This is a genomic window from Chryseobacterium sp. WG14 (genome assembly GCF_024586945.1).
Taxonomy (GTDB): Bacteria; Bacteroidota; Bacteroidia; order Flavobacteriales; family Weeksellaceae; genus Chryseobacterium.
In genome coordinates this window covers 57,672-173,014 of the sequence record NZ_JALCZD010000003.1, presented here as the reverse complement: position 1 = coordinate 173,014, position 115,343 = coordinate 57,672, and the positions used below count along the sequence as shown (strand labels likewise).

Sequence of the window (115,343 nt, the reverse complement as noted above, 5' to 3'; positions counted from 1 at the left end):
GATCAGGTAGCGTTTTTTGAATTTTGTTTTCCTTCAATTCATCTGCTCCACAGATAAAACTGTTTTGTACAGTCAGCTTAGATTCTGAATAACTTACGAAATCGCTTGAATTCTTCATCTTTCCCAGGACGATGTTTCCCAACGTTGGTGTCGAAATAATTCCTACCACATCATTATCAAAAAAGCTGAAGGCTACAACAGACTGATCATCCCCTTTTACAATGCCACGATAATAAATCCCAGGATGATAAGGTACGAATTCATCTTTTTTGGTTTTTACTTTAAAATCTGCTGTGAAAATCTGCTTTTTATACAGCTGAACGGTAATTTCTTTGTCTCCGTCAAAAGGAAAAGATACTTCAAGAAATTCGGGACTTTCGACAAGCAATCTCATTAGCTTGGGTACATTCAGGTTAAAAACCGTAGCATCCGGTGCTATTTTCTTTAGATCAACCAGATTATCAAGGTTTTTCACATCAAATAAGCCATACCTTGGAGCACGGTAGTTTAATTTCTCATATTCATGGATTTTTCTGGCTACGGGTTTAATTTCCTGAGCAAAACTGAAAAAATTCCAAAACAACACAGTAAACATTAGAATTTTCTTAATCATTATTAATTTTTTGTTAAAAATATAAATAAATACACACATATCACTGCATATACATAAAGAAGAATAAAAATCAACAATGTATAAAAACCACAGTAAAAATAATTCCACTGTGGTTTAGCTATTATTTTATCATAGGAGAACCCGTTATATTATTGCTTTATAAGCTTTTTATTTATCGTTTGCTTTTCAGTCTCAATACTAATTATATAATTTCCTGTTAGTATGGAAGAAAGATTTATTTCTGTTTTATTACCTTTCAGAGAAGATGCCGAAGTTACTAACCTTCCCGCTTCATCAAAAATTTTATAGGATTTTAAATTTTCTTTTGATGAGATGATAATCATTGTTTTTGCCGGATTTGGATAGATTGAAATGGTATGATCCTTCACATCTACATCCTCCACTCCTAAAAACTTACATAAAAATCCGGCATTCCATCCATTGGCTGTACCTGTATCATCAGAGAAAAATTCCACTGTAATAGCGCCGCTAGGATCTGTAGATACAAATGGCCCGGGAATAAGAGAGCCTGTAAGGTTGTTTCCGTTAGAAAACAATGGCGAACCTGCCGAAGGTCCATTATACACATACATATAGTCCTTAAAGCTTTCTAAATTAAATTCGCTAAAAACCAATGTTAGTTTGGAATTGGAAAGTGGGTAAAAAGTTTTAGTCAGTTTCTCTTTATTAGAATATCTTTCTGAAGCACCTCCTGAATCTGTAAACCGTACCCCTGCACACCAGTCTCCATCTGTTAAAAATGTTCTATGTTTTTGGAAAGCAGACGAACCGGAACAGTCTGTTCCAATATATAAATTATAATAGGTATTCGGATCTAGATTATTTAAATTAAAACTGTTTGAAGTAGTAGTTCCTGACTGTACAATGGTTCCATCTACTTTAGAAAGTCTGTACTTCCAAGATATGGAAGTTCCGTCAATAATAAAAATACTTGCTGTATTTTGTGTTATATCTGTAATACTGAGATCCAATATGGTGGTTTCACATGGAGAAATACAGTTCGTCCCCAAACAGGCTTTTGAATTAATCGTATTCCTTATTAACTCGGCTGGCTGCTGCCCAAATCCGTTCGCAAAATTGATTCCGACACCGGACACTAAGTGGCAGTAGCTCATAATAGTACCTCCCCCAGGTCCCGGAAGCGATCCAGGACATACACTTCCCTGAGATCCAGATGCAGCTCCACAACCGTCAATAGCTGTATTATTACCATTCCACGCACAGGCATGGGTATGAGGAGAGCCTAATCCATGTCCCATTTCGTGGGTGGTTACGAAGATCGTCCAGGAATACATTGGAAACTGGTCATAGTTTACCTGAACAGGAGAAAAGCAATATTTCAGATCAGTACACAATGAGTTGAGATAAGCTACTCCTGAGCTTGGGGGCGAAATGATTAAATTTGCAATATCCCCATTAAAAATCGGCCTGTTACTTTTGAACATAGCCAAGTTAGCATCACTCCCACCTGTATAAGGATCCGGCGTTGTCCATACATACATTTCACTTAAAGAGACTTTAATATCATCATTAAAATAAATGGTTTCAACACTATTATGAATAGCGGTCATCCAGTTAATGGTAGCGTTTATATTGGAACCATTGCTTTGATAGGGTTTATAACCTACTTCGTAAAATACCCGTACACAATTATCTGTCATCGTCCTTCTTGTAAGCTGTCCGGGATCAGGTAGCGTTTTTTGAATTTTGTTTTCCTTCAATTCATCTGCTCCACAGATAAAACTGTTTTGTACAGTCAGCTTAGATTCTGAATAACTTACGAAATCGCTTGAATTCTTCATCTTTCCCAGGACGATGTTTCCCAACGTTGGTGTCGAAATAATTCCTACCACATCATTATCAAAAAAGCTGAAGGCTACAACAGACTGATCATCCCCTTTTACAATGCCACGATAATAAATCCCAGGATGATAAGGTACGAATTCATCTTTTTTGGTTTTTACTTTAAAATCTGCTGTGAAAATCTGCTTTTTATACAGCTGAACGGTAATTTCTTTGTCTCCGTCAAAAGGAAAAGATACTTCAAGAAATTCGGGACTTTCGACAAGCAATCTCATTAGCTTGGGTACATTCAGGTTAAAAACCGTAGCATCCGGTGCTATTTTCTTTAGATCAACCAGATTATCAAGGTTTTTCACATCAAATAAGCCATACCTTGGAGCACGGTAGTTTAATTTCTCATATTCATGGATTTTTCTGGCTACGGGTTTAATTTCCTGAGCAAAACTGAAAAAATTCCAAAACAACACAGTAAACATTAGAATTTTCTTAATCATTATTAATTTTTTGTTAAAAATATAAATAAATGTCCAGTTATCACAACAATTATAAATAATGAATAGCAGATATATAAAAACCCATAGCAAAAATAATTCTACTATGGGTTTTATATATCTTATTGTGCTTATTCCTATTTATTATTAAGGGCTAGCTCTATCATTGTTTTATCAGTTTCTTATTCACCGTTTGCTTTTCAGTCTCAATACTGATTACGTAGTTTCCTGTCTGCATGGAAGAAAGATTGACTTCCGTTCTATTGCCTTTTAGGGAGGAAGCTGAAGTTACTAACCTTCCTGCTTCATCAAAAATTTTGTAAGATTTTAATGTTTCATCAGATGAAATGGTCACCATATTTTTTGCAGGATTCGGATAGATGTTTATTGAATTATTCTTGGTGTTAAGGTCTTCCACGCCTAAAACATTACAGGAAAAATTCACATTCCAGCCATTTGCGGTAACTCCTGCATCTGAAACAAATTTTACGGTTATAGCACCGGAAGGATCTGTTGATGTAAACGGGCCGGGAACGGTATTTCCTGTCAGATTATTTCCATTGGCAAATAATGGTGAAGTTGTAGAAGGTCCATTATATACATACATAAAATCATAATCCTCTTCAAGATCAAATGCTGTAAATGTCATCGTCATAGAAGAACCTGAAGCAGGATAAAATGTCTTTATCAATTCTTCATTATTTTTATAACTTCCGGCAGAACCGCCTGTATCTGTAAACAGTACTCCTCCACACCAATCTGCATCTGTAAGAACCAGACCAGATTTTTGATAATAGGTTTCATTAGCACATGGACCCACAGCGTCAACTTTGTAGTATGTTCCCGGCTGCAGATTTGCAATACTGAACGAAGGAGAATTTGTATTTCCTGTAGTCACATTAGTTCCATCCAATTTAGAAACTTTATATTTCCATGATGAAGATATAGCATCCGTAATGAACATATTGGCAGAATTTTGTGTAGTAGAAGTGGGTGCTATAGAAGAAATACTTGGAACACATGATGTTGTACAATTGGTACCAAGACACGGCTTGGAGTCTATTGTACTTCTTATTAAAGCTGCCGGCTGAACACCAAAGCCATTACTGAAATTAATCCCAATATTTGACATCAGATGGCAATAGCTCATAATGGTACCTGATGGAGGCAGAACATTACTGGTACACGTAAGTCCTTCGCTGTTTATAATAGAAGGCATTGCTGTGGGGCCACACCAGTCAATGGGAGTATTATTTCCATTCCACGCGCAGGCATGAGTATGTGGAGATCCTAGGCCGTGTCCCATTTCATGAGTCATTGCCTGGATAGTCCATGAATATACCGGTACATTGTTATAGGTCTGGGAAATCCCGGAATAAGCATGTGCGTAGGTTTTACACAGAGAATTAAGGTAGGCAATACTTGTGGTACTTGGCGTATTGATTAAATGGGCAAGATCGCCGTTAAAAGTTTGCCTGGCCGCTGAAAATTTATTTAAATTACTGCTTGGGCTTCCTGTATAAGGATCCTGAGTAGTCCAGATATAAATCTCACTCAGAGCTGTTTTTATATCATCATTGGTATAAAGTGTAGCAATATTATTATGAATTGCCGTAAGCCAGTTCGTAACAGTTGTGGTGTTGGAACCATTATTCTGATAGGGCTTAAAACATACTTCATAATAGACTCTTACACAGTTTTGAGTTAATGTTGTATTTTTATTGGCGTTCGGATCGTATGATATTTTTTGGTCATTATTTTCTTTCAATTCATCAACACCACAGATAAAAGGATTTACTCCTGTCAATTTAGAGTCTGAATAACTTACAAAATCTTCAGAATTTTTAGCTTTTCCAACAACTATATTTCCCAATTCCGGTGTAGAAGCTACTCCTACAATATCATTATTAAAAAAACTAAAGGCTACAATGGAATTATTATTTCCTTTTACTATTCCCTGATAATAAACCCCCGGCGTATAACTGACTGTTTTCCCAGTATTGGTAACCACTTTGAAACTGTTGGTAAAAATCTGATTTTTATACATTTCTACGGTAATCTGCCGTCCTTCGGCAAAAGGAAATGTAATTTCAATAAATTCGGGTTTCTCATTAACGAGTCTTTTCAGCTCGGAAGATTTTAGGGAAATAACGCTAATGTCTGTTGCAGATTTTCTGTATTCTGCCAGCTTATCAGTGCTGTTATTAACTTCAAACAAGTCATACGTTTTAGACTCTATCCTACCATTATGATATTCCGAAATTTTCTGGGCAACCGGTTTTAATTTCTGGGAAAACCCCAAAACAAAACATTGCATAAAGCAAATCAATAGAAATTTTTTCATGATTTTGATAATTTTATTCACTCAGCAAATAAACAAAAAAATCAAAACATAGTGAAAAATAAATACTAATTTCTAATAATATTCTAAAATATAGTATGCAGTAAATTAAATTATATAGAAAAAAGACGTTAAAATTAACGTCTTTTATGTTTTTATAAAGTATCTCTGTCTGTTCGCATTTTAACCTTCAAGAATCGTATCAATACGAGTCCTGCTCCAAAAAAAACGGTCATTGATAGAGCAGCGATACGCATATTATTGAAATGCTCAATAAGAGTCGCAAAGATAAATGTACCGATAATAATCGCAATTTTCTCCAACACATCATAAAAGCTGAAATAAGTGGTATTCTCCATAGAGTCTACCGGAAGCAGTTTTGAGTAGGTAGATCTGGACATAGCCTGAAGACCACCCATTACCAATCCTACTACTGCGGCAACACCATAGAACTGATATTCCACTGTAGGATTTTCTTTATTTAGGAAATAGGCCCACAAACAGGCTACTATCCATAATACGATAGCAATGGAAATTACATTTTTATTACCAATTCTTTTGGATAGCCTTGAGAATATTACAGCTCCTATAATAGCTTCAATCTGAATCACCAACAGTGTACCGATCAATTTATCCTGTGCCAGGTTGATTTCGCTTTTCCCAAATAAAGTTGCCATCAGGAAAATGGTCTGCATCCCTACGCTGTAAAAGAAGAAACTTGATAAAAAGAATTTAAGGTTTCTGTCTTTAAAAAGGACTCCCCCCACTTTAAACAATTCATGAAAACTTTCTTTGGCAATATCTTTATAAAAGCTCATATTGTCTTTTAATACCTCGAAAAAACCTCCCTGCTCTTCATGCTTTTTAAAGATATTTTTATAGTTTAACAAGACAAGGTCTTTAGGTAATTTATCTTTCACATCTCCAAATTGAGGAAGATGTTTGAACGTGTACTGAGAAAAACCAAACCACCATGCTCCGGTCAGCAAGAAGCTTATTCTAGTAAATAATAATTGTTGAGCTGCCCCTTTTGCAAAAACCTGGATCAGTATTAAACAAATTACCACCAAAACTACGGAACCAAGATACCCATACACATATCCTTTTGCAGAAAGGGCATCCTGTTTATCTTGTGTGGCAATATCCGGCAGAAATGAGTTATAGAAGACCAAACTTCCCCAGAACCCTATACTGGCGGTTATACTGAAAAGAAGGCCCAGAAATACGTTGTGCATTCCTGTAAACATAGCTAATCCCATACATGAGGTAGCCCCAAGATAGCAGAAGAACTGCAGGAATGATTTTTTATTTCCAATGGTATCTGCTAATGAAGATAAAAATGGAGAAAGCAATACCACTACAAAAAATGATATTGTTAAAGAGTATCCATACACGGCATCCGGTTGATATTCTTCTCCAAAAATTTTGATCATGTGCCTTACCGGAACATCAATCCATTTTTTTGTTTCCGTTACATATTCCTTCTTTTCATACGCAGTGGTAAGAATAGAATAATATATAGGAAAAATAGTAGAGGTAATAACCAGAGAGTATACAGAATTCGCCCAGTCATATACTGCCCAGGCTTTCATAATCTTCGGATTATTTTTTATGTTTTTAGGCTGTCGATTCTCAGTTTCAGACATTTCAGTTAAATATTAGTAGCACAAAAATAGAAAAACCATTAAGAAATGAATAAGTTTTTAAAAAAATTATCCATTCCTTAATGGTAATGTATTATCAGACAGAATATTAGATATTCTCAATCACGATTGCAGAAGCACCACCACCACCATTACAGATAGCTGCGGCACCATATTTTGCATTATTTTGCTTCAATACGTTGATCAATGTAACGATAATTCTTGAACCAGAACTTCCCAGTGGGTGTCCCAGTGCAACAGCACCACCATTTACATTTACTTTAGAAGCATCTAGTCCTAAAATTTTATTGTTAGCCAGCCCTACTACAGAGAAAGCTTCATTAAATTCGAAAAAATCAATATCTGAAACTTCCAATCCTGCTTTCTTAAGAGCAATAGGTAATGCTTTTGAAGGAGCTGTTGTAAAGTTTTCAGGCTCATGTGCTGCATCAGCATAAGAAACGATTTTTGCTAAAGGTGTAAGCCCCAATTCTTCCATTTTCTCTTTAGAAACAAGAATTAAAGCCGAAGCCCCATCATTAAGTGTAGAAGCATTCGCTGCTGTTACCGTCCCATCTTCTTTCTTGAATACAGTAGGAAGCGTTGAAATTCTGTCGAAGTTTACCGCTTTATATTCTTCATCTTCTGCAAAGATGACAGGTTCTCCTTTTCTCTGAGGAATAGAAACCGGTACGATTTCTTCATTGAATTTTCCTTCGCTCCAGGCTTTAGCTGATCTTTTATAAGATTCCACCGCAAAATTATCCTGTTCTTCTCTTGTAATATTATAGTCAGCAGCGCATTTTTCTGCACATACTCCCATGTGTACTTTATTGTATACGTCTGTAAGACCGTCCAGGACCATACCATCGAGCATTTTGATATCACCCAGTTTTGCAGCGACTCTTGCATTATAGTAATGAGGTACTAAGGACATATTCTCCATACCACCTGCAACAATTACCTCTGCATCACCTGCTTTAATAGCCTGTGCAGCCATTGTTACAGCTTTCATTCCTGAAGCACAAACTTTATTTACAGTAGTAGAAGGTGTATGTACTGAAAGACCTGCTCCAATAGCTACCTGACGAGCCGGTGCCTGACCTTCTCCTGCCTGCAGTACATTCCCCATATAGATTTCCTGAACATTATCAGGATCAAGACCAATTTTATCTAATGCCCCTTTTACGGCAGCGGCTCCCAGCTTTGTAGCCGGAACGGTTGATAAGCTTCCCATAAAACTCCCCATCGGAGTTCTTACTGCGGAAACAATGAATACTTCTTTCATGTGTATAATTTTATTTTGATTTTGCTTTTGCATATATCAGCTCTATCTGAGAGTTCCCGATACGTGTCTGTATTTGTAAATAGTTGTCCTGAGTCTTCGTAATGGTATTGCTGAAGACATCACCCACCTTTATGCGATCATTTAGAGCTGTTTTCTCTATGACTATGGCTTTATAACTACAGTCATTCAAAAAAACAAGCGATGATTTTATATAGTCTTTTCCATTATTAAAATATTCCGTTTGAACATTATCTTTAATGGTCATATTCCAAATTCCGGCAGGATAATCTACGCGAACAAATCTTCCTTCTTTTATACTGGAACATCTGGCCGGGTTATCCGGTTTTTTCAGTTCAAACCTCTGAGCTTTAACCTGCGAAACACCCAGTAATACCATCATTACCGGAAAAAATTTTAAAAGTCTCATATCTGTGTTCTATTATTTACTTTTTTATTGCTTCCTCCGGCAATCATTAGTAAAGCTCCCAGAAACTCTACTATCCAGCCCCATTTCAGTTTTACTACTCCTGCAAAGGTTTCTCTCCATGATTTAAAAGGTAAAAAGCTGAAATAATCCAACGACTGCATTTTTACTGCTATCAATGTGAATATAAAAAATAGGATCAGCAGAATACCAAAAAATCTTACGATTTTCGTATTGTTATTTACGATTCCAAAGACAGCACATGCTGCCAAAAGCCAACATGTAATGGCTAAATAATGGTCAAGTTTCCAATAGTTCCAATTTCCGATAATAGGTACATGTACCAAAGGTAAAAAGCTTCCTATAACCACTAATAATAGTCCTAATAACTGAATGTTTTTCATATTTACTAAAGTGCCAAAATACGAAAAAAAACACATTTCCAAATGATGTATTTCAAAAACAGAACATTCATATAAAAACAATAATTAATAACAAATAATCCTTATCAAAAATATTGATTTCACAAATAAATAAGGCATATATTAACAAATACAAAAATTCAAATTATGATTTATCATCTGTTTTTTATGCCCCCATTTGCAATTTATGGAGACTAAACTTATTACCTAAAAGGTCCATAATAAAAAATTGCACTTTCATGACAAAAGCGCAATTTTTTATTTTTATGATTAATTGAATTAATGCTTTATTGAAGACAGATCTTCCGGATTGTGCTTATGTCTAAACAGAATGGCAAAGAACACAGCAAGAACCAGGGAATAAATAGCAAAAGAAAGCCATATCTGCTGCCAGTCTTTCACCATGACCACTGAAGAAAGAGTTCCATCAGCATTCACTACCGCATTAAAACTTGTTTTTAAAATCTCTAAGAAAGTAGGATTATCTGCTGTTGTATCTAAGTACGCAGAAAGATCTGTAGCAGTGGTAAACTTATGGGTAAAGAACTTATCTATAGCCCATCCTGCAATATAGCTTCCAAAAACAGCTCCAAAACCATTGGTCATCATCATAAATAACCCCTGAGCTGAAGAACGGATATTCTTATCTGTAGTAGTCTCCACAAAAAGAGATCCTGAAATATTAAAGAAGTCAAAAGCCATCCCGTATACAATACAGGAAAGAATGATTAATGATAATCCATAGCCATCCGGAACACCGTATGCAAAGAATCCAAATCTTAATACCCACGCCAGCATAGACATCAACATTACTTTCTTAATTCCAAATTTTTTCAGAAAGAAAGGTATTGCCAAAATAAACAGGGTTTCTGAAACCTGGGAAATAGACATAATAATGGTAGACCTTTGTACTACAAATGAATCTGCATATTTTGGAAAGTGGGCAAATTCACTTAAAAAGACGTCCCCATATGCATTGGTCAGCTGAAGCGCTGCTCCCAAAAGCATTGAAAATAAAAAGAACAATGCCATTTTATAGTTTCCAAACAGCTTAAATGCATTAAGCCCTAATTGCTCAGATAACGGAGCTGTTTTGTCTATTAATTTTTGTGGGGGACATTTTGGTAACGTAAGGGCATAGATTCCTAAGACGATTGCTATTGCTCCCCCGATATAAAACTGTCCTTCGGTTGCTTTATTCCCGGTAAGGTTTGTAATCCACATAGCCACAATAAAACCAATAGTTCCCCATACACGGATTGGTGGAAAATCTTTTACTACATCCAAATTATTGTTTTTAAGGATAGTGTAGGAAATAGAGTTGGCAAGGGCAATGGTAGGCATATAAAAACACATTGCCACGAGCATCACCGAAAAGAAAGAATTAGGGTCAGCAGAATGTGGCAAAATGAAAAGAATAGCCCCGTAAAGGATATGCAAAACTGAGAAAATACGCTCGGCGTTTACCCAACGGTCAGCAATAATCCCAGTAATGGTAGGCATAAATATGGAAGCAATTCCCATTGTTCCGAAGACAGCTCCAAACTGTGTTCCTTCCCAATGTTTTGTGCCAAACCAGAAGTTAGCCATCGTAATCAGCCATGCTCCCCAGACAAAAAACTGGAGAAAGCTGAGGATGGTCAGTCGTAATTTTAAATTCATAGTTTATATAAAGTATCTCTTTTAATCAATTTTCTTTTTCCTCCTCTTAATTTCTTCCTGAATCTCAAGAGCAGTATCATAATCTTCTTCTCTAACGGCATCCTCCAATAATTTCTGAAGCTCCTCCATAGAAAGAGATGTTAAATTGTCTTCATTCTGCACAGTTTCTGAAAAGCCCTGCTCTTCTTTTGCTACATCTTCCAGTTCCAGTAAAATTCCGGCTTCATTTAAGACCTGTTGGGTCGTAAAAATAGGCGCATCAAATCTTACTGCCATTGCAACAGCATCAGAAGTTCTGGCATCGAGGATTAATTCTTCCTCGGTAGTTTTACTTTTAAAGTTGATGTTTGAAAAGAAAACACCGTCTACAATTTGATAAATAATAACAGAAACCAATTCATAATTGGCAGAAACTATAAATTTTGTGAATAAGTCATGGGTAAGAGGACGTGGCGGATGAATATCTTTCTCCAGTCCTAAAGAAATGGACTGGGCTTCGAAATTTCCTATAACAACAGGTAATTTTATGTGTGTTTCTTCATGCTCCAATAACAATGCGTAAGCCCCCGATTGGGTCTGACTATACGATATTCCGCGAATAATTAGCTGCTTATAATCCATAGCTACAAATATAGATTAATTTTTTATTGTGATTTTACTTTTTCACACAAAAATAAAAGCCCGGAAGCCGAGCTTTTATTGTATTGTGTATGACAATCAATGGTCAATAGTCAGGTTTACTTTGCAAGTGAATATTAACATTAACAAGCAGAGCTCACTGGTTTATTTTCCATTCATTTTTATCCTTTTATTGCTTTGATTTTCTCTGTTAATGCAGGGATAATCTGGAAAGCGTCTCCTACTACTCCATAGTCTGCAGACTTGAAGAAAGGTGCTTCAGCATCACTGTTGATGACAACAATAGTTTTTGAAGAGTTTACTCCCGCCAGGTGCTGGATAGCTCCCGAAATCCCTACGGCAATGTAAAGATTAGGTGCAATAGCTTTACCTGTTTGTCCTACGTGCTCTGTGTGAGGTCTCCATCCGATATCAGAAACAGGCTTAGAACATGCTGTAGCAGCTCCTAAAACATTAGCCAGTTCTTCAATCATCCCCCAGTTCTCAGGTCCTTTCATACCTCTTCCCGCAGAAACTACAACTTCTGCTTCTTTAAGGTCTAATTTTCCTGAACTCTGCTCGTGAGAGATCACTTTAGTATCTTCATTAGCTACTGAAAGGTTCTTCACTTCTTCTGAACCGGATACTGCATTTTCTTTTACTCCGAAAGCGTTTTGGGAAACAGTAACAATAACTCCGTTTCCTTCAGCCTTTGCATGCATAAATCCTTTTCCTGAGAATGCTTTTCTTTTTACCTGGAAAGGCGAAAGGCTTTCAGGGGCTTCCAAAGCGTTAGTAAGTAAAGAATAGTTCTTCATTACTGCAAGCATTGGAGCAATTGAAGAAGCATCGGTAGTATGAGGGAAAACGATAATGTTTCCGTCTAATACTTCACTTACAGCCTGAGCATATGCTTTTGCTGAAAAGCTCTTAAGACCTTCGTCTTTGATATTGATTACATTAGATGCTCCATATTTGTATAATAAATCTGAAGAATCGGTAGGGTTCACGGTGATTGCTGTCACTGTATCGCCAGCTTTATCAGCAACAGCTTTAGCATAAGAAACTGCTTCAAAAGCTGCTTTTTTGTAAACTCCGTTTATATTTTCTGCGTATACGAATACTGCCATTTTTAAAATAATTTAAAGATTAAAAAATTAAAGGATTAAAAGATTGGATTCAGAGATAAGATTGGGTATCTTCTGCTTCTGATTTCCATATCCCAATTTTTAGATTACCTTAGCTTCTTCGTGAAGTAATCTTACCAATTCATCTAAATTGTCCGGAGAAACCATTTTTACAGCAGCTCTTGGAGGAACGCTATCATAAGATACTCCCTGAACTTTCACTTCAGAAGAAGTAGGTTCTACTACCTGTAAAGGTTTTGTTCTTGCAGACATGATTCCTCTCATATTTGGAATAATAAGGTCTTTTTCATCTACTAATCCTTTCTGACCTGCAATAATTGCCGGTAGTTTTACAGAAATAGTTTCTTTTCCACCTTCAATTTCTCTTATAGCAGTTGCTTCGCTTCCATTAACGTCTAATCCTACTGACGCGTTAACGAAAGGCTGGTTGAGCAATTGAGCAACCATTCCCGGAACTGAACCACCGTTATAGTCGATAGATTCTTTCCCGCAAAGGATAAGGTCATATCCTCCGTTTTGAGCTACAGCAGCGATTTCTTTCGCTGTAGAATAGCTGTCTTTAGGATCAAGGTTTACTCTTACAGCATCATTTGCACCAATCGCCAGAGCTTTTCTGATTACCGGTTCTGTAGCAGCGTCTCCTACGTTAATTACAGTTACAGTAGCTCCTTGAGATTCCTGAAGCTTAACCGCTTTTGTTAACGCAAATTCATCTAAAGGGTTAATTACCCACTGAATTCCGTTTTTGTCGAAAGCAGATTTATCTGCTGTAAAGTTAATCTTCGAAGTAGTATCCGGAACACTACTAATACAAACTAATATTTTCATGTGTACTATTTTATTTTTTCCCTTTTATGCACAAAACCAACAACGGTTTATGCAGAGATTTTGTTTGAATTAATTTTTGCTAATATAAATAAAAAATATATTATGCATGCATAATACTTACTAAATTATTATTCAATACATTAGAAGTATTTACTTTCCTGGTTTTGTTGCTCTAAACTCTATTTTACTAGGCAAAACCCTAGGATTCATCTTTAAAATATCCAATATAAGATTTCCCATATCTTCAGGCTGAATCTTCCAGCTGTCTTTTTCTGATGGTGTATTTCCGTTAAAATGAGTGGCCACAGATCCGGGCATAATGACGGTAGATTTAATATTATATTTTCTTAAATCAATCATTGCTGCCTGGGTAAATCCTACGACTCCAAATTTTGAAGCATTATAGCCTGTTCCATTCTCAAAAAAGTTAGCTCCCGCTAAACTTGAAATGGTAATATAATAACCTTCTGTCTTTTTCAGTTCTTCAACAGAAGCTTTTAGGGTATAGAAAACACCGGTAAGGTTGGTTTCTATCATATCATTCCATTCTTCAGCTGTCAGCTCGTCTACAGGCTTAAAAATACCTAATCCGGCATTGGCAATAACAAAATCCAGTCTTCCGAATTTTTCCAAAGTATATTGTATAGCTTCCTGTTCGCTTTCAAGGCTCCTTACATCAGAAACAATCCCTAACACATTTTCAGAATACTGCTTAAGCTCTTCTTCAGCTTTCAGAACATCATCTCTTTTTCTTCCTGAAAATGCCACCGAGATACCATTTTCCAGCAATATTTTCGCAATCCCAAAGCCTATTCCTTTAGTTCCTCCTGTTATATAAGCTGTTTTATTTTCTGACATAGCATAAAAAATTTAATGCTCTAAAATAACAAAAACGCTCCAATTGGAGCGTTCACTGATACTAAGATTTATCAGGTATTATTTTTTTATAAATTTCTCTGTCGTTTTGCCCTCTTTCGTTTCAATATTAATGATATAGCTTCCTGCATTCAGGTTTCTTACATTTACTTTATCTCCGTCTAGATCTGCAACTACTTTTCTTCCGCTGATATCATAAACTTCCACTTTGTTTACTTTTTCTTTAGATTTAATCGTAAGAACATCGGATACAGGATTAGGATATAGAGAGGTCTCAACCTTAGATATCTTATTTTCAGCAGTGCCTAGTGTTCCTGTTTGCGTAATTTTAATATTGTCTACTATCAAAAGGTTTTGATCATTAGTATTAAAATGTCTAACATAGAGTTTTACACTCTGGCCAGCCAGATTACTAGGAATCGTTGCCGTTTTAGCTATTGCTGTTCTACCCGCTGTTACAGTTCCTTCAATCAAAGGAGTTTCAGTACCTGTAAATGCTGTAGCACTACTTGGCAACACATAAGCTGCGTAATGTTCTGCAAAAGCCTGAGAATCAGAAGATCCTACTAGAAAACTCAATGATAAAGTCCCAGTTGCAGGAAGTGTTATTGCTGGTGAAATTAATAAATTATCAGGAGTCAATGCTCCCACAGGTGCTGGTAACCACGATGCTGAACCTGCAACATTCCCAGAAAATCCCCAGCCATCAGAAGTTGCACTTCCTGTATAAAGCCCCCAGTTCCTTGTATCCCCGTCTCTATCAATTACGGTCCATCCAGCAGCGGTATCAAACGTTTCTTGAAACACGACTGTCTGTGCATTTAATAAAGTTAAACCTAGAAATGCACTCAATAGTAAAATTTTTCTCATCATAATTTTTTATTTTACAACAAGTTTAAGTACACCTATATTCTATTCCAAATTTAAAATGAGAAAGTTTATAAAACAATCAATAAAAAACCAAAAACCATATCAATTACTTATTAAATTCCATAAAAAATAATAAATTAATTAATAAATTCACTTGTGCCTTTTGAATAATTTGGTTTAACAAAAGAGTACTTATACTTTTCATAATTGATTTTCAACAAAAAAACGCCCCAATTGGAGCGTTTACTAATAGGAAGGTTTATCAGGTATTATTTTTTAATAAACTTCTGACTGGTTTTTCCTTCTTTTGTTTCTATGCTAAGAATATAATTTCCTGACGGCAAATTCTTTATATCAATCTTATTGCCGTCTAGCTTTACATTGATTACTCTTCCTGATATATCTAAAACAGAAACATTTTTAATATCCGAAGAAGTGATAATATTTAGAATATCCGAGGCAGGATTCGGGAATAACTTCACTTTTGTGATAAGCTCTTTCTTACCATCTGTTTTATCGGATTGTATATTCCTTAAATTCAGACGCATATTATCTTTTAGGTTTTGACTTTTTGCCTCAACCTCACCTCCCGAGCATCTGCAATCTTCTATTCCCGCTACATATTGAGCTCCGTTCTCTATATAAGTATTAGGAAGAAGATTAATACTATTCCCGGCCTTCATAGTAATATTCTGAGTTGAATTCACTTTATAATTGAGCTGTGTAGTAATGGTATTACTTGCATGATAGGTATAAGGTATATTATGCACCTCTGCAGTAGTTAAATCATATGACGTAACACAAGTACCCGTTCTTTTTGAAAGTGTAGGAAGTAATTGAGGAAAGCTGTTGGAAGCTCCCACATAAATCATACCACTAGGATAATTCAGGACATTAAGATTAATTGAGCTTTGCCCATAAACATCGGGATTTACTATTTGGCTCAGGCTGCGTCCTGCATTATAGCCAACCATATGAAAATAAATATCTCCTTTTGAGTTCCTTTGGATAGTACTGGGATAACCTAAACCATTTGTTCCCCACATTCCGTTATAAATTGGCGTGTATAACACATTGGAATTCGTAGAATTGAGCAGGTCTACAGCATAGAAGGTAGTAGTATTCCCAACTCCATAATAACCACTCACGTACAGTATATTAGCATATTGATTGAATTCGGCATTAAAAGCATCTATTCCGGCAATAGACAAATTGTAATCTGTAGTTAACAATCCTGAAAAATTATCAAAAGAGCGCACCATTCCTTCGTTTTCTTTTGTACCGGGATTGGAATTGTTTATACATATAAAGTGTGAATAATTACATGAAGTCTTTATCTCAGGAGAGGCCTTCATAGAAATTCCGTCATAACCGGTAAAAAAACCTGAAGTACCTAAATCATTCACCACAGGTGTTGTACTTAATCCTGAGCTGCTTAGGCGATAGGCGTATAATTTCTTCCCATTAGTTACTAAAACCCAATAAGAATTACCATCTGCGTGTGGAACAACTGTTACTGCTCTCGCATCATTAATTTCATTTCCCTGGCCATCTAAAACAGGAACTTTTATAAGATTCTGCACGACATCACCCAAAGGCTGCCCATTTGATCCTAAACCACCTAAAGACATATCGACTACTGAATACCGGATTATACCAGTATACATCCAGGTTGCTGCAAAAATATAATATAAATTAGGATTTGTAGGATGCTTTACAGTAGCAAGCTGAGGCCCACTATGCTCAATAAGCCCGTTAGGCATCATCTGATGCTCCCTGTTCCAGACCTCATTCCCATCACTATAAAACAACAAATTTCCGCTACTATCGCTTACTGTCGCCGATGAATTTAAATTACTCATGGCACTGCCATTTACAAACTGAGGAGTACTCCCTGAAAAATTAATTCCTACATAATAACCAAAATACCAATTGTTATTTTCTCCTTGAGCATATGCCAAAAGTGACACTGCCAAAGACATTGATAAAAAGAGCTTTTTCATAAATAATATTTAAATAGTTGATCTATTATTTACGTGCATTTTTCTCCAACATTTCAATTCGTCTATTCTGCTCATCCATGTACTTTTGCTGCTTCTCCATTTGGTTCTGCTGTTGCAATGTATACAAGGTCAGTTCTTCTACTTTTTTAAGAAGAAGAATATTCATTTCTTTAAGTTCTATACCATTTTTGATAGCTTCTTCCGTAGTGGGCACTTCCGGCAGATGTCCTTTATGATCAATATAGGCCTGCAATTCTTTTAAAGGCATCAGTTTATAATCTTTAGCAAAGACATAATCTGCCCAGCCGTTGTTAGCTGCAATTTCAACTTTTAATTTCTCAGTTTTAATCCCATCTTTTACAAACAAGCGATAGCTATCACAGTCTACACAGGTCAAAGTATTGGTTCCCATCCCTATTTTAGAGGTAGAAGAAACAAAGAAAACCTTGCTTTCGGAAGGAACATCATTTATTGGATTTAAACCGGAGTGAGATGGATATATATAAAGTCCATTAGCGTTAGAACCCGCTAGACTTCTAAAATTCTGTATAGTAAAATAAGAATCATGGTTCACTCCTGATGAAAAATAACCAAATTTAATAGCTCCATCTATCATTCTTAAATTTCCTTTACCTAAAGTAAATTTATCATAAGATTGAGCTGTCCCTACACTTACAGAACCTCCTCTGTAAATAGGATCCGTAGTCGTGTTATTACCTGTCCATTGTTGAGAAAATAAAGAATTGGCACACAAAAGTGCACATAAAATTGCGGTTGTTTTTTTCATGTTATTAATTTTTTTCTTTAATTATAAAAATATATAGAATATTTTTAACACGCAACTCATAAAAATAAAAAATTTCTTCATATTATATAATAAAAAATTGATATACTATGGAGTTATAATTTTCTCTATAAATGTGATAAAGCTTTAATTTCAGTGCATTCTCTACCATAAAACATGATTAAATTGTATAACAAAGGACAGTATAAGATATATCAAAAACACTCCAATTGGAGCGTTTACTGATTCAAAGATTTATCAGGTATTATTTTTTTATAAATTTCTCAGTAAAGGTTTTACCTCCTGACTGTATGCTCATAAAGTAAAGCCCTGGCGAAAGATGCTTTACATCTACTGTATTATTCTGTAACCCTATATCCATCTTTTTTCCGACAACATCGTAAACTTCCACTTTTTCTAATGTATTCACAGTGTTTATTTTTATAAAATCTGTTGCTGGATTAGGATATAGTGATAATATATTATAATCCACTTTATTGTCATTGACCCCCAAAATGGTTTCAGAATTGATTTTAATCTGGTCAATATAAGCCGTTCCTAAAGCATTATCATGCACAAAACGCAGCTGATCTATATTCAGCGGACTTACGGCCAGCCCTGTATAAATTAAAGTATCATTGAGATAGTATCTGATATCTGAAGCCGTTCCTATAACTTTACATCTATACCAGGTATTCGGAGACCAGGTTTCAGGAGCAGGAACAAGTTCCAAAGAGCCGGAAACCAGATTTAAAATCTTTATCACACCCGTTTTATCAAAATCAAGCCTCACCACTAATTGCTCTGCAATACTGTCAACACCCTGGAATCCAAAAACAGAGCCGTCAAGCTGAGAGATATTGATATCAAATGAAACCGAAAAATTGGTGTAAAGAAGGGGTACCGGCAAATTATAAAAACCTCCTATGACAGGCTCCGATTGGGTCCCATAGGTATTTTCTCTGACAATTTTCAGGGAAGCATTTCCATGACTGGCATGATCCTGGCTGATAACCTGGTTCATAACATGGGCTGGATTTCCTCCTGTAGGAGTACTTATCCAATTATTCTGTCCATGGATATTTGTGGCTAAAAAACCTTCATTATCTTCAAAGGAAACAGACTCCTGAGCGAAAGAAAATATTGAAAGTAAGACACATGCGATTGAGTAGTATTTTTTCATAGTAAAGTTTAAGTTTCGGAATAAAAATAAAAACTTCAAAGAATTAAAAAAATACCATTAATCAACCAGAAATCCGATTATTGTCACTAATTTACAACCCCTAAAAATCATAGCAGGATGAGGTGTTTACTGCGAAAGCTGTCTACATTTTTTACTATAAATAAAAAAATAGTAACCCGGAACAAAAAACGTTTTTGTTCCGGGTTAATTGAGGATTGCCCTTCAGATCTGTATGGGCAATTTTCTAAATCTGAATCCTCTTTTTTCAAGAGCTTATTTAGATATAAAAAAAATCAAACGCTCCTGTAAAGAAGCGCTTGAGATATTGATATAATAAGTCTCTTATTTTGAATAATTTTCAAAGAACAATGGGATACTTTCAATTCCTTTATAGAAATTAAAGAGTCCATAATGTTCATTCGGAGAGTGAATGGCGTCAGAATCCAGTCCAAAGCCCATTAATACAGACTTGGCTGCCAGAACTTTCTCGAACATCGCTGTAATAGGAATACTTCCTCCACTTCTGTAAGGCAGTACTTCTTTACCAAATGCTGTTTCCATAGCCTGTTTAGCTGCTAAAAACTCTTTGGTATCACTTTGTAATACATAAGGCATTCCTCCATGGTGAGGAGTCACCTTAACTTTTACAGTTTCCGGCGCTATTTTTTCAAAATATGTTGTGAATTTCTCGGTAATCTCTTCAGGAGTCTGATAAGGTACCAAACGCATTGAAATTTTAGCAAAAGCTTTTGAAGGAATTACTGTTTTAGCACCTTCTCCGGTATATCCTCCCCAGATTCCATTACAGTCTAATGTAGGACGAATGGAAGCTCTTTCAAGGGTTGTATACCCCTTTTCACCTTCTACACCGCTTAATCCGATTGATTTTTTGAATTCTTCAGGATTATCTTTCAGCTTGTTCATTTCAGCTCTGTCCGCCTCAGATACTACTTCTACATTATCGTAGAATCCATCAATGGTAATATGACCGTTTTCATCAATCAGATTAGCAATCATTCTGGAAAGCACGTGGATAGGATTAGGTACAGCACCACCGTAAAGCCCGGAGTGTAAGTCTCTGTTTGGCCCCTCCACTTCTACTTCTACATAGCTAAGCCCTCTCAATCCTGTGGTTACGGTTGGCTGTTCATTGCTGTAGATATGGGTATCTGAGATAAGGATACAGTCACACGTCAGTTTTTCCTTATTTTCATTAACGAAGTCTCCTAAGCTTACAGAACCTACTTCTTCTTCACCTTCTAAAATAAATTTAACGTTACATGGCAGAGTGTTTGTCTTCATCATAGCTTCAAAAGCTTTCAGATGCATAAAGAACTGTCCTTTATCGTCTGCAGCCCCTCTTGCGAAGATAGCTCCATCCGGGTGAAGTTCTGTTTTTTCAATATAAGGCTCGAAAGGTGGTTTTCTCCATAATTCCAACGGATCTGCCGGTTGTACATCGTAATGTCCGTAAACCAATACTGTTGGTAAATTTTTGTCTAGGATTTTTTCACCAAAAACAATAGGATATCCTTTTGTTTCACATATTTCAACGTTATCAGCTCCTGCATTTTTAAGGTGCATTGCACATACATCCGCACATTTCAATACATCATTTTTATAAGCCGGATCTGCAGAAATGGAAGGAATTCTCAGTAACTCAAATAATTCATCAACGAAACGTTGTTTGTTTTCGTTAATGTAATTTAATGTCTCTTGCATTGTAAAAATTTATTTTGTTAAAATTAAAAAAAATGCCTGTCAGAGCCAAGTAAAAGGAGATGATTTTCCCAACTAATTACTTATTGTCTGATAATTGAAGAGCCAGTCATTTATTTTAATAAAAAATGCCCTGCAGAAACAGGGCACTTGTACGTCTTATACTTATAATTAGTGTTCAGCTTTTGGAGCCTCAGCTGTTTTCGGAGCTTCAGCAGATTTTGCAGCAACGCTATCTGTTTTAGGAGCTTCAGGTTTTGCAGCAGCTTCTTCCTTGTGCCCTTCAGCAGCAGCCTCATGACCATGTCCGTGAGCTTCTCCACCTTGTGCATCATCAGAATATCTCTCTACCCCTTCTTCCAGTTTTAAAGTACCCTTATTGCCCCCAGCCTGGATTTTTTTACAGCTTACAGCTACAGTTGCAATCGCTAAACATATAACTAATTTTCTCATGCTTAAATTTTTGATTGCCCAAAATTAAGAAATCTTGCTTTTTTCGGCAACATTTTTAGAGTGATTTTAATATTATTTTCCCTTTTTTGGATTGTGTAAAAATAAGATAGTGTTCTCCACCATCTTTTAAGCCATATTTCTTTTTAATTTCATCAGGCTTTAAAGGGTAGTTTTTTGAAATAATATTGAACTGCGATTTCTTTTTAACACTCTTAGATTCAACTACTTCCATTTCTAAAATCCTTCCTGGAAAATTTTCTTTTTTTTCAGTTGAAGTATAAATATGGGTATTAGGATGAAGTTTTTTAAGTCCAAATTTTTCTGAGATCAAATTAAAGATTCCTGCTTTTAAAATGGAATTATTGGGAATATAAATAAACTTTTCGGGTTCAGAATATTCTGAACGGGCATTTTCTTCTTCCCGAAACATAAAATTAAAAGGTGATTCTCCACTTTCAAGATTCACACAACAGCATATAATTTCGTTTACTTTTTTATTTGACAGAAATATGACAATTTCCTTTACGTCGTTTTTCACAGCAACAATATCAATCCTGAAAATATCCGGTACAACAGAAATAAGGTATTTCAGATCAATCAAAGGGGAAAGTTTAATGATCACCTGGTTAGAAATAGATAATAATTTCTCCTGAATTTCAAGGATATTGGGAGATAAATCCTCCAAAAGAAAAACTTTATTCTTTTGATGATCTCTTCTGGCCGGATCTAAGTAAACAGTATCAAACTTCTCCTGATTTTCACTTAAAAAGTCTTCCAGTTTCTGATTGACAAACTTTGCTTTTTTACCTATAACATTCCAGTTGTGCTCCACAACATTCAGAAGCTCAGCATTTTGTTCCACTATGGTAATGTCATCAAAATTTTGAGACAAATAGTACGCGTCGATTCCAAAGCCGCTGGTAAGATCTATAAACTTTTTCCCTTTTATAATTTCCGATTTATAAAGGGCTGTTTTTTCGGATGATGACTGCTCTAAACTGAGCTGTGGCGGAAAAATAATGCCTTCTTTTAAGAGAAAAGGAAACTTTTTCTCTGCCACCTGTCTTCCTTTGATCTGCTGTACGATTTCCTGCATAGAAACCTCAGGAAATGGAGTTTTTTTTAACAGCAATGCATGTAGATCTGTATGCAGATTGGCATTAATGTACTTTTGAACTTCTTGATTTAATAATTTATTTCCCACAGATTCCACAAATTTCACAGATGATATCTAATTAATATTTCCGTTTATTTTTCGAATGATACTTTTATCAATATAATCAGTATTGAAGTTCACCAATATACCTAATTTCAATTTTGTTAGCTTTAAGTAGGTTAACAATTGCTTATGATGGACATTACTTATTTCCGGAATTGATTTTATCTCAATAATAACTTTTATTTTCTACGATTATATCTGCAATAAAGCTTGAATCAATAGAAATACCTTTAAATTCTATAGGGACAGGAACCTGGGTTTGAATATTCAAACCATTATTTCGCAAATCAAAAGCTAACACCTTTTCATAAACTTTCTCCAATAAACCAGGTCCTAATTCATTGTATACAGAAAATATAGACTTTCTTATATAAAAGCTTATTTCATTTTCATTCATTTGCTATAATTATTTTTTTTAACTCAGATCTGTGATATCTGAGTAATCTGTGGGAACAGTTTAAAGTTTATTCAAACATTTCTGCCCAACGGACTGCCTTTATTTCTTTTTCACTGTATAGCTCCTCAATGGACTTTTTAACGTCTAATTTGGGATATAAATTAACGCCAATCAGTTTTATTTTGCCTTCTTCAACCCATTGCTGCTCTTTAACAGCATGGTCATAGATCTTCTTCTGAACCACTCCCTGTTTTAAAAGCTCCAGATAGCCTCCCGCATCCTCCATTTCAACAAAAAGATCCCAGGCTTTCTCTGCCAGTTGTCTGGTAATGTCTTCTATGTAATAACTTCCGTTGGAAGCATCTTCAAATACATTGATAATACTTTCATAGGCCAGAACGATTTGTTGTTTAAAAGAAATCTCTTCTGAATTTTCAGTGCTTTTTTCTACAAGGTAATTATTGGTAAAAACAGCATCTGCCCCACCAATCATCGCTGAAGCAAGCTCCAGCGTAGAACGGATCAGGTTATTTTCATTATCTGAAACGGCTTTATTTCTTAAAGAGGTCTCTGCAAAAATATAAGGAACTTCATCTAAGCCATATTCTTTGGAAAGTTGATTGAAAATAATTTTAAAAGCTCTCAGTTTAGCCATTTCAAAGAAGTAATTCCCTCCTACAGCCAATCTGAAAATCAGTTTCCCTACAATTTCAGGACCATAACTCTCAATAAGCTCTTTAGCCTTGGCCAAGGCAATACCAAGCTGTTGATAGATGGCTGCTCCGGCGTTCTGGTGTAGGGAGATATCAACACAGATGTTTCTTTTAAAATCTTTGGCCAACAGTTCTTTTGCCAGCTGATCATCAATAATTCCATCTTTTTCATTAAAAACATCAATCAGGGAAAAATATTGATCTTCTTCTTTTGGACTGATATGGCCGGCAAGTTCTTTATTATTAACAAAAATTGTTTTCTCTTCCAGATTTTCTACATTCCGGTCTAATAAAAATGCAAATACTTCGTCTTCCAGGCTTTCGTGGTAAGAAGCTACCAGATGGGTACTTTCTTCAACTTTTGGCAGGTTTACCAGAGGATTCTGAACTTCTGTATAAAAGGGCTTCACCTCTATCCCTTCCAGATTCTCCTTTTCTAAAACAGGGTAAATATCCTCTGTTTTAAGTTGCTTTTTTACCAGGTTTTCCCAGTTTGGAAGTATATTATTTGACATTAGTTTTGTTTATTTGTGATGAACTGCCAATAGTGAACATTGCTTCGCTAGCGAATTTCAATTTAAAAAATCGAAAAGCACAGCGAATTGAGTGTTGCCCTATCTATTCAACTTTTATTATTTCTTGGCGACTTTTGTGCTATCAACAACCAAAATAAAGATCTCTTCATTCGGTTTTTTCATAAAATAATTTTCCCGTGCATATTTCTCCTTTTCCGACTTATTGTTCATCAGTTTTTTATAGAAAGCATCATTCTTTTCGTATTCTTTTTTATAATACTCCAGCTGATCTTCATATTTACTGATCTCACCATTCAGTTCGTTAATTACGAGAAATGAGGTTTTATCAAAGAAAACCATCCATACCAAAAACATGCAGATTGTAATGGTATATTTATTCAGAATATACTTCTGGATCAGCTTCAATGTTTCTGATTTCGGCTGAATGTCTTTGATAAGGTTGTTTTCTTCCATTTTTTTAATGTTTTCTCAACGAGTTTTTAATAACAGTAGTTAAAAAATCAATCGCTACGGAATTCTGTTTCATATTTGGGATAATAAGATCGGCATCATTCTTAGATGGCTCGATGAATTCCTGATGCATTGGTTTCAGGGTAGTCTGATAACGGTGTAATACTTCTCCAAGGTCTCTTCCCCTTTCCTGGGTATCTCTTCTGATCCTCCTGATTAATCTTTCATCAGAATCTGCATGAACAAATACCTTCAAATCAAATTCTTTCAACAATTCTTTGTTGGTAAGAACTAAAATTCCTTCTACTACCAATACGTTTTTAGGTTCTACAGTGACATGATCTCCTGTTCTGGAATGCGTTACAAAGCTATAAATGGGCTGTTCAATAGACTCATTATTTTTTAAAGCTTTAACATGTTTTATCAACAGTTCAAAATCGATGGACTTCGGATGGTCATAATTGAGAGCCTCTCTTTCTGTCAAGGTTAGATTTTGGTTATCATGATAATAATTATCTTGAGAGAGGATATTCATTCCCTCAATATCAAGCTGTTGAAGTATTTTATCAACAACTGTAGTTTTGCCGGATCCCGTACCACCGGCAATTCCTATTACAAGCATTCTTTTTTGTTTCTTTATAGTTGGTACAAATATACTGTTTTAGATAAAATGTAGCAATGTAAGAATATTGAGAAATTAAAAGATTAAAGGATAAAAAATTGAAAAATTCTCCGGGAAGCCCGTTATCCTTGCTATGTAACGTTTATTCCTGGGGTTTCATCTCCGGATTTAATAAAAAAAACCGGTAAATTGATTACCGGTTTTTATTTTTATACTATTTCGCTTGTTAATTCTCTTGAAATTAATTTTTCATGCATAGGCTTCAAAACATCCATTGAGCCTGTTTTTACGGTGCATTTGCCCTTATAATGAACAAGCATTGTGCATTGCTCTGCCTGCTCCAGGGTATGCTTGCATACTTCAATAAGACTGTCTATCACATAATCAAATGTATGAATGTCATCATTATGCAGCACCAGTTTATACACATCGTCCGTATCATCCAGAACGAGAACTTCTTCTTCATATTGACGTTTTGGATTTTCATAGTCTTTTATGCTATTATAAAAATTCATTTTTAACCTATTTTTTAAACTTCTCCGATTTTATCTGCTAAATTATCTAAAGCATTGGGTTCCTGATATACCAACTCAACAAGTTCTACGCTCTTGTTATTCATTTTCAAAATTTTGAAATGGTAGTTTTCAAGGTCAAATTCCTGGTTCTCTTCGGGAATCTCTGCCAGTGCATTAAGAATAAATCCTGCTAATGAGTTATACTCGCTTTCTTCAGAAAGAGGAAGCTTTTTAGGAAGGAACTCATTGATTTCGTCTAAAGGCTGTGTAGCCTGTACCCAATAGGTATTATCTGCTATTTTATCAACAATTTTTTCTTCGTCATCTTCTTCATCCTGAATTTCCCCTACCAGCTCTTCCAGAATATCTTCAAGGGTAATAATCCCTTCTGTTCCTCCGAATTCATCGATAACAATGGCAAGGTGCTGTTTTTTCTGCTGGAAAATCTTCAACAGATCTGAAACTTTTTTACTTTCCACCACGAAAAATGCATCACGCATCAGATCCCTAAGGTCTTCATGGTCAAGATCTCCCTTTCTTTTAACAAATTCCCTGATAATTTCCTTGGTATAGAAAATTCCGATTACATTATCAATGGAGTCTATATATACAGGGATACGCGAATACCCACTATCCATGATCTTGTTGATCATTTCATTAATATCTTCTTCAAAATCAATTGAAGTAATATTCTGTCTCGGAACCATGATCTGCTTGGCGGAATGATCTGTGAAATCAAAGGCGTTTTTAATGATCTCATAATTTTCTTCTTCAATTTCTCCACTATCTGCACTTTGTTTTACCAAAAGCTGCAGTTCTTCTGTAGAGTGAATTTCCTGTTCAGAAGCAGGATGAATTTTTACGAGTCTTAAGAATGTATTCGACATAAGGTTCATCAACCAGATAAACGGTTTGAAAACCGTATAGAAAACTCTCAGTGGAACGGCTGTTGCCATTGTTGTAGCTTCTGATTTTCTGATTGCAATTGACTTGGGTATAAGCTCACCGAAAACAATATGCATAATGGTAATAAACACAAAACTGATTACCAATGCCACTGAAGTGATGGTGGCCTGGCTCATATTGATGCTGAGTGAGTGAAAAATATTTTCAATGATATGATGCAATGCGCTTTCCCCTACCCATCCTAAAGCCAGGGACGCCAATGTAATACCTAATTGTGTGGCAGAAAGATATTCATCCAGATGTTTGATGATATGTTCCGCCTGCTTTGCCATAGAATTACCTTCTGCGGCTTTTATTTGGATTTGTGAGTAACGAACTTTAACAATTGAAAATTCTGCGGCTACGAAAAAGCCATTTAGTAATACGAGAAATAAGGCCAGCAAAAGCCTGACTATGTCCGAGTCCATTTAGAAAGTGTATAAATTTAATTGACTACAAAGATATACAAAATATAAATAACAAAAAAAAGCATCGATAGGATCGATGCTTAATATTATGTTAAAATAATTCTTTATGAATTTTTCAAAGCTTCTGCTCCTGAAACGATCTCCAGGATTTCGTTTGTAATTGCAGCCTGTCTTGCTTTGTTGTAGAAGATCTTAAGATCATTTCTCAAAGCTTCGGCATTATCTGTAGCTTTGTGCATTGCTGTCATTCTCGCCCCGTGTTCTGAAGCTACTGAATCCAAGATTGCTTTAAAAATCTGAGTTTTAATAGATTTCGGAATCAAATTATCAAGAATTTCAGCTCTGTTAGGTTCAAAGATATAATCTGTTTCTACTTCTCCTTCTATACTTTCAGGCATTGAGATAGGAAGAACCTTTTCTGTAGTCACTTCCTGAGTAGCGGCATTAACGAATTTGTTGTAAATAACATAGACTTCGTCAAATTTCCCTTCTCTGAAGCTGCTCATTACTCCTTCTGTAACATTAGCAACCACATCAAAATTCAGATTATCATAAACAGAACTTGCATTAGTATATACTGAGCGGTTTCTTCTTACAGCATCATATGCTTTTTTACCTACAGGAAGAACTTCAATCTCATACTGAGAATTGTTCTGAAACTGAAGGTTAAGTTCCTTAACAATAGAAGAGTTAAAAGCTCCCGCAAGACCTCTGTTTGAAGTAACAGCGATGAAAAGTATTCTTTTAACCTCTCTTTTCTGAGCATATACAGAAATCTGGTCAGGATCAGAGCTAGAATTTACATTCTGGATAAGTTCCTGTAATTTTTCAGAATATGGTCTTAACATAACGATTGCGTCCTGTGCTTTTTTAAGTTTCGCTGCGGAAACCATCTTCATAGCACGGGTAATTTGCATCGTAGATGAAATTGACGTAATTCTGCCTCGTATTTCTTTTAAGTTTGCCATTAATTTGAGTTAGTTGTTGGTTGTCAGTTGTCGGTTGATAGTTTTAGAAAACTCTATAAACTATCAACCAACAACCATCAACTAATTTTAGTTATATTTAGAAGCTAAATCGTTAGCTGCCTGCTTAAGAACGTTTGTAATATCGTTATCAATTTTCCCAGCTTTAATTGCAGCCATTGTATCAGGGTGCTTAGATCTTAGGAATTCGATATATTCAATTTGGAATTCTTTTACTTTTCTGATAGGAACGTTTCTTAATAAGTTCTCAGTTCCAGCATAGATCATAGCCACCTGGCTATCTACCGGAAGTGGAGAGTTTACCGGCTGCTTAAGGATCTCAACGTTTCTTTCTCCTTTAGAGATAACTGCTAAAGTAGAAGCATCAAGGTCAGAACCGAATTTAGCAAACGCTTCTAATTCTTTATATTGAGCCTGGTCTAACTTCAATGTACCAGAAACTTTTTTCATTGATTTGATCTGAGCATTACCTCCTACTCTCGATACAGAGATCCCTACGTTGATTGCAGGACGAACCCCAGAGTTGAACAGATCAGACTCCAAGAAGATCTGTCCGTCTGTAATAGAGATTACATTGGTAGGAATATATGCAGAAACGTCACCCGCTTGAGTTTCAATGATTGGAAGGGCAGTTAATGAACCTCCACCTTTCACGATTGGTCTAAGAGATTCTGGCAAGTCGTTCATTTGCTTAGCGATGTTGTCATCAGCAATTACTTTTGCCGCTCTTTCCAATAGTCTTGAGTGAAGATAGAAAACGTCTCCAGGGTAAGCTTCACGGCCCGGTGGTCTTCTTAAAAGTAGAGAAAGCTCACGGTATGCAACAGCTTGTTTAGATAAATCATCATAAACGATCAATGCAGGTCTACCAGTGTCTCTGAAGAATTCACCGATAGCAGCACCTGCCATTGCAGAATATACCTGCATTGGAACCGGGTCTGATGCGTTGGCAGCAACTACTACAGTATAAGCTAAAGCTCCTTTATCAGCAAGAGTTTTAACGATTTGTGCTACTGTAGATGCTTTCTGACCGATAGCAACATATATACAATATACTGGATTACCAGCTTCAAAAAATTCTTTCTGGTTGATGATCGTATCGATGGCAACAGTAGTTTTACCCGTCTGTCTGTCCCCGATAATAAGCTCTCTCTGACCTCTTCCTACAGGAATCATAGAGTCAATCGCAACGATACCTGTCTGTAAAGGCTCAGTTACCGGCTGTCTGAAGATAACTCCAGGAGCTTTTCTTTCTAATGGCATTTCGTATAATTCCCCAGAAATAGGACCTTTACCATCGATAGGGTTACCAAGAGTATCTACTACTCTACCTAACATTCCTTCTCCTACTTTGATAGAAGAGATTCTGTTTGTTCTTTTTACTGTATCACCTTCTTTTACTAATTTACTTTCACCTAGTAAAGCAACACCTACGTTGTCTTCTTCAAGGTTAAGTACAATACCTTCTACATCACTAGAAAATTTCACCAACTCTCCGTATTGTACGTTTTCTAACCCGTATACACGAGCAATACCATCACCGATGGTTAAAACTGTACCTACTTCCTCAACGTTGGATTGAGTATCGAAGTTGGCCAATTGCTGTTTTAAGATCGCAGATACTTCTGCCGGATTTATTTCTGCCATTGTATGGTTGTTTTTCTTAATTTAATTGAAAATCTTTTTTAACTTGGTTCAGTTTAGCCTTTACAGACGCGTCTACCTGCTGGTCACCTACTCTTAGAATATATCCCCCAAGAATTTCAGGTTTTACATGTAAGTTGATATCAAAATTTGAATCTGCTTTTACCAGGTTGGTAGATCTTAAAATCTGATCAAGGTTCTCTTTAGAAAGCTGTGTCGCTGTAGTAAGAGTGATTCTCTGTACTCCGTTGATATCTTCTACTTTATTGATGAACTCCTGAGCGATATTTCTCAGTTGGTTTTCACGTCCGTGTTTGATCACTAGTCTGATCAGGTTCAGTGAAGAAACTGAAAAATCTTTAAAAATCTGGTCTGCTACCTCTATTTTCTTTTTTGCATCAATGTAAGGGGTAAGGAAGAATTTGTTTAAATCCTGAGATTCAATCATGATCTTCACTACATCTTTCATTTCAGAAAATACAGTAGCCGTTTGGCCTGATTCATTGGTGAAGTCAAGCAAACCTTGTGCGTATCTTTTAGCTACTTTAGATGTAAGCATTATTAGTTAAGGTTAGATTTGTTTAAATAATTTTGAACTAATTCGTTTTGAGCTTCGCTGTTGTCTAATTTTTGTTTCAAGATAGACTCGGCAATGTTTACAGATAAAGTACCAATTTGATTTTTGATATCTGCCATAGCTGCGTTTTTCTCAGCGTTGATAGTCTGCTTAGCAGCTTCGATTAATTTATCTCCTTCAGATTTTGCAGCATCTTTAGCTTCTCCCACGATTCTGTCCTTAATCTCTCTAGCTTCTTTAAGGATAGCATCTCTTTCGATCTTAGCTTCACGAATGATTCTTTCGTTATCAGCTTTTAGCTCTTCCATCTCTTTTTTTGCCAATTTAGCTTGGTTTAATGCATCAACGATAGAAGTTTCTCTTTCATTAACAGCATTTACAATTGGTTTCCAAGCGAATTTAGCAAGAAGAAACAATAGGATAACAAAAGTAAGCGTCATCCAAAATAAAAGTCCAATTCCAGGTTCTATAATTCCCATATCTGTAAATTCTTTTTTAAATGTTATTTTATGGATTGTTTTTTTAAAAATTCTTAGCAGCAGCCAACCGCTTTGCTGCTAAGAATGTTTTTTGAGGATAGATTACTTGATGAAAGCACCAAAGATGATCGCGATAAGACCAGCACCTTCAATAAGACCAGCAGCGATAAGCATTGCTCCTTGAATCTTACCAGCTTGTTCTGGTTGTCTAGCGATAGCATCCATTGCGTGACCACCGATTTTACCGATACCAAGACCTACTCCTAGTACTGCTAAACCGATACCTACGTAAATTAATCCTGCTCCTGTTGATAAATCCATAATAAATAAATTATATTAGTTAAAAATTATTTTAAAATTCTTTTCTTTTAATTAGTGAGCGTGCTCTTCGTGACCATGTTCATGCTCGTGTTCCGCAACTGCAATTCCGATAAATAAAGCAGATAATACAGTAAAGATATACGCCTGTAATGCTGCTACCAATAATTCCAATACTGAAACAAATAACGCCAATGGCACAGATGCAAATCCTAAGAATGGAGATTTGAAAATGAAGATCAATGAAACGATCGCTAAGATCATGATGTGTCCTGCTGTAACATTAGCAAAAAGTCGCATCATTAAAGCAAAAGGCTTTGTAAAGATTCCGATAATCTCAATTGGAACCATAATTGGATACAATAAGATTGGAACTGGTGGCATAAAGATATGTTTCCAATAATCTTTATTTGCACTGAACAATGTAATCAACAATGTAATAACAGCTAATACTGCTGTGATTGCAATGTTACCAGTAAGATTTGCTCCGAAAGGAAAGAAAGGAATCAATCCAAACAAGTTATTAATCCATATAAAGAAAAATGCAGTTAATAAATAAGGCATATATCTTTTATACTTAACAGATCCTATATTTGGAATAGCCACTTCATCTCTGATAAATACAATCACCGGCTCCATTAATCGTCCAATACCTTTTGGAAGTTGAGATTTCTTGTAATTTCTTGCCATTCCAATGAACACTACGGCCATAAAAATTACTGACAAGAACATTGAAGCTGCGTTTTTCGTTATTGAAAGATCAAAAAACACTTCGTTTGGTTTTTGCTTTCCACTAATGATCGAAAACAAAGTAGCTTTTTCAACACCTTTAGTAGAAACTACCTGTCCATGTTCTAAAGTATAACCATCATGCTCGTGCCCGTGTGCTATACTACTGGAAAGAAAAGTATGCCATCCTTCATTATCTTTAATGATAATAGGCAAAGGGATAGAAACGTGATGTTCTTCACCACTGTCGTCTTTTGTAGTCCATAAATGCCATTCATTAGAATCACCAATGTGCTCCATGATCATTGTGGTCGCATTGAAGCCTTCTTTCGCTTCTTTGTTCTCTACTTTTTCCGCTGATTTCTCTCCATCAGATTCGTGTTGAGCAGAAGCTAAACTGCTTATAAACACAAATAAAAATGCGAAAAATAATGAAGAAATTTTTCTGTTCATATCTCTTTTTTAATCGTGTGCAAATATATCGATTTTATTAAACTTTACCAATATTAAAAATTGATTTTTATCATCAAAAAAATCAAGACTTATTAATGAGTTTTATTATAGGTATATAAATAAGGAACGATGCGATAATAAAACAGATCACTATAAAGAGAAAATTAGTCTTTGTCTTATCTATTAATATTAAAGAAATGGTAAGCCAAATAATATCTTTACAAATATTAATAACAAGAAATTTCATTCCTGCATCCTCCTTACCATACAAATATTTTTTAAATATTATATATACTATTATATTAAGCAATGCTATTAATAATACAATAATAAAACAATCCAGAAAATTCATGCTGCAAAAATAAGATTATAATTTTTGAAACAAAACAATTCTTTATATAAGGTAGGGAGTTGGAAGATGGGAGTGCTATTGCATAGAGTTACAATTTTAATTTATTTCATTAAAAATGATCTTATAATTCTTAACTTAAAAAATATCTTATTAAAGAGTCTTATTTAGTTTATCGGCTTCAAAAACTTTCTTCTCCTACCTCCAACTTCAATCAAATCCTTATAATATTAAGTCTATCATACTCAGGTTTCTTAAAAATTCCTTATTTTTGCAAACCTATAATTTACAATACATATGTTTAATAGTTTACAGGATAAATTAGACAAGGCATTACATAATATTTCCGGACGTGGAAAAATTACAGAAATCAATGTAGCGGAAACCGTAAAGGAAATCCGTAGAGCATTGGTGGATGCTGACGTTAACTATAAAGTAGCAAAAGATCTTACTAAGAGAGTTCAGGATAAGGCATTAGGAGAAAATGTACTTACTTCTCTTACTCCGGGACAGTTGATGACCAAAATTGTTCATGATGAATTGGTAGATCTTATGGGAGGTTCTCAGGAAGGAATCAATCTTTCAGGAAAACCTGCTGTAATTCTTATTGCCGGTCTTCAGGGTTCCGGTAAGACTACGTTCTCAGGAAAGCTGGCTAATTATTTACAGACAAAAAGAAATAAAAAACCTTTATTGGTAGCTTGTGACGTTTACCGTCCTGCTGCTATTGATCAGCTAAAAGTCTTAGGAGGACAGATTAATGTTCCGGTTTTCACTGAAGAAGGTTCTACCAACCCGTCTACGATTGCTGAGAATGCAATCAATTTTGCAAAAGCCAACAACCACGATGTGGTCATTGTGGATACTGCAGGTCGTTTAGCGATTGATGAGCAGATGATGAACGAGATCAAATCTGTACATTATTTCATTAAGCCGCAGGAAACGCTTTTCGTAGTAGACTCTATGACAGGTCAGGATGCTGTAAACACAGCAAAAGCATTCAACGAAGCTTTAAATTTTGACGGAGTTGTGCTTACCAAATTAGATGGTGATACAAGAGGGGGTGCTGCATTAACCATCCGTTCTGTAGTAGAGAAACCAATCAAATTTATTTCTACAGGAGAAAAAATGGAAGCTTTAGATCTTTTCTACCCTGAAAGGATGGCAGACAGAATCCTGGGAATGGGAGACGTTGTTTCCTTGGTAGAAAGAGCTCAGGAGCAGTTTGACGAAGAAGAAGCTAAGAAACTTCACAAAAAAATTGCTAAAAATGAGTTTGGTTTTGATGACTTCCTTAAGCAAATCAACCAGATCAAGAAGATGGGTAATATGAAGGATTTGATGGGAATGATTCCTGGAGTTGGAAAAGCAATAAAAGATGTAGAAATCAGCGATGATGCCTTCAAGCATATTGAAGCTATCATCTATTCTATGACTCCTGACGAAAGAAGAAGACCTTCTATCATCAATACGCAAAGAAAGAGCAGAATTGCTAAAGGAGCAGGAAGAAAAATCGAAGATGTGAATCAGCTGATGAAACAATTCGATCAGATGGGCAAAATGATGAAGATGATGCAGGGCCCTCAAGGAAAGCAAATGATGCAGATGATGAGCAAAATGCCAAATATGCCGGGAATGGGTGGTATGCTTGGAAAGTAATTCAGACAACAACAATATTCATAAAAAACTCTCAGAATTTCTTCTGAGAGTTTTTGTTTTATCTAAATCTGATTATTTAAACTTATATCCTAATCCGATCTGGAAGAAATTCATCTTCAATTTTTCATCATTAACAGGATTTTTAATCATATTAGTAAGTCCGAAACTATAACGTGCATCTACAAATAAACCTTTATAAACGTTATAATCTGCTCCAAAGAACAAACCGAAATCCGTAGACTTCAAATTATCATTAAAAGCCCTTTCAAGGAACTCCTCTCCTTCTCTGATGGCTCTTGGATCTGCCATAGCTCCACTTACTTCTATTTTGGCTGTCGTATTTGTTTTAAAGCTTACATACGGACCTGCATAGATTCCCAATTCTGGTGTTGCATAATATCTTGCGGATACAGGAATTAAAATCCTGTTAAAGTTAAGCTTTTCAGTCACTTTAATATTGGAAGGAAAACCTACTTCTGCTTTCCCACCCAAATTAGCATATTCAACCTCTCCCTGAACAGCAAATTTTCCGTTGAATTTATGCTCCACCAAAGCTCCCACATAAAATCCGGATTTAGACTTTAAGCTTCCACTTACTCCTTCAAATTCAGGATCTTCATTGGAATTTAATTTTGATAATGCATAACCGGCTTTTACCCCGAATTTTGTTTGTGCATTCAACCCTGCAACCAGTGCAAGCGCTGATACTAAAAGAATTTTTTTCATGATTATTATATTTAATTTTTATTTGAAATAAAGCTTTAAAAATAAACTTTTCCGGCTTTACCTATATTGTTTTGTTTTTATTTTGCAAAAACATATTTAACCCCAAAAGTCACGGAAGATAAATCCAGTCCGAATTTGTAATTATTCTTTCTTTCCGCTCCCTAATAGTCACCTTTGTACGTATTATATCCAAACTCTCCCAAAGTAGCTTCAATATTCCAGTTTTTGTTTAGGAAATAATCTAAACCGGGCTTGATAGTAACCCTATACAAGTGTAATTTCTGACAAACCGAAAAAAGCTACAGCTCCTGCCACTAATAGTTTTTTCATGATTATTATTTTTTAAGAGTAAAAAAGCCCCAAGAAATTCTCAGGGCTTCATTGCTATATGCTTTGTTTATTATTTTGCAAATACATACTTAACTCCGAAAGTTACAGAAGATAAATTCAATCCGAATTTATAATCGTTTACTCTCTTAGCTCCGTCAACATCTACTTTAGAAGTATTGTATCCGAATTCACCGATAGTAGCTTCGATAGACCAGTTTTTGTTTAAGAAATAATCTAAACCTGGCTTAACGTTAACTCCGATAGAAGTGAAGTTGTTTTTAGTAGAAGTAGATGAAGAAGTAGTAGTTCCTCCAACTGTAGTTGTAGAAGTAGCTTCATCTTTGTTTTGACCGAATACCATTGGTACTTCTAATTGACCGAAGATATATAATTTTTCACCAACAGTCCAGTATTTTCTTACGAATGGAGCTACAACAAACCCAGAAACAGTTTCTTTTGCATCTACAGTAGTTGCACCAATTGTAGAAACAGTTTTTGTGTTATCATTTTGGTAACCTAAACCTAAACCTACTGCTAAGTTAGTATCTACGAAATAACCTACCGTTGGAAGAACTTTGTAGCTCTCAACTTTTGTATCTGTATTGTTATTTTCGTTTTGAGAATAACCTACTTGTCCTGATAAATATGCAGTTCCTTTAGCAATCTGAGCGTTTGATAAACCAAAAAGTGCAACAGCACCCGCTAATAATATTTTTTTCATTTTAAAAAATTTTAATACTTTCTGAGGGCAAATTTACAGTGACCTCCACGAATATTAAAATTTGTTAACGTGATTAATATCATTGTTAATTATTAACCTTTTGTAAACATAAATTATATCAGGTGAACAGCTTTGGATTTTTCATAATATTATGAATAAAAAAATTACAATTCTTCAATTAGAGTCCAGTATCTTTGTTCTTTTTAATTTGTTAATTTTGTCAAAAATACTACCCCTCTAAGAATTTTTGTTAAAATTAATAACGTAAAATATTAACATATAATTAATTAACTCTTAAAAATTAAACAATTGTTTATAAATCTTTATAAAAACTCAACCCTTCTTTTTGAAAATTAGATTAAAAAATTCACAATAACCATCAGAAAGTAAGTTTAATAGAACTTTAAGAATATCCTAAATTATCAGAGCCTTCCGGAACATTAGAAACTTGCTTGATAATCAGAAATAAGAAACTCCGGCTTTTGGCCAGAGTTTAGTATACTATTTTTAAACCTTCTTATTTCAAAAAGAAGTTATATCCAAGGTTAACAGCCCCTACATTCCAGCTATAAGAACCCCAGCCCACTTTTCTACTGTTGCTTATTGACTGATATCCCAGGTACAATTCTCCTTTAGACATCTGGTACCCGAATTTTGGCTGTACATAGAAACCTCCGTCCATACCGTCTTTTGTAGAAATACCATATCCAAGGTCTAACCCTACAAAAACAGGAGCACCGGAAAATTTATACTTACCGGATACAGCTACCGGAATAAATCCGAAGTCATCAAAATTGTCTTTTCCAAAGAAATGGGAATATCCTGTTGTAACTCCCAGGTCAAGGCCTTTTGTAATATTCCACATATAAGCAGCATCTACACCTAATGTAAATGACGAAATATCACTTGCATCGGATACAGGAACACCAATATGTCCACCTAGTTTAAAACCTTCCTGTGCTTGAGCAGCACCTCCTAAAAGTGCAAAAGCACCAATTAATAATAGCTTTTTCATTTATTTGACTAGCGTTTGAATTATTGTGCAAAAATACTAATTATTTATGATAAAATTAAAATCTTAAGAATGATATCATTCAAATTAAAAAAGCAGAACAAATTTGTTCTGCTTTATATACTGATTAAGTTAAAATCTTAAATAATTAGTTTCCTCCGAATTTGAAACCAACACCAACTTGTAAGAAGCTGTTCGTTAATTTTCCATCTCCTGAATCTTTCGCCAGGTTAGAAACACCGTAGTTGTATCTTGCATCAAAGAATAACCCATTTTCCAAAGCATATTCTGCACCGATGAAAGGAGCGATATTCAAAGTATTTACCTGGTCTTTGATATCTACTTTATCTCCTAAACCAAATTCAGCAGCCAGTTCTCCCGGAATCTCCGCGCCTCCTGTTACTTCATATTTTGCTTTTGCAGTAAGGATAATACCAAAGCTGGCACCAGCAGAAACAGCTAAATTTTCAGTAATAAAATATTTAGCAGAAACAGGAATCAATAAAGTACCGAAGGTCGTTTTTGCTTTTACACGTACATTTCCGTCGAAATCTCCTTCGAATGCACCTGTCTCATCTACTTTACCTCCAAGCGGCGAGTACAAAACCTCCCCCTGGATACCAAATTTATCTCCGAATTTATGCTCAACCAAACCACCTACATAGAATGTATGAATTGGATCTGAGCTTTCAGACTGGCCATCAGCCTTCATTTTCAATGTTGATAAAGAATATCCGGCTTTAGCACCGAATTTTGTTTCCTGAGCGTTTACATTTGCTCCCATGACAGCTACTGCTGCAATAAGTAAAAGTTTTTTCATTTTAATTAGTCTTTAATTTTAAGGAATGCAAAACTAATTATTTTTTTCTATTAAACCAATTTTAAGAAATAAAATAAACGTTAATAGAAGGTTAATGGAAACTTTTTTACATGCAATTAGTCATTTCTTAGTCTTTTTTCCTCATCATTATATGCCAGGATAATTTTTCTTACCACAGGGTGTCTTACCACATCTTCTTCCGTAAGATGCACAAAACCAATTTCTTTTACCCCCTCCAAGATTCTCATTGCCTCTTTCAATCCGGACTGCTGATTTTTTGGAAGGTCAATCTGGCTTGGATCTCCGGTAATGATAAACTTAGCATTCATTCCCATTCTGGTAAGAAACATTTTCATCTGGGCATGAGTGGTATTCTGTGCTTCATCAAGGATAACAAAAGCTTCATCAAGGGTACGCCCTCTCATAAAAGCCAATGGAGCTACCTCAATTATTTTTTTCTCCATGAAACCTTCAAGCTTTTCATGGGGAATCATATCACGGAGTGCATCATATAAAGGCTGTAAATAAGGATCCAGCTTTTCTTTAAGGTCTCCCGGCAAAAATCCAAGGCTCTCCCCTGCTTCTACGGCAGGTCTTGTAAGAACAATTCTTTTCACCTCTTTATCTCTTAAAGCTCTTGCAGCCAATGCCACACTGGTATATGTTTTTCCGGTTCCCGCAGGACCAATTGCAAAAACCATATCTTTTTTCTCGGTTTCCTTGACCAGTTTTTTAAGATTGGTGGTTTTTGCCTTTATTATTTTTCCATTGACTCCTTTTACAATAATATCCTGATCAAAAATCAGTTGTTTTTCATTTTCATCTTTAATATTGAGGATATTTTCAACATCTTTAAGCTCTATTGAATTGTTTTTAGAAATAAAACGGACGATATCATCCAGTTTTTGCTTCAATATGTCTAAAACCTCCTGATTTCCCATCGCAAAGATAAAATGATCTCTTCCAGTAATTTTAAGAGTGGGGAAGCTTGATTTTATTAAGTTGAAATATTGGTTACTAACTCCATAGAAGATTTTCACATCAGTATCTTCCAAATCATAGGTTAATTCAAACATGCAGTATTTTTATTTTAGATTTTAAAATTAAAGCTTTTTTTCAAATTTATATCAAATTCTTTTCAACAATCTTTCGGGCATTCTTTTTATTTTAAATAACTTTGCAATACTTCACTATTCTAAAATTGCTCATGTCAATTATTACCCTTACTTCGGATTTCGGAAATTTAGATTACAGAGTTTCGGCTGTGAAAGGCAAAATTTTGTCTCTAAACCCTGAGGTTAATATTGTTGATATAACCCACGAAATCCAGGCATTCAATCTTATACAAACTTCATACATTGTAAGAAATGCCTATAAATATTTTCCAAAAGGAACTATACATATCCTTGCTGTAGACAGTTTTTTCAACAAATCAAGAAAAAACATTCTTTACAAAGCTGACGGCTCTTACTTTCTGGCAGCAGACAACGGTCTTTTGAGCCTCATATTTTTTGATATCAAACCTGAAGCGATCTATGAGATTACGCTGAATAACCGTTTTGATGATGTTATAGACTTCACCTCTACTGATATTTTTGTTCCTGCAGCCGTACATCTTGCTAATGGAGGATTGCCGGAAGTAATTGGAAGAAAAATAGAAACCACCAAACAGCTGATGTTCCCAAGACCTGTTCTTAATGAGTCTGAAGGAATGATCATTGGGGAAGTTACTTATATTGATAATTTCGGTAATATAATTTCAAATATCAGCAAAGATTTCTTTGAAAGTGCCGGCAAAGCCTATACAAGTTTTACGATAAAATTCAGAAATCTCACCCTGTCAAGAATATTTTCAAGCCATACGGAAGTGGTTTCCGACTGGGAAAGGGAGACAGAATTCCATGGGCAATCTGCTGCAATCTTCAATGACAGTCAGCTTTTGGAACTTACCATCTATAAAGGGAGCAAGAAAAACGGGGCCAAAAGCCTGTTTGGATTGAATGTAGGCGAGAATATCTATATTGAATTCTCCTAAAATTATATATTTCATAAAAAAACCGATTTTTTTTATATATTTGTCAAAATCTAAAAATCAAAAATGGCAGAATACAAATTATTGCTTCCTTCCATGGGAGAAGGGGTTATGGAAGCGACAATTATCACTTGGTTATTCAATGAAGGTGATAACGTAAAAGAAGATGACTCTGTAGTAGAAATTGCAACAGATAAAGTAGATTCAGACGTTCCGACACCAGTTTCGGGGAAAATCGTGAAAATTTTAAAGCAAAAAGATGAAGTTGCCAAAGTTGGTGAAGCCATTGCTATTTTAGAAATTGAAGGAGAAGGTACTGCATCGGAGGAAGTAAAAACGGAAACTCCGGCTGCTACTCCAGATACTGAAACATTAAAAACAATTGAAGAGCCGTTACAAACTGTAGCTGCTTCAAATGTAGAATTCTCAGGAGACCTTTATTTATCTCCACTTGTAAAATCAATTGCACAACAGGAAAACATTTCTGAAACCGAGCTGAAGTCTATCAAAGGAAGCGGTTTGGAAGGAAGAATTACCAAAGAAGATATATTGGCTTATGTTGCCAACAGAGGAAGCCAGCCGGCTCAGCAAGCAGCACCGGTACAGGCTGCTCCTGCTCAGAAACCAGCAGTATCTGCTCCGGCAGCTACAGTTCCGGTAAGTGCAGGTGATGAGATCATTCCAATGGACAGAATGAGAAAGATCATCGCTGAAAACATGGTGAAAGCAAAACATATTGCTCCACACGTTACTTCTTTCATAGAAACAGACGTTACCAACGTTGTAAAATGGAGAAACAAAAACAAAGCGATCTTCGAAAAACGTGAAGGTGAAAAACTGACTTTCATGCCTATTTTCGTAAAAGCGATTGTAAAAGCAATTCAGGACTTCCCAATGATCAATGTTTCTATCAGTGGAGACAATATCATCAAGAAGAAAAATATCAATATTGGTATGGCTACAGCCCTTCCGGATGGGAACCTTATTGTGCCTGTTATTAAAAATGCTGATCAATTATCTCTTTCTGGTCTTGCAAAAGCAATCAATGACCTGGCTTACAGAGCAAGAAACAAAAAGTTAAGACCTGAAGATACACAAGGGGCAACCTATACAATCTCTAACGTAGGAAGCTTTGGAAACCTTATGGGAACTCCAATTATTCCTCAGCCTCAGGTTGCTATTTTAGCAATTGGAGCTATCGTTAAGAAACCTGCAGTTCTTGAAACAGCAGACGGAGATGTTATTGCGATCAGAAACTTAATGTTCATGTCTCACTCTTATGACCACAGAGTTGTAGACGGATCTTTAGGAGGAATGATGCTGAAGCATGTGCATGATTATCTTGAAAACTGGGATCTGAATACTGAGGTTTAAAAACAGAAGATAGTTCCTTTGAAATTTAACCAGAAAACAACAGTGTAACCAACACCCAAACAGATATTACATGAAAAACGCAACTTTAATTGCAATAATTTCACTAAGCTTCATTATTCTTATTGATCTTATTCAGTTTATTTCCAGTTTTTTTGAGTTCTACTCTATGGAACTGTTCCGCGTTTTTGGTGTTTTAAACCTTATCTGTTTTATTGGTATTCTGCAGTTTTTCGTTAAATTATACAATAAACAAAAGGAATGAATCGTGAACTCAGGGAACTTTTTGAAATAAAACAGGACGAAGAAAAAAATATTCAGCCTGCCGGCCAAAACGTAAAGAATCATATCCTGATACGTCTTGCAGCGCTTATTTTTGGAAGTATTGTTTTTTTTATTGCAATGACTCAAGCTAAAGGCTGGGACGTTCTGGGTTATCTTTTCTTTATGATGATATTTCATGCTGTATGGCTTCTTTTCATCATTATTGAAATGGCTATTCTTCAGAGCAATGAAAAACTCAAACTGAGGAATGTTAATTTAACTTTCACTCTTATTCTCTTATTGATCTATGGAATAGGTGCTGCCGTCATCTTGGGCGGATCATAATATACACTACAGCAGGCTTTCATTTTTTGGAAGCCTGCTTTGTATTGTAACGGCTCCTGTTTTTATGACATCAGATTGAGAGTTAAGCTCTAAGTTATCAAGAGCTAAAACATTAGCATTTCACTTAGTAACGGGTGAGATTTTTTCAATTTTATTACTAAAAAAATAGATGTTAAGAATTTCTTATGCTATAGAATAGTTTTATCTTTAAGACAAATATATCAAACCATGGAGCTGGATTTCAGAAAATTATTGATTACGAAACTATTCGACTTTTCTAAAGAAGAGGAAACCTTGATTTTTAAGGTGTATGATACACTGTTTGAAATTTACAATATTTCGGTGATAGAAATTGAAAACTCACCTTATCATCAATTTCTCTCTGATAAAACAGACCTTCTGAAAACACCTAAGATCTGCTATTATATCACTAATAAAAGCAATACTAACTCCTTTTATCTTTTTATCATCAATAGAATTGGTACAACATTTCGGGGAGCCCGCTCTACCGATAAAGATGATACATTAGAAATTTGGGGCTTGAAAAAACTGGAAGAAGACTTTGAATTCATTTCCATTCATAAAAAAAAATTAGCAGACAGCATTGCAGGAATTTTCAATAGCCCTCCCCTTCATTTCAAAGAGAATAAGGATTTTAAAAATTTCTATGTTTGGGGAAGTAATCCCTATAAAACGATGGATTTTTTAACCCCGACACGCAAGAAAATTATACAATCTTTTCCCGATAAGGATTTTAGACTTGAAGTTAAAAATACTATTTTAAGCATGGGGCTTTCAAAAGAATTAAACGTAAATAATACCCTATCTATCGCAAAATTTTTAGAAGAAATATAATTTTCAAAATTTTACCGTAATTTCATCCCAGAAAATAGACAAATGCTGAAAATCCTTGCTTTTATACGGAGATCCGTTAAAAAATCTTTTGACAATATTCGAAATGAGCAGCTAAAATATAATCTGCTTCAAGCCATTCCCTTTTGGATAGGATCTGTTATTACCGGATTTTTTGCTGTATTGTATGCCAAAATATTTGCATGGGGTGAAAACCTGATGAATCTTATTTTTGACTGGCATGCATGGATGATCTTTATTATAGCACCTGCTGGATTTGTACTTTCCTGGTGGCTGGTAAAGGAATTTGCACCCAATGCTAAAGGAAGTGGTATTCCACAGGTAATGGCAGCTGTAGAACTTGCCAATCCGAAGGAACATAAAAAGATCAGAAGCCTTTTAAGTCTTAAAATTATTTTTTTCAAAATTCTATCTTCCGTCATTTTAGTAATTGGCGGAGGTGCTGTAGGACGTGAGGGTCCTACAATTCAGATTGCAGGTTCTGTTTTCAGAAAAGTAAATGAATACCTTCCTGAATGGTGGCCAAAGATCTCCAAAAAAAATATGATCATGACCGGAGCTGCTGCAGGACTTGCTGCCGCTTTTAATACTCCGTTGGGAGGAATTGTATTTGCAGTAGAAGAACTTTCAAAAACCCATATCAATTATTTTAAAACGGCTTTATTTACAGCCGTTATTATTGCAGGCCTTACCGCCCAGACATTGGCTGGATCTTATCTCTATTTAGGGTATCCTAAAACGCATGATGTTTCTTTGCTCATTATGTTCCCCATTGTACTTGTTGCAGGAACTGCAGGTATTCTGGCAAGCCAGCTTTCCGTTATCATGCTCAGAATCAATGGCTGGAAAAAGAAAAAACTGAAAACAGATAAAGCCACTGTTCTGTTCCTGATCATTTGCGCCCTGGTTATTGCCTCTATTGCTTACTTTATCAACAGGGAAATTCTGGGTTCCGGAAAAGAGATTATGGAGCGTGTTCTTTTCACCAAAGATAAACATGAAGACTGGTATGTGCCGATTTTAAGAATGCTTGGTCCAGCCCTGTCTTTTACATCAGGAGGTGCAGGCGGTATTTTCGCACCTGCTCTCACCGCAGGTGCAAGTATAGGTTCTGTAATCTCAGGAGCTATCCATCTCACCCCCAACGAAACCAATGTGGTGATTCTCGCCGGAATGGTTGCTTTTCTAACGGGGATTACAAGAGCCCCATTTACTTCAGCAATTATTGTTCTGGAAATGACCGACAGGCATTCATTGATTTTTCATTTAATGCTTGCGGGAATGGTATCTTCTATTGCCTCTATTTTGGTAAGCAGACATTCGCTGTATGATATACTGAAGGTAAATTTTTTAACGGAAATCAGAGAAAAGGATTAGTTTGGGTTAGATTCTATTCCAATTTTCCGCACATTACAATTTTCAATTCCCAATTATTTCACCACTACTATTGTATATTATAAATATATTCTCTAATTTTGCACCTCGAAATAATTAACAAATTCATTTAACATTATGAACAATTACGAAACTGTTTTCATTTTAACTCCCGTTCTATCTGAGTCACAGGTAGAGGAAGCAGTGAACAAGTATGTAGATCTTATCAAAGAAAAGAACTGCGAAATCGTTGCTAAAGAAAACTGGGGATTAAAAAAATTAGCTTACCCTATCCAATTGAAAAAGAACGGGTTCTATACTTTAATCGAATTCAAAGGAGAAGGTACTGTAGTAGCTGATTTAGAATTAGCATTTAAGCGTGACGAGAGAGTAATCCGTTACCTTACTACAAAACTTGACAAACATGCTGTTGAGTACGCTGTAACTAGAAGAACTAAAGTAAAAGCAGCTAAAGCTTAATTATTAACCCTATTTTTTAAAAAGACAAGACATGGCAATAGATGAAATGGCTAAACAAGCCTCAGCTGGAGGAGAATCAGAAGTAAAATTCCTTACTCCGCTTGATATCAATACAAAATCTGAAAAGAAATATTGTAGATTCAAAAAATACGGAATTAAGCATGTTGATTACAAAGATGCTGATTTCTTATTACAGTTCGTTAACGAGCAAGGTAAAATTTTACCAAGAAGATACACTGGTACTTCTTTAAAATATCAAAGAAAAGTTTCTGCTGCTATTAAAAGAGCAAGACACTTATCTTTATTACCTTACGTAGCTGACTTATTAAAGTAAGATACAAAAGAAACAAGAAGAGAGAGAAAAGGCTTCGGTCATTTTCTCTTTTTTTAAGTTGCTGAATAAATAATTAATTCTAACGATTTTTAGATTAAAGGAAAGAAATAATTTCTAAGACATCAGTCTTTTTTCTTTTTTCTTTGTTCTTTTCTCTAAAACTAAAAAACGGACAACAACAATGGATATCATTCTAAAAAAAGACGTAGAAAACTTAGGACTTGAGTTTGATACAGTAAGTGTAAAACCTGGTTATGCCAGAAACTTCTTACTTCCTCAAGGAATTGCTCTTTTAGCTACTCCTAAAAACAAAGCAGCTCTAGAGGCTACTTTGGAAGCTAGAAAAGAAGAAGAAGCTAAATTAATTGCTGCTGCTAACGGTGTAGTAGATCAATTAAAGAAAACTTCTATTACTATTCCTGCAAAAGTAGGTTCTGGTGACAAATTATTCGGATCTATCAACAATGGAGATCTTTCTGCTGCTCTTGCTAAGGCTGGAGTTTCTGTAGAGAAGAAATACATCAAAATCCCAGGAAACACTATTAAAAGAACTGGTAAAGTTACGGCTAATATCAGACTACACAGAAACGTTGAATACAATTTTGAATTCGATATCGTTTCTGACGCTCCTCCTGCTCCAGCAGCTCCGGCTCCTGCAAAGAAGGAAGCTCCTAAAACTGAAGAAGAAGCTTAATAAGCTATTTTCAAAATATACTGAACCACTTCATCTGAAGTGGTTTTTTTGTACAATATATATTTCCTTATTGCTCTGCATATAATCTCTATGTATTCATATCCAAGATGCTTCCACTTTACGTTACTTACCTGTCACCTCTCAGTTTCTGCTGATATTCCGTAGGAGGTACCCCTATTATTTTTTTGAAGATATTGCTGAAAGAAGATAAGCTATTGTAGCCAACCATCATCGCTATTTCATACATATTGTATTTTCCTTCCAGCATAAGTTCAAGGGAGCGGGTGATCCTTAAAGCTCTTAAAAAACGGACATAATTCATCCCTAGAATCTCTTTAAATTTCCTGGAAAGGGTTCTTGTGCTCATTCCGAATTCTTTGGCTGTAGATTCAATAGTAAGGGGTTTTTCAAGATTGGCATGAATGTATTTTGCAATTTTCAGCAATGTTTCATCTTTAGGAAAAGGATGCTGAACCGGGAAAGCCAGTTTTTCATCCATTTTTTCTAAAAAAACACCTTTTAAAGCTTTAAGAAAATTATATTTAGATCCGTTATTTTTTGTGATTTTCCCATCCCATTCTTTTGTATATAAAATCATTTCCCGAGCTAAGTTATTAACGGAATAGATATTAATTTCATTAAAACGGCCATTTTCATCCACCTCTTTTTTAAAATAAAAATTATAAAGATCCACTTTCGGACTGGTTGAAAAAATATAATGCGGTGTTCCTGCCGGAATCCACATAAAACACCTTGCCGGTAGATACCAGTGTTTCTGATCTGTAAAAACATGAACAATACCTCCTTCAGCATAGATCAACTGTGCTGAACTGTGATAGTGTATTTCTGTTGTGACATCTCCTGTGAGCACGTGATATATGTAAAATTCGGCATCTTCTTCTTCTACTGCCTTAAAATGGCTGTCATTCATGAGGTAAAGGTAAGAAGAAAAATTAAATTGGCGTAAATGAACAAATCTTTTTCTGTTTTCACAAATAGGGTCATATGCCTGTCGCCGTAACTTTGCTGCATCAAAATCATTTTAGCAAAAATCCTTTAAATAAATTATGAATATGATATTTAACGCATGTAAATATCAATGCATCGCGTTGTGCTTATTATTGACAAGCAATCTTTTACATACACAAGTGATCGATTACCGCCATCTCAATTTGCAGGATGCTGTAGGCATTGGGCTGAAAAACAACAAGAACATTCTGATAAGTCATTTAAAACAGGAAATGTCTGTTACCAAAGAGAAAGATCTTAAAATGGAAAAGCTTCCGGACATTGAGTTTCACACCAGCTATAATCAGGTGACCAATCTTTTTCAGCATCAAAATGGCGTATTCAATGAAGCTACAAAATATGATGTTATCAACGGAATGTACGATTTTACTTTATCAGCTTCAATCCCTGTATATATGGGAGGAAAAATAAAAAATACTGAAAAGAAAGCAGCTATTGATACTGAAATTTCAGCTTTGAGAACACATCTGGATGAAAGACAGCTTACTATGGAGATTATTACCGCTTTTCTACAGATTCACCATTTAAAAGAGCAGCAAAGTCTTATCAATGACAAAATGAAAGAGGATTCTGTAAATATCAGGCAGGTAAAAGCATTAAAGGCCAATGGTGTAGTTACCGTAAATGAAGTATTGAGAACTTCTTTACAACTATCTAACCATAAAATGAGCTGGACGGAACTTGATAATGATATTCAGATTGCAGAGCATAAGCTGAAAACCATACTTTCTCTTCCGGAAAACCAGGAAATGCATGTAGACACAAAGGACCTGATCTCAGAAAAAGTAGCTATTCCCTATGTTGAAGAGCTTACCGAAACTGCTTTGCATAAAAATGAGTCTGTAGACATTACACATAAGAATCTTTCTTTAAAAGAACTCGACCGGAAGATCACTAAAGCCAATTATTTACCTAAAATTACAGCAGGTGGAGAATATTTCTTAAAATATCCGAATATGATGTTTTTTCCTCCCGAGCCTTATGCCTACCGTTTGGGAATGATTGGAATGAACCTTACCTATCCTATTGAAAATCTGTATAAAAATAAATACAAAATGCAGGAAGCCAAAGAGAATATTGACCTTGCCAAACTCCAGATTGAGGAAAACGACGAGAAGATCCGGCACAGTGTATATGAAGCCTATAAAAAGTTTGAAGAAACCGACCAGAAAGTAAAAATAGCTGAAGAGGCCATTGATCAGGCTAAAGAAAATTACCGTATTGTAAGAACAAAATATGCCAATAAATTAAGCCTGATCACAGAACTCATAGATGCCGACAACACCTATCTGGAAGCTGAATCTAATCTTATTTCTGTAAAAATTAACCGACAATTAAAATACTACCAACTCCAATATACGATTGGAAACTTATAAAAACTATGGCAAAGAAAGTACTGACACAAAAGGAAAAAAGAATCAACAGGACCATTACTCTGCTAGCCTGGATCCTGATCATCAGCGGAATTACAGGAATGGTAAGTTTTTATCTGTTTTCAAGGAAAAATGTAACCACCAATGATGCTCAAATCGAGCAATATATTACTCCTGTATCCAGTAAAGTTTCAGGATTTATAAAAATAATCAGGTTCAAGGAAAATCAATTTGTTCATAAGGGTGATACATTAATTATTATAGATAACAGGGAATTTGTAAACCAGGTAAAGGTAGCAGAAGCCAATCTCCATACCACTACTGAAAATATTGCAACCATTCAAAGTGGTGTAAATACTAAAGAAAGTGATACCAAAATCATAGATGCCAAAATAGCTTCAGCAAGAATTGATATCTGGAGAACCGAGCAAGATTATAAACGATATAAAAACCTGCTATCAGAAGATGCCGCTACAGAACAGGAATTTGAAAACGTAAAGGCTTCTTATGAGCAGGCTAAGGCAAACCTTATGGCATTGGATCAGCAGAAAAATGCTGTGAGAGCAGGAGCCAATGAACAACAGACCAAAGTTGCTCCAGCCAAAAGCCAGATCCAGCAGAGTTCTGCCAATCTGAACAACGCTAAGCTTTTTCTCTCCTACACGGTAATCACGGCACCTTATGACGGATGGGTAGGTAAAAAAACAATTCAGGAAGGTCAGCTGATCAAGGAGGGCCAGGCTTTGGTACAGATGGTAAGCAAGGAAAAGTGGATCATTGCCAACTATAAAGAAACCCAGCTTGGGCAAATTGACCAGAAACAGGAAGTGATCATTACGGCCGATGCCTATCCTGATATTGAATTCAAAGGAAGGGTTGTTTCTGTTTCACCGGCATCAGGATCTCAATTTTCTCTGGTAAAGCCCGACAATGCTACCGGAAACTTTGTGAAAATTGAACAGAGATTTCCCGTGAAAATTATTCTTAACAACAATAAAGACAATGAAAAGCTGCTTTCCGGAATGAATGTCCTGGTAAGTGCGAAGAAGATATAGTTTGAGAGTTTTTGTGTTTGAGAGTATTAGAGTATTAGAGTATTAGAGTATTAGAGTATTAGAGTATTAGAGTATTAGAGTATTAGAGTATTAGAGTATTAGAGTATTAGAGTATTAGAGTATTAGAGTATTAGAGTGTAAAATTATAATTCTTTTTATTTTCAGATCATCAAATTTTCAAATTTTCAAATTTTCAAATTAATGTTAGATTTTTTTTAGCGAAAAGGCAAGACTGCAAAAATTACAGATCAGCTCATTTTTTTTGGCCTATTTGTCATTTTACCTTTTACTTTTACACCATTGCTCTTTTGTCTTTTCGCTTTTTATCCCAACTAAAAACAGGTTCATCTTTCTTAGTTTCTACTATACTATGCAACATAATACAGTTTATCATAAATGGGTACCACAATGGCTGAAACTGCCACTCCTCGTACTGGCATTGTTTCCCCACCTGATGTTGTTATCACTGTTACATTCTAACAGCGCTTTCACATCTTCTTTTATGGATGTAGATTCAGACGACATCCAATACTTAATGATTTTGATGTATGGGACATTTGTGGTTACCCTTTTAGTTTTACAGCGATTTATGGCTTATTTCAGTGTGAAATATTATGTTCTGCTGATGTCTTCCATTTCTGTAATCATTCTTTACATTTTATCAGTCACCAATGATTATCATATCATTCTGGTGATACGGTTTCTGGAAGGAATTTTCGGACTATTGGAAGGAGCTATTTTCCTGCCGCTGATCATAGCAGAATTAAAAACAAAACATGCCAAAGTATTTGCTTACCTCTTTATGTATTCTATTATGCTGACAGGAGGAACGGTAACCACGACCTTATTAAAATCAAGCATTGAAAACTATAATTTTCAGCATATGGTTTTAATGATGGTTTATTTCCATGTTTTTGTTCTGATCATCGGAATTGCTATTTTCAACAGAAACCGCTTTTTCCCTAAAAAACCTTTATATCAGCTGGATATTCCAAGTTGGTTTTTACTGTGGGTCTGTCTGCAATCCGGAGGCTATGCCATTATCTACGGAAAAAGACTGATGTGGTTTGAATCTGATACCATTATCATGTGTTTATTCATATTTCTAGTTTCCGGAGGGTTATTTATGTTGAAACAAAGAAATTCAAAAAGACCGCTCTTTCATTTTGAAGTCTTCAGTTCAAAAAATGTCATTGCAGGAATGATCCTGTTTTTCATTTTTTATTTGATCCGTTCAGGCTTAAATAATGTATACAGCATAATGGCAACGGTCTGGAAATGGCCCTGGGATTATATTGTCAATATCCAGTACTGGAATGTTGCAGGAACATTATTGGGTGTATTTTTATCAGGAATCTGCCTGATGCGGGGAGTATCGTCCCGAATCGTTTTCTTTACAGGATTTATGTTGTTGGCAGTGGATTGTGCATGGTTTACCTATACTTTTTATCCGGACACTAGCCTTGCCACTATCTGTCCACCTTTATTTCTTCAGGGAGTTGCCCAGGGATTGCTGTTTACCCCTCTGGTTTTCTTTTTAATCTCCGGAATGCCGGAAGAATATGTAAACAATGCAACAGCTTTAGGTACAACAACGAGGTTCTGGACAACGGCTATAGGATATGCTTTAATGCAGAATCTAATGTTCTTTTTAACGTTAAAACATTCCGATACGCTCAGCTCTAACCTTACTGATACCAATCCTATCTTTTACAGCCAATGGAATCAGGTTTTCGGAACTCAAATTTCAAAACTTCCGGTCAATGAATCCCTATCGATAACTGCAGGAGCTTTTAAAGCAAAAATAACAGCCCAGTCTATTCTTCTTTCCAATATGGAAATTTTTACCGGATTATTCTGGCTGGCTTTAATAACAGCCCTTCTTTTACTGCTTTACCACCCCGTAAAAATAGCTGTGAGAAATATTATGTAATGCTGTAAAAAAACAGAGCTTAGCCCACACTACTTTGGCCAGTTTATTGTTCATTGTTTCAACAACAATACTGAACAAATATCTACGTTTAAAATACAAAGCATAGTATGGAAATTGAAAAGATTTTATTAGGACAAAAGGATTTTTTTAAAACACAGCAAACCAAGAATATTGCCTTCCGGAAAATGTATCTTGAAAAGCTTCGGAATCTTATCATCACCCATGAAGGTTTGCTATATGAAGCTATTCACAAAGATTTTGGAAAGTCTAAATTTGATACATTTACTACAGAGCTCTCTTTTTTACTAAAGGATATTGACTATTATTTAAAAAACCTGAAGTCCCTTTCTAAACCTAAGAAAGCAGGCACCAATCTTGTCAATCAGCTTGGAAGCAGCAGAATCTATTCAGATCCATTGGGATGTATATTGGTTATAGGTGCCTGGAATTATCCTTATCAGCTGTCGCTCTCCCCTCTTATTGCGGCCATTGCTGCCGGCAACTGTTGTATTTTAAAGCCCAGCGAAATAGCAGAAAATACGATGAAGGCAATGGCTGCCATCATCAATGAAAACTTTCCTTCTGACTATCTGTATGTATATGAAGGCGGTATTGATGAAACAACAGCTCTTTTACAATTAAAGTTTGATAAAATATTTTTTACAGGAAGTACTCAAGTTGGAAAGATCATCTATAAAGCTGCTGCCGGGCATTTAACTCCTGTAGTCCTTGAATTGGGAGGAAAATCTCCGGCTATTGTAACCAAAGAGGCCAATCTTGAAGTTGCCGCCAAAAGAATTGTATGGGGAAAGTTTCTGAATGCCGGACAAACCTGTGTAGCCCCGGATTATTTGCTCCTTGAAGAATCTGTACAGGAGCAGTTTCTGGAAATGCTCAGAAAATATATCAAAGAATTTAAGTACGAACCGGATTCAGAGCAGTATACAAGAATTATTAACCGAAGGAATTTTCAGCGTCTGATCAAACTTATCAATCCGGAGAAAATATATTACGGAGGTCATTTCGATGAAGAAAAACTGTATATAGAACCCACCATTCTTAATAATATAGACTGGAACGAAAATAGTATGCAGGAAGAAATTTTTGGCCCTATTCTTCCGGTTATCAGTTTTCAGAACTTTAACTCAGCTCTTAATGCTATTACCGAACTGGAAAAACCTCTTGCTGCCTATCTTTTTACCAATAATACAGAAGAAAAAGAGCTGTTCACCAGGAAACTTTCCTTTGGAGGCGGATGCATCAATGATACCGTGATGCATTTAAGTAATGACAACCTTCCGTTTGGAGGAGTGGGAAATTCAGGGATAGGAAATTATCACGGAAAGTTCGGTTTTGAAGCTTTTTCACATCAGAAATCTGTTTTGGAAAAAACCACCTGGGGCGAACCTAATATTAAATATCCACCTTATTCTGAGAAAAAATTAAGCTGGATTAAAAGGTTTTTATAATATTTTGAGGATTATCTTAATTATCTTTATAGTTACTTTTAAACATTCGTAACTTTAATCGTCACAGAGTCTGTCAAAAATAAAGAAGCTGCTTCATTATTGAAACAGCTTCTTTTAATTTTATCCTTTAGGAGCCCAGGTATTGAAAAAATCTTTAACCTTTTCTTTACTATATCCTTTTCCATCTTCAAAGACATCGCTCTGCTGAACTTTAATCATCTTTCCATTTTTATCAAGTACAATAAATACCGGGTACCCAAATTTTTCACCAGGATTATCATATTGAGCAAAAACTTTTTCATTTTTATTATCCGGAGAATAGTTCAGGTGATAATATAGATATTTTTTATCTACAATTTCTTTTAATTCAGGGGTAGTCTGTACAAAATTATTAAAACGGAGACACCAGATACACCAGTTTCCTCCTGCCTGAATTATAATATTTTTGCCTTCTTTCTTAGCTTGCGCCACCAGTTTATTAATATCTGCCTGAGCGTCAGCTTTAGGATTATAAGGCTTAGGAAGCTTTGCTTTCTCCTCAGCTGCCTTTTTCTTCGCTTCCAGTTCTTTTTGTTCTGTAGGAACTATAAGAGCTGTTTTCCGTTTACCTTTATCCGGTAAATTATTTACATCCTGTGAAAAAGCGAAAATACTTAATCCCAGAAAAGCCAATATTGCTATTTTTTTCATAACATAAAAATAAAAAAATAATATTATCCATCTGCAAAAATAGAACCATAATTTTATTATCACTAAATTTGCGTGTTTTATGAATTACCTGATCAAAATATTATATTTCATTTCCAAACTTCCGCTTAAAGTATTATACATTTTTTCGGATGTTATGTTCTTCTTAAACTATTATCTGGTAGGTTACAGAAAGAATGTGATTACTCAAAATCTAAAGAACTCTTTTCCTGATAAATCTGAAGAGGAGATTGGAAAAATACGCAAAATGTTTTACCGGAATTTCTCAGACTATCTTGTAGAGACCATAAAATCTTTCAGCATCTCTGAAACAGAGGCCAGGGTAAGAATGCAGCACATTAATCAGGATGTTTTTCATGAAGTTCAGAAGGAGGGTAAAAATATCATTCTGCTGGCAGGGCATGTTTTCAACTGGGAATGGATTAATGCATTGGCAAAGATTGTTCCCCAGGAACACTGTCATCCGGTTTACAGAAAAGTGAATAGTGACTTCTGGGAAAACCAGATGAGAAAAGTGCGTAACAAGTTCGGTAATGAGGCACTGGAAGCCAATGAAGTGATCCTTAATATTTTCAGAAATAAAAATGACGGGAACTCCATCTACATGTTTGTAGCAGATCAAACCCCTCATTCTTCCCATGTCAATTATGGATTGGAATTTCTGAATCAAAGGACTCCTGTTTTTGTAGGATATGACAAGCTGGCAACAAGAATGGATCTTGCTTTTATCTATTGCGAAATGAAGAAGGTAAAGCGAGGCTATTATCAGGTCAACTATCACAGAATATACCCGGATAATGAAAAGTTTGTAGAACACGAAGTGGTAAAAAAGTTCCATAAATTGTTGGAAAACACGTTACACAAACATCCGGATAATTATCTTTGGTCTCACAGAAAGTGGAAATATCAGGATTCTATCAAAACTTTTGATTCTGAAAAAAAATAGATATACATGCAGAAAAAACTGGCAGTTGCTATCTTAAACTGGAACGGCAAAAACTGGCTTGAAAAATTTCTACCGAATGTGGTTCAATTTTCTCAAAATGCAGATATTTACGTCATTGATAACCTTTCGACAGACGATTCTGTAGAATTTCTAACTACTCATTTTCCAACAGTAAAGATCGTTAAAAATCATAAAAATCATGGTTTTGCAGGAGGTTATAATGAGGGTTTAAAGGAAATAAAAAATGACTATTACTGTCTGCTCAACTCTGATGTAGAAGTTACTGAGAACTGGATAGAACCTGTATTGGAGATACTGGAAAAGAATTCTGATATTTCAGCTGTTCAGCCTAAAATATTATCCTATAGTGACAAAAACTATTTTGAATTTGCCGGTGCCGGAGGTGGTCTGATTGATAATCTGGGTTATCCTTACTGCAGAGGAAGGGTATTTGATGATCTTGAAGAAGATAAAGGCCAATATGATGATGAAACAGAGATTTTCTGGGCTTCAGGATGCTGCTTTTTTATCCGCTCAAAAGATTTCTGGGAACAACATGGTTTTGATGAAAGATTTTTTGCCCATCAGGAAGAAATTGATTTATGCTGGAGACTCATTAACTCTGGAAAAAAGATCTTTTATACAGGAAAATCCAGGGTCTATCACATAGGTGGTGGAACACTTAATAAGCAGAGTGCTCAAAAGACTTACCTGAACATCAGAAATAATCTTTCAATGATGCTTAAAAACCTTCCTTTTCCGAGACTGATCTTGCTGATATTCTTCCGGCTTTGTCTGGATGGTGCTGCAGGAATTTATTTCGGATTAAAGCATGGGTTTCCTCATCTGTGGGCAGTAGTAAGGGCTCATTTTGGTTTTTACGGTCAGCTTCCGGGAACCTGGAAACTGCGCCAGAAACACCAGAAAGATAAGTTTTATCAATCAAAATGGCTAATCTTTACCCATTTTTTAGGTGGAAAGAATAGATAGCAGTTTGCATATGGCCGGTTTAATTAAATACCAATATCTGTCATATTAAAGGTTACTATTATACTATCAAAAAAATTTATACCTTTTCACTCAATTCAAACCTTAAACTTAAAATATCAAATTATTTAAATGGATTTCTGTGCAATAGATTTTGAAACGGCAACTCATGAGAAAAGCTCAGCATGTGAGATGGGAATCTGCGTGGTACAGGATTCTAAAATTGTAGAAACGAGAACCTGGCTGATAAAACCTCCCAGTTTTCCCTATTTTAACAAATTCAATGTTGCTGTACATGGTATACAGCCCGAAGATGTAAAGAATGCTCCTACTTTTGATGAAATTTGGCATGAAGCCCAGGATTTAATGTACGGAACATTGATGATTGCCCATAATGCCAGTTTTGATGCTTCGGTTTTAAGAGGCTGTTTTGAACATTACGGGATGTTTCCTCCAAAATTAAACTATTTGTGCAGCATACAGCTGGCAAAAAAATCATGGAATTACCTTCCCAAATATGGGCTGAAACCTCTGGCAGAATACCACCAGATCAATTTTAATCACCACAGGGCTGGAGCTGATGCTGAAGTTTGTGCAAAAATATCCTTGCTGGCATTTGAAAGATTAATTATCACCAGCAATGAGGAAATAGATGAATCTGTATTGAAAAAATATATCAAGAAACTATAGTTTTAAAAACTAAAACCTTTTAATTTTTTATTTTTCAATGATACCTTTACTGTATGCACAGACAAATCATATAAACTTACGGATAGTAAAGAGTATTTAAAAGTCTATATGCTGAAAGAAAATTCATCCTTCAAAACCCTTCTGATTCTAAAATCAATGTCTCTAACCTGCTAAAAGGGGGCTACTTTATGGAAGTAAAATCTCAAAGTGGTATTAGCATCAATTGATTAAAGAATAATTTTTAGTTACTTAAAACTTCAGAGAGCAGATTGAATTTTGGGATATCTATCTCAAAAATCTCCTGGGTCTCCAGATTTTTAACCTGGTATTTTCCGCTCATATTCCCGACACCGGACCGAAGCATTACATTTGAGAAATAAGCGAAATTTTCGCCATTTTCTATTTCCGGAGTTAATCCAATTACTCCGTCACCTATAATCTCAGTATATCCAAAACCTACATCAAAAATTAACCATTTTCTTTTAAGTACTTTGATAGGAAAGCTTCCGTCATTTTCTATCGTAATATTATACTTGAAAACATAACGGTTCTCGGATGGAAAACTGTTTTTACTATCATATTCAGGTATTACTGAAACTTTGATATTAGAAGTCATTTTTGAGAACATCATTGTAGTATTTTCTTAACAAATACAAAAATCTCGCCTTTTTTAAGGCGAGATCATATATTTCTATTATAATTTTATTAAAGCTTATAATCCAAGGCCTTTTCTTTCGTCACCTCCCATTAATACTGCAACAGGATTGTCGATACCTTCTTTCACGGCTACAAGGAATCCTACAGATTCTTTTCCGTCAATAATTCTGTGGTCATAAGACATTGCTACATACATCATTGGTCTGATAACAACCTGTCCGTCAACAGCAACCGGTCTCTGGATGATGTTGTGCATTCCTAAGATTGCAGATTGAGGAGGGTTGATGATTGGTGTAGACAACATAGATCCAAATGTACCCCCATTAGTGATTGTAAATGTACCACCAGTCATTTCATCTACGGTAATTTTCCCATCTCTTACTTTTGTAGCAAGATCTTTGATGTTAGCCTCAACTCCACTGAAAGTCATGTTTTCTGCATTTCTCAATACAGGAACCATTAATCCTTTAGGGCCAGAAACTGCAATTGAAATATCACAGAAATCATAGTTTATTTTGAAATCTCCATCAATAGATGCATTTACATCCGGATACATTTCCAATGCTCTTGTAACAGCTTTAGTGAAGAAAGACATAAAACCAAGTCCCACTCCGTGTTTTTGAGCAAATTCTTCTTTATATTGCTTTCTTAATCTGAAAATTTCAGACATGTCAACTTCGTTGAAAGTGGTTAACATCGCAGTTTCATTCTTTACAGAAACCAATCTTTGAGCGATTTTTCTTCTAAGAACAGAAAGCTTTGTTGTGGTTGTAGATCTTGCTCCAGTAGCAGTAAGAGGACTTCCTCCTAATGCAGGAACTGCAGCCAATTCAGCATCAGTTTTAGTGATTCTTCCGTCTCTTCCGCTTCCTGAAACCTGCCCTGCATTAATTCCTTTTTCGTCAAGGATTTTCTTAGCAGCCGGAGATGGAGCTCCTGTGGCATAAGTTTGTGGAGCAGCAACCGGAGCTGCTGGTTTTGGTGCTTCCTGTTTAGCCGGTTCAGCAGCTTTAGGAGCTTCTTCTTGCTTTGGAGCTTCAGCAGCAGGAGCATTTCCTTCTGGTCTTGCAGCATCCATATCAATTAAACAAACAACCTGACCTACTTGTACTACATCTCCTTCTTCTGCTTTTAAAGTGATGATACCACTTTGCTCTGCAGGTAATTCAAGAGTTGCCTTGTCTGAGTCTACTTCAGCGATAGGTTGATCTTTTTCTACATAATCACCATCTTTTACAAGCCAAGTTGCAATTTCAACTTCTGTAATGGATTCTCCCGGTGAAGGAACTTTCATTTCTAAAACTGACATATCGAGTATTTTTTATTTTTTAATGGATATTATTTTAATTAAGCTGTAACAGGTCTTTTTGCAGGAGCATCATCTCTATCAAAAACTCTGTTGATCACTGCATTTTGGTTTTTCTCAAACATTTTGTGGCTACCTGGGGCCGGAGCACCACTTGGTACAGGAGATACTACCTGAATTCCTGTATCTCTGAAGTTTCTCAGGATATAAGACCAAGTTCCCATATTTTCAGGTTCTTCCTGAGCCCAAACCAACTGTGTTTTATTGCTGTATTTGTTGAAGATCGCTTCGATAGCATCTGTCTGAAGCGGATATAGCTGTTCAAATCTTACTAATGCAATATTCTCACAGTTCAGTTCTTCTTTCTTCGCTAATAATTCGAAGTACAGTTTACCTGAGCAAAGAACTAATTTTTCTACTTTTTTAGGATCTGCTGTAGGATCGTCTAAGATTGGCTGGAATGAACCGTTTGCAAAATCTTCAAGAGGAGAAACCACTTTCGGGTGTCTCAATAAAGATTTAGGGCTCATTACGATCAATGGTTTTCTGAATGCCCACTTCAACTGTCTTCTCAATAAGTGGAAGTAGTTGGCTGGTGAAGTAATATTAGCAACTACCATATTTTCGTTAGCACAAAGTGTTAAGAATCTTTCCAGCCTTGCTGAAGAGTGCTCCGCACCTTGTCCTTCCGAACCGTGAGGTAATAACATGACCAATCCGTTTTGTAATTTCCATTTTTCTTCTGCTGCCGCAAGATACTGGTCAACGATAATCTGAGCTCCGTTTACGAAGTCACCAAACTGAGCTTCCCAGATGGTTAATGTATTAGGAGAAGCCATCGCATATCCGTAATCGAAACCTAAAACTCCATATTCTGAAAGGTGAGAATTGAATACATCAAATCTGCTTTCTGATACGTGTCTTAACGGGATATATTCTTCTTCTGTATCTTCGGTTTTTACTACAGCATGTCTGTGAGAGAATGTACCTCTTTCAACATCTTCTCCGGAGATTCTTACATTATGCCCTTCTACTAGAAGTGTAGCATATGCTAACCATTCTCCTACTGCCCAGTCTAAAGAGTTTCCTTCAATCGCTTTGATACGGTTTTCGAAAAGTCTTGTAATTTTATTGATGAATTTTTTATCTGCAGGAAGTGTTGACATTTTAAGAGCCAATTCTTTCAGCTTAGTGATATCATATTTGGTATCCACCGGCGTCTGAACTACACCTCTCTTTCCGATAGGATAGTTCATCCAGTCTTCCGCCATGAATAAATCCATAACGTTTTTCTCGATCTCTTTAGAAGCATCAAAATCTTTATCTAATAAAGCTTTGAAGTCTACCTCCATCTTTTTGATGATATCGTTAGAGATTACGCTGTCCTGGATTAATTTGTCTTTATAAATTTCTCTTGGGTTCTGATGCTTGGAAATCGCTTTGTACAGATTAGGCTGTGTAAATCTTGGCTCATCCCCTTCGTTATGACCATATTTTCTATATCCTAAAAGGTCGATATACACATCTTTTCCAAATTTAGCTCTGAAATCAGCAGCAAAATGGATGGCATGAACTACCGCTTCAGCATCGTCAGCATTTACGTGCATTACAGGAGATTCTGTAACTTTTGCAATGTCTGTACAGTATGTTGAAGATCTGGCATCAAGGAAGTTTGTGGTGAAAGACACCTGGTTATTGACAACGATATGAACAGTTCCTCCTGTTTTATATCCTTCCAGTGTCATCATCTGTGCTACTTCATAAGCAATACCCTGGCCTGCAATAGCTCCGTCACCGTGAATGATGATTGGTAAAACTTTAGAATAGTCTTTGTATTTATCATCTACTTTTGCACGGCAGATTCCTTCTACAAGAGCCGCTACTGTTTCCAGGTGAGACGGGTTTGGAGTCAGGTTGATACACACTTCTTCTCCTGAAGCTGTTTTAATTTTTTTAGATGATCCTAAGTGATATTTAACGTCACCGGAGAATACATCTTCTTCAAATTCTTTTCCTTCAAATTCTGAAAAGATTTGTTTATAAGATTTTCCGAAAATATTAGACAAAACATTTAATCTTCCTCTGTGTGCCATTCCTAAGACTACCTCATCTACCCCTAATTGGGAAGATCTGGAGATCAGTTGGTCTAATGCAGGAATCAACGATTCCCCTCCTTCCAGTGAGAATCTTTTTTGTCCCACAAATTTTGTGTGAAGATAGTTTTCAAACGCAACCGCCTGATTTAATTTTAATAAGATTTCTGTTTTTTCATTCGCAGAAAGGCTTGGATGGTTTTCATTAACCTGAAGCCATTTTTTAATAAAATCTTTTTCTTCAACATTGTTGATGTAGGTATATTCTACCCCGATAGAATCGCAGTAGATATTTTCCAAATGCTTGATCAAATCTGCTAAGGTAGCAGGTTCTTTCATTCCTGTTTCTACAGCACAGTTGAATTTTGTATTTAAATCCTCTTTAGTAAGACCGAAGTTTTCGATATCTAAAGTAGGAGTATAGTGTCTTCTTTCTCTTACAGGATTTGTTTTTGTGAACAAGTGCCCTCTTGTTCTGTAGGCCTCAATAAGGTTTACCACCTTAAATTCCTTTTTGATGTGCTCAGGAACCTCTCCATTTGATACTGCCTGAGAAATCTGTTGTACTGCAGGAGCAGCGTTGGCCGAAGCCTGAGTAAATTGGATGTTATCGTCATCACCGTAGTTCTCCAAAGCAAAATCGAAGCCTTGAAAGAAGGCTTTCCATGATGGTTCTAAAGAATCCGGGAATTTTAAGTACTGTTGGTATAAATCCTCAATTAACTGAGAATGAGCTGCGTTTAGGAATGAAAATCTGTCCATTATTACAGTTTATCTATTTATTAAAATTTATTTGTAGAATTAATCTTCAAATTTAATAAAAAAAACCGACTTAGAACAGTCTCAGACCGTTAAAAAAAATTAAGAAAACAAAAATCATTTATAGACTGATAATGAGAGCTTCATGTTTACCTCCTGTCCTTCCATCGGACGTTCAATGAAAGTCTGACGAATATCCCCAAAACGCATCTCATCTTTCTTTGCTTTCTGGATCAGCTGCTGAATGGCCTTAATTCTCCCTTCATAGCTCCCTTTGTAGTACATGACATAATTTTGTGACGGATTTACGGTTCTGAAGCTGAAATTATTGTCTGTTACTCCAATTTTTTTAGAAAGTGGGATCCCCAGAAAGTAAGAAACTTCTTTGTCTTTATAATTATCTGCATCTGTCATTAAGATAGGGTACCCGAATTCATCGTCTTTTTTGCCAAGATCCATGGTTACGAAATTATACATTTTGTTATAATTCATAACGATATTTCTGTAGAGTGCATCTTTTTTGTTGGAGGTGCTCACATTGATACCCAGCAGCAATTTATCTTCTTCATTTTCAACCATCAGACTGTCATATTTTATGGCAGCCATCTGATTGTCTTTCTCCACTTTATTTCCTAAAACATTCTTTAAATTCACCATACTTTTGGTGATATTCTCAGCAAATCTGTCTTCCGTCCAAAAATTACCTACTCTTTTCCATACAGAAAGTTTGGGGGTATGCACGTACCATATGATTTTTGTTTTTTCAGCTGATACAGGTTTAAATTTAACATCCACCAGAGTCGGATTTTCATTTTCATCTTCAAAAAGCTGGTATCTCAAAGTCTTATTAGGATTTTCATACCTGATGAACATTTCTCCACTGGTATCATTCTTGGGATCTACATAGCTGATGGCACTTCCCTGTCCTTCATAAGGCATATAATAATCTATATCCATAGACTGTGAACTGGTGAAATAATTGTTCCACCGGGTAAAATGCTGAAGATTATTAAACTGTCCAAAAACCTTATCTACAGGATAATCAACTTCTTTTTCAATGGTGAAGTTTTTACTTTCATCCACGAAATAGTACATGGAGGCAGCATAAGCTCCCCCTAAAAGAACAATAATAAAAGCTAAGATCTTAAAAATACGCATCACGCAAAAGTAATACAAATAAAAAAAGTGACCAATATGCTGATCACTCTAGTTGTATGTTTAACAATAATTAACCTATCAAGGACTAGAGAAAGCTGGAAATCACTGTTTGGCTAACAGTTACTACTCATTCTTTAATAAAAATCAGTAAAACTGATCGAATAAATTTAACCAATACAATTGACTTTCATTTACTCTTTCAGTTGATTAACTTCTCTCTTCAAGCTTTATTCTTTCTCACTTATTATCCTATATGTGTTCCCGGAGGCAATACAGCTCCTTTTTTCACTACTACAATACCATCCTGTACAGAATGGGTTTCATAATCACCATCCGGAAGATGTTTCCCTCCTATGATTTTCACATTGTCCCCGATATGGCAGTTTTTGTCCAGGATTGCCTTTTCAATATAGCAATACTTCCCTATTCCCATATTCGGACGTCCTTTCCTGTCGTTTATTACAATTTCTTTGGTATTCTGATAGAAATCAGCTCCCATCACGTAAGAATTCACAATGGTACTTCCTTTGTCTATCCTTGTTCTGTTTCCAATGACAGAGTTTTCAATTTTGTCAGCCATGATGATACATCCATCTCCAAATACGGCTTTGCTTACGTAAGAACCATTAATTTTTGATGGCGGAAGCATCCTTGCTCTGGTGTATATAGGAGAAGATGAGAAAAGGTTGAACTGCGGAAAGTCCTGACAAAGATCCAGATTGGCTTCGTAGAAAGACTCTATTGTTCCTATATCTGTCCAGTACCCTTCATATTGATAGCTCAGGGTTTTATATTTTCCTATTGAGCTTGGAATGATATCTTTTCCGAAATCATCTCCTGCCCCTTCATCAAACATTTTTTTAAGAATGGTCTTGGTAAAAATATAAATTCCCATAGAAGCCAGGAATTCTTTTCCATTGTGCTTATTTTCGTCCGAAACTTCAGATTTCAGTCCATCCAGCATATCATAGTCCGGTTTTTCATAAAAGGAAGTAATATTTCCTTCGTCATCAGATTTTAAGATCCCAAAACCTGTTGCATCTTTAGCATTCACAGGAATGGTAGCAATGGTAAGGTCACCTCCGTTTTCGATATGAAAATTCAGCATTTCCCGGAAATCCATCTGGTAAAGCTGGTCTCCTGAAAGTATTAAGATATAGTCATAGTCATATTTTTCAAGATGCTTCATAGACTGGCGTACGGCGTCTGCTGTTCCCTGATACCAGCTTTCATTTTCCACATTTTGTTCGGCTGCCAGAATATCAACAAATCCCTTACTAAAAATATCAAAATGATAGGAATTCTTGATATGTGAATTTAAAGATGCTGAATTAAACTGAGTTAAAACCAGGATTTTATTCAGTCCCGAATTCAGGCAGTTTGAAATGGGAATATCTACAAGCCTGTATTTCCCGGCAATAGGAACTGCCGGTTTTGATCTTGTATACGTTAACGGGAATAATCTTGTCCCTCTGCCGCCTCCTAAAACGATGGAGATTACATTTCGATTCATAATTATCTTGCGTGTTTTTATTTTATTAAATATACAGTTTTATTTTTGGTGTCTATATGTAATGTACAACAATTAATTCTCTTATTGTCTTCAGTATATCCATATATGCTGTCTCATATATTTCGGAATCCTTCAGTTGTTTTACGTCTTTATAAATTCCGTCAATTGCTATATTACCCTTTTTAAGCTGTGCTCTGAAGACTTTATTAGTAATTAAAATGTCCATTATGTCAGCTTGCTTCATTGCTGCCTCTTCCAGATCTTTTTCATATCTTTCTCTCCAGCCTTTACCCTATTTCTTTTCTATGGCTGCATATGTTTTTTTATTTTCGGCATCAGCATTATCCATCAATTCTTTGGTAACTTCACAACCAGCAGCTTCTATATTCCTTATTTTCCATTTTTCTGAAATTATTTCCATAAGTGCCAGCCTTTCCAAATTTGGATAACCATAGCTTATAATTGTATAATAAGAGCTGTCCCGGTAGGTATTATTTTCTTTTGAATAAGCGTTAGTATTTTTTATTTTACAGGAAACAAGACTAATCAGAAATACAAAAAGAAAACCCCTTATCATATCAGTTGTTATATAAAGCTATGTATTTTTCCGCAGATTTCTCCCATGAAAAGTCAAAATTCATGTTGGCGTGAATAAGATCTTTCATGACGCCTTTTTGATTATAGATTCCCATAGCCCTATTCATCGCATGTACAATATCATCTACCCCGGCATAGGTGAAATTGAGTCCTGCTCCGCCGGTAGAAATATCTTCCACAGTATCTCTGAGCCCTCCGGTATACCTTACCACCGGCACTGTTCCATATCTCATAGAGTACATTTGGTTCAGTCCACATGGCTCTACCCGCGACGGCATGAGTAAAAAGTCCGCCGATGCATAGATCTTATGGGAAAGATGTTCTTTATACCCTAGATCCAAAGCAAAATTGGTATAGGTGTATTCATACTCTTTCAGCTTATTTTCAATATAGGAGTTTCCGGATCCAAGAATCATAATATTTAAAGCTCCATAGCTCTGTTTAATGCTTTTCCAGACAACATCGGGCAGCAAATCTGCGCCTTTTTCCGTAGCAAACCTACCAATGAAAGCAAACAAAGGCAGCTCAGGTTTTAAACCATATTCTTTACACAGTTTTTCTTTGCTTTTTTTCTTTTGGTCAACTGCATTTTTTATATTGAAATTAAAATCCAGCATAGGATCTGTTTCAGGATTCCATACTTCGGTATCAATACCGTTAATAATTCCGTATGCTTTACCAAATTCCTGACGCACCAGACTTTCCAGTCCACGGAAGCTGATAAAAAGTTCTTCCAGATATCCCTCGGAAACGGTAGTAAAAGCAGTGGAACATTTAATCATACTGGCCAGAGGATTGATCAGCCCGTTCCAATCCATCAGCCCCCATTTGTACATATCAAAAGAAGGTATATAATTGGCCATACTCCAGCTCATCATACCCTGATATTCTCCGTTATGAATAGTCCCTATGGTTTTTACTCCCTGTAAAAACTGAAATTCCGGACAGTGTTCAATCATAAAAGGAACCAATCCGGTGTGATAATCATGACAGTGCAGAACATCCGGGCGGATCTTCATTGCACACATCCAATGCAATATTCCCTGCTGAAAGGCAAGAAACTGAAAACTCTCATCCTGATATCCATAAGGATTTTCTCTGTCCAGTAACCCGGGAATTTTCACCATATACAGCTCAAATCCCAGCACATTGGTTTTTTCTTTTAAAATTTGAACCTGCAGCATATTTTCTCCCTGATGGATAAATCCGTCAAAAACAATATCAAATTCATGATCATAGACAAAGGATTTATTATACCAGGGCATTACTACCTTAGCTTCTACGCCTTTTATTTTGTTCTGATATTTCGGCAGTGCCCCGACTACATCCGCCAGACCTCCCACTTTTGCTACAGGATAACATTCTGTACTTAAATGATAAACAACCATTCTTATCTTTTATGTTTAATTCTATGTAATTTATACTTTTTATCTTTTTTCTGCCTAAGGATAATTCCAGCCAGCGGAGGGATTTTTAGCGTTAATGATTTTGGGTGTCCCATCCATTCCTCATGCTTCTCATCCAGAATTTCAGCTGCTACTCCACTTCCGCTATATTTTTCATTATCGGAGTTGAAAACAACTTCCCAATGCGTTGCTGTATGAATCCCTATTTTATAATCCAGTACCTGTGGAGCAAGATTTAAAATAACCATACAAACATCATCTTTTCTTTTTCCTTTCCTTAGATATACATATACTGAATTTTCAAGATCATCCGCTTCTACCCATTCAAAACCACTTTTATCAAACTGATTTTCGTAAAAGACAGATTCTGTGGTATATAAATGATTCAGCTCTTTTACAAGCTTCTGTAATCCTTTATGAACTGGATATTCCAGTAAATGCCAATCCAGACTTTGGGTAAAATTCCATTCACCGGTCTGCCCGAATTCATCCCCCATAAAAAGAAGTTTTGCCCCGGGATGGGTAAACATATACACATACAAGGTACGAAGGTTCGCAAACTTCTGCCACTCATCTCCCCTCATTTTATAAATCAGGCTTGCCTTACCATGCACTACTTCATCATGTGACAGCGGCATCATATAATTTTCGTTAAACATATACACTGAAGCAAAGGTGAGCTTGTGATGATGAAATTTCCTGTTGACAAAATCTTCCTTGAAGTAATCCAGTGTATCATGCATCCACCCCATCATCCATTTCATTCCGAAGCCTACACCACCATCATGAACAGGTTTAGTAAGCATAGGAAAATCTGAGCTTTCCTCAGCTATGGTCATAATATGGTCGCCAAATTCTTTATAAACAGCTGTGTTGAACTCCTGAAGAAAAGCTTTTGCTTCAAGATTAACATTACCGCCATATATATTAGGTTCCCATTCTCCTTCGTTTCTTGAATAATCCAGATGAAGCATTGAGGTTACCGCATCTACACGTAATCCGTCCGCATGATAACGGTCCAGCCAGAACATGGCATTGGAAATAAGGAAAGACTTAACCTCATTTCTTCCGTAATTAAATATATAGGACTTCCAGTCGGGATGAAATCCTTTTCTCGGATCTTCATGCTCATACAGATAGGATCCATCAAAACGGTGAAGTCCGTTGGCATCCCCCGGAAAATGAGATGGTACCCAATCCAGGATAACCCCAATTCCATTTTGGTGAAGCTCATCAATAAGATACATAAGATCCTGTGGAGAGCCAAAACGGGAAGTTGCTGCATAGAAACCGGTAATCTGATATCCCCAGCTCGGATCGTACGGATACTCCATAACAGGCATAAATTCCACATGGGTAAAGCCCATTTCAAGAATGTAAGGAACAAGTTTTTTCGAAATATCCCGGTAATTTAAAAACCGGTCAGGATATTCTTCATTCCTCATCCATGACCCGAGATGGAGTTCATAAACAGATAAGGGAGCTTTCAGGCTGTTATTTTGCCAGCGGCTATCCATCCATTCCTGGTCATTCCATTCATACCAGGTAGTAGATATCAGTGAAGCTGCCTGTTTATTCTGCTCCCAGCTTAACGCATAAGGATCACTCTTTTCTAAGATTTCACCTCTTTCTGTTTCAACAGCATATTTATAAAGGGTTCCCCAGGATAATCCTCCAATAAACCCTTCCCATATTCCCGATTCATCCCAGCGGGGATACAGGATATGGTCTTTGTGGTTCCAGTTATTAAAGTTTCCTATTACAGAAACCTTTTTAGCATTGGGAGCCCAGACTGAAAAATAAATTCCTTTCACTCCATCTTTTTCCGCAGCATGTGACCCAAACTTAGTATACAGCTTATAATGCCTACCTTCTTTGAAAAGATACACATCATGATCAGTAAAAAGTGTATAGGTTTTAACAGAATTCATCAAGGTCCGATTGTATTTAATATTTTCTTTGAAACTACGAAAAATCCCGGTAACAGCCGTTAATTATTAATCAAATTATTGGCGTGTTAAGGTTCTTTATTCGCACATCTATCAAATATATTACTTTTCTATTCATTATTTTATGATTTTAAAACAATCTTTTTTATAAATTTAGAAATCAAATAATTATCAATTAAACACATATGATCAGATTGGAACTTTACATCGAAGAAAAAGATGACAGGCCTGTATTTGTTACAGGAAATTTCAACAAATGGAACCCTAAGGACTACAACTACCAGCTTAGGCAGGTGGATCCCCATAATTATTTTATAGAACTTGATACCTCTTCTCTTCCTGATGAAATTGAATATAAATTCACAAAGGGAGGATGGGAAAATGTGGAACTTGATAAGTACGGGAATATCAGCCCCAACCGGAAAGTAAGAAAAGCAGCTGGAAAGACTTCTGATATTGTAGAGAAATGGAGATTTAACTGGGGCCCGTTTAAAGAAGAGTTTTTTCCTATAGCAGAAGTGATTTCCGAAGAATTCTATATTCCTCAGCTTGACCGTTACCGTAAAATCTGGGCTTTACTGCCTTTTGATTATTATACTTCCGATAAAAACTATCCGGTCCTGTATCTTCAGGATGCACAGAATCTATTCAATGAAGGAAGTGGATTCGGAAATTGGGAAATTGACAAAAAGTTATCTATCCTTGCAGAATATGGCCGGGGTGACATTATTATCATCGCTATAGAGCATGGAAGTGAAGACAGAATTAAAGAATATATTTTTGATAATGACAATATTGCTAATGGCTCTGAAGGAAAAAAATACATCCGCTTTATTACAGATACTTTAAAACCTTTTGTAGATGAGCATTACCGTACAAAAAAAGACCGGAACAACACCGGTATAGGCGGCAGTTCACTAGGAGCCCTTATCAGTATTTACAGTGGATTTCTTTATCCGGAAGTCTATTCTAAACTGCTGATCTTCTCTCCTTCTCTTTGGGTAGAGCCTAATAATAACTTCCCCATGATGAATTTCAGAGTTCCGTTTACAACAAAAATATATCTGTACGGCGGTGGCCAGGAAGGTTCCAAAATGGTAAAAAGAATCCATATTTTTGAAGAATATTTAAGACGGTGGGAAAAAAAGAATCTTTTCGATTTTGAATTCAGAACGAATATTAACCCTGAAGGCACCCACAATGAATTTTACTGGTCTCAGGAGTTTCCAAGAGCTATTGAATGGCTGTTCTATGACAATACAGAGAACCCTGTAGAAGTAAAACCTCAGCAACAAAGCATTAAAAATTAAGTTTATGAAATTAATCCATAAAAAAAATAAGAATTACTCCCAGGTTTTTCAATTGTTCACGGAAGAAGAATGGGCAAAATCCAATACAAATTTCAATAAAAATATAAGCAACTTTTTTACCGGAAAGAAATACGAAACTTTTGTTCATACGGATGAGAAAACCATTATTTATTTTATTGGTTTAGGTAAAAGCTCTCTTCAGGATTTTGAAATACAGCAGGCTGGGAATGCATTTTCTCAGGCACAAAAAGAAAAGCTGTTAGCTGTTCCCACCTTAGTAGTGGCAGATTTCATCAACAAGAAACAATTTGAGGAATTTGTAAAAGGATTGTTAACAGGAACCTACAATTATCCTTTTGAAAAAACACATGCATTCTGGAATCCGGCATTTGAGCTTCACTTTGAAAATATAAGTCAGAAAACATTGGATCTAATCAGTCGGAAAGCAGAAGCATTAAGCAATGGGCAAACCGCCTGCCAGGAATGGCTGAATAAGCCTGCCAATTTGAAAAAGCCTGATATTTTCAGTGCATACCTTAAAAACTTAGCTAAAAAACACGGGTTAAAATACACTGTTTTCAATAGAAAAAAGTGTGAAGAACTCGGTTTGGGTGCTTATCTGGCCGTCAATCAGGGAAGTGCTTATGATGCGGCTTTCACCATTTTAGAATATAAAACTACTGTTAAAAATGCTAAAACCGTCGGTTTAGTAGGAAAATGCGTATTGTTTGATACGGGAGGTATTTCCATCAAGGGTTCCACCAATTTACACTATATGAAATCTGATATGGGCGGTGCTACAGCCGTTTTAGGTACACTGATCTATGCTGCAGAAATGAAGCTTCCCGTCAATATCATAGCCGTCCTTCCTATCACAGATAATGCCGTTTCTGAAAAGGCATTCATTCCAAGTGATGTAGTAACTGCATACAACGGAAAAACAATTGAAGTGATAGACACTGATGCAGAAGGCAGGATGATCCTTGCAGACGGGCTCTCCTATCTTGCCAGGAATTATAAAACCGATTGTATGATTGATCTGGCAACACTCACGGGAAGTTCCGTAAGAATGTTCGGGGATACTTGCGGTGCTTTATTTTCCAATAATGAAGACCTGAAAAATATTTTAATAAAAACAGGAGATCAGACTAATCAGAGACTGTGGAATCTTCCGCTTTGGGACATTTGGAAAGATGACATCCAGTCTGATGTAGCAGACCTGAAAAACATCTCTCTGAAGCCTATTGGAGATTGTATTATCGCCGCAAAATTCTTAGAGCAATTCACTGAAGGCCACCCTCGTTGGGCTCATTTAGATATCGCCGGAGTAGCCTTCGGAAATGTGAAGTATGCTAAGGAAAAAGCAGCCACCGGATTTGGGGTTCAATTACTGGCCGATTTAATCGAAAATTATCATTAAAAATTAGTTTTTTACAAAAAAACTCTGTATACTTGAGTAGAGATTTCTCAAAAGTTCAGCATATTTCAATTTTTGATATTAATCAAACAACAAAGAATTGCTTTTATTTTTGATAATTCACTAAACTTAAAAAAACATTATATGGAGGAGAAAACTATTGTATGTATTTCGTGCTATTACAAGGGTTACGATTTCATGGACGAAATGAAAGCACTCGGTAATAAAATAATCTTAATTACATCAGAAAACCTTAAAGAAAAAAACTGGCCCTGGCATGCTATTGAAGAAACCTTCTATATGCCGGAATTAAAACCCTCAGTATGGAATCTTGAGCATTTAATTCAGGGATTTTCACATCTGATGAAAACCCGAAAAGTAGATGCTGTAGTAGCTCTTGATGATTACGATGTGGAGAAAGCTGCCCTGATCAGAGAAACATTTCGTATTCCGGGGATGGGACAGACTACCCACCGGTATTTCAGAGATAAACTGGCTATGAGGCAGAAAGCGAAAGATTCAGGAATCAGTATTCCTGAGTTTACCGCGGTCTTCAATGATAATGAGGTGAATAGCTTTGCAGAAAGGGTTCCTGCTCCCTGGGTATTGAAACCACGGTCAGAAGCTTCAGCATCGGGAATTAAGAAGCTTACCTCCAAAGAGCAGCTTCATGAAGCTTTAGGTCTTCTTGGGGAAGAGCGTCACCTTTTTTTACTGGAAAGCTTTAAGCCCGGAGATGTTTATCATGTAGACAGCCTTACTTTTAATAAAGAAATAGTATTTACCTCAGCTTCAAAATATCTGGCTCCTCCTATGCAGGTTTCTCATGAAGGAGGCGTGTTCAGGTCTAAAACCTTAGGAAGATATTCAGAAGAATTTAAAGCTCTTGAAGAGATCAATGCCAGAGTTCTCACCAATTTCGGACTGCTCAATGGGGCAACCCATACAGAGTTTATCCGGGGAAAAGAAAACGGAAAATGGTACTTCCTGGAAACATCTTCCAGGGTAGGTGGAGCACACATTCCCGATTTGGTGGAAGCATCAAGCAATATTAATATCTGGCGAGAGTGGGCCAAAATTGAGGATGCTCTTTTAAGGGGTAAATCTTATACCATTTCTCCTCCTGCAGAGTATTATGCGGGATTAATCATTGCTTTGATTAAAGATAAGGAACCGGATTACAGTAATTTTGAATGTGAAGAGGTCGTGAAGTTTCTGCCGATAGATCATCACGTTGGAATTGTTTACAAATCCAAGGATTCTGCTATCATACAGGAAAAACTGGATAGTGCTGCCGATAAGATCCAGGCAGAAATGCTCAATATTTTACCGCCAAAAGTAAGAAGCTGAGCCATTAAAACATAATTATTAAAGAAAAATTTATCAATGCCTCATATAGAACATACGGAGTATTATTCAAATATACTGGGAATAAGCCTTAAAGTGGAAGTGACCGGACATTACGGACATCCTATCATTATGTTTCCAACTTCTCAGGGACAATATACCCAAAACCATGATTTTCATCTCAATGGAAGTATCAACTGGTTTGTAGAACAGGGAAAAGTAAAATTGTATAATATCCAGACTATCGACGGCTGGAGCTTTTATGATGAAAGTATTTCGCCACAGCAGAGAATAAGAAATTATGAACGCTATGTACAGTTCCTCATTAAAGAATTTGTCCCCTACATTCAGAAACTCCATAAAACCCATCGGGTAGCAGTAGCCGGAGCCAGCTTCGGAGGCTATCACGCGGCTAACTTTGCCTTTAGGTTTCCTGATGTAGTCTCTCATCTTTTCTGTCTTTCGGGAGCTTTCAGCATAAGAAATTTTATGGATGGGTATTCTGATGATTTGGTTTACTTCAACTGCCCAAGAGAGTTTATAAAAAATGATGAGGCCTGGAAATATAAACATATGCATATTGTCCTCAGCACTTCCGATCAGGATATCTGTAAAGACAAGAATATTGAAATGGCAGAAATCCTAAGGGTAAAAGGCATAGACTTCTGGTATGATGAAAGAAAATGGATAGGACATGACTGGCCGTTATGGAGAATGGTCTTTCCTACATTTATAAGTGCTTATTTCTCTTAAATAACGATTTATAAACCACAAAGCTGTAACATTTAAGTTTTTAAAAACTTTCACCCTTCCTGAATATCACAAATACGTAGTGATTCACCTTATCCGAGAGGTGTCCAATCAAAGATTTAACAGGTTCGTTTTAGGAATGATAAATAGTAAAAAATATATACCAATAAAAAAACAAAAATTATGACAAAAAAAGTAGGAATTCTATTCGGCATGGAAGATACATTCCCTTGGGCATTCATAGACAAGGTCAATGAACTGGGTGGCGGAGAGATTGTAGCCGAACCTGTAACCATTGATAAACTGGAGCAAGGAGCAGATTATGGGTATGCAGTGATTATCGACAGAATTTCACAAGATGTTCCTTTTTACAGAGCTTACCTGAAAAATGCCGCACTTAACGGGACGTACGTAATCAACAATCCGTTCTGGTGGAGTGCCGATGAAAAATTTTTCAACAATGCCCTGATGACCAAATTGGGAATCCCCCTTCCAAAGACTGTTTTGCTGCCTTCCCATGAAAGGCCTTCCGACACTTCGGAAACCTCATTCAGAAACCTTAAGTTTCCTCATGACTGGGAATATATCTTTAACTATGTGGGCTTCCCAGCCTATATGAAACCTCACGATGGTGGCGGCTGGAAAAGTGTATATAGAGTTGAAAACCCTGATGACCTTTGGAATAAACTGGGTGAAACGGAACAGCTGGTAATGATGGTTCAGGAGGAAATCATTTTCGAAGATTATTACAGGGTATACTGTCTGGGAAGAAAATATGTTCACATCATGCCTTATGAGCCCAGAAATGCACCCCATTTGAGATATGCCACCACTCATCAGACTGAGGGTGAAGAGCTGAAAAAACTATTAAAAACCATTCACGATTATACCATCAAGATGAATGAAGCGCTAGGGTATGATTTCAACACAGTAGAGTTTGCGGTAAGAGACGGCATTCCTTATGCTATTGATTTCTGCAATCCGGCTCCGGACGCAGACAGAAATTCTGTAGGAGAAGAAAATTTTGCCTGGATTATAGAACATGCAGCAAAACTGGCTGTAGAAAAAGCTAAAGAATATGTTCCGGGGAAACCTAATATTACCTGGGGAACCTTTGTGAAGGATTCAATCAAATAACATTGAAAAAGAAATAAAAAAACACAAGAAAATGCATCAATTTACTATTGGAATCGAAGAAGAATATCAGATCATTGATGTTGAAAGCAGGGATCTTATTTCTCACGTTTCAAAAATCATTGAAGGTGGCAAAGCCGTTTTAAGTGAAAATTTAAAACACGAAATGCACGAATCCATGATTGAAATGGAAACGGGGATCTGTCAGAATATCCAGGAAGCGAGGGCCGAACTGACGAATTTAAGACGGCATTTGATCAATACCGCTCATGAACAGGGATTGCGGGTATCCGGAGGAGGCACACATCCTTTCTCACATTGGTCAGAAAACACCATCACGCAGGGAGAAAGGTATATCAAAATTGTTGATGATATGGGAGATGTTGCCCGTGAAAACCTTATTTTTGGCCTGCATGTACATATTGGAATTCCTAACCGTGAAGAAGGAGTAAGAATACAGAATGTCATGCGTTATTTTCTTCCCCATGTTTACGCTCTTTCTACCAATTCACCCTTCTGGATCGGACGAAACACAGGTTTTAAATCTTACAGACAGGAAATTTTTGTCAAGTTTCCAAGAACAGGTATTCCCAGTTATTTTAATTCTTTAGGAGAGTTTGACAGTTATGTAGATCTTCTGATCAAAACCGGAACCATTGATAATGCCAAGAAAATATGGTGGGACTTAAGGGTTCATCCATTTTACCCTACCATAGAATTCAGAATCTGTGATATGCCCTTAAGGATTGACGAAACAGTCTGCCTTGCTGCCATTATGCAGTGCCTTGTTGCTAAGATTTACAAGCTCCATCAGCTGAATTTAAGTTTCAGAAGCTATAGAAGGCTGCTTTTGAATGAAAATAAATGGAGGGCTTCCAAAAGTGGTATTGACGCACATCTGATTGATTTTGGAAAAGAAGAATCTGTTCCGTATCCTCATCTTTTAAAAGAACTTTTAGAATTTATAGATGATGTAGTAGATGATTTAGGATGCAGGAATGAAGTTGAATATGCCTGGACGATTCTGGAAAACGGAACCGGTGCAGACAGACAGCTTCAAATATTTAAGGAAACAGGAGATCTGACGAAAGTAGTAGATTATATGATCTCTGAAACAGAATATGGAATCACACACGGCCAGCCTGCTTCATAATATTTTTGGTAACTTTACAAAAAATATGATGTAATGAAAGATATTCGAATCGCTCTGCTGGATATGAATAACAACCATGTTAATCAAGGCTTTAGGAACATAAAAGAAATTTCTGAAGCATTCCAACAGAATTCTGAAGAAAATGTAGTTATTAAAACATTTGATATTAGGTTTAAAGATGAAATGCCGGAAATTGGAGATTTTGATATCTTCATTTCTTCGGGTGGTCCCGGTAATCCACACAGAGAAGGTTTAGAGTGGGAAAACAGGTTTGCGCTATTTCTAGACGCCATTTTTGAGCATAATCAGTATAATGAAGATAAAAAATACCTGTTCCTGATCTGTCATTCATTTCAGCTGGCAAGTATTCATTGGAATCTGGGCAATATCTGCAAAAGAAAATCCTACTCTTTCGGAGTCATGCCTGTTCACAAAACAAAAGAAGGCAAAGAGGAGTTTTTATTTAAAAATCTTCAGGATCCTTTTTATGCAGTAGACTCCAGAGCCTATCAGTTTATTGAGCCAGATCATAAGCGTTTTGAAAAATTGGGTATGAAAATCGTTGCTATAGAAAAATCCCGTCCCCATATCAATTTAGAAAGGGCCATAATGGCTATCCGCTTTTCAGATGAAATATTCGGAACCCAGTTTCACCCTGAAGCCAGTCCTGAAGCTTTGATAGAAAATCTGAAAGATGATAAAAACAAAGAAGCCATGATCGAAAACTTCGGAATGGAAAAATATCTTGAAACAATGGATAGAATAGATGATGAAGATAAAATCATCCTAACCAGAAACCAGGTCCTTCCAAGGTTCCTTCAGTTTGCAAAAAAAAACATTTTGAAAAAGGCTGAATCTTTAGCTTAAAAATTGTGAACAACATGCATGTGAACTCACATTAAGTAGCTAAACCATACATAAATCGGGCATACATGCTCGATTTTTTTAACATCACAAAAGAAAAAATATGATCCCAAAATACAGAAAACAGTTTAATGAGGAATATTCTCAAGAAAAATACCGGCAGCTCAAAGATATCTTAAAAGAAAAAGGCGGTGTAGAACCTGGCTTCAGGATTTCAGAAAGCCCGATTATTCTTTCCAAAGAATTTGAAACAAAACTTCTTGAGGCCACTGAAAGCATCATCAGCCAGATCAATACACTTCCGGCGGAAACTCTGAGAAAAGCTATTCCTGAGAACTGCAGGGTTCCTAATGATACCAACAGGCCTCATTTTTTCACTATAGATTTTGGAGTGTGCAGAGGTGAAAATGGAAAAATAGTACCTCAGCTGATTGAGCTGCAGGCATTTCCTTCACTCTATGCTTTTCAGAAAACTTTTGAGGATGCATTTTGTGAAGTCTACCCTTTTCTTTCGGAGATCAGAAACCCAATGCCTCACGAAACCTTTAAAAGTCTCCTGAAGGAACTGATCGTAGGTGATGAAAACCCTGAAAATGTAATCCTATTGGAAATTTTTCCCGAAAAACAGAAAACAGCAATAGATTTTGCTTTAACAGAAAAGTTACTGGGTATTAAAACCGTCTGTCTGACAAAAGTAAAAAAGGACGGCAAAAAACTATACTATGAGAACAATGGAAAACTGGTTCAGATCAAAAGAATCTATAATCGGGTTATTTTTGATGAGCTGGACAGAATTCCCAATCTCACCACAGAATTTGACTTCCGTGAAGACGTGGAAGTACAATGGATTACACACCCCAACTGGTTCTTTAAAATATCAAAATACCTTCTTCCGCTGCTACAACATCAGTATGTTCCCAAAAGCTATTTTTTACATGAATTTCCCCAACATGAAAACCTTGAAGATTTTGTATTGAAGCCTTTATTTTCATTCGCAGGAAGTGGGGTGAATCTGAACCCAACAAAGGAGGTTACGGAGGCTATTGAAGATAAAGAAAACTATATTCTGCAGAGAAAAGTAAGCTATGAACCTATTTTTGAAGATATCAACGGTGAATTTTCAAAAGCAGAGATCCGGTTATTGTATATTTGGAGAGAAAATGATGAACGCCCTATTCTGCTGGAAAATCTGGGAAGAATGACCAAAGCGGCAATGGTGAATGTAGACTTCAACAAGAAAGATGCTATTTGGATTGGAAGTTCCAATGCTTTTTTTGCCTTAGACTAATTTATTTTTTATCAATTTTGCAACTCAAAACTCAATCACTCCACCTTAGAATAACTCCACTCAATGAATGTAAAAACCTTTGAAGAGCTGATGTTTCAATCACTTGGACTGGTCTGCTCAGCTATTGAAGAAGATCCCGAATGCAAAGATTACTCAGGTTTTAATTGTACAGTAAATCATTTGAAAATAAAATTTCGTATTTCCAAAATAACACCTACCAAAACAGGGCAGTTTGTAACCATTTGGAAGAGGAATGAAAAGGGAGAAACAACCCCTTTTGAACTGAGTGATAATTTTGATTTTTATATGGTTGCAGCTTTTAAAGACTCTCTTTCGGGAATATTTATTTTTCCAAAAAAGGTTCTGTCAGAAAAAGGAATCCTATCTGATGGAAAAAAAACCGGTAAACGGGGAATCAGGGTATATCCTGGTTGGGATATCACAGAAAGTAAACAGGCAAAAAAAACTCAGGAATGGCAGACAAAATATTTCATCGGATTTTCTGATGATAAAAATAAAATGCTTCAGCAAGCTAAGCTCCTGTTGAATATTTAATTCAATTTTAGTGCAGATAAAGCATTTCTGCTTTGTCAACTTTATTTAGGACGGGACATTATAAAAACAAAAGCCTCCGAAAGATTCGAAGGCTTTATTAAAAAACAGATAGTAATCTATTTAAAAGTTATTATTATCTTCCAGTAATTCTCGTGCCTGATATTCCTGTACAAGGTCAATCGCATTAGAAATTACATCGCTTAAAGCTGTAATAAACGTTCCTTCTTCAGCCATTCCCATGGCATGCTTCAACGCTTCAATTTCCTTTGGAATAATCTCATAACTTACGTCTTTACCGGCTTCATTAATCCCGTCTATAATAAGCCCGTTAATCTCATCTTCCGTTCTTCCACGAAGGTGTTTTTCATTACGGATGATAATATAATCGAACATTCTTCCGGCAATCTTTCCACACTCCCTGATATCGCTATCCCGTCTGTCTCCAACCCCAGAAATAATGCCTATTTTCTTGGTAGATTCAACATTCTTCAGATAATCTTCAATAGCTTCGTAGCCTGAAGGGTTATGGGCAAAATCAATCAGAACTTTAAAGTTTTTGAATTTAAAGACATTCAGCCTTCCCGGAGTAAGCTGTGCACTCGGAATAAATGTTCGTAAAGAATTGGAGATATCTTCAATTCCAAACCCGTGAAGATAACTCGCCAAACTCGCGGCCAATACATTTTCAATCATGAATCTGGCTTTTCCTTCCATGGTAATAGGAAAGTCTTTCGCTTTTCCTATCCTGATCTTCCAGTCGCCTTTTTTGATCGTTACAAAACCTTCTTCATATACACAGGTAATTCTTCCTTCTTTCGCAAACTTAACGATATGGGGATTGTTCTCATTCATACTGAAAATAGCCACATTACAGTCCAGATCATTAACGATCTTCATGGAGTATTCGTTATCAGCATTAAGAACGCTCCAGCCACTTTTCTTTACACTGTCCAGAACGACTCTTTTTACTTTGGTAAGATCTCTTAAGTTATGAACATCATTCATTCCCAAGTGATCTTCCTCAATATTGGTCAATACTCCTATATCACATTGTGAAAAGCCTAATCCGGAACGCAGGATACCCCCTCTGGCAGTTTCAAGAACGGCAAATTCTACAGTAGGATCTTTTAAAATAAATTCTGCAGAAAGCGGCCCTGTAGTATCTCCTTTTGTAAGCATGGTATTCTGGATATAAATACCGTCTGAAGTAGTGAAACCTACCCTATGGCCATTGCTTTTAACAATATGTGAAATCAGCCTGGTCGTTGTTGTCTTTCCATTGGTTCCTGTTACAGCAATGATCGGAATTGTAGAAGGTTTTCCCTGTGGATACAGCATATCCACTACCGGAGCCGCGACATTTCTTGGCAATCCCTCACTCGGAGCCAAATGCATTCTGAACCCGGGAGCTGCATTTACTTCTATAATAGCACCACCGCTCTCCTTTAAAGGCTGGGTCAGGTTTTCCGCCATAATATCAATACCACATACATCTAAGCCTATGATTTTAGATATTCTTTCGGCCATTGTGATATTTTCCGGGTGCACCATATCGGTAACATCTATTGAAGTTCCTCCCGTTGACAGGTTTGCCGTTGATTTCAGATACACCACTTCTCCTCTTTGAGGTACTGTTTCAAGGGTATACTGAAGCTTTTCCAGCAATTCCAAAGTATCTTTATCTACCTCTATTTCAGTAAGTACGTTTTCATGGCCATATCCTCTTCTTGGATCTTTATTTTCTTTTTCAATAAGTTCATGAAGGTTCAGCTCGCCGTCTCCCACCACATGGGCGGGAACCCTTCTTGCTGCCGCAACCATTTTATTATCTATAACCAGCACTCTGAAATCATACCCTGTAATATATTTTTCAACAATTACTTTTTTAGAATATTTCTGAGCATGCTCCAATCCTATTTTAGCAGATTCCCAATCGTTTACGTTAATTGATGATCCTTTTCCGTGATTCCCATCCAGGGGTTTCAAAACGATAGGATAACCTATTTTTTTGATCACAGCATTTAAATCCTCTTCATCAACGACAAGATCTCCGATAGGAACAGGAATGGCAGCATCATGAAGCATTCTCTTAGTGAGTTCTTTATTACATGCAATATCTACAGCAATGGAACTTGTTTTCCCTGTAATAGTCGCCTGGAATCTCTGTTGATTCACCCCATATCCCAGCTGCACCAAAGAATTGGTTCCCAGTCTGATCCACGGGATTTTTCTGGAAACTGCTTCTTCAACAATACTTCCGGTGGAGGGACCGAGCCGGACACGCTCTCTGATCTCTTTTAGTTTATGAATACAGGCATTGATATCATAGTCTTTCCCTTCTATTAGGGCTAAAGCAATTTTCACAGCTTCTTCAGCAGCATAAATTCCTGCATTCTCCTCAATATAGTTGAATACCACATTATATATTCCCGGAGTTTTGGTTTCACGGGTCCTCCCGAAGCCAACATCCATACCGGCCAGCGTTTGGATCTCCAAAGCAATATGCTCTATCACATGCCCCATCCAGGTTCCCGTTTCCACTCTATGGAAAAAACCTCCTTCCACTCCTTCTGAGCATCTGTGAGTCATCAACGATGGGATTAATTTTTCAATCCTTTCCCTGAATCCTTCTATTTTATTGGTAGGATAATTCTCCATTTCTTCGAGGTCTAACCTCATCTGTATCAGTTTCTTTCTTCTGATACTCCAGATATTAGGACCACGCAGTGCCTGAATCTTTTCGATTTTCATAGTCTATTGGCATTTTAACAGTTAACAATAACTCCTTTTATAGCCAAAGATAATGTAAAACCCTAAACGAAACTATAGCAGATTTAAAGATTTATTAAAAAAAAATTAATTTCTCTTCACATTTTTAAAACATTAAAAATCAACTAAAGATGGCACGAATTTCGCCAAATAATGTTAATTATTTTTTAATTTTGTACCATGACGAAACCTGTTGGAAAATTAATAGTTATCGGAGGCGCTGTAAACAAAGGAAGTTTTGCGGAAACCGATTATGATCAGAACATCGAGAAGAACCTTAATTTTTTTGAGCGAGGAATTTTAAGAAAGATTATTAATGAATCAAAACTGAAGGAAGATTCTGTTATCGAGGTTGTAACAACAGCCTCTCAAATTCCTCAGATCGTAGGAACAGAATACAAAAAAGCATTTGAGTTTCTAGGTGCCAGAAATGTCAATATTCTGGATATCCACAACCGCGAAGAAGCGAATTCTGATGCCATGGTTGCAAGAGCCAATGCTGCAGATGTAATGATGTTTACCGGTGGAGACCAGTTGAGACTTACTTCTATTCTTGGAGGAACAAGATTTCACGACACTATTTTATTAAAATACCAGGAACAGGATTTCATTTATTCCGGAACTTCCGCAGGAGCAGCTGCTGCTTCTGAAAATATGATCTATCAGGGAAGCAGTTCTGAAGCTCTGTTAAAAGGAGAAATCAAAACAACACAAGGCTTAGGATTAATTGATAATGTTATCATTGATACTCATTTTGTACAGCGAGGCAGAATCGGGCGCCTTTTCCAGGCTGTGGTTAATAATCCGAGAACATTGGGAATCGGACTAGGTGAAGATACAGGACTTTTCATCCATAATGATGTAATGACTGCTGTAGGCTCCGGTCTTGTTATTTTAGTTGACGGCAGATTCATCAAAGACACCAACCTTACGAATATTAATTTAGGAGAACCTATCTCTATTGATAATTTAACGGTACATGTAATGTCTATGAACGATCATTATGATCTTACTACGAAAACACTGACTATTGAAAATTCTCAGTTTAACCCTATTCCACAGGATAAATAATCTAAAAATTATTCAAAAGTAATTCCTATTTTAGTTAAAAAATAAAGCTAAATGGCAGAAGGAAAAATTGAAGAATTTATAGATCTCCTTTTGGAGGGCTATGACGTTGCCAATAAACAGGAAATCATTTCAAACTGTTCTTTTGCTTATACAAACCCAGCTCAGTATATAGCCGATAATGAAGCGGAATGGGTAATTGAAAGTGATGAAGACGGTGCTTTTGAGTTTTCAGTTACTAACGAATTGTTTTCTTTTCTGATCCGTGGTGACAAAATAGATGAAATACACGAGCTCATTGATGAAAGCCTTAACAATATCATCGGAGATTTTCCAATGGGAGTAAAATATGTATCAGATTATTTTGCGTGGCTGCAGCCCAGGCTTGATCAGGAAAATCCTCCATTGGAAATTATTGAGCTCGCAGACAGTTATTCTGATGAATTACAGCTGATGATTGTAGAAAAGCATAATGTAGAAAATATTTCAAAGCTTTGTCAGGAATTAAGGGTTCATTTTAGAAGGACTACAGTGCCTTATTAACCTTTTCCAGACAAATAATAATTTAAAAAGTAAAAACTAAACTTTATTTATGAAGCTCATTATCCACGGTGGTTTTTTTTCGGAAAGCGATCAAAGCCATGAAGTAAAGACCGCAAAACAGGAATCTTTAAAAGAAATAGCCAAAAAAGCATTTGAATACCTTCAGACTCATTCGGCCTTTGATACAGTAGCCTATGCCGTTTCTCTTCTGGAGGATGATCCTTTGTACAATGCGGGAATCGGTTCACAAATTCAGAGTGATGGTGTTATTCGTATGAGTGCAGCTATTATGAACGGGGATACCCAGAAATTAAGTGGCGTCATCAACCTTCAGGATGTAAAAAATCCCATACTCGTTGCCAAAGATCTGATTGGGGAAGATGACCGTGTTTTAGGAGGGAAAGGAGCAAAGATCTATGCTACAGAGCATGGTTTTGAACACTTTTCTACAGAAATCCCACAAAGAAGGAAAGAATATGAAGCCAAGCTCAGCAATGGTGGAAAAGGAACAGTAGGCTGTGTAGCCATTGATAAAGAAGGGAAATTAGCCGCCGCTACTTCCACTGGCGGAAAAGGGTTCGAAATTCCGGGAAGAATTTCAGATTCTGCCACTGTGGCCGGAAATTATGCCAATTCATTCTGTGCAGTAAGCTGTACGGGTGTGGGAGAAGATATTGTAAGCAATGCCACTGCCACAAAAATTGTAACAAGGGTTACTGACGGTATGAGCCTTGAAAAAGCCTTTCAAAAAACTTTTGATGAGCTTAAAACTATTGATGGATTTGCGGGAGCCATTGCTATAGACAACAATGGAAATATCTATCATCAGGATTCCTATCCTACTATGGTTTTTGCAAGTTTCGATGGTGAAGATTTTGAAGTCTTCTTTTAATTTTAACATTTTTTTATCATTGTATTTATTTTTTTGGCACGTATTTTACATACTTATTAATAACAAATTTTAATATTAACACTTTAAAAATAGAAATCATGGGAAACAAAACAAAAGGCATATTAGCTTTATTAGGATTAGGAGCTTTAGCTTACTGGAAATATAAGAATTCAACTCCTGAAGATCAACAAGCTGTAAAAGATAAAATCAATACAGCAAAAGATAATCTTAACAAATGGGGAAATGACCTTAAAAGTAAAGCCAATGACGTTGCTTCTCAGGTTCAGAGTAAAGTGGATGAAGCTAAAACAAAAGCTGAAGATACTTTAAGCTAAGAAAATAGAAAGTAGTTTTTTTAACATTCATATATAGAAAAAGCCATCGTAATTATTGCGATGGCTTTTTGATGGTCATTGTCCCGCCCTAAAATAAGTTGGTTTTCTGTCAACCTATTTTAGGACGACTCACATATTTCAAGATCAGGCGTAAAATTGGGTGGTTTCTCTTTAACGCAAAGTTCTATTTTTATTATGTTTGATTTTAAGTGTGCTAAGAAATGAATTGATTGGAAATCGATTTTGATGAAGCTAACTTTTTATATTGCTTATTCAGCGACAAAGTAGCCTTTCTTTGCTTCCTTAAAATAGAATATCCGAATTATTAACCGGTTATTTTTTCTGAGCCATCAATGCATATACCAATGGTATTTTATTTCCAAACTGGGGAATTCTCCATTTTCCTTTTTCAAATTCTTCTACATGCCTGAAACATGGATATGGTGACCAGTCAAATTCCTGAAATATTTTCAGTTCTATATCTTTTTTAATCAAATTATCCAGAACTTCTGCCAGGGAATGATTCCACATGACATATTCCTGTACAATAGGTGCCGACTGATCTGCATAAGTACCTTCATAGGTTTCTACAATTGGTTTTTCATTGAAATAATTGTAGGCTACTTTTGTAAAGTCATCATCAAACATCCAAACTACTGGATGAAACTCCGCCATAATAAACTGACCGCCAGGCTTCAGAAAATGACTGACTACCCCTGCCCATTTTTCCAGATCAGGAAGCCATCCTATAGTTCCGTAACTTGTATAAACAATATCAAATTGCCTATCCAAAACATCCGGTAAATTATAAACATCTGAGCAGATAAATTCCGTATCGGTTTCACATTGCTGAGCCAAATTGATTGCTGCTTCAATTGCTTTATCCGACAAATCAATTCCTGTCACTTTTGCCCCCATTCTTGAAAGCGAAATAGAATCCTGTCCAAAATGACACTGTAAGTGCAAAATACTCTTTCCTTGTATATCTCCCAGAAGCTCCAGTTCTATTGAATTGAGTGAACTTCTGCCATTTAAAAATTCATCTACAAAGTAAAAATCCGACTTCAAATGCGGATCTACTTTGGCATTCCATGAGTTTTTATTGATTTCTAAGTAATTTTCCATGATTGTTTTTCTTTAAGTAGTAAGCCCGGTTCGCTATTTTTCAAGCAATTTTTTCTTTTGCTCCAGAAATTCTTCCTCGCTTAAGACTCCGGATTCTTTTAATCTTCCTAATTGTTCGAGTTGGTCTAAAACATTAGGTTCAGATTTGTTCTGAAAAGTTTCTTCAGGACGAGATATGAACTCTCTTACTTTTTCACAAAACAGCTCAGCATGGTACTTTCCTACTCCATCAATCTCTACGATATCATCTGTAACCTGAATATCTATGGAAGCCAGTAAGAATGCTGTTTCATATTGTATGGAACTTATTTTGCTGTAAGAAAAGTCTTCTACTTTCAATCCGTACATGAATTCCTTATCCACAAAAATCAATCTTCTGTCTGTGGCTACTAAAATAATATGATGATTGTTTAATTTGTTTCTGCCTTCAACAAGATAGACAATTTTTTCATCTGCCAAAAGGATCTCCGGCAGTTCATGAATTTCTTTTCGGGCAAATATGGTAGGACTGATATCCAGCTTCTTAAGCTCATCCCTTATTTCGTCAAGTCTTGATTTTTCACTCATAGCATTAGTTTATGGAGCTAAATTACTATTTCTTAGTAATAAAAAATTTAATTCAATAAAAGTATTAGTCTTCTCCAGGTATCACAACGGAAGTGTGCAGGCAGTACATCTTCCATCCTAAGGTTTCATACAATAGTTTTCCTTCTTCTGTAGCCACTAATAAATTATTTGAAAATCCCTTTGATAGAGCTATTTTCTCAAGTTCTTTCAGTAAAAAAGTAGCAAGTCCTTTCCTTTGGTGATTTTTTTCGGTAATAATCCTGTCATAAACCGCAATATTATCTATAAGAGAGATACGGCCTATAGAAGCCTGCTCGCCATTTTCTGCTACAATTCTGACAACAAAAGTAGTGTTGTACTCAGAAAACTCCAGGTAATATCCTTCTGCAAGACTGATTTCCGGAAAATTCATCGGGTGAAAACAGGTCATCATATATCCCTGTGACTGCAGTTTCCATCTTTCAGGGATTTTCTCTATAAATTCATCAGGAGAAGTGGATACTTTCAGATAAATCCAAGGCTCATCAATTGAATTTGCAAGTTGGAAAAAATCATCATTAAGCTGAGGAAATACAAAACGTTCTTTTTGTTTTTCATCGCCTACAATCACCCTGAATCCTGATGTATATGGTACAGGAAAAGACACTTCTCTTGATAAACACCATCCTTTAAGCCATTTTTCTACTATTGATACTTTATCCTTCATGATTCAGTGTTAAAAGTTTTATTTTAATTGTTCCAGCAGTTTCTTTTTCTGTTCTGCAAATTCTGCATCGGTTAAGATTCCGTTTTCTCTCAGTTTTCCTAATTTTTCAAGCTGATCAAAAACTTCTTCTGATGAAACTGAAACACCTTTTACAGTATCAATTTGTTTCGAAGACTGTTCCTTAGGATTATTATAAATAGTTTTTATCTTGTCGTAGAATTTCTCTGCATCATCTTTATCCATAAAACATTCAAACTCTACCACTCTTTCATCAAGATGTAATTTAATAATTGGCGATCTTGGATCTGTTACAAAACTTACAGCGTTGATAATTTCGTTAGGATACTCATTGATTTTTGCTGCCCCGAACATGGCTTTTGATACAGAAATCAATCTCATGGGTGTTGCTACCAATATCCCGGCTGCCAATGTATTGACAAACTGAGCATCTGTAATCGCGATTATTTTTTCATCTTCAGAAATCAAGTAAGGAAGTTCTTTGATTTCTCCTTTGGTAAACATGGAGAGGCTGGCATTCAGCATTTCCAGCTCATGCTTTATTTTTTGATGTCTGCGTTTATAAACCTCTTTTGAGATTTGACGGGACCCGGAATCTATAGCTGCAGGAAGATTCTGTTCTGTAACTGCCAATATCTGAGTCTTTTCTTTTTTCCCGGTGTGCAGCATTTCATTAATATCATCAATGCTGAATGCATTAAGCTTGTAAAGCAATTCGTCATTGATATTACTTGCATTATTTAAACATTTATTGCATAAAACATTGCCATCCGAGAGTTTATTAGCCCCCAAGAGCGTATCCATGGATGTTAATTCTGTATTACACAATGCACAATTATTGCTCATTTCTTTTTCTTTTATAATTTATCAAGCAGTTTTTTCTTTTGTTCTGCAAACTCTTCATCTGTCAAAATTCCTCTTTCTCTGAGCTTACCCAATTTTTCCAGCTGCTCAAGAATAGCTCCGGAATCTCCTTTATCAGTAGAATATACATTTTCCTGTACCAGATCCGGAATAGTTTGAGTAAATGCCTGTAATGACGTTGAATCCTGTCTGAATTTATTTTCAATATAAGCCATACTCCTGCTTTGAACATCTGAAAATGCCCTTCCGTCACTTTTGTTGTGTAATTTAAATTCTGCAGAAGCCCCTTTAATATTTATTTTCAGAATAGAATACAGAAGATTTTCAGTATGTTCAATAGAAACAATCTCATGAAGAGGAAACTCATTCCTGACTACTCCACCCAAAATCTTTTTATCAATAAAAACAACTCTTCTTGGCGTTGCAAAAACAATTCCTTCGCGTTTATTTTGGAGGTATATACATTCTGCAATTGCCAGAAGATTTTCATTCTGATCCAGCACAGTATCCAATGCATTGACTTCTTCATTGGCCAAGACACTTAGCCTTGCATTAAGAGCCACTATCTGATCTTTAATCTGATCCAGCCTGGTAGGGGCATCATATTCGTAATGGCTGCTTCCTGTATATTGGGATCCTCCCGGATTCTGACTGCCCTCAATTTTACTTTTCAGAAACATTCCTGTAATTTCCGCAAAATAAAACTGATCAAGAGTATTGATAAGGTCTCTATTGATATTAATGGCTTTAGTAAGGCATCCTGCACACAAATAACCACCGTCTGCCAGTTTATTTTTACCTACAGACAGATCTTTTTCCGTAAGCGGCGTACCGCACAATGCGCAAATAGTATTCATTTGGTTTTTAGGTTTAAAAGTTTTTTATGAATACAGGGTATCATTTCACCCTGCTTTTATAACATCGACTCCAAATTACAAATTCTGAACCGATATTAAAGGTCAAAAGTATTTAAATCTTAGCATCCATCAAACAAATCAACCACAAAAATTGCTTTTGTGGTTGATTTGTTTTTAATATATGTCTAATATTATTATCCTAAAAACTCTTCTAAAGAAACCGTTTTCTGTTCCCCAGCTTCAAGGTTTTTGAAAGTAACAGTATTATTTTTAATCTCTTCTTCTCCAAGGAAAACAAGGTTTTTAATACCTTTCTTTTCAGCATAAGTAAACTGCTTGTTGAGTTTTGCACTTTCAGGATACAGCTCCGCTGAAATTCCTTTTGCTCTTAGCTGTATAATTAGTTTTAGAGCTTCTGTTACTTCTTCACCACCAAAATTGGCAAATAAATATTCTATTTTAGAAGAAGCTTCTTCAGGAAAAAGGTTCAGTTCTTCCATGACCAGATAGATTCTGTCCAACCCAAATGAAATCCCTATTCCCGGAATATTTTTAACTCCAAAAACTTCTGTAAGGTTGTCATATCTACCTCCTCCTCCAATAGATCCCATAGCCACTTCATCCGCTTTCACTTCGAAAATAGCTCCGGTGTAATAATCCAATCCTCTTGCCAATGTAATATTGAATACAAGATTCTGCATATTAACACCAAGGTTCAGAGATTGCGTAAGAACATATTCCAACTCTTCCACCCCTTTCAGTCCTATTTCATTGCCTGCAAATTTCTCCTTAAGCTGAAGAAGGTTTTCCAGCGCATCATCAGACTGACTAAACAGAAAATCCAGTTTATCAATAGAATCCTGAGAAATCTCTCTTTCCAGCAATTCTGTAACCACCCCTCCTTTTCCAATTTTATCAAGCTTATCTAAAGCTACCGTAAAATCAATCAGTTTATCTGTAATCCCAGCATATTCAGCTAATCCCGAAAGAATCTTTCTATTGTTCATGTGAATAGTTACAGAAACTCCAAGATCAGCGAATGATTTTAAATACAGCTGAACCAGTTCTACCTCCTGCAATAAACTTTCACTTCCTACTACATCGGCATCACACTGGTAAAACTCTCTGAATCTTCCTTTCTGAGGTCTGTCTGCTCTCCAAACCGGCTGGATTTGAGAACGTTTGAACGGGAATGTCAGTTTGCCATGATTCATGGCTACAAATCTTGCAAAAGGTACGGTAAGGTCATAACGAAGGGCTTTATCAGTAAGATATTCCGAATTAAAGGATTTATCCAATGCTTTTTGAAAATCATGAAGCATCAGCTCTTTTTTATCTTCTTTTGCTTCATTGATGCTTGAATTTAAAATTTTAAAGATCAACCGATCGCCTTCTTCTCCGTACTTTCCCGTTAAGGTAGAAAGATTTTCAAAACTTGGAGTTTCCAATGGCTGAAATCCGAATAATTCAAAATTATTCTGTAAAATACTGATGATATATTTTCTTCTGGAAACTTCCTGTGCTGTAAAATCTCTTGTTCCTTTTGCTAAACTTGGCTTCATTTCTAGTATGTCATTTTGATAGTTGCAAAAATAAGGAATTGCTATGACTTTACACAGCATAAAAAAGCCGGAGAAGTAACCTTCCCCGGCTTTTGTTGTTATTTGATTATTTATGCTGAAAAATCAGACACTTTCAAGGATTTCCAGTATTTCTTCGCCATAATTTTCAATCTTATGTTTCCCGAATCCTTTAATCTCGAGCAGTTCCTCTTTTTTAGCGGGTTTATACTTGGCTACAGAAATTAATTCTTTGTTACTCGCTATAAAGTAAGTAGGCAGATTCTGTTCTCTGGCTTTCTCAGATCTCCAAAGTTTCAGAGCATTCAGAATTTGTTCTTCATCAGTATTCAAAAAATCGTTTTCGGCAGAGTATTTTACCACTTTTGGTTCTTTCACCGTATTTTTCGCCATTTTCAAGGCTTCAAAATACAATATAACAGACCAATAACATTCATCATTTACAAAAGCCGTTTCCACTTTTATAATTTCATTCACTTCCAGAAAATCATCAAGCATTTTCTGATCTTTGTAGAGAAATTCTTCAGGAAGTCTTATTTTAAAAACTTTTACTTTCATCATTTGCATTTTTAGAATTATTTACCTCCTAACAAAAGGATTTCGTCTACACGAATCTCTGTAATGTACCTTTTTACGCCGTCTTTATCGTCATATGATCTGTACATCAATTTTCCTTCAATAGCTATTTCTTTTCCTTTGGGAACATATTTTTCCATAATTTCTGCTACTTTCCCAAATGCAATCAGATTGTGCCATTGTGTTTCTTCTACTTTTTCACCTTTGGCATTGGTGTAATGATCGCTGGTAGCTAAAGATACGCTGGCTTTTACGTTTCCATTGTCGAAGTTTACCATTTCAACTTCTTTACCTGTGTAACCAATAAGTGTTACTTTGTTTCTTAGTGACATAACTTTTATATTTTAAAGATTAATAAATTAGATAAGAGACGTTCACTGCTTTCTCAAATCTCTGTTGCAAAGATTGCGATGTCACCACAAGCCAGTCGGTTATAAACTATTTAAATTCACTTGTAGTCGTTTGCTGTCGGATAAGTTATATCTTTTCACATTCGATAATGCTTTTGGCTTCTGTTCCGATTGAAATAAGCTGATTACACTGCAATCCTGCTTTTTCAATCAGTTCTTTAAATTCATTCAATGTTCTTTCCCGACCGGTAATACAAGCCATCATCACAATATCAAGAAGTTTGGCTGGGTGTGGTTTATTTTGAGAATCATCGGGAATAACAGCATCTATAATTAATAGTTTTGCTCCTTTAGACATAGCCTCGCAACATATTTTTAAAATCTGTATACATTCATCATCGTTCCAATCATGGATAATCCATTTCATGGTATACAGGTCAGCCCCTGCCGGAACTTTATCAAAGAAGCTTCCTGTAGCTACAGAACACCTTGCTTTTAGGTTTTCGGGAATGAGCTGAGTGGTATTTTCGATTACATGTGCTTCATCAAAAATAATCCCGGAACTCCCGGGAGTCGCATTTAAGATTGCATACATCATTATCCCGTTTCCCCCTCCAATATCTACAATCTTTTTGTATGGACTAAAATCATAGGTCTTAATAATTCCTGAGAGCTCCATATTGGAAAGCCCTGTCATTCCTCTGCCAAAATTGGCGCCTAATTCCGGATATTCTCTATAATACTCCCAGAGATTCATTCCATGAACATGTTCAAAAGGAATCTTTCCGGTTTGGACACAATAAGTAAGTTCCATAAAACCTGGAAAATGTTCTCTTAAATTAGCCAGCACAAAATCTTTTACAGTCCCGGGAACTCCTGTTAGCAGAGTGGCTCCAAAATCATTTAATCGAAAGGTTTTATTTTCCAGCTCTTCAAAAATCCCAACACTGCTCAAAGCTCTCATAATCCGGTACAGCTGTTTTTCCTGCGAATTTGTTTCTTTTGCTAATGAAGAGATTGTTTGAGGACCAGCTTCCAGATGGTCTGCAATATTCAGTTCTGCGGCCGTCTTTATACAGCCGGTAATCCACATCCCTCCTAACATTTCAAACATCTTCTCAGTAAATGCTGGTTTAATAAATTGTTTTTTCATGGTGATTTTCTTTAGATTTAATTTAACATATTACTTTATGATTGTATATAATTCAATAATACGTGAATTTAGTCATTTTAATTAAAATTTAATATAAAGTACTGGCAGTTTAAGGTTACAATCAGAAAAAGCTTAAATCAGTTTCCTTAAAGAAAACAATTAGCTTTCTCAATACTATCCATTTACAAACGGATAATTCCGTACCTTTGTCAAAATTCATTATGAAAAGGGATATCAATATTTTTGAGTTTCCTCTTAATTTAGGACTTACAAAAAAGGATCATGAGACTGAGCCCGGAGTCAGAAAACTTCCGGATTGGCTCAGAAAATTTGATTTTCATAAAAGAATTGGCCCTCAACATATTTTCAGACTGGAAGCTCCGGAATATGCCATGGATTTCGATGAAGACTCAGGGGTTAAAAATGCAGATGCCATTATTGGATATGCTAAAAAGCAGGCTAACCTTATTCTGAACAACTATGATAAGAATACTTTCAATATCATGCTCGGTGGGGACTGCAGTATTCTGATCGGAACCGCAGTTGCATTAAAAAAACTGGGAAACTTCGGACTTTTTTATCTTGATGGTCATACCGATTTTATCCCACCAGAATTATCAGAAAGCGGAGGTGTTGCCGGAATGGATCTTGCGATAGTTTCCGGAACTGGGCATGAAAAGCTAACCAATATTGATGGGCTAAAGCCTTATTTCCTTGAAGAAAACATCTTTTGTAACGGTAATGCAGAGACAGATGACGAGGAATATGTCAGCCAGATCATCAATTCCAACATTCATTATTATGACCTTGAAAATCTCAGGAAAAACGGATTCAGAAAAACTGCTGAGGACTTTTTGAAAATGACAGCTGAAAAAAAGCTGGATGGTTTCTTTATCCATTTTGATGTGGATGTTTTAAAAGATGAAATCATGCCGGCAGTAGACAGCAGAATGGAAGATGGAATAAGCTATGATGATCTGCAGGAAATGCTGATCCCACTGATTCATCATCCTGATTGTTTTGGAATAGAGATCACTATTTTAGATCCCGATTATGATAAAGATGGATTTTATACCCAAGTTTTTGTAGAAAAATTAATTCAAATTATAAAAAATAAAGAAGACTAAATGAAGAAGACCATAAAAAGAACGTTTAGAGTCTCAAAGTATGTGATCTATAAAGAAACGCTGGTTGATTACAAAGAGCATTTCTGGTCATTTTTGGGTGCCTTTTTTGGGATTGGGCTTATTGCATTCATCCAGTCCCATTCTTTAGCTGAGACAGAAAATATATTCCTTATAGGTTCTTTTGGAGCCTCCAGTGTTCTTATTTATGGAGCTATTCAGAGTCCTTTGGCTCAACCCAGAAACCTGATAGGCGGACATGTTTTGTCAGCTCTTGTAGGTGTTACAGTGTATAAACTTGTTCCGGATATCATCTGGCTCTCTGCTCCATTGGCCGTAGCTTTTTCCATTGTCATTATGCAGTACACCAAAACTCTGCACCCACCAGGCGGCGCAACAGCCCTTATTGCTGTAAGTTCCACCGGGAAAATACCTGAATTAGGGTACTGGTACGTTATCTCTCCTGTTTTATCAGGGTGTATTATCCTGCTGATTGTGGCATTATTCTTCAATAATATAACGCGCAACAGAAGTTATCCTTCCCACAGCAGATTTATAAGATTGTTAAAGAAAAGACATACCAAACACACAAAATAAATAGTATGAACTGCCTGGAATGTGGCGAAAAGATTATCGGAAGGTCTGACAAAAAGTTCTGTAACGATGCCTGCCGGAACGCCTATAATAATAAACAGAATAAAGATTCTACCAATCTGATGCGGAATGTAAACAACAAGCTCCGCAAGAATTATCGTATCCTTGTAGAAATAAATACTGATGGCAAAACTAAAGTAGCAAGGTCTAAACTGGATGGCTTAGGTTTTGACTTCGATTATTTCACCAATATGAAAGTCTATAAAAACGGATCTGAATATAAATTTATTTATGATTACGGATACAGGCTTTTGGAAGATGATTTTATACTGATTGTAAGAAATCAGGCATAATCCTCCTACACCACCAAACGATATAAATATGAAAGAAATTGTTCTGATTACAGGAGCTAGTGGTATGATTGCCCGGGAACTCGCAAAAAAATTAGAAAATGAATATAGTCTAAGGTTTCTTACCCGAAAAAAGAAGCACGATAATGAATATGAATGGGATATTACAAAGAAGACAATAGAAGAGTCTTCTTTGGAAAATGTTTCCCATATCATTCATCTGGCGGGTGCCAATATTTCAGAAAAGCGATGGACTGATGAAAGAAAAAAGGAATTAATTTCCAGTAGGGTGGATTCTGCGGCATTGCTTCAGAATACTTTAAAAAAGAAAGGGATAAAACTTAAATCCTTTATTTCAGCTTCAGGTATTAATTTTTATGGAACTCAAACGACTGAAAAAATATATACCGAAGAGGATCAGCCGGGAAATGATTTTTTAAGTGAAGTGGTTGTTTTATGGGAAAGAGCAGCCGATCATTTCGAAGAACATAACCTTGCAGAAAGAGTAGTTAAAATCCGTACAGCTGTTGTACTTTCTGAAAAAGAAGGGGCATTAAAAAAAATGGTTCCTCCTATTCAATATTGCATAGGATCTCCTTTGGGCAGTGGAAAACAATATATGCCGTGGATTCATATTGAAGATATCTGCTCTATGTATGAGTTTGCTTTAAGCCACTCCTCTGTTCACGGTGCTTATAATGCTGTTTCCCCACAGCATACCACCAATAGTGAACTGACCGGAAAGATCGCTGAAGTGCTCAAAAAACCCTTACTGATGCCTAATGTTCCGGCTTTTGTTTTAAAACTTTTATTTGGAGAACTCGCCACGGCTATACTGGAAGGATCAAGGGCTTCTTCACAGAAAATTCAGGATGCAGGCTTTCAGTTTAAGTTCCCGGACCTTAAAGAAGCCCTGAAAGACTTATTAAAGTGAAATAAGCGATAACAATCTTTAGTAGTTCTATATGGAAAACCTTTTAATTCTAAAAAATATATCCAGACATATTTCACTCAGCGGACAGGAAATTTCCTATTTTATTTCCTTATTAAAAGAGAAAAAGGTTCAGAAAAAAGAACTGATTTTAAAACAGCAACAAGTCTGCAAAGAAATCAGTTTTGTTCAGTCCGGTGTTCTTAGAGCATTCTATATGGATGCTGCAGGAAAAGAATCTACCATTATGTTTGCTGTTTCTGATTGGTGGATTACCGACATGTTCTGTTTCATCAACCAACAACCTGCCATACTGAACATTGAAGCTCTGGAAGACAGTGTTATTTTGCAGTTACAAAAAGACAGCCTCGATGAGCTGTACCTTAAAATACCGAAGTTTGAAAGATTCTTTAGAATTATGATGCAGAATGCCTATATAAGAGAGCAGCTCCGCATTATTGAGAACCTTTCTCTTTCAGCAGAAGAACGATATGACAGCTTTCTCCAAAAATATCCTCTGGCTGCCCAACGGGTTACTCAAAAACAAATTGCTTCATATCTGGGCGTTACTCCCGAGTTTTTAAGTACCATAAAAATAAATAAACAGAAAAATAACATCTCTTAATCTACATTATTTTTTTTACCTTGTAAGTTCCGTTATTTTATGCAAAAAAATATGCTTATACTTATTGCAGGTCCCTATCGCAGTGGGACAAATGATGATCCGGAACTGATTCAGCAAAACCTTCATAACCTTGAAGCTGCAGCACTTCCTATTTTCAGAAAAGGACACATCCCTATCATTGGAGAATGGATTGCATTGCCATTAATCAGTCTTGCGGGCTCTATCCAGATTGGGGATGAGGCATGGCAGGAGATACAATATCCGGCTGCTCACCGTATTTTAGAAAAATGTGATGCCATTTTTCGGATACACGGAGCTTCAAAAGGAGCTGATGAAGATGTGAGAATTGCCCAGGAAAAAGGCCTTAAAATTTACTATAACACAGAAGATATACCCGATGCAAAATCTTAATATTACTATTTTAAAAACAGAGATCCTGTCAGATAACTGGTATACTTTAAACAAAGTTACTTATACCATTCTAAAAAAGGACGGAACTACAGAAACCCAAAGCAGAGAAGCTTACGACAGAGGAAATGGAGCAGTCATCCTGCTTTACAATACATCTTCCCATACTGTTATTCTGACAAGACAGTTCCGTTTGCCTACCTATATTAACGGGAATTCAACAGGAATGCTTATTGAGGCCTGTGCCGGCCTTTTGGATAATGACAACCCCGAAGACTGTATCAAAAGGGAAACGGAAGAGGAAACAGGATATAAAATTTCTAAAGTTGAAAAGGTATTTCAGGCTTATATGTCGCCAGGTTCTGTGACAGAAATCCTTTATTTCTTCATCGCTGAATATTCTGATGAAATGAAAATTGCTGATGGCGGCGGTCTTGAAGAAGAGGGAGAAAACATTGAAGTATTGGAATTGTCTTTTGAAAAAGCTCTCCAAATGGTAGATTCAGGAGAAATCAATGATGCCAAAACAATTATGTTACTCCAGCACTTACGGGTTAAAAGTATTTTATAACAAAAATAATTACTGAGAATGAGACTCCCAATCATCCTATTTTCAATGATAACCTGCACAACGATTAAGTATTAATGACCAAGGCTTTACGAATAACCATTTTTAAAATCCTGGCTCTGTTTTCAGTACTTATTTTCAGTATTCTCATGCTGAAAACAATTTCCCAGTATACGAGTTTTGAAAAAAACGTGGGCTTTCTTATGTTTAAGCAACAGGTAGTCCGAAACCCATACTGGCTGACCTTTTTTTACATTCATATCTTTTCTGTTACGCTTTGTCTTTTAGCTGGCTTAACGCAGTTTTCCAGCCGTTTCCTGGCTGAGAACAGAAAACTCCATACAATCATAGGCAAGATGTATGTTTATAATATCCTTATCATCAATGTCCCAGCCTGTTTTATCCTGGGTCTGTTCTCTAACGGAGGTTTAATCGGGATTACGGGATTTCTGCTGCAGGATAGTCTCTGGGCCTATTTTACCATAGCAGCAATTCTTTCCATTAAAAAAGGAAAGATAATCAGCCACCAAAACTATATGATTCTAAGTTATGCCGTTACTACAACGGCCCTTACTTTCAGAATCATTAAAAACCTTTTTTATAATGAAGAATATCATGATTATGAGCTTTTTTATGGGATCAATGTATGGTTGGCCCTATTCATCAATTTATTCATCGCATACTTAGTTTTTAGAAAAAAAACTCCTTTATCGGCTAAGATTAAGATTCATAAAGAAAATAATAAAGGCAGTGAAAAGAATCAAAAGAAATGAACTGATAAATACCAAAGTATTTAAATAAAAGGCATATTTACTTTTTTGAGTCCATCTTTTAAAAAGACGCATCACCAGGTAAGAAATTCCCCCAAATATGATAAGGGTAAAGATAAAAAAAACATAGGGCAAGATCCAGTTCATATGATTAATTAATTGATGTAAAACTATTATTTTAAAATTAAAAAACAATATCTGCCCATCAATAATATCATGCGTGATTAAAAAAATGAAATTATGGAAATAAGAAACATAGACCATCTCGTATTAACCGTTGCAGACATTGATAAAACGGTTGATCTCTACATTCAGGTTATCAGAACTTCATTGAGGTAAGCAATTATACAGATTCGGATTTCAAATAACTACAAGCATATTATTATAGTAAAATTTTCAACATAACATGCACAATTCATGCTGTTTTCAACATTAACCATTTGTGTTTATAAAGAAAAATATACTTGAAAAGTACAATATTTTGGAAAAAAATAAATACAAATAAAGAAACAGCTTAAATAAAAGTTAATGTAAAAAAAGCGCTCATTTATTTAGTTATTATTTCACTATAAAGTTACTTATTTTCTTTGTCAGTTGTTTTGAGTATAGTATATTTGTCAAACAAAACCAACAAATAATGAAACACGAAAAAACAGTTCCCCCTATCTGGTTCCCAAACAGATGGAGTATATTCTTTTATAAACAGACACTAACAACTTAAAGTAAGTTTAGTCTGTAATTATCCTTTATTTTTATTAGAAAATTATATATGACAAGGTGTGAGGATAGTTTGTTTTCATAAAACGAATACATCAGCCTCGCCCCCATCCATAATCATATTATAAGTATTTGAATCATTATAGAAAGATAAATACAGCCAACTTATAATTGTACAATCAGCATTAGTATAAAACTTATACTAATCAATTGCTTTTATGCTATAGTAAAGCATTCATTATAATAAATTAAAATATAAATTATGGAAAATCAAGAAAAATTATTCGAAAAAGTGTACGAGATTTTAGGTGATATTACGGAATGTAATCCGAAGGAAATTCAGCCGGATACCAATCTGCTACACGATATGGGAATGACTTCCCTCATGGGGCTTGAAGTGTTGGTAGAACTGGAAAGAAATTTTCAGGTCAGCCTTGATGAAGAGCTTTTGGCTAATATGACTACCCCAAAGGATATTGTTAAAGTTTTGGAAGAAGAATTAGCAAGCTAAAATCTTGACTTTTTATTTCTATTTTGTTTAAAATATGAACAGGTAGGGAATAAAATAATATATCAAAATCAACTTATTGTAACAAACCAACACAAAATATGATTGACAATATTGATGTCGATGATTTGGTGATTGGAGCGGGTCTCTGTGGTTTAACATACGGCTTAACAGCTGCCACAGAGGGACGCTCTGTCGTCATTAGCGAGGCACATCATAAAGTAGGCGGCTATGCTACCAATTTTTACAGAAACAAAAGAAAATTCATTTTTGACTGTAGCCAGCATAAAGTAAGCGGGCTTAGAGAGCATGTAGGAAACCTTTGGAATACTCTAAAAAGACTGGAACTTCATTCTCTGCTGGAAGAATTTCATCTGCATGAAGAAATTGGAACCGTAGTGTATAGAGGCAACTTTATCAGAATTCCCTCAGAACCGAATGAAATTAAAGAGACTCTTACAACATACTTTCCGGACGAAATCACGGGAATAGAACGTCTTTTTAAAGACATAGAAACCCATGGATACCAACATTATATGTTTTTCAGAAGACTGATGAACGAGTATACCATCAACAAAGATATTTTAAGAGAAAGCAGGGGCCTCTCTAAAATAACAGCACGGCAATATTTTGAAACGATATTTAAAGGAAATGATATCATTGAAGTTCTCAGTCCTATTGCCATCTATTCGGGGTCTATTTCCAATGAAGTGAATGCTTTTTATTTTCTTCACTGTCTGTATGCTATGTTTTATGGAGGCCAGGCCTATGTAAAAGGGACAGGACAGCATCTCTCTGATGTATTGCTTAAAGAATTTATCAATCGTGGGGGGATTCTGTTAAAAAAGAACCCGGTCTATGAAATGGAAGACCATAATGAATATATGCTCGTCAAAACCCGGAAAAATATGATCCGGGCCAAAAATGTAATTGCAACCTGCCCTCCGGAAGATGTGCTGAAAATGCTGAATAAACAGGAATATACAGACCGCTTCCAAAGTGTTATCAATAATTTTGAGGTGGGCTGGGGACATTTTTGTGTATACATTGTGATCTCGGTTCCTCCGGAAGAAGTTGACATTTTTTCACCCGAATACCTTTTGGTTTCAGATTCAGGAGACGATTTTACGAAAGAAGACTTTGAAAATGACAGATATTATGATCTTTTTACCCTGAGCATAAGTAATTACCATAGGTTTGATCCTGCCGGCGGCTATGTCATCCAGCTTGTCATGCTGGATCATGGAGACCGATGGTTTCATCTTTCAGAGGAAGAATATACTGCCAGAAAACAAAAAATTCAGGATAAGTTTATAAAAAGAGCCCTTAAGACATTTCCAAAACTGGAAGGAAAACTGATCTATACAGAATCATCAACACCAAAAACAAATTACAAATTTACTCTTGCTACCAAAGGCTCTGCTTTTGCCTATAAAATGCTCCCCAGAACCAATTTAAACCTGCTTAGTGACTTCCCCAATGACAAAATTAAATTAGTCAGCACCTGGGCAGGAGGTCCGGGTTATGAAACCGCCATGTGCTTTGGCTTTACACAAGGTAAATTATTGAGTAAAAACACAAAATTATGAATCCGCTAAAGAAAAAAACACTCAGTCCAAAATTTTCAGATCTGCTGGAGAAGCTTAATAAAGCATCTGAGAAAAAGCAAATGAGCCTGCTTCTGGACCATCCCTGGGATGAACCCACAGATCAGGTATGGCTCAAAAAGAGAGAGAATATTTCCATCTATGGAACTCCGTATTATGATCTTGCATCAGAGGAAGAAAGAAGGCTTCTGTCTGTATATGAAACAGGAGCCTGGTGGTATACATTTATTGTATTTGAAAACCTGGTTTCGGAATATTATATGAAAATTGTAAATCATGGTTCTCTGAAAAGATTTCCGGAGGTAGTACAATATATACATCATTTCTGTAAAGAAGAAATTGTACATGCCATGGTCTTCCGAAAAGCAATGAATTATTTCAATATTGCTCCGTTTCCTGTTCCTTTAAACTTACGGGAAATATACAGCCATAATGCTTCCATGTCTGAATTTCCGCTGAAAGCCATCTATCTCACTATTTTAATAGAATGGCTGGCAGAAAACAATGCCATGGAAGACTGTAACAGCAAGGAAATTTCCAAGCTTTCCCGGGCAGTAGCTGTAGAACACCATAAAGAGGAAGCAAGACATATAGAATGGGGAAAAAATATGATCCGGGAATTTATAGATGTTGTTCCTGAGTTTTTAAACGAAGCCCGGGAAATTACAGCTCCCATGCTGAGAAGTATGCTGGACATGTCCATATCCAGTATAATGGTATACGCCAGAGTAGGCTTTAAAGATAAAGCATTTAAAAATTATAAAGAGCTTATCCCAACTGTTCTGAATGCTGAAAACAGAAAAAAAATCAATTCAAGAATCATGGCTCCCATGATGAGGTATTTTATAGAAATAGGAATCTGTACCTACGAGAATATAGAAATATGGAAAGCGAATGGTTTTGAAAAAGATGTTGAAGATGCTATCGGGTTTTTTAAAAAGAAATCAGCTGATGAAAGCGATATAGACAATGTAATGGATAAAAATTATGATTAAAGAAGACATTTCACAAAACTAACATTAATAAACATTAAATTTTCGATATGCACATTAACTTAGACGGCAGGCATTTTCTGGTGACCGGCGGAGGACGCGGAATCGGGAAAGCTATTGTCCGACAATTACTTTCTTCAGGAGCTTCTGTATCGTTCACCTATAACCGGGGTCAGGAAGCTGCAGAGAAATACCTACAGGAACTTTCAGCAGAGTTCCCGGATAAAATAAAGTTATATCATGCAGATATCCAAGATGAGGAACAGTCAAAATCATTAATAGAAACTGTTGAAAAATCCTCATTAGGACCGTTGTATGGACTCATCAATAATGCTGGAATTACTGCAGATGCACCATTTTTCAGCATGACCCACGATATGTGGAAAGACGTAATCAATACCAACTTAAATGGAACCTATTATCTTTCCAAAGCGGTCATAAAATCATTTATCCGGAAGAAGAATTCAAAAATAATCAATATTTCATCTGTTTCCGGTGTGCGTGGTGCTATAGGGCAGGCTAATTATGGTGCCTCCAAAGCAGCCATTATCTCCCTTACCAAAACACTTGCCTTAGAATTTGCCAGGTTTAATATGCAGGTGAATGCCGTAGCTCCCGGATTTATAGATACTGAAATGGTTGCCCAAATGAATGAACAGGATAAGAAAAAAATAGACCAGATGATCCCCATGAAAAGAATGGGAATTCCTCAGGAAGTTGCTGACCTGGTCACTTTTCTCTGTTCTCAAAAAAGCAATTATATGACCGGCCAGACATTCATCATTGATGGTGGATTAACCTTATAAATAAACACAAACCAATATGAAAAGAGTTGTTATTACAGGAATGGGAGTTGTAAGCCCGCTAGCTTGTGAGAAAGATGATTTCTGGAAGAAAATACTCAATGGAGATACCGGAGTCAGTGATCTTACCAAGCTGGATTCCTCAAATTATAAAGGAATAACAAGAGCTGCAGAAGTGCATCTTGAAAAAGAATATCAAAATATAGACGTCATTGAGCATTTCCGGCCTTATGGAAAGGCTGTTACTTATGCTGCCGCTGCTGTAGATATGGGATTAAAAGATGCAGGGCTGGAAAATAGGTTGAGCCAGAAAAATAACTATGGAATTATCCTGGGAACAACGAATGGCAATCAGGATATTGTAGAACGTATCGTAGACGAATGGGATCTTGGTATGGAGCATGAAGAACTCGATCCTAAGGCAGCCGAAACCCTGAATAGATTCCGGCCTGTAGAACTGAGTGCCGGTATTGCAAAATATTACCATCTGGGTGGAACCAATATGGTTATCCCTACGGCCTGTGCAGCCGGGAATTATGCTATAGGAACAGCTTATTCCATGATTCAGGAAGGCCGGTCTCCCCTTATCATTGCGGGAGGAGCAGATCCTTTTACAAGATCATGTTATACTGTATTTTACAGATTAGGGGCAATGTCAAAAAATGATTGCAAACCTTTTGATCAGGATAGAACAGGGATGATTGTAGGAGAAGGTGCAGCCGTTTTAATTCTTGAAGAGTTGGAGCATGCTCTGGCCAGAGGAGCAAAAATTTATGGAGAAATAAAAGGATATGGACTGGCTTGTGACGCTTATGATCCTACAGCACCGGATCCTGAAGGTTCAGGAGCTACATTATCTATGTCTAATGCTCTTGTTTCAGGTCATATTGACAGAGAAAACATTACCTATATAAGTGCTCATGGAACCGGAACAAAGGCCAATGATGCTCATGAGATCAAAGCAATGCGTAATGTTTTTGGAGAAGGAATAAATACTTTATATGTGAACGGAATAAAGTCTATGCTGGGACATTGTATGGGAGCAGCAAGTGCTCTTGAAGCGGTAAGTGCAGTTCTATCATTATATCACCAGCAAATTCCAAAAAATAGAAATACAGAAAAAATCGATGAATCTTTTAATATCAACTTTCAGATACAGCCACCCGCGGAAATAGAGCATCATATAGAACATATTCTAAGTAATTCTTTTGCTTTTGGCGGTAACATCTGTAGTGTAATATTCAGTAAATATGATGCAAATTAATCCAAAAACCGATATTGTAATTTCTGCTATTGGCTTTAACAGTCCGTATGGAACAGAAATAAATGAATACCTTAACAATTTGGAAGATCAGCCCCTATCTTCTTCTATCATTGAAGATCATGATCCTCAGAAATTTTTAAAACCCAAAGGCCAGCGTTTTCTGAATAAAGCCACATTGATTTACTGTAATGCAGCATTTCAGTCTATTCATAACCGGGATTTAGGGAAGTACATACAAAGCAATCCGGAAAGGATTGGGCTCTATGACGGGACGGAACTGTCTAACCTTGAAGACTGTTTTATTTTCGATTTAACAGCTAAAAATCAGGGGCCGGACAGAGTAAGCCCTATGAAGGCACCCAGTACAATAGCTAATGCAGCAGCCAGCCAGATGGCTATACAAACAGGAATAAAAGGACCTAACTTCAGTGTATGTGCAGGAATGGCAGGAAGTCTCCAGGCATTAGATATTGCTTACCTCCATCTGAAATTGGGAATTATAGATTATGGAGTAACGGCTTCTACGGAAGTACGGAATTCCTATCAGAAACTAATACAAAAAAACCAGCGAGATAAATCTCCGGAATTGGGTATCTCTATGATTCTGGAGCGCCAGGAGTCTTTAGAAAAAGATAACAGAAAGCCTTTAGCCCGGATTAAAATGTTGCATTCTGAAACCTATACCCAAGATGCTATTCCTTTTGAAACCTATTTATATGAAATGCTATTCCCCATTATAAAATTAAATGATACTGATACGATCATTATCTCCGGCGGAACTTCTACAATACATATCAATAGATTCGAAAGTTTATTTAAAGAAAACAGTCTTCCTGTAACAGTACTGTATCCTGAGGATAAATTCGGAGATCTGGATAATGCCGGTGGAATGTTAGGTATTGCCTATGCTATTTCAGTATTTAATGGGCAAAACGCTCACAGAACAGACAAAAAAAACATCCTTGTCTTGTCGGCAGATCCATCGGGGACCGTAATCTACACCATTATAGAAAAAAACAGCATATAGTATGAAAGCCATTTTAGAATCCTATCAAATCACCCAAATAGTAAAATACCGATACCCTTTTTTACTCATAGATAAAGTCACCGAATATGTAAAAGGGGAAAGGCTAAAAGCCGTTAAAGCTGTTTCTATGGGAGAACCTTATTTTGCAGGGCATTTTCCTGATTTTCCCATCATGCCAGGGGTCCTCATTACCGAAGCTCTTGCTCAGGCATCTTCATTAATGATGGTCCTGGATAGTCTGGATTGGCAAGCCGGCAGTATAATTCCGGCTTCTGAACCGGCTTCAATGGGAGTATTGGGAAGTGTTCAGATCAGCTTTTTACAATCCGTACTTCCAGGAAATTTATTGGAACTGGAGGTCAGCATAGATTGGAAAAAGGGATCAGCCAGTTCTGTGAACGTTAAAGCATCCGTAGAAGGCTCTGTCTGTGCAAAAGGTAAAATCACGGTGATGTCTGTTGATAAAAGTAAAATCTCTTCTTAAGTATGAATACTCCTATTTTATTCTGTATTCCTTATGCAGGTGGGTCATCCATGTCTTTTTCAAATATAACCAGCCTGATCAATATTGAAGGACTGGAGATTAAGTGCCTGGAACTTCCGGGAAGAGGTCTCCGACATAAAGAACCGCTACTCTCCTCTCTGGATGAGGCCGTGGATGATCTTTATGCCCATGTAAAAGATAGTCTGGGACCTCTGCAAAGACCAATTATCATCTGGGGCCACAGTATGGGTGCTATTTTAGCCCTATTGGTTTCGTCCAAATTAAGTAAACATCAGTTCAATATGGTTGGGGTATTGGTTTCAGGAATGAAAGCGCCTACCCACCAGTCACCTCCTCACACCTTGTCAGAAAAGGCTAAGAATAAATTATTATCTGACCTTTTACCTATCAAGTATGAGCAAAATAAAGAAGCTCCCCTTTTTCAAAAGATTTATAAAAAAAGAATGGAGATTATGGAAAAAGATGTAGAAATATTGGAAAAGTACCAGAATGATAATTGGGCAGATATGTCTGTATCCAATACTATAGCCGTCATCATGGGTGAAGATGATGAGCTATATCCTACCCTGTCTTATTATGAAAACTGGCAACTTCATACCTCAGGCAACACTGAATTCTTTCCAATAAAGGGGAATCATTTTTTCCCGATGCAGCATCCGGAAAAAACCGCAGGATTACTTACTCGGATAATAACACAACTATTGAATTAAAACCATCTATTAACTTAAAAAAAAACAAAAAATGAAAAAATTATTATTCTTACCGGCAATCGCCTTGCTCAGCCTAACGTATTCTTGTTCCAACGATAGTATGACAATGGAACCTATTTCTGAACCTAATGCTCAAGTATCAGCTTTATCAATGTCCAGAAATGCCTCATCGCTGTCTGCTTATTTTGGTGATAATATAGACTTCAACAGTTTACCCAATTATGCCAATCAAAATATTCCAATGTATATATTCAGGAACAATATTCCGTTCATTAATCGTATTACAAATGAAGGGGCTACCTTGGGAAGGGTTTTATTTTATGATAAGAAGCTGTCCAGCAACAATACCGTCTCGTGTTCCAGCTGTCATAAACAGGAATTGGCATTTGGAGATAATAAAATAGCCAGCCAGGGAGTAAACGGAACAACGGGCAGGCATTCCATGAGGTTGATCAATGTGAGATTTGCAGAAGAAGCCAGATTATTCTGGGATAAAAGAGCAACCTCTCTGGATACCCAGACTACCATTCCTATCAAAGATCATTTGGAAATGGGTTATAGTGGTACGAACGGAGCCCCGTCGTTTAATAATCTGATCACAAAACTTCAGGGGTTGGATTATTATAAAGAACTGTTTACAAGAGCATATGGCAGTCCGGAAATCACTGAGGAAAAAATGCAGAAAGCACTGGCCCAATTTGTCAGCAGTATCATCTCTTTTGATTCAAAGTATGATGAAGGAAGAACTATGATTGCATCAGATTTTCTTGATTTCCCTAACTTCACCGCAGAAGAAAACCTTGGCAAAAAGCTGTTCATGGAATTTCCTGTTGCAGTACGTGGAACCCGCGCAGGAGGTGGTTTAGGCTGTGCGAGCTGTCACCTGGCTCCGGAATTTGGAATGAGTGCCTTAAGTGGTAATAATGGCGTCATTGATAAAATAGGGAGCACTGATATAGATCTTACGGTTACCAATTCTCCTTCAATGCGGGATCTTGTCAATTCCAATGGGCAGCCTCATGCTCCTATGATGCATTCTGCCGTGTTTTCTACATTGGAGCAGGTAATAGATCATTATAATAATATTCCACAAGATCCAAGAAACAATAAACTGGATAACAACCTTCGGTTAAGAGGTTTAAATGCTACACCAGCAGAGAAAAAGGCGGTTATTGCCTTTATGAAAACCCTTACCGGAAAAAATGTTTACAAGGATAAAAAATGGTCAAACCCATTTATTAATTAATTGAATATCATGCAGAAAGCCGGCTTTTGCCGGCTTTCTGCATGATATATCCATATTACTTTAATCAGTTAAAGCCGAATTTAGAAAACAGTCCCGGTTTTTTCCATGATGCCCTGTATTCATCAGCAATAGAATTATAATCTGGAAATGAACACACATAATCCAATAGAATGTGTGCTTCCTTAAGATTGCCGGATTGGTACAAAACTGCGGCCTTTGCCAGCTCTACACCCTCCATTAGCTTGTCATATCCCCATTCTTCATCATGATAGATAATAGAAAACCTTTCAGCAAGTGATAAAGTATGGTCTTTATGATTTAGTTTACTATAAACTCTAACTCCGTAGCTAAGCCAGAGCACATAATCTTCAGGATCCATGATTTCTGCATTGAAAGCATCATGGTCACTAAAGACAGACGCTGCTTCCTGATATGCTCCATGAAAATAGTTGCTCTTTACCATCATATAGAGTGTTTTAGCCCTGTCGAAATCATCCAGCAGAAAATCTTTTTTGCTTTCCAAATATTTATGGGCAGTAATGGTAACCTTTCTGTAATCTTCGTGCTCATTATAGATCTGCATCAGAATATATTGTGGATGAGGTTCCCGGGGAAAGCGTTCGGCAAGTTTTTCATAATAAGATTGTCTGGTTATATGATCTTCGGTATCCAGACGCTGATACATTATTTCCTCCAAAACGTTTTTTCCTGCCTCCAGATCCCTGTAGTCGTAGTCATTAATTTCAGGATGTTCCATAGTGTGCTGATAAAAATAAGTAAGCATTTCCTCAGCATTTTTGTAAACATTATCGCATCCCAGCAGGCAATGAACCTCAATTTGGCGTGCTTTATAGTATAAATTTTTATAGAAATAGTCTTCGTCTTCATCATCATAAAGACTGAAATAATTGTTCAGTGCTTCCGCAGTCTCTTCATCATTTTCACCTTCTAATAAAGCATCTATTCTTACAAGATGAAGTTCCCTGAATTCTGAATATGTAAGCCCTTCAGAAGCTTTGGCAGCAGAAGCATCATGATCTCCCTGCAATACATATTTGATGGCTAAGTTATTACAGCACATCGCTCTGGTATGCAGGTCATTGTAATAATCGCTTTCAAATTTTCCTTCTTTATAATATCTTCGGAAAGCTTTATCAGCTTGCTCATATACCATACGGCTCACATCTATCCATTGCAGCTTATCACTTTCATCCTCTGTTTCTTCTATAAACTCATTGATACAAACCCCTTCGTTGTAAATGTCTGTGGGGAAATCGGAAAATGCAGGAATTTCAGCCGGTATCACTTTATAAAGATGATATTCCGATTCTGCTTTCCGTCTCCATGCCGTTACATTTGATGATAATGCCACGGCCTTTTGCAGGAAGGGTATGGCTTCAGCATAGCGTTTATTTTCATAGAGATAGGTTCCGGCAAAATGGTAGCCTGAGAAAAGTTCCGGATGTGTAGTAATCACTTCAAGAGCATGCTCATAATAAAAATATCCAGAAATATTCAGCAGGTCAGCATAGTTTCTTTCAATGATCAGCTGATAATAGAAAATATCAGACGGGCTGTACCCCTTTTGAATCAATTCTGCAAAACGATGATGCCATTCTACGAGCTTTTCCTGTATATGTAAAGCACTGTTAGTCCCTTTAATAGCTTTCAGCATCATCTTCAATGAAAGATCCGGAGCATTATTTTCATAAGCTATATCCGCAAGGTTGATAAAATCATAATCATCTCTGCTTACAAAAGTGAGGTGTCCCTGCTCAATAAGGCTTATTAATTCCTCTCCTGAGATCATTTTTTCGCGGTCCAGCAGATAGATTTTTTTGATCCAAAACAATGAGGTATTCTTATCCCTCAGCTCACGGTTGTTTGCAAATGCTCTTTGAAAGTAATATATTCCAGCTTCAAGACTGTTTAAAAGAGCTTCATTTTCACCCAGGGATTCATATATTTTCACTAAAAAGTCATAGCCGTAGGCTTCGTATCCTGCATGATCCAGTAAACGTTCCGCATATCCTATGAATTCGGCCTTATTGGCTTCAGTAATATGTTTTTTCATCCTGCCTATCTGCATCAATGTATATTCGTTGCTTAAAGGATAATCCAGGATATTATAAAGTGCTTTAAGGTTGTTGGGATTTAGCTTTAGGATTTTGCGGAGATAAGGAATTACCTTATCATGTATAGCACTGTATACTTCTTCATGTCCTTCGTCATACACACTGTCATGATGAGCCACTGCCATTAAAAATAATACCTCTTCATTGTCAGGATTGGATAATAAATATTTTTCGCCCTCTGCAATACACTGCTCCAGTTCTCCACGGTAAAACAGCTGTTCAAAATTGTTGTACATTATTAATATTTTGTCTATAATTTGATAGTTATATTCTGTCTGCTTTAGAGGCTTCAGAATTTTGATTTGGTTTGCAAAAATAAAAAACAAAATTAAAAATAGGGTAAAACACCCATAAAATCAGCAATAATATAACATTAAATATATATAAATTTGTTTGTATAAACTCAATACATCTGATAGAGAAAAGTTTAGCATCATCATTCTAAATAGCAGATTAATAAATAAAAAATTAAAATCTTATTAAATCAGAAAAATATCTACATAAAATTGCACCTAATCCTTTAATTTTCAAATTTAAAGCCTTAATTTTGAGGCGAAATTCAGAAAATTCAGATTCTTCAACAGCTATGCACATGAAAAAAATGATGATCGGGCTTTGTTCGGCCCTGTCTGTTATTGTTTTGGGACAAAAAAAGCCCTCAAAAGTAAGTAATCTTACCCCTTACAGCTATCAGACATTCAATTGTGACAACAAAGGATATTTTGATGCTGCCAAATATGAGAAAGAAGAAATAGACGGCGTTAATAAACTACTATATAAATTCAATGGGGTCCATTTTGATACGAATCCTATTTTTAAACTTTCCAGCCTTGAAGAGATCCGCAAAAATAAAGAAGCTCATTTAGAAAACCTGGAAAAACAGTATCAGGAAAAAAAAGAAGAGCTGTACAGTCTTAAGGTGATCGATTTGCCTGTTTGGAAAAATCTGTATGAGAATGCTATTCAGACTTTTGAAAATGAGTATGAACTGAACAGGGAAGAGATTATGGCTTTCTCTGATCCTGCAACCCTCAAAAACAGCAAATTTTACAACACCTGTAGAGAACCTATAGACGCGATATCTTCTCCCGACCGGGAAAAAATGTTTGAGGCATGGAAAAATTTCACGGAACTAAAAAGCAAAAATAACGCAGATCCAAAAGCTGTAATGGCGAGGTTTGATCTTAAAATGAATGATCCTCAAAAAGAGGATTACGCTTTGATTGATTTAATTGGCCTTAGTTTTCACAACTGTGCCAACAGCAGCTTCAGACAAAAACGTGAAGATGAAGGAACGGTTTACAAAGATTTTGATAAAATTTTCATGAAGCTGAAAAAAAATTGTGAAGAGTTGTAAGATGTACAATATAAAGGTTGAATATCTCTCTTCTAATGCTTTCAAGATATTGTTTATCTTATCCTTACATAATCTGTTTCAATATGTTTTCATTTCCTTTTTTAAGATAAAAACCAAAGCACCTCAGAAAATCTGAAGCGCTGTAGATGGATCAATGTCTGAAGATCCGGAAAGATACTTTCGTTTATAAGGTTACCACTATTTTACCTACTACCCGTTTGGTTTCCATTTCCAAATGGGCTTTAGCCATTTCCTCAAAAGAAAAGATTCTATGGATATGAGGAATCAAAGACTTATTTTCAAGTAAATCTGCAATGGCCTGGATTGTTTCTTTTTTGGAAGCCACCATCATAAACTCCAGATTTACATTCTGTTTTTCCGCTTTATCCTTTATGTTTTGAGGGATCTCAGGCGAAGGCAATGTCACAATGATACCTCCGGGCCGCACTATATCTATTGATCTGAGCAGAGTATCTCCCTGAATAGTATCGATAACAATATCAATATCTCCAGCTATATTCAGGCTATCTTTTTGAGTATAATCAATATGCTCATCCGCCCCAATCGACAGCACAAAGTCCCTATTATTTGCAGAGGAAGTTCCTATCACATAAGCTCCAAAATATTTAGCAATCTGTACCGCAAAATGGCCAACTCCTCCTGAGGCAGCATGAATAAGAACCCTGTCGTTTTTTTTGATTTCAGCAACATCCACTAAAGCCTGATAAGCTGTTACTGCCGCTAAAGTAGCCGCTGCAGCTTCTTCAAATGTATGATGTTCAGGAATCAGAGCCAGATGGCTTTCAGGAGCAGCTGTATATTCTGCATAGGCTTTTCCGTTCCCAAAAAAGTTGACCATTCCAAAAACTCTGTCCCCAACTTTAAAAGCCGTTACTTCCTCCCCTATTTCACTTACTTCACCGGCAATATCCCAGCCTAAGACCACCGGTCTTTCATCCCTATATATCCAATTGAGAACATGATCATATGCCCTTGCATTTACATCAACAGGATTGATACTTATTGCTTTTACCTGCACCAATACTTCATTAGTTTTTATTTGCGGTTTTTCCGTATCAGTCAACTGCAGCTTATCGACACCTCCGGCTTCATTTAAAATAATTGTTTTCATTATATTTTTACTTTAAGTTTAAAACAAAAGTAAATTAATGCTATATTACAGACAAGTATGCACTTTTTTGTACTCTACATACTAAAAGTATACTATTACTGATTATCAAAGGAATAATTTTAATAAAATCATGAAAAAATATCTAAAAGACGAACCTTCCTGCCCTGTAGACTATGCATTTAAGAGAATTGGCGGAAAATATAAAGGCAGAATATTGTGGTATCTCCATGTAAAGACGATCATGCGTTACGGGGAATTACGAAAAACGATCTCCGATATTACCCCGAAAATGCTTACCCAGACTTTGCGTGAGCTGGAAGATGACAGCCTTATCAGCAGGAAAGTATATCATGAAGTTCCCCCAAAGGTAGAATATTCTTTAACCGAAGTAGGACAGCAGCTCATTCCTTTCATCGATTATTTGCGGATATGGGGAAATGAACAAATGGAGAAACAAAAAGTAAAGCAAACAGTATAATAAGATTATAAAAAAGCGCCTCAGAAATCTGAGGCGCTTTTAGGTTAATTAAGGTTTGTTATTTAGTCTATGTGTTTCGGAGTAAATCCGTCTTCACTTAGTTCTTTATGTACATAGTCGGCTTTCATTTCAGTTTCGTAGTCTACTTTTTCATGTTTACCCATTCTTCTTAGAATTGAATCAAACAATGAATACACTACCGGTACAATGATCAGCGTCAGGAATAATGATGATGTCAAACCACCAATAATAACCCAGGCCAGTCCGTTGTTCATCTCTGCTCCTGCCCCTTTTGCAATCGCAATTGGGATCATACCGAAGATCATCGCAATCGTTGTCATCAAAATCGGACGAAGACGGGCATGGTTGGCCTGAATCAAAGCGTCATGCGTATTGGCACCTGCTTCTTTTCTCATATTCGCAAAGTCGACGATCATAATCGCGTTCTTCGCTACCAGACCAATCAACATGATCATTCCCAGCATCGTAAAGATGTTCAGTGAATTTCCGGTGATGGCAAGAATTACCATTACCCCGATCAATGCCAGAGGGATGGAGAACAATACTACAAACGGATAAACAAATGAATCATATAGTGAAACCATTACCAGGTACACCAATACAATAGCAGCCATCAATGCAATTCCCAGGGTACCGAAACCTTCGGTCTGGTTTTCCATATCACCACTCCAGATATAGCTTACTCCTGCAGGTTTGGTCTTTTCGTTATCCATGAACTGAGCAGCCCATTCGTTGGCAACATCTCCTACCGGACGACCTACTACTTTAGATTTTACCTTTACAGAAGGCGCTTTATCTCTACGTTCCAATAAGCTTGGCCCTGAACCCATTTTCACATCTGCAAACTGGCTAAGTCTGATCTGCTCACCTTGAGGATTGGTAAACATCAGGTTTCTAACATCATCAATCGACTGTCTGTTGGCATCACCAAAACGGATGTTGATATCATATTCATACTCTCCGGCTCTGAATTTTCCATCTGTATTTCCACTGAATGCGGTTTGCATCGTTTGACCTACACTGGAAAGATTTAAGCCTAAAGAAGCCATTTTATCTCTGTCGATATTTACCTGAACTTCCGGACTTCCAGAATCGGTTGATAATTCTGCATCTACAGAACCAGGAACTTTTTTAAGCAATTCAAGGATTCTGTTTGCTTCCTTATTGGCTGTTTCGTTATCCTGTGCTGTTACCACCATTTCAATTGGCGCATTATCTGCTCCCATTAATCCGATCGGTGCGGTTTTAAACTCAACTCCGGTGAATTTTTCTTCTAACGCTCTTTTTATTTTAGCAGACTTGATATCTGTACTTTCATTACGCTCAGATTTATCTACCAGGATCACCTGTATTTCTGACTGATACAAAGTTGCCTGCGCTCCACCAAAACCTGATGACTGCTGACCAACCGTTGTAATCATATCTACTACATCCTTATCATTTCTAAGATATTTTTCAACCGCTAATGTCACCTGATTCGTTTTTTCAACAGAAGCATCTTTTGGTAATTCCATCTGAACAAGGAACTGTCCTCTGTCCATTTTAGGGAAGAATTCACCACCGATAAATCCAAAAGCAACTAACATAAATGAAGAAATCAGGATAATGAATGTTACAATCACAGTCATTACTCTTCTTAATGTTGATTTTAAAGCCCATTCCAAAATTCCTGTGATCCAGTGTGTGAATTTCTCCAATTGTTTTTCAAACCAAAGGATAAATTTCTCGAAAGGGTTTTTTCCTGTTAAATGTACTAACTTTCCGAATCTTGATGATAACCAAGGAATAATTGTAAATGATGCCAATAAAGAGAACATCGTTGCAATAACCACTGTAACACAGAACTGTGCCAGGATATCAGCTACCAACCCCGAACTCATTGCAATCGGTAAGAATACCACCACGATTACCAGGGTAATAGCCGTTACCGTAAATCCAATCTCTGAAGCACCGTCGTAGGCTGCACGAATTCTGCTTTTCCCCATCTCCATGTGACGGTACACGTTCTCCAAAACTACAATCGCATCATCCACAAGGATACCAACAACCAATGAAAGTCCTAATAAACTCATCAGGTTTAAGGTATACCCCATCAGATACATCCCGATTACCGTTGCAATCAATGACATCGGAATAGAAACCATTACGATAAATGCGTTTCTGATGTTGTGAAGGAACAATAGCATTACCACTGCTACCAGGATAATCGCTAAGAATAAATCGAAGATTACGTGGTCTGCTGCTTCAAGTGTAAAGTCTGTGGTATCATCTACAATATTGATTTTAACTCCCTGAGCTTTATAATTGTCCTGAACCTGAGCAATTGTTTTCTGAATTGCTTCAGAAACCGAAACTGCATTGGCATCAGACTGTTTTTTTACCTGAAGTAAAATAGTCGCATTCTGGTTGTATCTTGCTACTTTTTCTACATCTTTCTGGGTATCAAAAACTGTGGCAATATCGGAAAGACGAACCTGTGCCCCGTTTTTATTGGAAACTACCAGATTGTTCATTTCTTGTACACTTCTATACTTTCCTGAAAGTCTGATGGTAGACCTTGAAGTTCTTGTTTTAAGCGCACCTGTAGGGAAATCTAAGTTGGAAGAAAGGATCGCCTGCTGTACATCTCCAATGGAAAGTCCGTAACCCTGCAATTTCTTTTCATCTAAACTTACCTGAATTTCTCTTTCCTGTCCACCTACAAGATCAACCTGAGCAACTCCGTTTACACGGGAAAAAATAGGCTCTATTTTTTTATCTAAAAGGTCATAAAGATCCTTGTTGTTCAGTTTATCACTGGAAATACTCAACGTCATGATCGGAAGATCATCCAATGAGAATTTTTGTAAAGAAGGTGGATCTGCATCATCAGGGAGGTCTGCCAGAATAGCATTTACTTTTCTCTGTGCATCATTCAAAGCATAATTTACATCAGCTCCTGTGTTCAGCTGAACCATAATTACTGATAAACTTTCGTAAGAAGATGATTCTACTTTTTTTACGTTTTCCAAAGAACCTACGGCATCTTCAATCTTACGTGTCACCGAAGTTTCCACCTCTGCAGGCGAAGCTCCCGGATACACCGTAGAAATGGTTACCATATTGGTTTCAAATTTCGGAATCAATTCATACCCCATCATGGAGTAGCTTAATAAACCTCCCAATGTAAGGATCGTAAACAATACGATGACAAGGGACGGCCTTTTAATGGATATTTCTGCTAACTTCATCTGCTCTTACTTTACGATATTGATTTTTGAACCGTTGTCAAGGTTGATCTGGCCGCTGGTAATTACCTGCTCACCGCCATTAAGACCGCTGATGATCTGAACTTTATCACCATATACTTTTCCGGTTTTTACAGTAATCATTTTAGCAGTTCCGTTCTGAACGATGAAGATCTGTCCTGAGCTTACCCCGTTCGCGAAAGCTTGAGCAGGAACCGTCAACATATTCTGAGTTTCAGCACCGTGATTGGTTTTGAACAAAGCGGTTGCGTACATCCCTGCTTTTAGGTTCCCTCTGTTCTGAACTTCAATTTCAACCGGGAAATTTAAAGAAGCATCACTTTTAGGAGCAATGAATGTAATTCTTCCGCTGAAAGAATCATCCGGTAAAACGTTGACCGTAATTGGAACTTCCTGACCTAACTGAATTCTTCCCACCTGGCTTTCGTCTACCAGTACAGAAAGTTTAAGACTGTTGATATTAACGATTTCAAACATGGAAGTTCCTACTGAAACTACAGTTCCGGGCTCAACCATCTTTTTATTGATCGTTCCGCTGATTCCTGCACGGATGCTGGTATCATTTACCCTTACTCCCTGCGCTCTTACCGCTGCCTGTGCATTTTTCAGCTGTAATCTTGAATTATCAACCTGTTGCTTGGTAACACCTCCGGTTTTAAAGGCATTTTCGTAACGTTGGTTGTCAATAATTGCATTTTGCAAATTATTCTGAGCCTGAGAAACATCTACTTCAATTGCATCTTTTTTGATCACTGCCAAAGTCTGTCCTGCAGAAACTCTTGACCCTTCTTTTACCAAAACGCTTACGATACGTCCAGCAATTTCAGAAGACTGATTCATTTCCTGCTTTGGAATGAAAGTTCCGTTGGCTGAGTAATCTGTGTCGATATTTTCTCTTGAAACCGTTACCACATTCACGTTGATTTTATCTACCTGCTTGGCAACTTCTTTTACTTCCTGTGTCTGTTTTTCTTTATTATCTGCAATCTTATAAGCTGCCAGACCTATCAGTACAGCTGCTACGATGATATATATTAAGGTTTTTTTCATAGTTTATTACGGGTTTTGTAGTGTGTTTAATTCTCCTTTAGCCTTGATTAATTTTATTTCCGCCTGTTTGTAATCCAATAAAGCATTGGCATAGTTCTGTTTTGCCTGGGTAAGAGCATTTTCAGCATCTAAAACCTCTGTAAGCGTTGCCAGCCCATACTGATAGTTGGCCTGAGTATTTTTCTGAACTCTTTCTGCCAGCCCTACATTATCTTTCATGCTTTCGATATTGATTAATGCATTTTCCATATTGGTAATTGCATTTTTATAATCTAAACTTAAGTTCAGTTGGGTATTTTGAATATCTAAATCCAGGTCCTGAATATCAATTTCTGCCTGATTGATCTTGGCTTTGGTAGCTCCTCCGGTGAAAATCGGAACATTAATATTCAAACCAATTGCTGAATAATCACTCCACAGGACTCCATTGTTAATCCCGTTTGTAAGAGGAAATTTTCTACCTTGTCCTCCCCAGCCGTAATTGGCAACCAAACTCACCGTTGGATATAAATAAGCTTCCGTAGCTTTTTTATTAAACTGCAGAAGTTCTCTGTTTTTATTTAAAACTTTGATTTCTGTACGGTCATCAAGGTTTACATTGCTTGCTATCAATTCAGGTTTGGGTTCGATTGTTTTTTCTTCAAGCTCGATATCTGTAGAAATAGGAACTCCCATATAAAATTTCAAAGCATTTTTTGAAAGCTCTACCGAGTTGATTAAGGTCTGCTTATTTGAACCA

Annotated in this window: 110 protein-coding genes (2 of these 110 cut by a window edge); 48 read left to right on the top strand and 62 right to left on the bottom strand. The window is 36.4% G+C overall.

Annotation, left to right across the window (positions count from 1 at the left end; translation table 11 throughout):
- The 32 genes from MP478_RS06820 to atpB form a co-directional block, all read right to left on the bottom strand.
- Positions 1-613, bottom strand: partial view of a T9SS type A sorting domain-containing protein gene (locus MP478_RS06820; protein ID WP_257199992.1) — the 5' end (the start) only. The gene continues 1,556 nt to the left of window position 1, outside the view; the window shows 613 of its 2,169 coding nt (coding positions 1-613); the start codon lies at positions 611-613; its stop codon lies off the left edge, out of view.
- A 149-nt stretch (positions 614-762) separates the two neighbouring features.
- Complete coding sequence (locus MP478_RS06815) at positions 763-2,931, bottom strand: T9SS type A sorting domain-containing protein (RefSeq protein WP_257199991.1); 2,169 nt, start codon at positions 2,929-2,931, stop codon at positions 763-765.
- A gap of 160 nt (positions 2,932-3,091) precedes the next feature.
- Positions 3,092-5,272, bottom strand: a complete 2,181-nt coding sequence (locus tag MP478_RS06810; RefSeq protein ID WP_257199990.1) for a T9SS type A sorting domain-containing protein — start codon at positions 5,270-5,272, stop codon at positions 3,092-3,094.
- A gap of 152 nt (positions 5,273-5,424) precedes the next feature.
- On the bottom strand, positions 5,425-6,915 hold the full coding sequence (locus MP478_RS06805; RefSeq protein WP_230035338.1) for an MFS transporter: 1,491 nt from the start codon (positions 6,913-6,915) through the stop codon (positions 5,425-5,427).
- Between the two features lie 106 nt (positions 6,916-7,021).
- Positions 7,022-8,200, bottom strand: coding sequence for a thiolase family protein (locus MP478_RS06800; RefSeq protein WP_257188941.1), 1,179 nt, complete (start codon positions 8,198-8,200; stop codon positions 7,022-7,024).
- A gap of 10 nt (positions 8,201-8,210) precedes the next feature.
- Positions 8,211-8,627, bottom strand: a complete 417-nt coding sequence (locus MP478_RS06795) for a hypothetical protein (RefSeq protein ID WP_257199989.1) — start codon at positions 8,625-8,627, stop codon at positions 8,211-8,213.
- Positions 8,624-9,028, bottom strand: coding sequence for a hypothetical protein (locus MP478_RS06790; protein WP_257199988.1), 405 nt, complete (start codon positions 9,026-9,028; stop codon positions 8,624-8,626). The genes MP478_RS06795 and MP478_RS06790 overlap by 4 nt, the downstream gene beginning before the upstream one ends.
- Before the next feature lie 297 nt (positions 9,029-9,325).
- Complete coding sequence (locus tag MP478_RS06785) at positions 9,326-10,708, bottom strand: nucleoside permease (protein WP_230035331.1); 1,383 nt, start codon at positions 10,706-10,708, stop codon at positions 9,326-9,328.
- Positions 10,709-10,729: 21 nt separating this feature from the next.
- Positions 10,730-11,329 carry a bifunctional nuclease family protein gene (locus MP478_RS06780; protein WP_230035329.1) on the bottom strand — a complete coding sequence of 200 codons (600 nt, stop codon included), beginning with the start codon at positions 11,327-11,329 and terminating at the stop codon, positions 10,730-10,732.
- 179 nt (positions 11,330-11,508) lie between these two features.
- Positions 11,509-12,456 (bottom strand): electron transfer flavoprotein subunit alpha/FixB family protein, encoded by a 948-nt coding sequence (locus MP478_RS06775; RefSeq protein ID WP_230035327.1) that lies wholly within the window; start codon positions 12,454-12,456, stop codon positions 11,509-11,511.
- Positions 12,457-12,555: 99 nt separating this feature from the next.
- Positions 12,556-13,302 carry an electron transfer flavoprotein subunit beta/FixA family protein gene (locus MP478_RS06770; protein WP_047494853.1) on the bottom strand — a complete coding sequence of 249 codons (747 nt, stop codon included), beginning with the start codon at positions 13,300-13,302 and terminating at the stop codon, positions 12,556-12,558.
- A 150-nt stretch (positions 13,303-13,452) separates the two neighbouring features.
- Positions 13,453-14,160 (bottom strand): SDR family oxidoreductase, encoded by a 708-nt coding sequence (locus tag MP478_RS06765; protein ID WP_047494855.1) that lies wholly within the window; start codon positions 14,158-14,160, stop codon positions 13,453-13,455.
- A 78-nt stretch (positions 14,161-14,238) separates the two neighbouring features.
- Positions 14,239-15,051 carry a T9SS-dependent choice-of-anchor J family protein gene (locus MP478_RS06760; protein ID WP_257188944.1) on the bottom strand — a complete coding sequence of 271 codons (813 nt, stop codon included), beginning with the start codon at positions 15,049-15,051 and terminating at the stop codon, positions 14,239-14,241.
- A 266-nt stretch (positions 15,052-15,317) separates the two neighbouring features.
- Complete coding sequence (locus tag MP478_RS06755) at positions 15,318-17,051, bottom strand: T9SS type A sorting domain-containing protein (protein WP_257199987.1); 1,734 nt, start codon at positions 17,049-17,051, stop codon at positions 15,318-15,320.
- Positions 17,052-17,076: 25 nt separating this feature from the next.
- On the bottom strand, positions 17,077-17,838 hold the full coding sequence (locus tag MP478_RS06750; protein ID WP_230035320.1) for a hypothetical protein: 762 nt from the start codon (positions 17,836-17,838) through the stop codon (positions 17,077-17,079).
- A 262-nt stretch (positions 17,839-18,100) separates the two neighbouring features.
- Complete coding sequence (locus tag MP478_RS06745) at positions 18,101-19,018, bottom strand: T9SS type A sorting domain-containing protein (protein WP_257199986.1); 918 nt, start codon at positions 19,016-19,018, stop codon at positions 18,101-18,103.
- A 342-nt stretch (positions 19,019-19,360) separates the two neighbouring features.
- Positions 19,361-20,740, bottom strand: a complete 1,380-nt coding sequence (locus MP478_RS06740) for a dipeptidase (protein ID WP_257199985.1) — start codon at positions 20,738-20,740, stop codon at positions 19,361-19,363.
- Positions 20,741-20,908: 168 nt separating this feature from the next.
- Positions 20,909-21,190, bottom strand: coding sequence for a hypothetical protein (locus MP478_RS06735; RefSeq protein WP_257188947.1), 282 nt, complete (start codon positions 21,188-21,190; stop codon positions 20,909-20,911).
- Between the two features lie 55 nt (positions 21,191-21,245).
- Complete coding sequence (locus MP478_RS06730; RefSeq protein WP_257199984.1) at positions 21,246-22,394, bottom strand: class I SAM-dependent methyltransferase; 1,149 nt, start codon at positions 22,392-22,394, stop codon at positions 21,246-21,248.
- 27 nt (positions 22,395-22,421) lie between these two features.
- Entirely contained in the window at positions 22,422-22,532 is a 111-nt protein-coding gene (locus MP478_RS22520) for a GxxExxY protein (protein WP_306592605.1), read from the bottom strand.
- Between the two features lie 43 nt (positions 22,533-22,575).
- Complete coding sequence (locus tag MP478_RS22515; RefSeq protein ID WP_306592603.1) at positions 22,576-22,806, bottom strand: GxxExxY protein; 231 nt, start codon at positions 22,804-22,806, stop codon at positions 22,576-22,578.
- 67 nt (positions 22,807-22,873) lie between these two features.
- Positions 22,874-24,034 carry a methylmalonyl-CoA mutase family protein gene (locus MP478_RS06720; protein WP_257188949.1) on the bottom strand — a complete coding sequence of 387 codons (1,161 nt, stop codon included), beginning with the start codon at positions 24,032-24,034 and terminating at the stop codon, positions 22,874-22,876.
- A gap of 117 nt (positions 24,035-24,151) precedes the next feature.
- Entirely contained in the window at positions 24,152-24,508 is a 357-nt protein-coding gene (locus MP478_RS06715) for a septum formation initiator family protein (protein ID WP_230035303.1), read from the bottom strand.
- Positions 24,509-24,512: 4 nt separating this feature from the next.
- Positions 24,513-25,127: a uridine kinase gene (gene udk / locus MP478_RS06710; RefSeq protein ID WP_047494887.1), complete on the bottom strand. Its 615-nt coding sequence runs from the start codon at positions 25,125-25,127 to the stop codon at positions 24,513-24,515.
- A gap of 209 nt (positions 25,128-25,336) precedes the next feature.
- Positions 25,337-25,642: an ATP-dependent Clp protease adaptor ClpS gene (locus MP478_RS06705; protein ID WP_084083893.1), complete on the bottom strand. Its 306-nt coding sequence runs from the start codon at positions 25,640-25,642 to the stop codon at positions 25,337-25,339.
- 14 nt (positions 25,643-25,656) lie between these two features.
- On the bottom strand, positions 25,657-27,015 hold the full coding sequence (locus MP478_RS06700) for a hemolysin family protein (protein ID WP_230035301.1): 1,359 nt from the start codon (positions 27,013-27,015) through the stop codon (positions 25,657-25,659).
- A 104-nt stretch (positions 27,016-27,119) separates the two neighbouring features.
- Positions 27,120-27,983 carry an ATP synthase F1 subunit gamma gene (gene atpG, locus MP478_RS06695; RefSeq protein ID WP_257188950.1) on the bottom strand — a complete coding sequence of 288 codons (864 nt, stop codon included), beginning with the start codon at positions 27,981-27,983 and terminating at the stop codon, positions 27,120-27,122.
- An 87-nt stretch (positions 27,984-28,070) separates the two neighbouring features.
- Positions 28,071-29,648: a F0F1 ATP synthase subunit alpha gene (gene atpA / locus MP478_RS06690; protein WP_230035297.1), complete on the bottom strand. Its 1,578-nt coding sequence runs from the start codon at positions 29,646-29,648 to the stop codon at positions 28,071-28,073.
- Between the two features lie 16 nt (positions 29,649-29,664).
- Complete coding sequence (gene atpH, locus MP478_RS06685; protein ID WP_230035295.1) at positions 29,665-30,204, bottom strand: ATP synthase F1 subunit delta; 540 nt, start codon at positions 30,202-30,204, stop codon at positions 29,665-29,667.
- A 2-nt stretch (positions 30,205-30,206) separates the two neighbouring features.
- Positions 30,207-30,701 carry a F0F1 ATP synthase subunit B gene (locus MP478_RS06680; RefSeq protein ID WP_257188951.1) on the bottom strand — a complete coding sequence of 165 codons (495 nt, stop codon included), beginning with the start codon at positions 30,699-30,701 and terminating at the stop codon, positions 30,207-30,209.
- Positions 30,702-30,803: 102 nt separating this feature from the next.
- Positions 30,804-31,022, bottom strand: coding sequence for an ATP synthase F0 subunit C (locus tag MP478_RS06675; protein ID WP_007844726.1), 219 nt, complete (start codon positions 31,020-31,022; stop codon positions 30,804-30,806).
- A 51-nt stretch (positions 31,023-31,073) separates the two neighbouring features.
- Entirely contained in the window at positions 31,074-32,201 is a 1,128-nt protein-coding gene (gene atpB, locus MP478_RS06670; RefSeq protein WP_257199983.1) for a F0F1 ATP synthase subunit A, read from the bottom strand.
- A gap of 646 nt (positions 32,202-32,847) precedes the next feature.
- Between atpB and ffh the strand changes: the two genes are divergently transcribed.
- The gene (gene ffh / locus MP478_RS06665; RefSeq protein WP_230035293.1) at positions 32,848-34,209 is read left to right on the top strand and encodes a signal recognition particle protein; all 1,362 of its coding nucleotides are present in this window, start codon (positions 32,848-32,850) and stop codon (positions 34,207-34,209) included.
- Between the two features lie 72 nt (positions 34,210-34,281).
- On the opposite strand, the gene MP478_RS06660 is transcribed toward ffh, so the two are convergent.
- The 5 genes from MP478_RS06660 to MP478_RS06640 form a co-directional block, all read right to left on the bottom strand.
- Positions 34,282-34,935, bottom strand: coding sequence for a porin family protein (locus MP478_RS06660; RefSeq protein WP_257188953.1), 654 nt, complete (start codon positions 34,933-34,935; stop codon positions 34,282-34,284).
- 400 nt (positions 34,936-35,335) lie between these two features.
- Positions 35,336-35,986 (bottom strand): outer membrane beta-barrel protein, encoded by a 651-nt coding sequence (locus tag MP478_RS06655; RefSeq protein ID WP_230035287.1) that lies wholly within the window; start codon positions 35,984-35,986, stop codon positions 35,336-35,338.
- Positions 35,987-36,503: 517 nt separating this feature from the next.
- The gene (locus MP478_RS06650; protein ID WP_257199982.1) at positions 36,504-37,001 is read right to left on the bottom strand and encodes a hypothetical protein; all 498 of its coding nucleotides are present in this window, start codon (positions 36,999-37,001) and stop codon (positions 36,504-36,506) included.
- A gap of 145 nt (positions 37,002-37,146) precedes the next feature.
- A complete protein-coding gene (locus MP478_RS06645) occupies positions 37,147-37,818 on the bottom strand; it encodes a porin family protein (protein WP_257199981.1) in 672 nt (223 codons plus the stop codon).
- A gap of 116 nt (positions 37,819-37,934) precedes the next feature.
- Positions 37,935-38,894, bottom strand: coding sequence for a PhoH family protein (locus MP478_RS06640; RefSeq protein ID WP_230035281.1), 960 nt, complete (start codon positions 38,892-38,894; stop codon positions 37,935-37,937).
- 131 nt (positions 38,895-39,025) lie between these two features.
- Here MP478_RS06640 and MP478_RS06635 point away from each other — a divergent pair, with 131 nt between their 5' ends.
- The 8 genes from MP478_RS06635 (at position 39,026) to rplI (ending at position 45,585) form a co-directional block, all read left to right on the top strand.
- A complete protein-coding gene (locus tag MP478_RS06635; protein WP_230035279.1) occupies positions 39,026-39,853 on the top strand; it encodes an S-adenosyl-l-methionine hydroxide adenosyltransferase family protein in 828 nt (275 codons plus the stop codon).
- Positions 39,854-39,916: 63 nt separating this feature from the next.
- A complete protein-coding gene (locus MP478_RS06630) occupies positions 39,917-41,224 on the top strand; it encodes a dihydrolipoamide acetyltransferase family protein (RefSeq protein WP_230035277.1) in 1,308 nt (435 codons plus the stop codon).
- 258 nt (positions 41,225-41,482) lie between these two features.
- Positions 41,483-41,830 (top strand): hypothetical protein, encoded by a 348-nt coding sequence (locus MP478_RS06625; RefSeq protein ID WP_257188955.1) that lies wholly within the window; start codon positions 41,483-41,485, stop codon positions 41,828-41,830.
- 228 nt (positions 41,831-42,058) lie between these two features.
- Entirely contained in the window at positions 42,059-42,685 is a 627-nt protein-coding gene (locus MP478_RS06620; RefSeq protein WP_257188956.1) for a hypothetical protein, read from the top strand.
- A 42-nt stretch (positions 42,686-42,727) separates the two neighbouring features.
- The gene (locus MP478_RS06615; protein WP_257188957.1) at positions 42,728-44,080 is read left to right on the top strand and encodes a chloride channel protein; all 1,353 of its coding nucleotides are present in this window, start codon (positions 42,728-42,730) and stop codon (positions 44,078-44,080) included.
- A gap of 135 nt (positions 44,081-44,215) precedes the next feature.
- The gene (rpsF, locus tag MP478_RS06610) at positions 44,216-44,557 is read left to right on the top strand and encodes a 30S ribosomal protein S6 (protein WP_047429790.1); all 342 of its coding nucleotides are present in this window, start codon (positions 44,216-44,218) and stop codon (positions 44,555-44,557) included.
- Positions 44,558-44,588: 31 nt separating this feature from the next.
- Positions 44,589-44,891 carry a 30S ribosomal protein S18 gene (gene rpsR, locus MP478_RS06605; RefSeq protein ID WP_034706728.1) on the top strand — a complete coding sequence of 101 codons (303 nt, stop codon included), beginning with the start codon at positions 44,589-44,591 and terminating at the stop codon, positions 44,889-44,891.
- 181 nt (positions 44,892-45,072) lie between these two features.
- Positions 45,073-45,585 (top strand): 50S ribosomal protein L9, encoded by a 513-nt coding sequence (gene rplI / locus MP478_RS06600; RefSeq protein ID WP_230035271.1) that lies wholly within the window; start codon positions 45,073-45,075, stop codon positions 45,583-45,585.
- A 127-nt stretch (positions 45,586-45,712) separates the two neighbouring features.
- Here the strand turns inward: rplI and MP478_RS06595 are convergent, their stop codons facing one another.
- On the bottom strand, positions 45,713-46,516 hold the full coding sequence (locus MP478_RS06595) for an AraC family transcriptional regulator (RefSeq protein WP_257199980.1): 804 nt from the start codon (positions 46,514-46,516) through the stop codon (positions 45,713-45,715).
- 142 nt (positions 46,517-46,658) lie between these two features.
- Here MP478_RS06595 and MP478_RS06590 point away from each other — a divergent pair, with 142 nt between their 5' ends.
- From MP478_RS06590 to MP478_RS06575, 4 genes are all read left to right on the top strand, one after another.
- Positions 46,659-47,990, top strand: a complete 1,332-nt coding sequence (locus MP478_RS06590; protein ID WP_257199979.1) for a TolC family protein — start codon at positions 46,659-46,661, stop codon at positions 47,988-47,990.
- Positions 47,991-47,995: 5 nt separating this feature from the next.
- Positions 47,996-49,042 carry an HlyD family secretion protein gene (locus tag MP478_RS06585; RefSeq protein ID WP_230035264.1) on the top strand — a complete coding sequence of 349 codons (1,047 nt, stop codon included), beginning with the start codon at positions 47,996-47,998 and terminating at the stop codon, positions 49,040-49,042.
- A gap of 370 nt (positions 49,043-49,412) precedes the next feature.
- The gene (locus tag MP478_RS06580; protein WP_257199978.1) at positions 49,413-50,975 is read left to right on the top strand and encodes a hypothetical protein; all 1,563 of its coding nucleotides are present in this window, start codon (positions 49,413-49,415) and stop codon (positions 50,973-50,975) included.
- Positions 50,976-51,082: 107 nt separating this feature from the next.
- Positions 51,083-52,444, top strand: a complete 1,362-nt coding sequence (locus MP478_RS06575) for an aldehyde dehydrogenase (protein ID WP_257188962.1) — start codon at positions 51,083-51,085, stop codon at positions 52,442-52,444.
- Positions 52,445-52,564: 120 nt separating this feature from the next.
- On the opposite strand, the gene MP478_RS06570 is transcribed toward MP478_RS06575, so the two are convergent.
- The gene (locus MP478_RS06570) at positions 52,565-53,134 is read right to left on the bottom strand and encodes a thioredoxin family protein (protein ID WP_257188963.1); all 570 of its coding nucleotides are present in this window, start codon (positions 53,132-53,134) and stop codon (positions 52,565-52,567) included.
- A gap of 79 nt (positions 53,135-53,213) precedes the next feature.
- On the opposite strand from MP478_RS06570, the gene MP478_RS06565 reads away from it, so the two are divergent.
- The 3 genes from MP478_RS06565 to MP478_RS06555 all read left to right on the top strand — a co-directional run bounded on the left by MP478_RS06565 (position 53,214) and on the right by MP478_RS06555 (position 55,775).
- A complete protein-coding gene (locus MP478_RS06565; protein WP_257199977.1) occupies positions 53,214-54,098 on the top strand; it encodes a lysophospholipid acyltransferase family protein in 885 nt (294 codons plus the stop codon).
- Positions 54,099-54,104: 6 nt separating this feature from the next.
- Positions 54,105-55,088 (top strand): glycosyltransferase family 2 protein, encoded by a 984-nt coding sequence (locus tag MP478_RS06560; RefSeq protein WP_257199976.1) that lies wholly within the window; start codon positions 54,105-54,107, stop codon positions 55,086-55,088.
- A gap of 129 nt (positions 55,089-55,217) precedes the next feature.
- Positions 55,218-55,775, top strand: coding sequence for a 3'-5' exonuclease (locus tag MP478_RS06555; RefSeq protein ID WP_257199975.1), 558 nt, complete (start codon positions 55,218-55,220; stop codon positions 55,773-55,775).
- Between the two features lie 241 nt (positions 55,776-56,016).
- On the opposite strand, the gene apaG is transcribed toward MP478_RS06555, so the two are convergent.
- The 8 genes from apaG to glgB all read right to left on the bottom strand — a co-directional run bounded on the left by apaG (position 56,017) and on the right by glgB (position 67,195).
- A complete protein-coding gene (apaG, locus tag MP478_RS06550) occupies positions 56,017-56,391 on the bottom strand; it encodes a Co2+/Mg2+ efflux protein ApaG (protein ID WP_230035247.1) in 375 nt (124 codons plus the stop codon).
- 96 nt (positions 56,392-56,487) lie between these two features.
- Complete coding sequence (gene odhB / locus MP478_RS06545; protein ID WP_047490993.1) at positions 56,488-57,741, bottom strand: 2-oxoglutarate dehydrogenase complex dihydrolipoyllysine-residue succinyltransferase; 1,254 nt, start codon at positions 57,739-57,741, stop codon at positions 56,488-56,490.
- A gap of 38 nt (positions 57,742-57,779) precedes the next feature.
- Positions 57,780-60,593: a 2-oxoglutarate dehydrogenase E1 component gene (locus MP478_RS06540; RefSeq protein ID WP_257199974.1), complete on the bottom strand. Its 2,814-nt coding sequence runs from the start codon at positions 60,591-60,593 to the stop codon at positions 57,780-57,782.
- Between the two features lie 114 nt (positions 60,594-60,707).
- Complete coding sequence (locus MP478_RS06535; protein WP_257199973.1) at positions 60,708-61,748, bottom strand: SRPBCC domain-containing protein; 1,041 nt, start codon at positions 61,746-61,748, stop codon at positions 60,708-60,710.
- A 244-nt stretch (positions 61,749-61,992) separates the two neighbouring features.
- The gene (locus tag MP478_RS06530; protein WP_230035240.1) at positions 61,993-63,261 is read right to left on the bottom strand and encodes a glucose-1-phosphate adenylyltransferase; all 1,269 of its coding nucleotides are present in this window, start codon (positions 63,259-63,261) and stop codon (positions 61,993-61,995) included.
- A gap of 292 nt (positions 63,262-63,553) precedes the next feature.
- Positions 63,554-63,838, bottom strand: a complete 285-nt coding sequence (locus MP478_RS06525) for a hypothetical protein (protein WP_257188966.1) — start codon at positions 63,836-63,838, stop codon at positions 63,554-63,556.
- Between the two features lies 1 nt (position 63,839).
- Complete coding sequence (locus tag MP478_RS06520; protein WP_257199972.1) at positions 63,840-65,246, bottom strand: glycogen synthase; 1,407 nt, start codon at positions 65,244-65,246, stop codon at positions 63,840-63,842.
- 2 nt (positions 65,247-65,248) lie between these two features.
- Entirely contained in the window at positions 65,249-67,195 is a 1,947-nt protein-coding gene (gene glgB, locus MP478_RS06515) for a 1,4-alpha-glucan branching protein GlgB (protein ID WP_257199971.1), read from the bottom strand.
- A 206-nt stretch (positions 67,196-67,401) separates the two neighbouring features.
- Here glgB and MP478_RS06510 point away from each other — a divergent pair, with 206 nt between their 5' ends.
- From MP478_RS06510 to MP478_RS06470, 9 genes are all read left to right on the top strand, one after another.
- Complete coding sequence (locus tag MP478_RS06510) at positions 67,402-68,523, top strand: alpha/beta hydrolase (RefSeq protein WP_373691683.1); 1,122 nt, start codon at positions 67,402-67,404, stop codon at positions 68,521-68,523.
- Positions 68,524-68,527: 4 nt separating this feature from the next.
- Entirely contained in the window at positions 68,528-69,943 is a 1,416-nt protein-coding gene (locus MP478_RS06505) for a M17 family metallopeptidase (RefSeq protein ID WP_257199969.1), read from the top strand.
- A 141-nt stretch (positions 69,944-70,084) separates the two neighbouring features.
- Positions 70,085-71,290 carry an acetyl-CoA carboxylase biotin carboxylase subunit family protein gene (locus MP478_RS06500; RefSeq protein ID WP_257199968.1) on the top strand — a complete coding sequence of 402 codons (1,206 nt, stop codon included), beginning with the start codon at positions 70,085-70,087 and terminating at the stop codon, positions 71,288-71,290.
- A 36-nt stretch (positions 71,291-71,326) separates the two neighbouring features.
- A complete protein-coding gene (locus MP478_RS06495) occupies positions 71,327-72,040 on the top strand; it encodes an alpha/beta hydrolase-fold protein (protein ID WP_257188972.1) in 714 nt (237 codons plus the stop codon).
- A 180-nt stretch (positions 72,041-72,220) separates the two neighbouring features.
- Positions 72,221-73,174 carry a RimK family alpha-L-glutamate ligase gene (locus MP478_RS06490; protein WP_230035232.1) on the top strand — a complete coding sequence of 318 codons (954 nt, stop codon included), beginning with the start codon at positions 72,221-72,223 and terminating at the stop codon, positions 73,172-73,174.
- Positions 73,175-73,205: 31 nt separating this feature from the next.
- Positions 73,206-74,324: a carboxylate-amine ligase gene (locus MP478_RS06485; protein WP_230035230.1), complete on the top strand. Its 1,119-nt coding sequence runs from the start codon at positions 73,206-73,208 to the stop codon at positions 74,322-74,324.
- A gap of 33 nt (positions 74,325-74,357) precedes the next feature.
- Positions 74,358-75,191 carry a type 1 glutamine amidotransferase gene (locus MP478_RS06480; RefSeq protein WP_257188973.1) on the top strand — a complete coding sequence of 278 codons (834 nt, stop codon included), beginning with the start codon at positions 74,358-74,360 and terminating at the stop codon, positions 75,189-75,191.
- Positions 75,192-75,291: 100 nt separating this feature from the next.
- Positions 75,292-76,476, top strand: a complete 1,185-nt coding sequence (locus MP478_RS06475; protein WP_257199967.1) for a hypothetical protein — start codon at positions 75,292-75,294, stop codon at positions 76,474-76,476.
- Between the two features lie 63 nt (positions 76,477-76,539).
- Positions 76,540-77,031, top strand: coding sequence for a MepB family protein (locus MP478_RS06470; RefSeq protein ID WP_257188975.1), 492 nt, complete (start codon positions 76,540-76,542; stop codon positions 77,029-77,031).
- A gap of 120 nt (positions 77,032-77,151) precedes the next feature.
- Here MP478_RS06470 and cphA read toward each other — a convergent pair whose 3' ends face one another.
- Positions 77,152-79,782 carry a cyanophycin synthetase gene (gene cphA, locus MP478_RS06465; protein ID WP_257188976.1) on the bottom strand — a complete coding sequence of 877 codons (2,631 nt, stop codon included), beginning with the start codon at positions 79,780-79,782 and terminating at the stop codon, positions 77,152-77,154.
- A gap of 198 nt (positions 79,783-79,980) precedes the next feature.
- On the opposite strand from cphA, the gene MP478_RS06460 reads away from it, so the two are divergent.
- From MP478_RS06460 to MP478_RS06445, 4 genes are all read left to right on the top strand, one after another.
- A complete protein-coding gene (locus MP478_RS06460; protein WP_230035220.1) occupies positions 79,981-80,871 on the top strand; it encodes a cyanophycinase in 891 nt (296 codons plus the stop codon).
- A gap of 51 nt (positions 80,872-80,922) precedes the next feature.
- Positions 80,923-81,411 carry a hypothetical protein gene (locus tag MP478_RS06455; RefSeq protein ID WP_257188977.1) on the top strand — a complete coding sequence of 163 codons (489 nt, stop codon included), beginning with the start codon at positions 80,923-80,925 and terminating at the stop codon, positions 81,409-81,411.
- A gap of 49 nt (positions 81,412-81,460) precedes the next feature.
- Positions 81,461-82,303 carry an isoaspartyl peptidase/L-asparaginase gene (locus MP478_RS06450; RefSeq protein ID WP_257199966.1) on the top strand — a complete coding sequence of 281 codons (843 nt, stop codon included), beginning with the start codon at positions 81,461-81,463 and terminating at the stop codon, positions 82,301-82,303.
- A gap of 98 nt (positions 82,304-82,401) precedes the next feature.
- Positions 82,402-82,638, top strand: a complete 237-nt coding sequence (locus tag MP478_RS06445) for a YtxH domain-containing protein (protein WP_257188979.1) — start codon at positions 82,402-82,404, stop codon at positions 82,636-82,638.
- Positions 82,639-82,971: 333 nt separating this feature from the next.
- Here MP478_RS06445 and MP478_RS06440 read toward each other — a convergent pair whose 3' ends face one another.
- The 9 genes from MP478_RS06440 to MP478_RS06400 form a co-directional block, all read right to left on the bottom strand.
- Positions 82,972-83,763 carry a bifunctional 2-polyprenyl-6-hydroxyphenol methylase/3-demethylubiquinol 3-O-methyltransferase UbiG gene (locus MP478_RS06440; RefSeq protein WP_257188980.1) on the bottom strand — a complete coding sequence of 264 codons (792 nt, stop codon included), beginning with the start codon at positions 83,761-83,763 and terminating at the stop codon, positions 82,972-82,974.
- A gap of 33 nt (positions 83,764-83,796) precedes the next feature.
- On the bottom strand, positions 83,797-84,330 hold the full coding sequence (locus MP478_RS06435) for a PH domain-containing protein (RefSeq protein WP_257188981.1): 534 nt from the start codon (positions 84,328-84,330) through the stop codon (positions 83,797-83,799).
- A 64-nt stretch (positions 84,331-84,394) separates the two neighbouring features.
- A complete protein-coding gene (locus MP478_RS06430) occupies positions 84,395-85,036 on the bottom strand; it encodes a GNAT family N-acetyltransferase (RefSeq protein ID WP_257199965.1) in 642 nt (213 codons plus the stop codon).
- Positions 85,037-85,054: 18 nt separating this feature from the next.
- The gene (locus tag MP478_RS06425; RefSeq protein ID WP_257199964.1) at positions 85,055-85,900 is read right to left on the bottom strand and encodes a PH domain-containing protein; all 846 of its coding nucleotides are present in this window, start codon (positions 85,898-85,900) and stop codon (positions 85,055-85,057) included.
- Between the two features lie 11 nt (positions 85,901-85,911).
- Entirely contained in the window at positions 85,912-86,775 is an 864-nt protein-coding gene (locus MP478_RS06420; RefSeq protein WP_257199963.1) for a PH domain-containing protein, read from the bottom strand.
- A 194-nt stretch (positions 86,776-86,969) separates the two neighbouring features.
- Positions 86,970-88,337: a histidine--tRNA ligase gene (gene hisS / locus MP478_RS06415; RefSeq protein WP_257199962.1), complete on the bottom strand. Its 1,368-nt coding sequence runs from the start codon at positions 88,335-88,337 to the stop codon at positions 86,970-86,972.
- A 123-nt stretch (positions 88,338-88,460) separates the two neighbouring features.
- The gene (locus MP478_RS06410) at positions 88,461-88,916 is read right to left on the bottom strand and encodes an HRDC domain-containing protein (RefSeq protein WP_257199961.1); all 456 of its coding nucleotides are present in this window, start codon (positions 88,914-88,916) and stop codon (positions 88,461-88,463) included.
- Between the two features lie 14 nt (positions 88,917-88,930).
- Complete coding sequence (locus tag MP478_RS06405; RefSeq protein WP_047491066.1) at positions 88,931-89,263, bottom strand: single-stranded DNA-binding protein; 333 nt, start codon at positions 89,261-89,263, stop codon at positions 88,931-88,933.
- Positions 89,264-89,408: 145 nt separating this feature from the next.
- Positions 89,409-90,434: a methyltransferase gene (locus tag MP478_RS06400; protein WP_257199960.1), complete on the bottom strand. Its 1,026-nt coding sequence runs from the start codon at positions 90,432-90,434 to the stop codon at positions 89,409-89,411.
- Positions 90,435-90,655: 221 nt separating this feature from the next.
- On the opposite strand from MP478_RS06400, the gene MP478_RS06395 reads away from it, so the two are divergent.
- From MP478_RS06395 to MP478_RS06315, 17 genes are all read left to right on the top strand, one after another.
- Positions 90,656-91,561 carry an arginase family protein gene (locus MP478_RS06395; protein WP_257199959.1) on the top strand — a complete coding sequence of 302 codons (906 nt, stop codon included), beginning with the start codon at positions 90,656-90,658 and terminating at the stop codon, positions 91,559-91,561.
- The gene (locus MP478_RS06390) at positions 91,562-92,155 is read left to right on the top strand and encodes an HPP family protein (protein ID WP_257188989.1); all 594 of its coding nucleotides are present in this window, start codon (positions 91,562-91,564) and stop codon (positions 92,153-92,155) included. It begins immediately after the preceding gene.
- Between the two features lie 5 nt (positions 92,156-92,160).
- Positions 92,161-92,505, top strand: a complete 345-nt coding sequence (locus MP478_RS06385) for a hypothetical protein (RefSeq protein ID WP_230035190.1) — start codon at positions 92,161-92,163, stop codon at positions 92,503-92,505.
- Positions 92,506-92,533: 28 nt separating this feature from the next.
- Positions 92,534-93,436 carry a TIGR01777 family oxidoreductase gene (locus MP478_RS06380; protein WP_257199958.1) on the top strand — a complete coding sequence of 301 codons (903 nt, stop codon included), beginning with the start codon at positions 92,534-92,536 and terminating at the stop codon, positions 93,434-93,436.
- Positions 93,437-93,467: 31 nt separating this feature from the next.
- Entirely contained in the window at positions 93,468-94,058 is a 591-nt protein-coding gene (locus tag MP478_RS06375; RefSeq protein WP_257199957.1) for a Crp/Fnr family transcriptional regulator, read from the top strand.
- Positions 94,059-94,109: 51 nt separating this feature from the next.
- Positions 94,110-94,469, top strand: a complete 360-nt coding sequence (locus MP478_RS06370; protein WP_257199956.1) for a DUF4406 domain-containing protein — start codon at positions 94,110-94,112, stop codon at positions 94,467-94,469.
- Entirely contained in the window at positions 94,456-95,037 is a 582-nt protein-coding gene (gene nudK, locus MP478_RS06365; protein ID WP_257199955.1) for a GDP-mannose pyrophosphatase NudK, read from the top strand. Before MP478_RS06370 ends, nudK begins: the two co-directional genes overlap by 14 nt.
- Before the next feature lie 200 nt (positions 95,038-95,237).
- Complete coding sequence (locus MP478_RS06360; RefSeq protein WP_257199954.1) at positions 95,238-95,807, top strand: DUF2306 domain-containing protein; 570 nt, start codon at positions 95,238-95,240, stop codon at positions 95,805-95,807.
- 976 nt (positions 95,808-96,783) lie between these two features.
- The gene (locus MP478_RS06355) at positions 96,784-97,032 is read left to right on the top strand and encodes an acyl carrier protein (protein WP_230035179.1); all 249 of its coding nucleotides are present in this window, start codon (positions 96,784-96,786) and stop codon (positions 97,030-97,032) included.
- Between the two features lie 98 nt (positions 97,033-97,130).
- The gene (locus MP478_RS06350; protein ID WP_257199953.1) at positions 97,131-98,618 is read left to right on the top strand and encodes an NAD(P)/FAD-dependent oxidoreductase; all 1,488 of its coding nucleotides are present in this window, start codon (positions 97,131-97,133) and stop codon (positions 98,616-98,618) included.
- On the top strand, positions 98,615-99,631 hold the full coding sequence (locus MP478_RS06345; protein WP_257199952.1) for a diiron oxygenase: 1,017 nt from the start codon (positions 98,615-98,617) through the stop codon (positions 99,629-99,631). The genes MP478_RS06350 and MP478_RS06345 overlap by 4 nt, the downstream gene beginning before the upstream one ends.
- Before the next feature lie 47 nt (positions 99,632-99,678).
- Entirely contained in the window at positions 99,679-100,434 is a 756-nt protein-coding gene (gene fabG, locus MP478_RS06340) for a 3-oxoacyl-ACP reductase FabG (RefSeq protein ID WP_257199951.1), read from the top strand.
- A gap of 16 nt (positions 100,435-100,450) precedes the next feature.
- A complete protein-coding gene (locus tag MP478_RS06335; protein ID WP_257199950.1) occupies positions 100,451-101,695 on the top strand; it encodes a beta-ketoacyl synthase in 1,245 nt (414 codons plus the stop codon).
- Positions 101,682-102,722 (top strand): beta-ketoacyl synthase N-terminal-like domain-containing protein, encoded by a 1,041-nt coding sequence (locus MP478_RS06330; RefSeq protein WP_257199949.1) that lies wholly within the window; start codon positions 101,682-101,684, stop codon positions 102,720-102,722. The genes MP478_RS06335 and MP478_RS06330 overlap by 14 nt, the downstream gene beginning before the upstream one ends.
- A gap of 1 nt (position 102,723) precedes the next feature.
- Complete coding sequence (gene fabZ / locus MP478_RS06325) at positions 102,724-103,206, top strand: 3-hydroxyacyl-ACP dehydratase FabZ (protein WP_257199948.1); 483 nt, start codon at positions 102,724-102,726, stop codon at positions 103,204-103,206.
- Between the two features lie 2 nt (positions 103,207-103,208).
- Positions 103,209-103,937, top strand: coding sequence for a thioesterase II family protein (locus MP478_RS06320; RefSeq protein WP_257199947.1), 729 nt, complete (start codon positions 103,209-103,211; stop codon positions 103,935-103,937).
- A 31-nt stretch (positions 103,938-103,968) separates the two neighbouring features.
- A complete protein-coding gene (locus tag MP478_RS06315) occupies positions 103,969-105,183 on the top strand; it encodes a cytochrome-c peroxidase (protein WP_257199946.1) in 1,215 nt (404 codons plus the stop codon).
- Positions 105,184-105,247: 64 nt separating this feature from the next.
- Here MP478_RS06315 and MP478_RS06310 read toward each other — a convergent pair whose 3' ends face one another.
- Entirely contained in the window at positions 105,248-107,554 is a 2,307-nt protein-coding gene (locus MP478_RS06310; protein ID WP_257199945.1) for a lipopolysaccharide assembly protein LapB, read from the bottom strand.
- A gap of 356 nt (positions 107,555-107,910) precedes the next feature.
- On the opposite strand from MP478_RS06310, the gene MP478_RS06305 reads away from it, so the two are divergent.
- The gene (locus MP478_RS06305; RefSeq protein WP_257189004.1) at positions 107,911-108,675 is read left to right on the top strand and encodes a hypothetical protein; all 765 of its coding nucleotides are present in this window, start codon (positions 107,911-107,913) and stop codon (positions 108,673-108,675) included.
- 184 nt (positions 108,676-108,859) lie between these two features.
- Here the strand turns inward: MP478_RS06305 and MP478_RS06300 are convergent, their stop codons facing one another.
- The gene (locus tag MP478_RS06300) at positions 108,860-109,807 is read right to left on the bottom strand and encodes an NADP-dependent oxidoreductase (protein ID WP_257199944.1); all 948 of its coding nucleotides are present in this window, start codon (positions 109,805-109,807) and stop codon (positions 108,860-108,862) included.
- A 130-nt stretch (positions 109,808-109,937) separates the two neighbouring features.
- On the opposite strand from MP478_RS06300, the gene MP478_RS06295 reads away from it, so the two are divergent.
- A complete protein-coding gene (locus MP478_RS06295; protein ID WP_257189006.1) occupies positions 109,938-110,285 on the top strand; it encodes a helix-turn-helix domain-containing protein in 348 nt (115 codons plus the stop codon).
- Between the two features lie 62 nt (positions 110,286-110,347).
- Here the strand turns inward: MP478_RS06295 and MP478_RS06290 are convergent, their stop codons facing one another.
- The 3 genes in view from MP478_RS06290 to MP478_RS06280 are tightly spaced (at most 6 nt apart) and all read right to left on the bottom strand, a layout consistent with a single transcriptional unit that may run on beyond the window.
- Positions 110,348-113,536: an efflux RND transporter permease subunit gene (locus tag MP478_RS06290; RefSeq protein ID WP_257189007.1), complete on the bottom strand. Its 3,189-nt coding sequence runs from the start codon at positions 113,534-113,536 to the stop codon at positions 110,348-110,350.
- Positions 113,537-113,542: 6 nt separating this feature from the next.
- Positions 113,543-114,604, bottom strand: coding sequence for an efflux RND transporter periplasmic adaptor subunit (locus MP478_RS06285; protein WP_230035150.1), 1,062 nt, complete (start codon positions 114,602-114,604; stop codon positions 113,543-113,545).
- Positions 114,605-114,610: 6 nt separating this feature from the next.
- Positions 114,611-115,343, bottom strand: the 3' portion of a protein-coding gene (locus tag MP478_RS06280; RefSeq protein WP_230035147.1) for a TolC family protein. Its footprint extends 620 nt past the window's final position; 733 of the gene's 1,353 nt are visible here — the last part of the coding sequence; its start codon lies off the right edge, out of view — the gene reads right to left on this strand; the stop codon is at positions 114,611-114,613.

Coding starts and splice junctions, on each gene's coding strand:
- MP478_RS06815 (WP_257199991.1), bottom strand. CDS start 2,931: ATGATTAAGAAAATTCTAATGTTTACTGTGTTGTTTTGGAATTTTTTC.
- MP478_RS06810 (WP_257199990.1), bottom strand. CDS start 5,272: ATGAAAAAATTTCTATTGATTTGCTTTATGCAATGTTTTGTTTTGGGG.
- MP478_RS06805 (WP_230035338.1), bottom strand. CDS start 6,915: ATGTCTGAAACTGAGAATCGACAGCCTAAAAACATAAAAAATAATCCG.
- MP478_RS06800 (WP_257188941.1), bottom strand. CDS start 8,200: ATGAAAGAAGTATTCATTGTTTCCGCAGTAAGAACTCCGATGGGGAGT.
- MP478_RS06795 (WP_257199989.1), bottom strand. CDS start 8,627: ATGAGACTTTTAAAATTTTTTCCGGTAATGATGGTATTACTGGGTGTT.
- MP478_RS06790 (WP_257199988.1), bottom strand. CDS start 9,028: ATGAAAAACATTCAGTTATTAGGACTATTATTAGTGGTTATAGGAAGC.
- MP478_RS06785 (WP_230035331.1), bottom strand. CDS start 10,708: ATGAATTTAAAATTACGACTGACCATCCTCAGCTTTCTCCAGTTTTTT.
- MP478_RS06780 (WP_230035329.1), bottom strand. CDS start 11,329: ATGGATTATAAGCAGCTAATTATTCGCGGAATATCGTATAGTCAGACC.
- MP478_RS06775 (WP_230035327.1), bottom strand. CDS start 12,456: ATGGCAGTATTCGTATACGCAGAAAATATAAACGGAGTTTACAAAAAA.
- MP478_RS06770 (WP_047494853.1), bottom strand. CDS start 13,302: ATGAAAATATTAGTTTGTATTAGTAGTGTTCCGGATACTACTTCGAAG.
- MP478_RS06765 (WP_047494855.1), bottom strand. CDS start 14,160: ATGTCAGAAAATAAAACAGCTTATATAACAGGAGGAACTAAAGGAATA.
- MP478_RS06760 (WP_257188944.1), bottom strand. CDS start 15,051: ATGATGAGAAAAATTTTACTATTGAGTGCATTTCTAGGTTTAACTTTA.
- MP478_RS06755 (WP_257199987.1), bottom strand. CDS start 17,051: ATGAAAAAGCTCTTTTTATCAATGTCTTTGGCAGTGTCACTTTTGGCA.
- MP478_RS06750 (WP_230035320.1), bottom strand. CDS start 17,838: ATGAAAAAAACAACCGCAATTTTATGTGCACTTTTGTGTGCCAATTCT.
- MP478_RS06745 (WP_257199986.1), bottom strand. CDS start 19,018: ATGAAAAAATACTACTCAATCGCATGTGTCTTACTTTCAATATTTTCT.
- MP478_RS06740 (WP_257199985.1), bottom strand. CDS start 20,740: ATGCAAGAGACATTAAATTACATTAACGAAAACAAACAACGTTTCGTT.
- MP478_RS06735 (WP_257188947.1), bottom strand. CDS start 21,190: ATGAGAAAATTAGTTATATGTTTAGCGATTGCAACTGTAGCTGTAAGC.
- MP478_RS22515 (WP_306592603.1), bottom strand. CDS start 22,806: ATGAATGAAAATGAAATAAGCTTTTATATAAGAAAGTCTATATTTTCT.
- MP478_RS06720 (WP_257188949.1), bottom strand. CDS start 24,034: ATGTCAAATAATATACTTCCAAACTGGGAAAACCTGGTAAAAAAGCAA.
- MP478_RS06715 (WP_230035303.1), bottom strand. CDS start 24,508: ATGGAAGAAAACAACCTTATCAAAGACATTCAGCCGAAATCAGAAACA.
- udk (WP_047494887.1), bottom strand. CDS start 25,127: ATGCTTGTAATAGGAATTGCCGGTGGTACGGGATCCGGCAAAACTACA.
- MP478_RS06705 (WP_084083893.1), bottom strand. CDS start 25,642: ATGAATTTTTATAATAGCATAAAAGACTATGAAAATCCAAAACGTCAA.
- MP478_RS06700 (WP_230035301.1), bottom strand. CDS start 27,015: ATGGACTCGGACATAGTCAGGCTTTTGCTGGCCTTATTTCTCGTATTA.
- atpG (WP_257188950.1), bottom strand. CDS start 27,983: ATGGCAAACTTAAAAGAAATACGAGGCAGAATTACGTCAATTTCATCT.
- atpA (WP_230035297.1), bottom strand. CDS start 29,648: ATGGCAGAAATAAATCCGGCAGAAGTATCTGCGATCTTAAAACAGCAA.
- atpH (WP_230035295.1), bottom strand. CDS start 30,204: ATGCTTACATCTAAAGTAGCTAAAAGATACGCACAAGGTTTGCTTGAC.
- MP478_RS06680 (WP_257188951.1), bottom strand. CDS start 30,701: ATGGGAATTATAGAACCTGGAATTGGACTTTTATTTTGGATGACGCTT.
- MP478_RS06675 (WP_007844726.1), bottom strand. CDS start 31,022: ATGGATTTATCAACAGGAGCAGGATTAATTTACGTAGGTATCGGTTTA.
- atpB (WP_257199983.1), bottom strand. CDS start 32,201: ATGAACAGAAAAATTTCTTCATTATTTTTCGCATTTTTATTTGTGTTT.
- ffh (WP_230035293.1), top strand. CDS start 32,848: ATGTTTAATAGTTTACAGGATAAATTAGACAAGGCATTACATAATATT.
- MP478_RS06660 (WP_257188953.1), bottom strand. CDS start 34,935: ATGAAAAAAATTCTTTTAGTATCAGCGCTTGCACTGGTTGCAGGGTTG.
- MP478_RS06655 (WP_230035287.1), bottom strand. CDS start 35,986: ATGAAAAAAATATTATTAGCGGGTGCTGTTGCACTTTTTGGTTTATCA.
- MP478_RS06650 (WP_257199982.1), bottom strand. CDS start 37,001: ATGAAAAAGCTATTATTAATTGGTGCTTTTGCACTTTTAGGAGGTGCT.
- MP478_RS06645 (WP_257199981.1), bottom strand. CDS start 37,818: ATGAAAAAACTTTTACTTATTGCAGCAGTAGCTGTCATGGGAGCAAAT.
- MP478_RS06640 (WP_230035281.1), bottom strand. CDS start 38,894: ATGTTTGAATTAACCTATGATTTGGAAGATACTGATGTGAAAATCTTC.
- MP478_RS06635 (WP_230035279.1), top strand. CDS start 39,026: ATGTCAATTATTACCCTTACTTCGGATTTCGGAAATTTAGATTACAGA.
- MP478_RS06630 (WP_230035277.1), top strand. CDS start 39,917: ATGGCAGAATACAAATTATTGCTTCCTTCCATGGGAGAAGGGGTTATG.
- MP478_RS06625 (WP_257188955.1), top strand. CDS start 41,483: ATGAATCGTGAACTCAGGGAACTTTTTGAAATAAAACAGGACGAAGAA.
- MP478_RS06620 (WP_257188956.1), top strand. CDS start 42,059: ATGGAGCTGGATTTCAGAAAATTATTGATTACGAAACTATTCGACTTT.
- MP478_RS06615 (WP_257188957.1), top strand. CDS start 42,728: ATGCTGAAAATCCTTGCTTTTATACGGAGATCCGTTAAAAAATCTTTT.
- rpsF (WP_047429790.1), top strand. CDS start 44,216: ATGAACAATTACGAAACTGTTTTCATTTTAACTCCCGTTCTATCTGAG.
- rpsR (WP_034706728.1), top strand. CDS start 44,589: ATGGCAATAGATGAAATGGCTAAACAAGCCTCAGCTGGAGGAGAATCA.
- rplI (WP_230035271.1), top strand. CDS start 45,073: ATGGATATCATTCTAAAAAAAGACGTAGAAAACTTAGGACTTGAGTTT.
- MP478_RS06595 (WP_257199980.1), bottom strand. CDS start 46,516: ATGAATGACAGCCATTTTAAGGCAGTAGAAGAAGAAGATGCCGAATTT.
- MP478_RS06590 (WP_257199979.1), top strand. CDS start 46,659: ATGATATTTAACGCATGTAAATATCAATGCATCGCGTTGTGCTTATTA.
- MP478_RS06585 (WP_230035264.1), top strand. CDS start 47,996: ATGGCAAAGAAAGTACTGACACAAAAGGAAAAAAGAATCAACAGGACC.
- MP478_RS06580 (WP_257199978.1), top strand. CDS start 49,413: ATGCAACATAATACAGTTTATCATAAATGGGTACCACAATGGCTGAAA.
- MP478_RS06575 (WP_257188962.1), top strand. CDS start 51,083: ATGGAAATTGAAAAGATTTTATTAGGACAAAAGGATTTTTTTAAAACA.
- MP478_RS06570 (WP_257188963.1), bottom strand. CDS start 53,134: ATGAAAAAAATAGCAATATTGGCTTTTCTGGGATTAAGTATTTTCGCT.
- MP478_RS06565 (WP_257199977.1), top strand. CDS start 53,214: ATGAATTACCTGATCAAAATATTATATTTCATTTCCAAACTTCCGCTT.
- MP478_RS06560 (WP_257199976.1), top strand. CDS start 54,105: ATGCAGAAAAAACTGGCAGTTGCTATCTTAAACTGGAACGGCAAAAAC.
- MP478_RS06555 (WP_257199975.1), top strand. CDS start 55,218: ATGGATTTCTGTGCAATAGATTTTGAAACGGCAACTCATGAGAAAAGC.
- apaG (WP_230035247.1), bottom strand. CDS start 56,391: ATGACTTCTAATATCAAAGTTTCAGTAATACCTGAATATGATAGTAAA.
- odhB (WP_047490993.1), bottom strand. CDS start 57,741: ATGTCAGTTTTAGAAATGAAAGTTCCTTCACCGGGAGAATCCATTACA.
- MP478_RS06540 (WP_257199974.1), bottom strand. CDS start 60,593: ATGGACAGATTTTCATTCCTAAACGCAGCTCATTCTCAGTTAATTGAG.
- MP478_RS06535 (WP_257199973.1), bottom strand. CDS start 61,748: ATGCGTATTTTTAAGATCTTAGCTTTTATTATTGTTCTTTTAGGGGGA.
- MP478_RS06530 (WP_230035240.1), bottom strand. CDS start 63,261: ATGAATCGAAATGTAATCTCCATCGTTTTAGGAGGCGGCAGAGGGACA.
- MP478_RS06525 (WP_257188966.1), bottom strand. CDS start 63,838: ATGATAAGGGGTTTTCTTTTTGTATTTCTGATTAGTCTTGTTTCCTGT.
- MP478_RS06520 (WP_257199972.1), bottom strand. CDS start 65,246: ATGGTTGTTTATCATTTAAGTACAGAATGTTATCCTGTAGCAAAAGTG.
- glgB (WP_257199971.1), bottom strand. CDS start 67,195: ATGAATTCTGTTAAAACCTATACACTTTTTACTGATCATGATGTGTAT.
- MP478_RS06505 (WP_257199969.1), top strand. CDS start 68,528: ATGAAATTAATCCATAAAAAAAATAAGAATTACTCCCAGGTTTTTCAA.
- MP478_RS06500 (WP_257199968.1), top strand. CDS start 70,085: ATGGAGGAGAAAACTATTGTATGTATTTCGTGCTATTACAAGGGTTAC.
- MP478_RS06495 (WP_257188972.1), top strand. CDS start 71,327: ATGCCTCATATAGAACATACGGAGTATTATTCAAATATACTGGGAATA.
- MP478_RS06490 (WP_230035232.1), top strand. CDS start 72,221: ATGACAAAAAAAGTAGGAATTCTATTCGGCATGGAAGATACATTCCCT.
- MP478_RS06485 (WP_230035230.1), top strand. CDS start 73,206: ATGCATCAATTTACTATTGGAATCGAAGAAGAATATCAGATCATTGAT.
- MP478_RS06480 (WP_257188973.1), top strand. CDS start 74,358: ATGAAAGATATTCGAATCGCTCTGCTGGATATGAATAACAACCATGTT.
- MP478_RS06475 (WP_257199967.1), top strand. CDS start 75,292: ATGATCCCAAAATACAGAAAACAGTTTAATGAGGAATATTCTCAAGAA.
- MP478_RS06470 (WP_257188975.1), top strand. CDS start 76,540: ATGAATGTAAAAACCTTTGAAGAGCTGATGTTTCAATCACTTGGACTG.
- cphA (WP_257188976.1), bottom strand. CDS start 79,782: ATGAAAATCGAAAAGATTCAGGCACTGCGTGGTCCTAATATCTGGAGT.
- MP478_RS06460 (WP_230035220.1), top strand. CDS start 79,981: ATGACGAAACCTGTTGGAAAATTAATAGTTATCGGAGGCGCTGTAAAC.
- MP478_RS06455 (WP_257188977.1), top strand. CDS start 80,923: ATGGCAGAAGGAAAAATTGAAGAATTTATAGATCTCCTTTTGGAGGGC.
- MP478_RS06450 (WP_257199966.1), top strand. CDS start 81,461: ATGAAGCTCATTATCCACGGTGGTTTTTTTTCGGAAAGCGATCAAAGC.
- MP478_RS06445 (WP_257188979.1), top strand. CDS start 82,402: ATGGGAAACAAAACAAAAGGCATATTAGCTTTATTAGGATTAGGAGCT.
- MP478_RS06440 (WP_257188980.1), bottom strand. CDS start 83,763: ATGGAAAATTACTTAGAAATCAATAAAAACTCATGGAATGCCAAAGTA.
- MP478_RS06435 (WP_257188981.1), bottom strand. CDS start 84,330: ATGAGTGAAAAATCAAGACTTGACGAAATAAGGGATGAGCTTAAGAAG.
- MP478_RS06430 (WP_257199965.1), bottom strand. CDS start 85,036: ATGAAGGATAAAGTATCAATAGTAGAAAAATGGCTTAAAGGATGGTGT.
- MP478_RS06425 (WP_257199964.1), bottom strand. CDS start 85,900: ATGAGCAATAATTGTGCATTGTGTAATACAGAATTAACATCCATGGAT.
- MP478_RS06420 (WP_257199963.1), bottom strand. CDS start 86,775: ATGAATACTATTTGCGCATTGTGCGGTACGCCGCTTACGGAAAAAGAT.
- hisS (WP_257199962.1), bottom strand. CDS start 88,337: ATGAAGCCAAGTTTAGCAAAAGGAACAAGAGATTTTACAGCACAGGAA.
- MP478_RS06410 (WP_257199961.1), bottom strand. CDS start 88,916: ATGATGAAAGTAAAAGTTTTTAAAATAAGACTTCCTGAAGAATTTCTC.
- MP478_RS06405 (WP_047491066.1), bottom strand. CDS start 89,263: ATGTCACTAAGAAACAAAGTAACACTTATTGGTTACACAGGTAAAGAA.
- MP478_RS06400 (WP_257199960.1), bottom strand. CDS start 90,434: ATGAAAAAACAATTTATTAAACCAGCATTTACTGAGAAGATGTTTGAA.
- MP478_RS06395 (WP_257199959.1), top strand. CDS start 90,656: ATGAAAAGGGATATCAATATTTTTGAGTTTCCTCTTAATTTAGGACTT.
- MP478_RS06390 (WP_257188989.1), top strand. CDS start 91,562: ATGAAGAAGACCATAAAAAGAACGTTTAGAGTCTCAAAGTATGTGATC.
- MP478_RS06385 (WP_230035190.1), top strand. CDS start 92,161: ATGAACTGCCTGGAATGTGGCGAAAAGATTATCGGAAGGTCTGACAAA.
- MP478_RS06380 (WP_257199958.1), top strand. CDS start 92,534: ATGAAAGAAATTGTTCTGATTACAGGAGCTAGTGGTATGATTGCCCGG.
- MP478_RS06375 (WP_257199957.1), top strand. CDS start 93,468: ATGGAAAACCTTTTAATTCTAAAAAATATATCCAGACATATTTCACTC.
- MP478_RS06370 (WP_257199956.1), top strand. CDS start 94,110: ATGCTTATACTTATTGCAGGTCCCTATCGCAGTGGGACAAATGATGAT.
- nudK (WP_257199955.1), top strand. CDS start 94,456: ATGCAAAATCTTAATATTACTATTTTAAAAACAGAGATCCTGTCAGAT.
- MP478_RS06360 (WP_257199954.1), top strand. CDS start 95,238: ATGTTTAAGCAACAGGTAGTCCGAAACCCATACTGGCTGACCTTTTTT.
- MP478_RS06355 (WP_230035179.1), top strand. CDS start 96,784: ATGGAAAATCAAGAAAAATTATTCGAAAAAGTGTACGAGATTTTAGGT.
- MP478_RS06350 (WP_257199953.1), top strand. CDS start 97,131: ATGATTGACAATATTGATGTCGATGATTTGGTGATTGGAGCGGGTCTC.
- MP478_RS06345 (WP_257199952.1), top strand. CDS start 98,615: ATGAATCCGCTAAAGAAAAAAACACTCAGTCCAAAATTTTCAGATCTG.
- fabG (WP_257199951.1), top strand. CDS start 99,679: ATGCACATTAACTTAGACGGCAGGCATTTTCTGGTGACCGGCGGAGGA.
- MP478_RS06335 (WP_257199950.1), top strand. CDS start 100,451: ATGAAAAGAGTTGTTATTACAGGAATGGGAGTTGTAAGCCCGCTAGCT.
- MP478_RS06330 (WP_257199949.1), top strand. CDS start 101,682: ATGATGCAAATTAATCCAAAAACCGATATTGTAATTTCTGCTATTGGC.
- fabZ (WP_257199948.1), top strand. CDS start 102,724: ATGAAAGCCATTTTAGAATCCTATCAAATCACCCAAATAGTAAAATAC.
- MP478_RS06320 (WP_257199947.1), top strand. CDS start 103,209: ATGAATACTCCTATTTTATTCTGTATTCCTTATGCAGGTGGGTCATCC.
- MP478_RS06315 (WP_257199946.1), top strand. CDS start 103,969: ATGAAAAAATTATTATTCTTACCGGCAATCGCCTTGCTCAGCCTAACG.
- MP478_RS06310 (WP_257199945.1), bottom strand. CDS start 107,554: ATGTACAACAATTTTGAACAGCTGTTTTACCGTGGAGAACTGGAGCAG.
- MP478_RS06305 (WP_257189004.1), top strand. CDS start 107,911: ATGAAAAAAATGATGATCGGGCTTTGTTCGGCCCTGTCTGTTATTGTT.
- MP478_RS06300 (WP_257199944.1), bottom strand. CDS start 109,807: ATGAAAACAATTATTTTAAATGAAGCCGGAGGTGTCGATAAGCTGCAG.
- MP478_RS06295 (WP_257189006.1), top strand. CDS start 109,938: ATGAAAAAATATCTAAAAGACGAACCTTCCTGCCCTGTAGACTATGCA.
- MP478_RS06290 (WP_257189007.1), bottom strand. CDS start 113,536: ATGAAGTTAGCAGAAATATCCATTAAAAGGCCGTCCCTTGTCATCGTA.
- MP478_RS06285 (WP_230035150.1), bottom strand. CDS start 114,604: ATGAAAAAAACCTTAATATATATCATCGTAGCAGCTGTACTGATAGGT.